Annotated in this window: 73 protein-coding genes and 2 tRNA genes (2 of these 75 cut by a window edge); 33 read left to right on the forward strand and 42 right to left on the reverse strand. The window is 70.6% G+C overall.

All coding sequences use genetic code 11. The features are described 5' to 3' along the window. Positions 1–476: the 3' portion of a gamma-glutamyl-gamma-aminobutyrate hydrolase family protein gene (locus PGN23_RS10525; RefSeq protein WP_335302828.1), read on the forward strand. Its footprint begins 280 nt before the window's first position; the window shows 476 of its 756 coding nt (coding positions 281–756); its start codon lies beyond the left edge, outside the window; it ends in the stop codon at positions 474–476. Between the two features lie 63 nt (positions 477–539). Here PGN23_RS10525 and PGN23_RS10530 read toward each other — a convergent pair whose 3' ends face one another. The 7 genes from PGN23_RS10530 to PGN23_RS10560 form a co-directional block, all read right to left on the reverse strand. Further along, positions 540–1,160: a glutathione S-transferase family protein gene (locus PGN23_RS10530; RefSeq protein ID WP_335302829.1), complete on the reverse strand. Its 621-nt coding sequence runs from the start codon at positions 1,158–1,160 to the stop codon at positions 540–542. A gap of 11 nt (positions 1,161–1,171) precedes the next feature. Continuing rightward, entirely contained in the window at positions 1,172–4,309 is a 3,138-nt protein-coding gene (locus PGN23_RS10535) for an acetyl-CoA carboxylase family protein (RefSeq protein ID WP_335302830.1), read from the reverse strand. Between the two features lie 55 nt (positions 4,310–4,364). Beyond that, positions 4,365–4,910, reverse strand: coding sequence for a (2Fe-2S)-binding protein (locus PGN23_RS10540; RefSeq protein WP_335302831.1), 546 nt, complete (start codon positions 4,908–4,910; stop codon positions 4,365–4,367). 18 nt (positions 4,911–4,928) lie between these two features. Continuing rightward, complete coding sequence (locus PGN23_RS10545) at positions 4,929–6,050, reverse strand: CaiB/BaiF CoA transferase family protein (protein WP_335302832.1); 1,122 nt, start codon at positions 6,048–6,050, stop codon at positions 4,929–4,931. 173 nt (positions 6,051–6,223) lie between these two features. After that, complete coding sequence (locus tag PGN23_RS10550; RefSeq protein ID WP_335302833.1) at positions 6,224–6,610, reverse strand: PilZ domain-containing protein; 387 nt, start codon at positions 6,608–6,610, stop codon at positions 6,224–6,226. A gap of 57 nt (positions 6,611–6,667) precedes the next feature. Further along, the gene (locus tag PGN23_RS10555) at positions 6,668–7,012 is read right to left on the reverse strand and encodes a DUF6285 domain-containing protein (RefSeq protein ID WP_335302834.1); all 345 of its coding nucleotides are present in this window, start codon (positions 7,010–7,012) and stop codon (positions 6,668–6,670) included. After that, positions 7,006–8,019 (reverse strand): phosphotransferase family protein, encoded by a 1,014-nt coding sequence (locus tag PGN23_RS10560; protein WP_335302835.1) that lies wholly within the window; start codon positions 8,017–8,019, stop codon positions 7,006–7,008. The genes PGN23_RS10555 and PGN23_RS10560 overlap by 7 nt, the downstream gene beginning before the upstream one ends. 70 nt (positions 8,020–8,089) lie before the next feature. Here PGN23_RS10560 and PGN23_RS10565 point away from each other — a divergent pair, with 70 nt between their 5' ends. The 3 genes from PGN23_RS10565 to PGN23_RS10575 all read left to right on the forward strand — a co-directional run bounded on the left by PGN23_RS10565 (position 8,090) and on the right by PGN23_RS10575 (position 12,762). Next, positions 8,090–9,451 carry an acyl-CoA dehydrogenase family protein gene (locus PGN23_RS10565; protein WP_335302836.1) on the forward strand — a complete coding sequence of 454 codons (1,362 nt, stop codon included), beginning with the start codon at positions 8,090–8,092 and terminating at the stop codon, positions 9,449–9,451. A gap of 71 nt (positions 9,452–9,522) precedes the next feature. After that, positions 9,523–10,518: an NAD(P)H-dependent flavin oxidoreductase gene (locus tag PGN23_RS10570; protein WP_335302837.1), complete on the forward strand. Its 996-nt coding sequence runs from the start codon at positions 9,523–9,525 to the stop codon at positions 10,516–10,518. A gap of 81 nt (positions 10,519–10,599) precedes the next feature. Continuing rightward, on the forward strand, positions 10,600–12,762 hold the full coding sequence (locus PGN23_RS10575) for a histidine kinase dimerization/phosphoacceptor domain -containing protein (RefSeq protein ID WP_335302838.1): 2,163 nt from the start codon (positions 10,600–10,602) through the stop codon (positions 12,760–12,762). A gap of 271 nt (positions 12,763–13,033) precedes the next feature. Here the strand turns inward: PGN23_RS10575 and PGN23_RS10580 are convergent, their stop codons facing one another. After that, positions 13,034–14,068, reverse strand: coding sequence for an SPOR domain-containing protein (locus PGN23_RS10580; RefSeq protein WP_335302839.1), 1,035 nt, complete (start codon positions 14,066–14,068; stop codon positions 13,034–13,036). 195 nt (positions 14,069–14,263) lie between these two features. On the opposite strand from PGN23_RS10580, the gene PGN23_RS10585 reads away from it, so the two are divergent. The 3 genes from PGN23_RS10585 to PGN23_RS10595 are packed head-to-tail and all read left to right on the forward strand — an operon-like array spanning position 14,264 to position 16,800. Continuing rightward, positions 14,264–14,986, forward strand: a complete 723-nt coding sequence (locus PGN23_RS10585; protein ID WP_335302840.1) for a ParA family protein — start codon at positions 14,264–14,266, stop codon at positions 14,984–14,986. A gap of 1 nt (position 14,987) precedes the next feature. Then, positions 14,988–15,491 (forward strand): hypothetical protein, encoded by a 504-nt coding sequence (locus PGN23_RS10590; RefSeq protein ID WP_335302841.1) that lies wholly within the window; start codon positions 14,988–14,990, stop codon positions 15,489–15,491. Positions 15,492–15,495: 4 nt separating this feature from the next. Next, entirely contained in the window at positions 15,496–16,800 is a 1,305-nt protein-coding gene (locus tag PGN23_RS10595; RefSeq protein ID WP_335302842.1) for an SPOR domain-containing protein, read from the forward strand. A gap of 67 nt (positions 16,801–16,867) precedes the next feature. On the opposite strand, the gene PGN23_RS10600 is transcribed toward PGN23_RS10595, so the two are convergent. Together PGN23_RS10600 and PGN23_RS10605 are read right to left on the reverse strand one after the other, a co-directional pair. Further along, positions 16,868–18,088, reverse strand: coding sequence for a dihydroorotase (locus PGN23_RS10600; RefSeq protein ID WP_335302843.1), 1,221 nt, complete (start codon positions 18,086–18,088; stop codon positions 16,868–16,870). Next, the gene (locus PGN23_RS10605; RefSeq protein ID WP_335304575.1) at positions 18,085–19,074 is read right to left on the reverse strand and encodes an aspartate carbamoyltransferase catalytic subunit; all 990 of its coding nucleotides are present in this window, start codon (positions 19,072–19,074) and stop codon (positions 18,085–18,087) included. The genes PGN23_RS10600 and PGN23_RS10605 overlap by 4 nt, the downstream gene beginning before the upstream one ends. Positions 19,075–19,502: 428 nt before the next feature. On the opposite strand from PGN23_RS10605, the gene PGN23_RS10610 reads away from it, so the two are divergent. The 3 genes from PGN23_RS10610 to PGN23_RS10620 all read left to right on the forward strand — a co-directional run bounded on the left by PGN23_RS10610 (position 19,503) and on the right by PGN23_RS10620 (position 20,743). Next, positions 19,503–19,673, forward strand: coding sequence for a hypothetical protein (locus PGN23_RS10610; RefSeq protein WP_335302844.1), 171 nt, complete (start codon positions 19,503–19,505; stop codon positions 19,671–19,673). A 5-nt stretch (positions 19,674–19,678) separates the two neighbouring features. Further along, positions 19,679–20,047 (forward strand): hypothetical protein, encoded by a 369-nt coding sequence (locus tag PGN23_RS10615; protein ID WP_335302845.1) that lies wholly within the window; start codon positions 19,679–19,681, stop codon positions 20,045–20,047. 198 nt (positions 20,048–20,245) lie between these two features. Further along, positions 20,246–20,743: a hypothetical protein gene (locus PGN23_RS10620; protein ID WP_335302846.1), complete on the forward strand. Its 498-nt coding sequence runs from the start codon at positions 20,246–20,248 to the stop codon at positions 20,741–20,743. 36 nt (positions 20,744–20,779) lie between these two features. On the opposite strand, the gene ruvX is transcribed toward PGN23_RS10620, so the two are convergent. Next, entirely contained in the window at positions 20,780–21,241 is a 462-nt protein-coding gene (gene ruvX / locus PGN23_RS10625; protein WP_335302847.1) for a Holliday junction resolvase RuvX, read from the reverse strand. Next, positions 21,238–22,338 (reverse strand): DUF3089 domain-containing protein, encoded by a 1,101-nt coding sequence (locus PGN23_RS10630; protein WP_335302848.1) that lies wholly within the window; start codon positions 22,336–22,338, stop codon positions 21,238–21,240. The genes ruvX and PGN23_RS10630 overlap by 4 nt, the downstream gene beginning before the upstream one ends. A 425-nt stretch (positions 22,339–22,763) precedes the next feature. Here PGN23_RS10630 and gatC point away from each other — a divergent pair, with 425 nt between their 5' ends. The 5 genes from gatC to gatB are packed head-to-tail and all read left to right on the forward strand — an operon-like array spanning position 22,764 to position 26,699. Then, on the forward strand, positions 22,764–23,051 hold the full coding sequence (gatC, locus tag PGN23_RS10635) for an Asp-tRNA(Asn)/Glu-tRNA(Gln) amidotransferase subunit GatC (protein ID WP_335302849.1): 288 nt from the start codon (positions 22,764–22,766) through the stop codon (positions 23,049–23,051). After that, positions 23,051–24,535 (forward strand): Asp-tRNA(Asn)/Glu-tRNA(Gln) amidotransferase subunit GatA, encoded by a 1,485-nt coding sequence (gene gatA / locus PGN23_RS10640; RefSeq protein WP_335302850.1) that lies wholly within the window; start codon positions 23,051–23,053, stop codon positions 24,533–24,535. The genes gatC and gatA overlap by 1 nt, the downstream gene beginning before the upstream one ends. Before the next feature lie 55 nt (positions 24,536–24,590). Beyond that, on the forward strand, positions 24,591–24,830 hold the full coding sequence (locus PGN23_RS10645) for an AbrB/MazE/SpoVT family DNA-binding domain-containing protein (protein WP_335302851.1): 240 nt from the start codon (positions 24,591–24,593) through the stop codon (positions 24,828–24,830). Next, positions 24,827–25,231: a type II toxin-antitoxin system VapC family toxin gene (locus PGN23_RS10650; RefSeq protein WP_335302852.1), complete on the forward strand. Its 405-nt coding sequence runs from the start codon at positions 24,827–24,829 to the stop codon at positions 25,229–25,231. Before PGN23_RS10645 ends, PGN23_RS10650 begins: the two co-directional genes overlap by 4 nt. After that, positions 25,224–26,699 (forward strand): Asp-tRNA(Asn)/Glu-tRNA(Gln) amidotransferase subunit GatB, encoded by a 1,476-nt coding sequence (gene gatB, locus PGN23_RS10655; protein ID WP_335302853.1) that lies wholly within the window; start codon positions 25,224–25,226, stop codon positions 26,697–26,699. The genes PGN23_RS10650 and gatB overlap by 8 nt, the downstream gene beginning before the upstream one ends. Positions 26,700–26,965: 266 nt before the next feature. Here the strand turns inward: gatB and PGN23_RS10660 are convergent, their stop codons facing one another. Continuing rightward, entirely contained in the window at positions 26,966–27,157 is a 192-nt protein-coding gene (locus tag PGN23_RS10660) for a hypothetical protein (RefSeq protein WP_335302854.1), read from the reverse strand. An 11-nt stretch (positions 27,158–27,168) separates the two neighbouring features. Then, entirely contained in the window at positions 27,169–27,330 is a 162-nt protein-coding gene (locus PGN23_RS10665) for a hypothetical protein (RefSeq protein WP_335302855.1), read from the reverse strand. A gap of 104 nt (positions 27,331–27,434) precedes the next feature. On the opposite strand from PGN23_RS10665, the gene PGN23_RS10670 reads away from it, so the two are divergent. From PGN23_RS10670 to PGN23_RS10700, 7 genes are all read left to right on the forward strand, one after another. Continuing rightward, positions 27,435–27,519 (forward strand) — tRNA-Leu (locus PGN23_RS10670). Between the two features lie 58 nt (positions 27,520–27,577). Beyond that, on the forward strand, positions 27,578–29,260 hold the full coding sequence (gene tig / locus PGN23_RS10675) for a trigger factor (RefSeq protein WP_335302856.1): 1,683 nt from the start codon (positions 27,578–27,580) through the stop codon (positions 29,258–29,260). Between the two features lie 226 nt (positions 29,261–29,486). Next, positions 29,487–30,431 (forward strand): glycosyltransferase family 2 protein, encoded by a 945-nt coding sequence (locus PGN23_RS10680; RefSeq protein WP_335302857.1) that lies wholly within the window; start codon positions 29,487–29,489, stop codon positions 30,429–30,431. A gap of 56 nt (positions 30,432–30,487) precedes the next feature. Beyond that, positions 30,488–31,177, forward strand: coding sequence for an ATP-dependent Clp protease proteolytic subunit (locus tag PGN23_RS10685; RefSeq protein WP_335302858.1), 690 nt, complete (start codon positions 30,488–30,490; stop codon positions 31,175–31,177). A gap of 106 nt (positions 31,178–31,283) precedes the next feature. Continuing rightward, positions 31,284–32,549, forward strand: coding sequence for an ATP-dependent Clp protease ATP-binding subunit ClpX (clpX, locus tag PGN23_RS10690; RefSeq protein WP_335302859.1), 1,266 nt, complete (start codon positions 31,284–31,286; stop codon positions 32,547–32,549). Positions 32,550–33,192: 643 nt separating this feature from the next. Further along, positions 33,193–33,783 (forward strand): GNAT family N-acetyltransferase, encoded by a 591-nt coding sequence (locus PGN23_RS10695; protein WP_335302860.1) that lies wholly within the window; start codon positions 33,193–33,195, stop codon positions 33,781–33,783. 67 nt (positions 33,784–33,850) lie between these two features. Continuing rightward, positions 33,851–34,969, forward strand: coding sequence for a calcium:proton antiporter (locus PGN23_RS10700; RefSeq protein ID WP_335302861.1), 1,119 nt, complete (start codon positions 33,851–33,853; stop codon positions 34,967–34,969). Positions 34,970–35,016: 47 nt separating this feature from the next. Here PGN23_RS10700 and PGN23_RS10705 read toward each other — a convergent pair whose 3' ends face one another. Together PGN23_RS10705 and PGN23_RS10710 are read right to left on the reverse strand one after the other, a co-directional pair. Beyond that, on the reverse strand, positions 35,017–35,247 hold the full coding sequence (locus PGN23_RS10705) for a hypothetical protein (RefSeq protein WP_335302862.1): 231 nt from the start codon (positions 35,245–35,247) through the stop codon (positions 35,017–35,019). Next, positions 35,244–37,007, reverse strand: coding sequence for a M1 family metallopeptidase (locus tag PGN23_RS10710; RefSeq protein WP_335302863.1), 1,764 nt, complete (start codon positions 37,005–37,007; stop codon positions 35,244–35,246). Before PGN23_RS10710 ends, PGN23_RS10705 begins: the two co-directional genes overlap by 4 nt. A 10-nt stretch (positions 37,008–37,017) precedes the next feature. On the opposite strand from PGN23_RS10710, the gene lon reads away from it, so the two are divergent. The 3 genes from lon to PGN23_RS10725 all read left to right on the forward strand — a co-directional run bounded on the left by lon (position 37,018) and on the right by PGN23_RS10725 (position 39,988). Continuing rightward, positions 37,018–39,414: an endopeptidase La gene (gene lon, locus PGN23_RS10715; protein WP_335302864.1), complete on the forward strand. Its 2,397-nt coding sequence runs from the start codon at positions 37,018–37,020 to the stop codon at positions 39,412–39,414. 163 nt (positions 39,415–39,577) lie between these two features. Then, positions 39,578–39,850 carry an HU family DNA-binding protein gene (locus PGN23_RS10720; protein ID WP_335302865.1) on the forward strand — a complete coding sequence of 91 codons (273 nt, stop codon included), beginning with the start codon at positions 39,578–39,580 and terminating at the stop codon, positions 39,848–39,850. 63 nt (positions 39,851–39,913) lie between these two features. Continuing rightward, a tRNA-Val gene (locus tag PGN23_RS10725) sits at positions 39,914–39,988 on the forward strand. Positions 39,989–40,223: 235 nt separating this feature from the next. Here PGN23_RS10725 and PGN23_RS10730 read toward each other — a convergent pair. Further along, positions 40,224–41,015: an aspartyl/asparaginyl beta-hydroxylase domain-containing protein gene (locus PGN23_RS10730; protein ID WP_335302866.1), complete on the reverse strand. Its 792-nt coding sequence runs from the start codon at positions 41,013–41,015 to the stop codon at positions 40,224–40,226. Positions 41,016–41,239: 224 nt separating this feature from the next. Here PGN23_RS10730 and PGN23_RS10735 point away from each other — a divergent pair, with 224 nt between their 5' ends. Then, positions 41,240–44,140, forward strand: a complete 2,901-nt coding sequence (locus tag PGN23_RS10735; RefSeq protein ID WP_335302867.1) for a M16 family metallopeptidase — start codon at positions 41,240–41,242, stop codon at positions 44,138–44,140. 294 nt (positions 44,141–44,434) lie between these two features. On the opposite strand, the gene glnA is transcribed toward PGN23_RS10735, so the two are convergent. The 3 genes from glnA to PGN23_RS10750 all read right to left on the reverse strand — a co-directional run bounded on the left by glnA (position 44,435) and on the right by PGN23_RS10750 (position 48,817). Further along, positions 44,435–45,847: a type I glutamate--ammonia ligase gene (gene glnA / locus PGN23_RS10740; RefSeq protein ID WP_335302868.1), complete on the reverse strand. Its 1,413-nt coding sequence runs from the start codon at positions 45,845–45,847 to the stop codon at positions 44,435–44,437. A gap of 99 nt (positions 45,848–45,946) precedes the next feature. Next, a complete protein-coding gene (locus tag PGN23_RS10745; protein WP_335298941.1) occupies positions 45,947–46,285 on the reverse strand; it encodes a P-II family nitrogen regulator in 339 nt (112 codons plus the stop codon). Between the two features lie 351 nt (positions 46,286–46,636). Then, on the reverse strand, positions 46,637–48,817 hold the full coding sequence (locus PGN23_RS10750) for a PQQ-dependent dehydrogenase, methanol/ethanol family (RefSeq protein ID WP_335302869.1): 2,181 nt from the start codon (positions 48,815–48,817) through the stop codon (positions 46,637–46,639). A 118-nt stretch (positions 48,818–48,935) separates the two neighbouring features. Between PGN23_RS10750 and PGN23_RS10755 the strand changes: the two genes are divergently transcribed. After that, a complete protein-coding gene (locus PGN23_RS10755; protein WP_335302870.1) occupies positions 48,936–50,039 on the forward strand; it encodes a CAP domain-containing protein in 1,104 nt (367 codons plus the stop codon). Positions 50,040–50,067: 28 nt separating this feature from the next. Here the strand turns inward: PGN23_RS10755 and map are convergent, their stop codons facing one another. Continuing rightward, on the reverse strand, positions 50,068–50,892 hold the full coding sequence (gene map / locus PGN23_RS10760) for a type I methionyl aminopeptidase (protein ID WP_335302871.1): 825 nt from the start codon (positions 50,890–50,892) through the stop codon (positions 50,068–50,070). A 52-nt stretch (positions 50,893–50,944) separates the two neighbouring features. Here map and PGN23_RS10765 point away from each other — a divergent pair, with 52 nt between their 5' ends. Next, the gene (locus tag PGN23_RS10765; RefSeq protein ID WP_335302872.1) at positions 50,945–51,703 is read left to right on the forward strand and encodes a competence/damage-inducible protein A; all 759 of its coding nucleotides are present in this window, start codon (positions 50,945–50,947) and stop codon (positions 51,701–51,703) included. Continuing rightward, positions 51,703–52,173, forward strand: coding sequence for an OsmC family protein (locus tag PGN23_RS10770; protein WP_335302873.1), 471 nt, complete (start codon positions 51,703–51,705; stop codon positions 52,171–52,173). Before PGN23_RS10765 ends, PGN23_RS10770 begins: the two co-directional genes overlap by 1 nt. 198 nt (positions 52,174–52,371) lie before the next feature. Here PGN23_RS10770 and PGN23_RS10775 read toward each other — a convergent pair whose 3' ends face one another. From PGN23_RS10775 to PGN23_RS10795, 5 genes are all read right to left on the reverse strand, one after another. After that, positions 52,372–54,708, reverse strand: a complete 2,337-nt coding sequence (locus tag PGN23_RS10775; protein ID WP_335302874.1) for a TonB-dependent receptor — start codon at positions 54,706–54,708, stop codon at positions 52,372–52,374. 348 nt (positions 54,709–55,056) lie between these two features. Further along, a complete protein-coding gene (gene ctrA, locus PGN23_RS10780; RefSeq protein WP_335302875.1) occupies positions 55,057–55,752 on the reverse strand; it encodes a response regulator transcription factor CtrA in 696 nt (231 codons plus the stop codon). A 98-nt stretch (positions 55,753–55,850) separates the two neighbouring features. Next, positions 55,851–56,972, reverse strand: a complete 1,122-nt coding sequence (locus tag PGN23_RS10785; RefSeq protein ID WP_335302876.1) for an AI-2E family transporter — start codon at positions 56,970–56,972, stop codon at positions 55,851–55,853. A 99-nt stretch (positions 56,973–57,071) separates the two neighbouring features. After that, on the reverse strand, positions 57,072–57,839 hold the full coding sequence (locus PGN23_RS10790; protein WP_335302877.1) for a DeoR/GlpR family DNA-binding transcription regulator: 768 nt from the start codon (positions 57,837–57,839) through the stop codon (positions 57,072–57,074). Beyond that, positions 57,836–59,335, reverse strand: a complete 1,500-nt coding sequence (locus PGN23_RS10795; RefSeq protein WP_335302878.1) for a glycerol-3-phosphate dehydrogenase — start codon at positions 59,333–59,335, stop codon at positions 57,836–57,838. Before PGN23_RS10795 ends, PGN23_RS10790 begins: the two co-directional genes overlap by 4 nt. Before the next feature lie 99 nt (positions 59,336–59,434). Between PGN23_RS10795 and glpK the strand changes: the two genes are divergently transcribed. From glpK to PGN23_RS10815, 4 genes are all read left to right on the forward strand, one after another. Beyond that, complete coding sequence (gene glpK / locus PGN23_RS10800) at positions 59,435–60,925, forward strand: glycerol kinase GlpK (protein WP_335302879.1); 1,491 nt, start codon at positions 59,435–59,437, stop codon at positions 60,923–60,925. A gap of 325 nt (positions 60,926–61,250) precedes the next feature. Next, the gene (locus tag PGN23_RS10805) at positions 61,251–63,020 is read left to right on the forward strand and encodes a type I secretion system permease/ATPase (RefSeq protein WP_335302880.1); all 1,770 of its coding nucleotides are present in this window, start codon (positions 61,251–61,253) and stop codon (positions 63,018–63,020) included. Continuing rightward, on the forward strand, positions 63,017–64,393 hold the full coding sequence (locus PGN23_RS10810) for an HlyD family type I secretion periplasmic adaptor subunit (RefSeq protein ID WP_335302881.1): 1,377 nt from the start codon (positions 63,017–63,019) through the stop codon (positions 64,391–64,393). The genes PGN23_RS10805 and PGN23_RS10810 overlap by 4 nt, the downstream gene beginning before the upstream one ends. Further along, entirely contained in the window at positions 64,383–65,978 is a 1,596-nt protein-coding gene (locus PGN23_RS10815; RefSeq protein ID WP_335302882.1) for a TolC family outer membrane protein, read from the forward strand. The genes PGN23_RS10810 and PGN23_RS10815 overlap by 11 nt, the downstream gene beginning before the upstream one ends. A 98-nt stretch (positions 65,979–66,076) precedes the next feature. Here PGN23_RS10815 and pelF read toward each other — a convergent pair whose 3' ends face one another. The 16 genes from pelF to acs form a co-directional block, all read right to left on the reverse strand. Beyond that, positions 66,077–67,570 carry a GT4 family glycosyltransferase PelF gene (gene pelF, locus PGN23_RS10820; RefSeq protein ID WP_335302883.1) on the reverse strand — a complete coding sequence of 498 codons (1,494 nt, stop codon included), beginning with the start codon at positions 67,568–67,570 and terminating at the stop codon, positions 66,077–66,079. After that, positions 67,567–68,361: a hypothetical protein gene (locus PGN23_RS10825; RefSeq protein ID WP_335302884.1), complete on the reverse strand. Its 795-nt coding sequence runs from the start codon at positions 68,359–68,361 to the stop codon at positions 67,567–67,569. The genes pelF and PGN23_RS10825 overlap by 4 nt, the downstream gene beginning before the upstream one ends. Beyond that, positions 68,358–69,299 (reverse strand): hypothetical protein, encoded by a 942-nt coding sequence (locus tag PGN23_RS10830; RefSeq protein ID WP_335302885.1) that lies wholly within the window; start codon positions 69,297–69,299, stop codon positions 68,358–68,360. The genes PGN23_RS10825 and PGN23_RS10830 overlap by 4 nt, the downstream gene beginning before the upstream one ends. Next, a complete protein-coding gene (locus PGN23_RS10835; RefSeq protein WP_335302886.1) occupies positions 69,296–70,747 on the reverse strand; it encodes a hypothetical protein in 1,452 nt (483 codons plus the stop codon). The genes PGN23_RS10830 and PGN23_RS10835 overlap by 4 nt, the downstream gene beginning before the upstream one ends. After that, positions 70,744–72,423 (reverse strand): hypothetical protein, encoded by a 1,680-nt coding sequence (locus PGN23_RS10840; protein ID WP_335302887.1) that lies wholly within the window; start codon positions 72,421–72,423, stop codon positions 70,744–70,746. Before PGN23_RS10840 ends, PGN23_RS10835 begins: the two co-directional genes overlap by 4 nt. Further along, a complete protein-coding gene (locus PGN23_RS10845; protein ID WP_335302888.1) occupies positions 72,420–73,295 on the reverse strand; it encodes an endo alpha-1,4 polygalactosaminidase in 876 nt (291 codons plus the stop codon). The genes PGN23_RS10840 and PGN23_RS10845 overlap by 4 nt, the downstream gene beginning before the upstream one ends. Further along, on the reverse strand, positions 73,292–74,689 hold the full coding sequence (gene pelG / locus PGN23_RS10850; RefSeq protein ID WP_335302889.1) for an exopolysaccharide Pel transporter PelG: 1,398 nt from the start codon (positions 74,687–74,689) through the stop codon (positions 73,292–73,294). Before pelG ends, PGN23_RS10845 begins: the two co-directional genes overlap by 4 nt. A gap of 166 nt (positions 74,690–74,855) precedes the next feature. Then, entirely contained in the window at positions 74,856–78,626 is a 3,771-nt protein-coding gene (locus tag PGN23_RS10855) for a M10 family metallopeptidase C-terminal domain-containing protein (RefSeq protein WP_335302890.1), read from the reverse strand. 112 nt (positions 78,627–78,738) lie between these two features. Beyond that, positions 78,739–81,051: a malto-oligosyltrehalose synthase gene (treY, locus tag PGN23_RS10860; protein WP_335302891.1), complete on the reverse strand. Its 2,313-nt coding sequence runs from the start codon at positions 81,049–81,051 to the stop codon at positions 78,739–78,741. Next, complete coding sequence (gene malQ, locus PGN23_RS10865) at positions 81,048–82,889, reverse strand: 4-alpha-glucanotransferase (protein WP_335302892.1); 1,842 nt, start codon at positions 82,887–82,889, stop codon at positions 81,048–81,050. The genes treY and malQ overlap by 4 nt, the downstream gene beginning before the upstream one ends. Further along, complete coding sequence (gene treZ, locus PGN23_RS10870) at positions 82,886–84,571, reverse strand: malto-oligosyltrehalose trehalohydrolase (protein WP_335302893.1); 1,686 nt, start codon at positions 84,569–84,571, stop codon at positions 82,886–82,888. The genes malQ and treZ overlap by 4 nt, the downstream gene beginning before the upstream one ends. A gap of 133 nt (positions 84,572–84,704) precedes the next feature. Continuing rightward, positions 84,705–86,807, reverse strand: coding sequence for a glycogen debranching protein GlgX (glgX, locus tag PGN23_RS10875; protein WP_335302894.1), 2,103 nt, complete (start codon positions 86,805–86,807; stop codon positions 84,705–84,707). 190 nt (positions 86,808–86,997) lie between these two features. Next, complete coding sequence (locus PGN23_RS10880) at positions 86,998–89,376, reverse strand: DUF3772 domain-containing protein (protein WP_335302895.1); 2,379 nt, start codon at positions 89,374–89,376, stop codon at positions 86,998–87,000. A 217-nt stretch (positions 89,377–89,593) separates the two neighbouring features. Further along, complete coding sequence (locus PGN23_RS10885; RefSeq protein WP_335302896.1) at positions 89,594–89,779, reverse strand: hypothetical protein; 186 nt, start codon at positions 89,777–89,779, stop codon at positions 89,594–89,596. After that, the gene (locus PGN23_RS10890) at positions 89,767–89,898 is read right to left on the reverse strand and encodes an SDR family oxidoreductase (RefSeq protein ID WP_335302897.1); all 132 of its coding nucleotides are present in this window, start codon (positions 89,896–89,898) and stop codon (positions 89,767–89,769) included. The genes PGN23_RS10885 and PGN23_RS10890 overlap by 13 nt, the downstream gene beginning before the upstream one ends. Before the next feature lie 56 nt (positions 89,899–89,954). Further along, positions 89,955–91,041, reverse strand: partial view of an acetate--CoA ligase gene (gene acs / locus PGN23_RS10895; protein ID WP_335302898.1) — the 3' portion only. 848 nt of this gene lie beyond the right edge of the window; the window shows 1,087 of its 1,935 coding nt (coding positions 849–1,935); its start codon lies off the right edge, out of view — the gene reads right to left on this strand; it ends in the stop codon at positions 89,955–89,957.

Raw genomic sequence — 91,041 nt, forward strand, 5'->3', positions numbered from 1 at the left:
TGGCGCTGGCGCTGGCGGGCGCGATGATCGAGGCGGGCAAGCCGGTGTTCGGCATCTGCCGCGGGTTGCAGGAGATCAACGTGCTGTTCGGCGGGACGCTGTCGCGGTGCTGCCCCGGCCATCTGAACGGCGGGTGGCAGCATCAGGAATATGAGGCGCTGTTCGACCATCGCCACGAGGTGCGGCTGTCGGATGGCGGCGTGCTGGCGCGGGCGACCGGCGCACGGCGGCTGACGGTCAATTCGGTCCACGAGCAGGCGGTCGACCGGCTGGGGGCGGGGCTGTCGATCGAGGCGCGGGCGGCGGACGACGGTGTGATCGAGGCGGTGTCGGCGCGACCCTGCGGTGCGGATGTGCTGGGGGTGCAATGGCATCCGGAGTGGGACGTGGGCGGGAGCGTGGCGAGCCAGCGGTTCTTCGGGCTGGTGGGGGCGGCGTTGCGAGGGGAACAGGTCGCGCCATTGCGGGTGTCGTGAAGGAATACAGAACGTCGTGCGTGTGGCCGCGGATTGCTTCGCGGCACTCGCAACGACGGACGGTCAGGGTCGTTGTGCGGCGCGGGCGGACCGATAGCCTTCGCGGGCGGTCAGGCGTTGCCAGTAAGCCGTAATGGCGGGCGGGAAGTCCGTATCCAGCTTCAGCGTGCGGGCCAGCAATAGCGCATAACCGACGGAAATGTCGGCCATCGTGAAGCGATCCTCACACAGATACTCACGTCCGTCCGACAACGCCGCATCGACCGAGCGGAGGCGGGAGAGGAACCAGCGGGCATAGTCGTCGGCGACCTGGGGCAGGCGGCGTTCCTCCGGCTCCAGCAGGCGGTAGCGCAGCACCAGCGTCTGCGGGAAGGTGAGCGTCGCCTCGCCGCGGTGGAGCCAGTCGAGATAGGCGCCGTAATCCGTCTCGTGCGGGGCGACGGCGAGCGGGGAAGGGCCGTGGCGATGCGCGAGATAGTCGCAGATCGCGGCCGATTCCGTCATCCGCGTGGCGCCGTCGACCAGCAGCGGGATGGTGCCGAGCGGGTTCTGCTCCAGATATTCGGGCTGACGCACCCGCGGCGGAAACGCAAGGAGGTGGAGGCGATAGGGCACGCCCAGCTCCTCCAGCGCCCAGAGCGGGCGGAACGAGCGCGCGTCAGCGCAATGCCACAGTTCGATCATGGGGAAAGCCTCTACCAGCTGTCGATGAAGCGGCCGGAACGGCGCGCCGGGGAAGCGGACAGCGCGCGGATCAGCCAGGCGCGGGTGTCGGCGGGGTCGATCACCGCGTCGATTTCCAGCACGCGCGCGATCGAGATCGCCTTGCCGCGTTCGTAGCTGTGGGCGACCAGTTCGCGGTAGCGCGCCTCGCGCGCGTCGCTGTCGTCGATCGCCTCCAGCTCCTTGCGGTAGCCGAGGCGGACCGCGCCTTCGAGGCCCATGCCGCCGAACTCGCCGGTCGGCCAGGAGATGGTGAAGGCATTCGCCTGTAGCGAGCCGCCCGCCATCGCCTGCGCGCCGAGCCCGTAGGCCTTGCGCAGGACGACGCAGAGGACCGGGACCGACAGTTGCGCGGCGGCGAGGAACATGCGCGCGCCGTGGCGGATCGGGGCGGTCCTCTCCGCATCGGGGCCGACCATGAAGCCCGGCGTGTCGCACAGCGAGACGATCGGCCAGCCGAAGGCGTCGCACAGCTGCATGAAGCGCGCGGCCTTGTCCGCGCCGTCGCTGTCGATCGCGCCGGAGAGATGGCGGCAGTCGTTGGCGAGGATACCGACCGCGCGGCCGTCGATGCGCGCGAGCCCCGTGACCATGCCGGGGGCGAACCCCCCGCGCAGCTCGATGAAGGTGCCGGTATCGATTAGCCCGGTGATCGCGGCGCGCACGTCGAAGACGCGCAGGCGGTTCTCCGGCACGACATGGCGCAGCAGGCGCTGGTCGGGGTGCGCGGCGTCGGAGAGGCGGCCCTGGAACAGGCCGAGCAGCGCCCTGGCCTGCGCGGTCGCTTCCGCCTCGTCCTCGACCAGCAGGTCGATGACGCCATTCTGCCACTGTACCTGCGCCGGGCCGACCTCGGTGGGCGCGAAGACGCCGAGCCCGCCGCCCTCGATCATCGCGGGGCCGCCCATGCCGAGATGCGCGGTGCGGGTGGCGATGGTGATGTCGCAGCAGCCGTACAGGACGGCGTTGCCCGCGAAGGAGAAGCCGGTGGTGATGCCGATCCGCGGCGCAACGCCCGACAGCGCGGCGAAGCTGCGGAAGGTCGGCGTGTCGAGCCCCGAGACGCCGAGCGCATCGACGTCGCCGGGGCGTCCGCCGCCGCCCTCGGTATAGAAGACGATCGGCAGCTTCTGCGCCTCCGCGACCATCAGCATGCGGTCGGTCTTGCGGTGGTTGTTGTGCCCCTGCGTACCCGCCAGCACCATATAGTCGTAGGCGAGACCGAGGCAGGCGGTGGCATCGGCGCCGAAGGTGCCGGCGTTGACGGTGCCGATGCCGCCGACCAGCCCGTCGTGCGGCGTGTTGGCGACGAGGTCGTCCAGCGAACGGCGGCGGCGCTGCGCGGCGATGGCGAGCGCGCCATATTCGACGAAGCTGCCGGGGTCGAAGAGGTCGGCGATGTTCTCGCGCGCGGTGCGCTGCCCGGCGGCATGGCGGCGCGCGACGCGGTCGATGCGGGCGGCGTCGCGGCCGTGGGCGTGGGCGGCGATCGTCTCCGCAAGGTCGGGACGGATCGTGTCGGGGTCGAGCGCTGCAACCGTGTCGGGCACCGCGCCGTCGCTGTCGGCCGCGTCGAGCAGGACGATCGGGGCACCCTGGGCGACGACCTGTCCGCGGGTGCCGGCGAGCGCGCGGACGACGCCCGCGACGGGGGCGAGGACGGCGTGCTGCATCTTCAGCGCCTCGATCGTCGCGACCTCCGCACCGGCGGCGATGCGATCGCCGATCGCGACCGCGACGTCGACCAGGACGCCGGACAAGGGGGCGGCAGCGGCGGCGGGGTCTTCGGCGGTGGCGGCCGTCGCTGCGGTGGCGAAGTCGGCGACGTGGCGATCGAACCAGCCGGTATCGACGGCGTGGCGGGCGACCTCGTCGCGGTCGAGGACGGCGCGCAGGAGCGGCAGGTTGGTGGCGACGCCGTCGACCGCGCATTCGCGCGCGGCGAGGCGCGCGCGGGCCAGCGCGTCGGGCCAATCCGAGCCGCGGGCGACGAGCTTCGCGACGAGCGAGTCGAAACGCGGGTCGATCGCCCCGCCGGTGGCGAGCGCCGCATCGACCCGCACGCCGCGTCCGCCGGGGGGTGCGAAGCGCGTGACGGTGCCGGCGGCGGGGTGGATCGCGCCATCGGCCGCCAGCGTCTCCGCGGCGAGGCGCAACTCGATCGCGACGCCGTGCTCGGGCGGGATCGCGGGGAGGGTATCGCCCTGCGCCAGACGCAGCTGGAGCGCGACGAGGTCGAGGCCGGTCACCTCCTCGGTGACGGTATGCTCGACCTGGAGGCGGGGGTTCACCTCCAGGAAGTAGAAGGCATCGCCATCGACCAGGAATTCGGCGGTGGCGAGACCGACGTAATCGGTGCCGGCGAGCAGGCGGCAGGCGGCGTCGCACAGGCGGTCGGCGAGGCCCGGAGCGAGCCCTTGGGCCGGTGCGATCTCGACGAACTTCTGGTGGCGGCGCTGGAGCGAGCAGTCGCGGGTACCGAGTGCCGCGACACGGCCGCGCGCATCGGCGGCAAGCTGAACCTCGATATGGCGGGCGCTGGACAGGTGGCGCTCGACGATGACGGTGCCGTCGCCGAACGCGGCCTGCGCCTCGCGCGTGGCGGCGGCGATCGCGGCCTCCAGCGCGGACGCGTCGCGGACGATGCGGATGCCGCGACCGCCGCCGCCGGCGACCGCCTTCACCACGACGGCGCCGTGGGCGAGCGCGGCATCGCCCTCCTCCAGCACGGGGACGGCGACGGCGCGGGCCTGTGCCTTCGCCGCGGCCTTGTCGCCGAACAGGGCAAGGGCGGCGGGGGAGGGGCCGATGAAGGTGATGCCCGCATCGGCACAGGCGGCGGCGAAGGCGGCGCTTTCGCTGAGGAAGCCGTAGCCGGGGTGGATCGCGTCGCACGCGGCGCCCTGCGCGGCGGCGATGACGGCGGCGATGTCGAGATAGGCGGCGGCGCCGGTGCCGGGGAGCGCGACCGCATCGTCGGCGATGGCGAGGTGGGCGGCGGCGTCCTCATCCGCGGCATGGATCGCGACGGTGGCGAGACCCTGCGTGGCGGCGGTGCGCGCGATGCGGAGCGCGATTTCGCCGCGGTTGGCGATCAGCAGGCGGTGCATCCTGTCTCCTCGTGGTCTGGCGTGTCACCCCGGGGTGACAAAGAACCGGGCATTCCTACCGCCGCGCTCCCGCATCCAGCGCGGGGACGAGGCGGGCGGCGTCGGCGGGGTCGATGCCGGGGCGGGGGCCGGCGGAGATGGTTTCCTCGCCGCGCATCGCGCGTCCGGCGCGCAGGATTGCCTCCGCCAGCCGGGGATAGATGCCGCAGCGACAGATGTTGGTGATGGTGGCGCCGATCGCCTCCTCCGACGGGGAGGGATCGCGCTTCAGCAGCGCCGCGGCGGCCATGACGATGCCGGGGATGCAGAAGCCGCACTGGGGCACGTTGTCCGCGATCAGCGCGAGCTGGACGGGGTGCGAGCGCTCACGCGACAGCCCCTCGATCGTGGTGACGAAGGTGCCCTCCGCGCTGGACAGCGGCACCTGGCAGGAGCGGACCGCGCGACCGTCGACATGGACGGTGCACGCGCCGCACGACCCGCTGCCGCAGCCGTATTTGGCCCCCGTCAGGTTGCTGGCGTCGCGCAGCGCCCACAGCAACGGGGTGTCGGGGGCCATCAGATACTGAACGGCTTCGTTGTTGACGGTGAGGCGGGTCATAGGTGCGCCAGACTATCGTCAAAAGCCGAGGTCTGCGACCTCCGCGTCGGAGAAGCCGAGGTGGCGCAGGACCGCGGCGTCCTCGCGCTCGCCGGCCATCCTGGGGGGGACCGTCCGGCTGACCGAATAACGGGGCGCGGGGGCGGGCTGGTCGACGCCGCCGGCGTTGACGAAGGCGCCGCGCGCGACATTGTGCGGGTCGGCCAGCGCATCCTCGAACCCCAGCACGGGGGCGAAGCAGATGTCGTGGCCCTTGAAGAGGGCGACCCATTCGTCGCGCGTCTTCGTCCTGAACAGCGCGGTTACCTCATCCTTCAGCGCGGGCCAGCCGCGCGGGTCCATCTGTGCGTCCCATTTGGCGTCGTCGAGCCCGACGACCTTGCGGAATTCGGCGTAGAATTGCGGCTCGATCGCGCCGAGCGAGACGAACTTGCCGTCCGCGGTCTCATAGGTGTCGTAGAAGTGCGCGGCGGTATCGAGCAGGTTGGTGCCGCGCTCGTCGCTCCAGCGGCCCATCGCGCGAAAGCCCCACATCATGCTCATCAGCACCGACGACCCCTCGGTCATGGCGGCGTCGACCACCTGGCCCTGGCCGGTGCGCTGCGCGTGGAGGAGCGCGGCGAGCATCCCGAAGACGAGGAACATGCCGCCGCCGCCGAAGTCGCCCGCGAGGTTGATCGGCGGCGTCGGCTTCTCGCCCGCGCGGCCCAGCGCGTGGAGCACGCCGGAGATGGCGATATAATTGATGTCGTGACCCGGCTCGGGCGCCATCGGGCCGGTCTGGCCCCAGCCGGTCATGCGCCCGTAGACCAGCTTCGGATTGTCGCCGATCAGCACGTCGGGACCGAGCCCGAGCCGCTCCATCACGCCGGGTCGGAACCCCTCGATGATCGCGTCCGCCTCCTTGACGATGCGGCGCACCGCCGCGATCGAGGCGGGGTTTTTCAGATCGAGCGAGACGGAGCGGCGGTTGCGCAGCAAGGGATCGCGCGCATCGGCGGAGAAGCTGAGCCCCGGACGGCCGCGATCGATGCGGATCACCTCCGCCCCGTGATCGGCCAGCATCATGCCCGCGAACGGTCCCGGTCCGATCCCGGCGAATTCCACCACGCGAATGCCGTCCAACGGTCCGGTGCTCATATTCCCTCTCCCGACGATCCTAGTTCGGACGAGTGCGTACCGTGGCCGGGGAGGGAGCACAACAAAAGTTATGGCGAAGTCGTGGTATGGGTGGGCGGGTGTCCCCGGCGAGATGTCGCCAGGACGCTACCCACCCCCGCCCCCTCCCTGACAGGAAGGGGAGGCTATTGGGATCAGCTGCGGCGGTAGGGGTTGTTGATGTGCTGCATCCAGCCGGCGCTGGCCGCGGGCGTGGGGCGCGACGGGGGCGGCGCCGCTGCAGGGGGCGCCGATGCAGCGGTGCGCGGGCGCGGCTGACGCGCGACGGCGAGGTCGATCAGCTTGTCGAAATGCAGCCCGGCGAGCCGCGGGTTGGCCCATTTCACCTGCGCCGACAGCGGACGCAGCGCCCCCATCAGGACGGTGACGGCGTCGCCTTCGACCAGACCGGCGTGATTGTCGATGCAGGCGCCGGTGGCCGACAGATTGCGCACGCGGCACTCCACCGGCTCCGATCCGTTCTCGATCGCGGCGTAGAGGATCACGCTGCTGCGGGCTTCACGGGCGGGGGCGTGCGACATGCGCGCGGGAATAGCGCAGACGGGGTCAACGCGGGGTTAACGGGGGCGTCGTCGGGGTCAGAGCTCGTGGGCGTATCGGGGCTGGTCGATCGCGAGCGCGTCGAGCGCGCAGGCGCGTAGATGGGCGACGAGGGCGGGGTCGTCGGGGGCGATGCGGCCCTCGCGCAGCGCCGCGACCAGCAGCGCGTCGAGCGAGTCGCGGGTGCCGCCCTCCTCCCCCAGGAGCGCGCGCAGCCGGTCGGCGGCGCGGGCATCCGCCGCGGGGCCGAGCGCCATATCGCGTGCGGCGATCTCCAGCGCGTTGCGGGCGACGCGCAGCGCGAAGCCGCCGGCCTTCCCGTCGACCGGCAGCCAGGCGGCGACGCCCGCGACCAGCGCCTGTGCGGTGGGGTGCGTCAGCATCGCGCGTCGCTCCGTTCGATGATCGCGACGATATCGGCCTCGGTCTCGGACAGGCGGCGGCCGATGACGCCGCGTTCTGGCCCGGCGGCGGGGTCCGCGGCGAAGCTGGCGTGCATCTGCGTCGTCATGACGCCCCATTTGAGGCTGCCGACCATCTGCCAGAAGTCGATGCGCGCGGGGTCGACGGGAGCGCCGCCCGCTGCGACATAGCCCGCGAGCAGGTCGTCCAGATCGCCGAACCCCCCGACGCGCCGGCCCGGCTGCCCGAAGCGCCAGCTGTTGGTGCAGATCCAGCCGATATCCTCCGCCGGATCGCCGAGATGCGCGAGTTCCCAGTCGAGGACGGCGACCAGCCCGTCGTCGGCATCGACCATGATGTTGCCGTTGCGAAAGTCGCCGTGGACGAGGTGCGGCGCGACCGCCTCGGCCGGCAGGCGGCGTTCCAGCCAGCGGAACGCGGCCTCGATCGTGGGGCGTACCGCACCGGAGGCCCGCCACGTCGCCTCGTAACCGGCCAGCGTCTGCGCGGCGTCCATCACCGCCAGCCCGGGCGGCGGCGGTGCGGCGTGGATGCGGGCGAGCGCGGCGCCGCACTGACGCGCCAGTTGCGCCCGCGCGGGGGCGAAGGCGGGATCGGTGGCGATACGCTTGCCCAGCGTCTCGCCCGCCAGTCGGCGCATGACATACGCCTCGCCCAGATCGTCGTCGGGGCCGCAGATGTGGACGACCTCGGGCGCGGGGACGCCCGCGGCGACCGCGGCGGCGATGACGTGCGCCTCGCGCTCCAGCGGGGGCTTGTCGCTGCCCTGCTCCATCGCGCCCGCGCGGCGGCGCAGGATCAGCGGGACCGGCCCCGCCGCGGCGACCGCGTCGAACGACCATGTCTCCATGCTCGCGCCGCCGGTCAGCCGCGTGACCCCCTCCACGCGCGTCGCGCCGGGTGCGAGCCGCGGTGCGATCGCGTCCAGCCGGCGCGTCGCCTCGGTTTCGTTCAGCCTCTGCGTCATTGAGGGGATGTAAATCGCGGCGACCCGCGCTACGCAAGTTAAAAGAATCGACTTAGATCGGAGAGGCGCCATGGATTTCGCGTTGCCGCAGGAGCTGAAGGACTATCTGGCGGAGCTCGACCGCTTCATCGAGGCGGAGATCAAGCCGCTGGAGGATGCCGACGACAACGTCCGCTTCTTCGACCATCGCCGCGAATATGCACGCACCGATTTCGAGAATGGCGGGCTGCCGCGGCACGAATGGGAGGAGCTGCTGCGCGAGGCGCGGCGGCGCGCGGACAAGGCGGGGCATCTGCGCTTCGCGATGCTGCCCAAGTTCGGCGGCAAGGGCGGGTCGAACCTGTGGATGTGCGTGATCCGCGAGTATCTGGCGGCCAAGGGGCTGGGGCTGCACAACGACCTGCAGAACGAGCATTCGATCGTCGCCAACAACCCCTTCGCCAAGATGTTCGACGATTTCGGGACCGAGGCGCAGAAGGCCGAGTTCCTGGGCGGGATGCTGGATGGGACGAAGCGGATCACCTTCGGCCTGACCGAGCCGGACCACGGGTCGGACGCGACGCATATGGAGACGCGCGGGGTGCGCGAGGAGAAGGACGGCGTCGCGGGCTGGCGCATCCACGGCGAGAAGATGTGGACCACGGGGATGCACGCGGCGACGCATTGCGCGCTGTTCGTGCGCACCAGCGGCGAGGACGGCGCGGCGCGCGGCATCACCTGCTTCCTGGTGCCCGCCGATGCGCCCGGCGTGGAGGTGGAGGAATATCTCTGGACCTTCAACATGCCGACCGACCATCCGCGCGTCGCGTTCCGCAACGTCTGGGTGCCCGACACCGCGATCTTCGGCGAGCCGGAGAACGGCCTGCCGCTGGCGCAGAGCTTCGTCCATGAGAACCGCATCCGCCAGGCGGCCGGGTCGCTGGGCGCGGCGGTGTTCTGTATCGAGGAGGCGGTGCGCTACGCGCGGCAGCGCAAGCCGTTCGGGGAGGATCTGGCGAAGAACCAGGCGATCCAGTTCCCGCTGGTGGAGCTGGCGACGCAGGCGGAGATGCTGCGGCTGCTGATCCGCAAGACGGCGTGGCAGATGGACCAGATGCCGCACCCGGAGGTGGAGAAGCAGCTCTCCGACAAGGTGAGCATGTGCAATTACTGGGGTAATCGCCTCGCCTGCGAGGCGGCGGACCGGGCGATGCAGGTGCACGGCGGGATCGGCTATTCGCGGCACAAGCCGTTCGAGCACATCTATCGCCACCACCGCCGCTATCGCATCACCGAGGGTGCGGAGGAGATCCAGATGCGCAAGGTGGCGGCATTCCTGTTCGGCTATATGGGGCCGAAGCGGCGCGAGTTCGCCGGGCTCGACTGGAGCGATGTGGATTACCGCACGGAGTCGCAGATCCGGCCGCGGTCGGGCTGGCAGGCGCTGGGGTGAGCGGGGACTTGCGGCACGGCACGACCCGGCATAACAGATGTTACGTAAGGCCAATCGGCGGGAGAGGAACGATGCTGAAGACGCGGTTCACCGAGGCGTTCGGGGTGGAATATCCGATCGCCCAGGGCGGGATGCAATGGGTGGGCAAGGCGCAGCTGGTGGCCGCGGTCGCCAACGCCGGGGCGCTGGGGTTTGTCACCGCGCTGACCCAGCCGTCGCCGGAGGAGCTGGCGAAGGAAATCCAGCGCACCCGCGACCTGACCGACAAGCCGTTCGGGGTGAACCTGACCATCCTGCCGACGATCAACCCGCCGCCCTATGCCGAATATCGCCGCGCGATCATCGAGGGGGGCGTGAAGATCGTCGAGACCGCCGGCTACAAGCCGCAGGAGCATATCGACGATTTCAAGGCGCACGGGATCAAGGTGATCCACAAGTGCACCGCGGTGCGCCACGCGCTGTCGGCGGAGCGGATGGGTGCGGATGCGATCAGCATCGACGGCTTCGAATGCGCCGGGCACCCGGGCGAGGACGACATTCCGGGCCTGATCCTGATCCCCGCCGCGGCGGACAAGGTGAAGGTCCCGATGCTGGCGTCGGGCGGGTTCGCCGATGGTCGCGGGCTGGTCGCGGCGCTGGCGCTGGGCGCGGACGGAGTCAACATGGGCACGCGCTTCTGCGTGACCAGGGAGGCACAGATCCCCGACAGCTTCAAGGAGCGGATGGTCGCGAACGACGAGCGCCAGACCGACCTGATCTTCCGCACGCTGCACAACAGCGCGCGCGTGATGAAGAACAAGGTGTCGGAGGAAGTCGTCGCGATCGAGCGCGCCGGCGGCGCGACGTTCGAGGATGTCCAGCACCTGGTCGCGGGCAAGCGCGGCGTGGCGGCGATGGAGCGCGGCGACACCGACGACGGCATCTGGTCCGCCGGGATGGTGCAGGGGCTGATCCACGACGTGCCGACGGTGAAGGAGCTGGTCGACCGCATCGTGGCCGAGGCGGAGGAGATCATCGACGGACGACTGGCGTCGATGGTCGCGCGGCTGGCAGCCGCTGCCGAATAACGTTCGATTGTAGCACGGACGCGGCGGGGAAGTTGCTCCGCGTCAGTTGATCGTCCGCCAATAGCTGTCATAAGGTCGCGGATGGAACGCCAATCCGCGACCCGCAGCGCCGCCGATATGCGCGAGGCCGCCGCGCTCGACATGAGCGTGTGCGATCGCGAGCCGATCCACATTCCGGGCTCGATCCAGCCGCACGGGCTGCTGCTGGTCGCCGATCCGCAGACGCGGGTCGTCGTGGCGGGGGCCGGCGCGCTGGAGGCGATGTTCGGCGACGACTGGCAGGGGCGCACGCTGGACGCGCTGCTGCGGCAGGATGTCGCCGCGCTGGAGGCGGCGGTGCCGCCGGGCCCGGGGGGCACCATCCTGGCCGCGCCGATCGACGCGCACGACGTGGCGCTCCACCGTGCGGGGGCGTGGCTGCTCGCCGAGCTGGAGCCGGCGGGGGCGGAGCGGCGCAGCGCGGCGGAAACGCTGACCTGGCTGGACGCGATCACCGCGCAGCTGGAGCGCGGCGGTACGCTGGCGGCGGTGTGCGAGCGGGCGGCCGTGGCGTTCCGCGCGCTGACCGGGTTCGACCGGGTGATGATCTATCGCTTCCTGGACGACGACGCCGGATGCGTCGTCGCGGAGGATCGCGATCCCGCTCTCGACACGTTCCTGCACCACCATTTCCCCGCCAGCGACATTCCGCGGCAGGCGCGCGCGCTGTACGTCCGCAACCGTACCCGCGTGATCCCGGACGTATCCTACGCGCCCGCGCCGCTGCGCCCGGCGGGGTTCGAGGCGACCGACCTGAGCGACGCCGCGGTGCGCAGCGTGTCGCCGATCCACGTCCAGTATCTGCGCAACATGGGGGTGGGGGCGTCGGCCTCGATCTCGATCGTGAAGGACGGGCTGCTGTGGGGGCTGGTCGCCTGCCATCACGCCACCCCCCGGCTGATGCCGCGCGACGTGCGCGCGGTCGCCGCCGCGCTGGCGAGCGCGCTGGCGCGGCAGATCCGTGCGCGCGAGGAGGCGGAGGATTACCGCGAGCGGCTGGCGCTGCGCAGCGAGGAGGACACGCTGCGTCCGCTGCTGCTGGCACCGGGCGCGTCGGCGGACGGCGGGCAGGTGCAGGTGCTGCGCGGCCGTGCGGACGAGGTCCGCCGGATGTTCGACGCCGATGGCTTCGCGCTGGTGCGCGGCGGCGCGGTGCTGGTCGCGGCGGGCACGCTGCCGCCGGACGAGGCGCTGGTCGACTTCGCGCGCTGGCGCGCCGCGCGCAACGATCCCGAGCCGTTCTCCACGCGGGTGCTGGCCCAGGACTGGGTCGATGCGGAAACCTTCGGCGTGCATGCCGGGGTGCTGGCCCTGCGTCAGCCCGACGACGGCGACCTGCTGATCTGGACCCGGATCGAGCATGTCGAGGAGGTCGAATGGGCCGGCAACCCGCACAAGGCGGTGCCGCACGACCCGCAAGCGCCGCTGCGCCCGCGCGCGTCGTTCGAATCGTGGCGCGAGACGGTCAGCGGTCGCGCCCGGCGCTGGACGCTGGAGCAGGTCGAGGCGGCGCGGCGGATCCACCGTCTGTTGCGCGAGGGACGCACCGCGGCGGAATTGCGCCGGCTGAACCGCGAGCTGGAGCGCACCGGCGCGGAGAAGGACGCGCTGCTGGCGCAGAAGGACCTGTTGATGCGCGAGGTCGACCACCGCGTGCAGAACAGCCTGCAGCTGGTCTCCTCCTTCCTGGCGATCCACGCGCGCGACGCCGGGCCGGGCGCGGTCGCGGATCAGCTGCTGGAGGCGCGGTCGCGCCTGTCGGCGGTCGCGCTGGTCCACCGCCGGCTGTACCGCGACGACCAGATCGAGACGATCCACCTCAGCCGCTACCTGGGCGAGTTGCTGGACGACATGAAGACGTCGCTGGGCGACGATTGGGCGCGGTTGCTGAGCGCCGATCTGGCGCCGGTGCTGATCCCGACCGACCGTGCGGTAAACGTCGGGCTGGTGATGGCGGAACTGGTCATTAACGCGACGAAATACGCCTATCCCGGCGGCGCGGGACCGCTCGACGTGGTGCTGGAGCAGCACCGCAACAAGCTGCGGCTGGTGGTGGCCGACCGCGGCGTGGGCAAGAGCGGCGACCGCGTCGGCTTCGGCAGCCGGATGATGTCCGCGGTAATGCAGCGCATCGGCGGCGAGATCGAATTTCTCGACAACGCGCCGGGACTGCGCGCGGTACTGACCGCGCCGATCGAGGAATAGCGGGTCGGGTCTTCGCGGTTCCGGAATGCGCCCGGCTCGCGCCGTCCGCTACCTGTTCCCCGGCGAACGCGGGGCCTTTGCAAAACAGGTGCAGCGGCATCGAGCCCTTGCCGTGCTCCTGCGCAGGCAGGAGCCCGGGGCCCAGCAGAACAACGCCTTATGGGAACTGCAACTCTGGGCTCCTGCCTTCGCAGGAGCACGGTGCAGCCTTTTGCAAAGGCCCCGCGAACGCCGGGGAATGGTTGGTCGATCGGGCCCTTGGGCGGCGGGGTTAGGGCGCCACGACCACGCAGCCGCCGCCGGCCTTCGCGCAGGCGCTTTGTGCGGCGGCCTTCGACGCGAAGCCGGTGGCCTGGAGGCGGGTGAGGCCGCCCGCCTGGACATAGTCGGCGGTGCCGCCGGTGCGCGCGCCGACGCGCGACCAGAGCGCGCGCGCATTGCCGGCGTCGCGGAAGGCGCCGAGCTGGATGCGCCACTTGCCGCCGGTTGCCGCTGCGGTGGCGCGGGGGGCGTCGGCGACCTTGACCGGCGTGGCGGCGGGACGGGGCGCGCGGGGCGGGGTCACCGCGGTCGCGGCGGGATAGCCTGCGGCCGGCACGGTGGAGGCGGGGACCGGCGTGGTCGCGACGCCGCGCGCCGGCAGCGCGGGGGAGGGCGCCGGCGACGGGGTGGGGCGCGGGGTGGCGGAGGTCACCGTCGTCGCGCGCGCCGGCATCGGGGTGGCGGCGGCGACCTGCGCCGCGCGACCGCGGGCCTCGATCTGCTGCGCCATGGCGATGCCTTCGCGCCGCTGCCCCTCGGGGATGTAGCGGTCCATCTGCGCCAGCGTCTGCGATCCCTGCGGCAGCCCCTGCTGCGACGAGCGCGTCACCAGCGCATAGGCGCGGGTCCAGTCGCGCGAGATGCCGTCGCCGTTGAAGAGCATCGTGCCGAGCACCAGCTCGGTCCGCTTCTCGTCGCGCGCCACCGACTTCTCCAGCCACGGCAGCGCCTCGGCCTTGCGGCCGTCCTGGAAGAGCGCGAGGCCGTAATTGTCGATCGCCTGCTCGTGCCCCTGCGCCGCGGCCTTGCGGAACCAGTCGGTCGCCTGCGCCTGATCGGCGGGGACACCGCGGCCCAGCTTGTAGGCCTGGCCCAGGTTGAATTGCGCATCGGCGTCGCCGCGGGCGGCGGGGGCGCGCCATTCGGCGACCGCCTTCGCATAATCGCCGCGGCCCCATGCCTCCACCCCCGCCTTCACATCGGCGCCGGCCGGAACCGTCGCCAGCGCCAGTGCCGCCACGCCCACGCAACCCAACAGCTTCATCGATCCATCCCCACCGAAACCCGCGGGCAACATGCCTTAGTTACCCCATGGCGCAAAGCCGTTAACCAAGTCCTGACGCGGGACGCGAAACCGGCCGGCACCGCCCCCCGCAGGCCTGAAAGAGCGCCGTTAACGGTTCGTCCACCCCGGCGTGGCATCCAGCCGCCTGAAACAACGAGGAGCGCGAGCGTCGACATGCGCGTATTGGCGATGGCATCGCAAAAGGGCGGATCGGGCAAGACCACGCTGTCGGGGCACCTGGCGGTGCAGGCGCAGCTGGCCGGGGCCGGCCCCGTCGTCCTGATCGACATCGATCCGCAGGGGTCGCTGGCCGATTGGTGGAACGAGCGGCAGGACGAATATCCCGCCTTCGCGCAGACCACGGTCGCGCGGCTCGCCGCCGATCTGGAGACGCTGCGCCAGCAGGGGTTCAAGCTGGCGGTCATCGACACGCCCCCTGCGATCACCATGGCGATCCAGAGCGTGATCCAGGTCGCCGAGCTGATCGTGATCCCGACGCGGCCCAGCCCGCACGACCTGCGTGCGGTCGGCGCGACGGTCGACCTGTGCGACCGTTCGGGCAAGCCGCTGATCTTCGTCGTCAACGCCGCCACGCCCAAGGCGCGGATCACGTCCGACGCCGCCGTCGCGCTGTCGCAGCACGGCACGGTCGCGCCGATCACGATCCACCAGCGCACCGATTTCGCCGCGTCGATGATCGACGGCCGCACCGTGATGGAGGTCGACCCCAAGGGGAAATCGGCCGCCGAGATCGCCGAATTGTGGAGCTACGTCTCCGACCGGCTGGAGAAGAATTTCCGCCGCACCGTGTTCGCGCCGCCGGCCAAGCCGGGCGGGGCGGGGTACAGCTCCGTGCGTCCGCAGGCGGGCGGCTTCGGCCGCCGGGTGGTGGGCTGACATGCTGAACACCAGGCCGATGGCGTCGCTGACCTCCGGGCTGCTGGCGCGCAAGGGACAGGCACGCCCCGCGATGCGGCGGCAGGCGCCCGCCTCGCTCGCGGCACTGCCGGGGAATGTGGAGGAGGATCTGGGGTGGAACGACATGGGCTCGCCCGAGCCGGTCGCCCCCACCCACGCCCCCACCCATGCCCATGCCCCCGCTCCGGAGCCGCTGCCGCTGGTGCTGGAGGAGCGCGCGCAGCTCGCCGCCGCGCTGGCACCGCCGCCGCCGCCCGTCGCAGCGCCGGTGGCGCGCGTGGCAGGGGGGCGCAAGGCGGCCTTCACGCTGCGGCTGGATGCCGAGCGCCACCTGCGGCTGCGGCTGGCGAGTGCGGTGCGCGGCATGTCGGCGCAGCAGATCGTGACCGAGGCGCTCGATGCGCTGATCGGCACCATGCCCCAGGTCGATGCGCTCCAGGCGCAGCTGGCCGCGGGCGATACGAAGATCGTTCGGGGGGACTGAGCCGATGACCATTCGCACCATCGCCGGGGCGGGCGCGACGGCGCTGCTGCTGGCAGGCGCCGCGCTGACCGTGACGCATGGCATCGCGCCGGCGGTGGCCAGCGGACGCGTCGACCCGAAGCTGCAGAAGGCCGCGGCCGACAATGCGGCGCGGGCGCAGAGCGAGCTGTCGCGCAAGCATTGGGACAAGGCGATCCGGCTGGCCGAGCAGGCAGTGGCGCAGGACGGGCAGGATTCGGGATACCGGGCGCTGCTGGGCAATGCCTATCTGCGCGGCGGGCGCTTCGCCTCGGCGGAGCAGGCGTTCGCCGACGTGCTGACGTTGCGTCCCGAGGACGGCGGCGCCGCGCTGAACCTGGCGCTGGCGCGGATCGCGACCGGGCGCTGGGATGCGGCACGCGAGACGCTGGACGCGCACAGCGCGGCGATCGCGCCGGCCGACCGCGGCCTGGCGCTGGCGCTGGCGGGCGATCCGGCCGCGGCGGTCGAGGTGCTGACCGCGGCGGCGCGGGGACCGGCGAGCGATGCGAAGACGCGGCAGAACCTGGCGCTGGCGCTGGCGCTGTCGGGTCGCTGGGCCGAAGCGCGCGCGATCGCGGCGATGGACATGGATGCGGGCGCGGTCGATCGCCGGATCGAGCAATGGGCGGCCTTCGCGCAACCTTCCTCCGCCGCGGACCAGGTGTCCTCGCTGCTGGGTGTGACGCCTGCGGTCGATCCGGGGCAGCCGGTCGCGCTGGCGCTGGCGGGCACGCCGGCGGTCGCGACCGCATCGGTCGATGCGTTCATGCCGGGACGCGCCGCAGCGGCGGTCGAATCCGCGGTGGTGTCGCAGGAGATCCCGGAGGCGACGCCGGTGGCGGCGGGGGTGGCGGCGGTCGCACCGCCGGTCGCGGTATCGGTGCCGATCCCGATGATCGCGGCGCCCGCAGCCTATAAGGTGGCGGCGGTGAAGCGGATGGTGGCGACCGCACGGCCGGCGCAGGCGACCGTGCAGGCCCGGGGCGACTGGGTGGTGCAGCTGGGCGCGTTCCGAAACGCAGGCGTGGCGAAGGACGGCTGGAGCCAGGCGACGCGGCGCCTGCCGGCGCTGGCGCAGCATCGCCCCAACGGGGTCAGCGCGTCGGTGAAGGGCGCGACCTTCTATCGCCTGTCGGTCGGCGGGTTCACGCGGGGCGATGCGGTGGCGCTGTGCCGCGGCTACCGGGCGAAGGGCGGGGTGTGCTTCGTCCGCGCGACCGCGGGGGATCAGATGGCGGCGTGGTTCCGCCCGCCGTCGAAGGGGGCGGTGCAGCTGGCGTCGCGGTAATCCGGGCCCTTCGTTCCGACTGCCTCCCCGGCCTTCGCCGGGGAGGTGCTGCAAGGGGGTGGATTTATCACGCCGCAATCTCGCGCCCGCCCTTCCACATCGCCGTGACGCGGCCCTGCACCGGCAGGCCGTCGAAGGGGGTGTTGCCGGCCTGCCCCGGTAGCGTGTCGGCATCGACCTGCCACGGGGCGTGTTCGTCGATCAGGATGACGTCGCCGGGCATGCCGGGCGCGAGCGTCCCCGTCTCCAGCCCCAATACCGCCGCCGGGCCGGTCGCGAGGAGCGCGAACAGGCGCGGCAGCGTGACATGGCCGTCGCGCGCCAGCCCGAGCGACAGCGCCAGCAGCGTCGCCGCGTCCGCCGCCCCCGCCGTGGCATCGGCATAGGGCAGGCGCTTCTCCTCCGGCCCGCGCGGGTCGTGGCCCGAGGACAGCACGTCGATCGTCCCGTCCGCCAGCGCGGCGAGCGTCGCCCGGCGATCGCCCTCGCCGCGCAACGGCGGCGAGAGGTGGGCGAAGGTGCGAAAGTCGCTCATCGCGATATCGGACAGCAGCAGATAGGCCGGCGTCGTGCCGCAGGTGACGCGCACCCCGCGCGCCTTCGCCGCGCGCACCAGCGCGAAGCCGGCGGCGGTGGTGACGCAGCGCAGGTGGAGCCTGGCGCCCGTATCCTCCGCCAGCATCAGGTCGCGCGCGATCGCCAGCGCCTCCGCCAGCGCGGGCGCGGCGGGGAGACCGAGCCGCGACGCGGTCTCGCCCGCGGTCGCCACCGCATCCCCGACCAGCCCGGCATCCTCGGCATGGCTCACGACGGTGATGTCGAGGTCGCGGGCGTAGGCGAGGACGCGGTGCATCACACCCGAATCGGCGATCCAGCGCCGCCCGGTGCCGACCGCGCGCGCGCCGGCGGAGCGGCACACCGCCATTTCCGCAAGGTCGGCGCCCTTCAGCCCGCGCGTCGCCGCCGCGATGGGATGGATCCACAGATCGGGGCGGCCGATGAGCGCGAGCCGCTGCACCGCGCCCGGCTCGTCGAGGACGGGCGACTGATCGGGCAGGGGCGCGACGCGGACGATCCCGCCGGCGCGCGCCGCGGCGCGATCGATCGTGCCGACGCCCAGGTCGACGATGCCCGGCGCCAGCAGCCGCCCGCCGCAGTCGACGGTGCGCGCGTCGTCGGGAACGGGACCCTCGACGATGATACCGTCAACGATCAGCAGGTCGCCGGTGCGCTCCCCGCCGGCGGGGCAGACGAGGCGGGCGTCGGCGAGGTGGAGCGCGTTCGTCATGCCCAGCCCTCCACGCCGCGCGCGCGCCGGGTCAGTACGTCGAGGCAGGCCATGCGGACCGCGACGCCCATCGCCACCTGCTCGGTAATGGCGGACCGCTCGACATGGTCGGCGACCGCCGAGTCGATCTCCACGCCGCGGTTCATCGGGCCGGGGTGCATCACCAGCGCGGCCGGCGCGTAGCGCTCCAGCCGGTCGAGCGTCAGGCCGTAGCGCAGATGATATTCGCGGATCGAGGGGACGTAGCCGCCGGTCATCCGCTCCGTCTGGAGCCGCAGCATCATCACCACGTCGGCGCCGTCCATCGCGCGGTCGAAATCGGTGAAGGGGGTGACGCCGAACCGCTCGATCGCGGGCGGCATCAGCGTGGAGGGGGCGCAGACGCGCACCTCCGCCGCCAGCGCGGTGAGCGCCAGGATGTTCGACCGCGCGACGCGGCTGTGGAGCAGGTCGCCGCAGATCACGACGCGCCTGTTGGCGATCCCGCCCAGCCGGCGGCGGATCGTCAGCGCGTCGAGCAGCGCCTGCGTGGGATGTTCGTGGCGGCCGTCGCCTGCGTTCAGCACCGGGCAGTCGACCTTGCCCGCGATCAGCCGCACCGCGCCCGACGACATGTGGCGGATGACGATGACGTCGGCGCGCATCGCGTTGAGCGTCATCGCGGTGTCGATCAGCGTCTCGCCCTTCTTCACGCTCGACTGCGCGGCGTGCATGTTGACGACGTCCGCGCCCAGCCGCTTGCCCGCGATCTCGAAGCTCAGCAGCGTGCGCGTGCTGTTCTCGAAGAAGGCGTTGATCTGCGTGAAGCCGGCCAGCCGCCGGTCGGGGGCGGCGCGGGTGCGGTTCGCCTCGACCCATGTCTCCGCTTCGTCGAGCAGGAACATGATCTCGTGCGGCTGGAGCCCCTCGATCCCGGTGAGGTGACGATGCGGAAAGACCGCGCCGCCGGGGATGAGGGTGGCGGGGCGATGATCGGAGCGCTGCATCACGCGCGCCGGGTAGCGGCGCGCACGCGCGGGGGCAAGGGTCGCGAGTCGCGGCGGCGGCGCGGCGCGCGGAAGTTGACAAAGTTGACGCCACGTCGGCGCCGGAAGCGCCCCCGCGCTGCCGTCCGTCGACGAGGGGCGGTCGCGGGGAGGGCATGGGACATGGGCGCGACGATAGCGCATCGATGCGATGTAGGACAGCGGGGGGGAGCGTGGCCGCGTCCCGTTTTCCGCGCCGTGCGGGCGGTGTTGCGGGACGGTCGATGTCGCCCGGCGTTGGATTTCCAATGGCCTTGCGGTGTTTTCGGGGATGGCGTGCCATTTGGGACAGCGCCGGCCTCCTCACGAAGCAAGCAAGAGCATCGATCAGACCCTGACGGATGGACGGCAACCGAACCAACCTCTATATCGGACGTTGGAGGACCATCATGCGCGTGAACACCAGCACATCGATGCGCCTGGCTCGCCGGGTCAAGCGTCGGTACGGCACCTGGCAGGCGGTGCGGCAGGCCTCACAGGTGGAGAACGGCATTTACGTCGTGAGCGCGAGCGCCGCTCCCGACAACGACCGGGATGGATCGGCGCCCGTCACGGCATAATCGTCGTGGCCTTCAGTTACTCCTTATTTCTCGTTCTGCTGCTGATCTTTCCGGGGCTCTGCTTTTGGGCGGGGTGGCGCGCGGGTGAGCGCACCGATTTCCTGAGCCCCTCGCCGGATCGACCGAACTCCACGGTCACGCTGTTCATCGTGGTGTTCGGCACCATCGCGGGGCATCTGCTTGGGACCGGCTTCTTCGCGGCTCAGTCGGTCTGGTGTCACGTAACCGGCATGTGCCTGCGTATCGGTTTCGATCCCAATGTCTATCGCGCCCTGCTGCGCGGTGCGGCGGCGACCGATTTCTGGTCAAGATCTCGAAAACGGGATTGGACCGGGTGGACAGCAGCTCGACGCCGATCACGCAGCTTCAGGTGACGGCAGCGGAAATCGCGAACGTCGCGCTGGAGGTCGTGCAAGCCCCCGCAGCGGATGTCGCCGCCGTCGCGGAAGAGGATGCGACGACGACAGGAAGCTGACTGCCATAACAAGGCGGACCTCCTGCCGCGTTCAGCCGAGGTTGGCTCGTTTCGGCTACCTCTGCGTTCAGCGAACGTGTTTCACAGGGAGGAATGCATGATCCTGCGAATTTCGATGGTGATGGGGTTGGTGAGTGCTGCGGTGCTGTCGGGCTGTGCGACGACCGCGGGGAGCACGGCGGGCGGCGCGCCTGCACCCGTCGCCGCGCAGGCAGCCGTGCTGAACGCGGTTTTCGCCTCGAACGCCTCGGGGTTGCAGGACGGGTCGCCGACCTATTGCGTCCGGGCGGGTGGAGAAGAGGCGGGTGGCGAGATGACCCGGGCCGTGGTCGCGGCGCTGAGCGACAACCCGAAGGTGAAACCGGCATCGGCGTGCGAGGTCGCCGATGGCGGGGACGGGGTGTTCGACCGCCAGACCCGGCAGCGGGCGGTGATGTTCACGGTGGAGACGTCGAACTGTCCGTCCGCGACGGAGTGCCTCATCCGCGGCGGCTATTACGAAGGCAATCTCAGCGCGCAGACGAACGTCTATCGCGCACGGCTGGTGGAGGGACGTTGGAACGTCTCGCTGGCGGAGACGGGCCCCGTTTCCTGATCGGTGCGGGACGGGGTCGCGTCGGCCGCGCGGCCCCTACACCATGACCAGCGCGTCGATCGCGGCTTGCAGGATCGTGGCGGCGGCGTGGTTGTCGATGCGCTCGGCGCGCTTCGCCCGGCTCATGTCCTGTTCGATCAGCGCGCGTTCGGCGCTGACGGTCGACCAGCGCTCGTCCCACAGCAGGATCGGGTAGTCCACGTCGCGGCAGTTGCGCGCGAAGGCGCGGATCGACTGGGTGCGCGGGCTGTCGCTTCCATCGAGGTTGAGCGGGAGGCCGACGACCCAGCCGGCGACCTGCTGCCGCAGCGACAGCGCGACCAGCGCCGCCTTGTCCTGCGTGAATTTCGTGCGGCGGATCAGGTGCGCGGGACTGGCGAAGCTCCAGCCCGCATCGCACAGCGCGGTGCCGATCGTCTTCGTCCCCACGTCGAGCCCGAGCAGGCGGCCGCCGCCGGGTAGCGCAGCGCGAAAGTCGGCGGCGGCGAGGAAGATCATCTCGCCGCCAGGCGGCGCGCGGCATCGGCGCGGACGTTGGCCCAGAACAGGCTGTAGTCGTAGACGTGATAATTGTTGCCGGGCAGCGTGTACGGTCCGACGTCGGGCGGGGCGCCGATCAGCAGTAGTCCGCGATCGTCGCAGCGCGCGGGGATGCGCCCGGGGGTGATCGTCGCCCCGCTCAGCTCCTTGTTGGGGAACAGGGTGCCGAGGTTCGCGGTGGCGGGCGCCGCGCCCCCCATCGTGCCCGTCAGCGGGTTGGTGCACAGCATCGGCGTGCCGCGGCGCGGGCGGCCGTCGAAGCCGGTCGAGCGATCGTATATCTCGCGGATCAGCGTGGGGTCGGCCGGCTCGGCGAAGGACTGCCACGAAAGGATGCAGCCGCGCTGGTCGGGGGCGGTGCAGGCGGGCAGGCCGAGCGCGCCGATGTCGGTGACGAGGGACACCGGCCAGCCGACGACATAGGCCGCGACGATCCGCTTCGCGAGCGGGGTGCCGGCGACCCGGTCCCGCAGCAGGCGGGTGAGGTGGAGCGCGCCCTGGCTATGCCCGGCGAGGATGATGGGACGGTCGGGGCCGGCCTCCGCCAGGAAGGCGTCGAAGGCGGCGAGCACGTCGCCATAGGCCAGCCGCAACGCCTGCTCGGCCGCGGCCTTGTCGGTCAGGAACGCGCCGAAGGTCGCCTGTCGGTAGCGCGGCGCCCAGATGTCGCCCGCCTCGTTGAAGGCGCTGGCCTGCGCGCGCAGGAACAAGGCGGCGCGCTCGTTCGCCTCGCGGTCGTCGAGCGGCGCGTTCCAATGCGCGCGATTGAGGTAGGAGGTGGGGTGGAGGAAGAACACCGCCGCGCCGCCGGGCGCGGTGCGCGCGCGGTAGCCGGCGGGGGTCCACAGCGCGGGATTGCGCCGCAGCGACGGGCGCGCGAGCCACATGCGGTCGTCGCGATACGCATCGGCGCCGATCGCGGATTGCGCGCGGAACGACTCGCCGGGCACCATGGCCATGCGGATCATCTCCACGCCCCAGAGGCGATAGGCGAAGGCGGCGGCGAGACCCAGCACGATCAGCGCCGCGACGACATAGAGGAACCTGCGGACCAACGAGCCATCACCATCCGGGCCGTGCGGCAACAGCGCCGCGGCGGCAAGCGCGAATGCCGTGCCCGAGAGCGGCGGTCAGCGCAACTGCCGCAGGCGCTCGTCACCCCGAGCCGCTTCGTCAGCCCGGCCCTGTGCGAGACGTTTGCAAAAGGCTACACCGTGCTCCTGCGCAGGCAGGAGCCCAGAGTTGCAGGTCCCATAAGGCGTTTTCTGCTGGTCCTTGGGCTCCTGCCTGCGCAGGAGCACGGCGTGGACTCGGCGTCGTTGCGCCCGTTTTTTGCAAAGGTCCCGCCCTGGATGCCGGGACAGGCCCGGCATGACGGGGTGGGTTTGGCTGGCGTGTCATACTCGTCACGCCGGACTTGATCCGGGGGTGACGACGCAGGCGTTGCGTTCCCGCCGCCCGCAATGGTAGCGGCGCGCGCATGTCCGTCGACACACACACCGTCCGGCGCATCGCTGCGCTGGCCCGCATCGCCATCACCGAGGAGGACGCCGCGCGGCTCGCCCCCGAACTGGGCGCGATCCTCGGCTTCATCGAGCAGCTGGGCGAGGTGGATACCGCCGGCGTCGCGCCGATGACCGCCGTCATCCCCAACCACCTGCGGCTGCGCGACGACGTCGTCACCGATGGCGGCATCCGCGACCGCGTGCTGGCCAATGCGCCGCAGGCCGAACACGGCTTCTTCACCGTGCCGAAGGTGATCGAATAATGACCGACCTCACAGACCTCGGCATCGCCGCGATCCGCGACGGCGTGCGCGCCGGCACCTTCTCCGCGCGCGAGGTGGCGAGCGCGTTCAACGACGCCGTCGCCGCCGCGAAGCCGCTCAACGCCTTCCTGGTCGAGACGCCCGACCATGCGCTCGCCGCCGCCGATGCCGCCGATGCGGCGCGTGCCGCGGGCGACGCGCCCCGGCCGATGGCGGGCGTGCCGATCGGGATGAAGGACCTGTTCTGCACCAGGGGCGTGCAGAGCGCGGCGGCGAGCCGCATCCTGGCGGGGTTCAAGCCCGAGTATGAATCGACCGTCTCGCAGAAATTGTGGGATGCCGGCGCGGGCATGTTGGGGAAGCTCAACATGGACCAGTTCGCGATGGGTTCGTCCAACGAAACCAGCTATTTCGGCAATGTGGTGAGCCCGTGGCGACGCAGCGACGGCGGCAATGCGGACCTGGCGCCCGGGGGCTCGTCGGGCGGATCGTCCGCGGCGGTCGCCGCGCGGATCGCGCCGGGGGCGACCGGCACCGACACCGGCGGATCGATCCGCCAGCCCGCCGCCTTCACCGGGATTTCGGGGATCAAGCCGACCTATGGCCGCTGCTCGCGCTGGGGCGTGATCGCCTTCGCCTCGTCGCTCGATCAGGCGGGGCCGATGGCGCGCGACGTGCGCGACTGCGCGATCATGCTGGAGGCGATGGCGGGGTTCGACGCGAAGGACGCGACCTCGCTCGACCTGCCCGTGCCACAGTGGGAGGCGGGGCTGAACGCGTCGCTGAAGGGCAAGCGCGTCGGGATTCCGCGGGAATATCGCGTCGAGGCCATGCCGCGCGAGATCGACGCGCTGTGGCAGCAGGGCGTGGAATGGCTGCGCGATGCGGGGGCGGAGATCGTCGAGGTTTCGCTGCCGCATACGAAGTACGCGCTGCCGGCCTATTACATCATCGCACCGGCGGAGGCGTCGTCCAACCTCGCGCGCTATGACGGCGTGCGCTACGGGCTGCGCGACCTGCCCGATGGCGCCAATCTGCAGGAGATGTACGCCAGGACCCGCGCCGAGGGGTTCGGCGACGAGGTGAAGCGGCGCATCCTGATCGGTACTTATGTGCTGTCGGCGGGCTTCTACGATGCCTATTACACGCAGGCGCAGAAGGTGCGGACGCTGATCGCGCAGGATTTCGAGCGCGCGTGGGCGCAGTGCGACGTGCTGCTGACCCCGACCGCGCCGTCCGCGGCGTTCGCGCTGGGGGAAAAGAGCGCGGACCCGATCGCGATGTATCTCAACGACGTATTCACGGTGCCGTCGTCGCTGGCCGGGCTGCCGGCGATGAGCGTGCCGGGCGGGGTGGACGCCGCGGGGCTGCCGCTGGGGCTCCAGATCATCGGCAAGGCGCTCGACGAGCAGGGCGTGCTGAACGCCGCGCTGGCGATCGAGGAGCGCGCCGGGTTCGTGGCGCGGCCCGGGCGGTGGTGGTAGGCTGGACGCCTGTCAGACGGAGCGATAGGGTTCGCTGATGGGCGAGCAGAGCAGAATGACCGTCAACGGGCATGTCATCATTCCCGATGACGTGCGCGATGCGCTGGGGCTTCACCCCGGCGACCTCGTGTCGTTCGAGCGGTCGGGCGGAACGGTGCGGTTGGTCAAGGGGCAGGAGCCGGCCGCGCAGACGTTCGAGGACCGGCTGGCGCGAGCCCGCGCGCTCTCGGCGCCTTTGCCGCTGGGCATGACGACCGACGAATATATGTCGTGGATCCGCGAACCGCTGGAATGATCTTCGTCGACAGCAATATCGTCATCGATCTGGTCGAGGATGGCGCGTGGACCGAGTGGTCGAAGAGCGCGCTGTCCGGTGCGCCAGGCCCGATGATGGCCAACCAGATCGTCGTGGCCGAGGTAGCGCGCGCGTTTGCGTCCGCCGAGGCGGTCGTCGTGTTTCTGACGGAGTTGGGCATCAACATCGATCCGCTGACCCCCGCCATCGCCTATCGCGCCGGGCACGCGCATGTCGGCTATCGGTTGGCTGGCGGGCGGCAGCAGTCGGTTCTGGCTGACTTCCTGATCGGCGCGCATGCCGCGACGCTTGGCGCGACGTTAGTCACGCGCGATCGCAGGCGCTTTGCCACCTATTTCCCCGACCTCACCCTCATCACACCCGAGACCCATCATGGCTGACGCATCCGCACCGTTCCGCATCAAGGGCGCCACCGGCGACTGGGAGGTCGTCATCGGCCTGGAGGTCCATGCGCAGGTGACCTCCAACGCGAAGCTGTTCTCCGGCGCGGCGACCGCGTTCGGGGCGGAGCCGAACACGCAGGTGAGCCTGGTCGACGCGGCGATGCCGGGGATGCTGCCGGTGCCCAACCGGGAGTGCATCCGCCAGGCGGTGCGCACCGGCATGGCGATCGACGCGCAGATCAACACATGGTCGCGGTTCGACCGCAAGAATTATTTCTATGCCGATCTGCCGCAGGGCTATCAGATCTCGCAGCTCTATCATCCGATCGTCGGCGAAGGTTCGGTCGAGATCGAGGTGGGGGACGACGCCAAGACGATCGGGGTCGAGCGCATCCATGTCGAGCAGGACGCCGGCAAGCTGATGCACGACCAGCATCCGACGCGCTCCTATGTCGATCTCAACCGCTCGGGCGTGGCGCTGATGGAGATCGTGTCGAAGCCCGACATGCGCTCGCCCGCGGAGGCGGGGGCGTATCTGACCAAGCTGCGCTCGATCCTGCGCTACGTGGGGTCGTGCGACGGCAACATGGACCAGGGATCGATGCGCGCCGACGTCAACGTCAGCGTGCGCAAGCCCGGCGCGCCGTTCGGGACGCGGACCGAGACGAAGAACGTCAATTCGATCCGCTTCGTGATGCAGGCGATCGAGCATGAGGCGAACCGGCAGGTCGAGGTGCTGGAGGCGGGCGGCGCGATCCAGCAGGAGACGCGGCTGTTCAATCCCGACACGGGCGCGACGCGGTCGATGCGGTCGAAGGAGGATGCGCACGATTACCGCTACTTCCCCGATCCGGACCTGTTGCCGCTGGAGCTGGACGAGGCGTTCCTGGAGGAATGTCGCGCCAGCCTGCCCGAGCTGCCGGGCGCCAAGCGTGCGCGCTACGAGGGGCTGGGGATCACGCCGTACAATGCCAGCGTGCTGACCGCGGAGGTGGAGAGCGCGCGCTGGTTCGACGCGCTGCTCGAGATCGGCCAGAACGGGGGCGCGAAGCCGGCGGCGGCGGCGAACTGGGTGACGAGCGAGCTGTTCGGGGCGCTCAACCGGCTGGGCAGGAGCATCGGCGACAGCCCGGTGACGCCGGGGCAGGCGGCGGAGCTGCTGGCGCTGGTGGCGGACGGCACGCTGTCGGGCAGCCTCGCCAAGCAGGTGTTCGAGGCGATGCTGGAGACGGGCGATGCGCCGGGCAGGATCGTCGAGGAGCGTGGCCTCAAGCAGACCAGCGACACGGGCGCGATCGAGGCGGTGATCGCGGACGTGATCGCGAAGAACCCCAAGCAGCTGGAGCAGTATCGCGGCGGCAAGGAAGCTCTGTTCGGCTTCTTCGTCGGACAGACGATGAAGGCGATGCAGGGCAAGGCCAACCCGGCGGTCGTCAACGAGCTGCTGAAGAAGGCGCTGGGGTAGGCGCCGCGCCGCCCTGCCGGCATTGTGTCGGGCCCCGGCCTCCGCGGGGCCTTTGCAGAAGGGATGAAACAGCGCCACGTACCAGCCGTGCTCCTGCGCAGGCAGGAGCCCAGGGCCAGGCAGAACAACGCCTTATGGGACCTGCAACTCCGGGCTCCTGCCTGCGCGGGAGCACGGCAGGGACCCGGAGCCCTTGCACCCGTTTCGTAAAGGTCCCGTCTTCGGCGGGAAGCGGGGGGCTTCGACGCCGCCCCCCCCCCGCCATCTTATTGCTGCGTCAGGTCCTGGTTCTTCACCTCGCCGCCGGTGCCGCTGTTGCCGTCATGCTCGCCGGTGCTCGTGAAGCGGGCGGGTTCCTCGCCGCCTTCGCCGCGCTCGACCGCATCGGCGCGGGCCTCGACCGCCTGCTGGATGTCGGGGCGGGGATCGTCGGGATCGGGCTGATGTTCCTCGGCCATGTCGGCTCCTGTCAGATCGTGGGATTGGCGGGGGCGGGGTCGGTGCCGGGCTGTCCGGGGGCGGGCACGTCGACGTCGGGCGTCGGCGGCGTGATCTCCGGCGGGGGCGCATCGGGCTGTGCCGGCGGGGTCGGCTGCGGCACGTCGGCGGGGATTCCTGGGTTCGTCGCCATGATCGTCTCCTTCGCGCGATCAACGATCTGCATCGGTGCAGGTTGCCCGCTTGCCCCCGCGCATAACGATGTATAGAGGCCGGCGACCGGCGGTGTCCGATCAAGCGGGCGTGGCGGAACTGGTAGACGCGCTGGATTTAGGTTCCAGTATCGCAAGATGTGGGGGTTCGAGTCCCTTCGCCCGCACCAGTCCCCCGCGTCACGGCGGGGTGGCCACCACTAACGACATTCCAGACGAAAGCGGCCAATGCAGACTGTCGAGACGTTGAACGAGGGGCTGAAGCGCGCCTACACCCTGACCATCCCGGCGAAGGCGATCGACGCCAAGGTCGATGCCGAGCTGAAGCGCGTGGCGCCGCAGATCAAGATGCCCGGCTTCCGCCCCGGCAAGGTGCCCGCCAACCTGGTGCGCAAGATGCACGGGCCGGCGCTGCACCAGGACGCGCTCAACACCTCGATCCAGGAAGGCATCCAGTCGCTGATCGCGGAGCAGGGCCTGCGCCCCGCGACGCAGCCGTCGGTCGAGCTGGCCGAGGGCTATGAGCCCGGCAAGGACGCAGAGCTGAAGGTCGAGCTGGAGGTCCTGCCCCAGGTGCCGACCCCGGCGATTGACGGGCTGAAGCTGGAGCGGCTGACCGTGCCGGTCGACGACGAGGCGGTCACCGCGCAGCTGCAGAAGTTCGCCGACCAGCAGAAGCGCTGGGAAGACGCGGGCGACAAGGCGGCGGAGACGGGCGACCTGGTCACGGTCGACTTCGTCGGCAAGACGATGGACGGCGTCGCGTTCGAGGGCGGCACCGGCACCGACATGCCGGTCGAGATCGGGCAGGGCCGGCTGATCCCCGGGTTCGAGGATCAGGTGATCGGCGCCAAGGCGGGCGAGGAGCGCCAGATCAAGGTGACCTTCCCCGCGGATTACGGCGAGAAGTCGCTGGCGGGCAAGGACGCGACCTTCGACCTGACGATCAAGTCGGTGAAGACCGCGGGCGAAAGCGCGATCGACGACGAGCTGGCCACCGGGCTGGGCCTGGAAAGCCTGGAGCAGCTGACGGGGCTGCTCAAGGGCCAGATCGAGCAGGAGCACAACGGGCTGACCCGCACGCACATGAAGCGCAAGCTGCTCGACCAGCTGGCCGAGGGGCATGACTTCGAGGTGCCGCCGTCGATGGTCGAGGCGGAGTTCAACCAGATCTGGCAGCAGCTCCAGCACGAGGCGACGCACGAGCCCGATCCCGAAGCGGCGCTGAAGGAGATGGAGGCCGAGCGCGACGATTACCGCAAGATCGCCGAGCGGCGCGTGCGGCTGGGCCTGCTGCTGTCGGAAATCGGCCAGGCGAACGGCGTCGAGGTCAGCCAGCAGGAGATGCAGCGGCTGCTGATGCAGGCCGCGCAGCAATACGGCCCGGAGGACCGCCAGCGGTTCATCCAGTATGTCCAGCAGGATCCGATGGCCGCCGCGCAGCTGCGCGCGCCGCTGTACGAGGACAAGGTCGTCGACTTCCTGTTCGACAAGGCCGAGGTGACCGACCGCGAAACCACGCGCGAGGAGCTGGAGGCGGCGATCGAGAGTGAGGACGGCTTCGCGACCGGCACGCACCACCACGACCACGACAACCACAAGCCCAAGCAGACCCGCGCCAGGAAGAAGGCCGAGTCGGGCGACGCGGCCGAGGGTGAGGCCAAGCCCGCGAAGAAGGCGGCGGCGAAGAAGCCCGCGGCCAAGGGTGAGGATGCGGCGGTCGAGCCGACCGACGCAGACGCCGACGCCGCCCCGGCGAAGAAGCCGCGCGCCAAGAAGGCCGCGCCGGTCGAGGCCGAGACGACGCTGGTGACCAGCGACCCGCAGGCGGCGGAAGCGGCCGAGGGCGCCGGGGCCGCCGACGCGCCCGCGAAGAAGCCGCGCGCGAAGAAGCCGAAGGCGGAGGCGTAAGCGCAAAGGGGTGGAGGCGTTCGCGCGCTTCCTCCCTTACCTGACGTTCCCCCTCCGTTCGTGCCGAGGAGGCATTGAGCTTGTCGAAATGCCGTCTCGAAGCACAAGCGCTGCGCTTGCCCTTCGAGACGGGTCCTCGACAAGCTCGGCCCCTCCTCAGGGCGAGCGGGGGTGGGCGAGTCGGGCGTGATAATGACGGACGCGCTCGTTCGTCTCCGAGGCATTCATGACCGAACCCACCGTCGCCGTCCTGCTGCCGTGCTACAACGAAGAGGCGGCGATCGCGCAGACGGTGGCGGGGTTCCGCGCCGCGCTGCCCGCGGCGACCATCTACGTCTACGACAACAACAGCAGCGACCGCACGGTCGAGGTCGCGCGCGCCGCGGGGGCGGTAGTGCGGACCGAGCGCATCCAGGGCAAGGGCGCGGTGGTGCGGCGGATGTTCGCCGACGTCGATGCCGATGTCTATGTGATGGCGGACGGCGATGCGACCTATGACGCCGCCAGCGCCCCGGTGCTGGTCGCGCGGATGCTGGACGAGCAGCTCGACATGGTGGTCGGCAGCCGCGTCGGCGAGGCGGCGGCGGCGTACCGGCGCGGGCACCGGCTGGGCAATGCGCTGCTGACCGGCATGCTGACGCGGCTGTTCGGACGCAGTTTCACCGATATTCTAAGCGGGTACCGCGTGTTTTCGCGGCGGTTCGTGAAGAGCTTCCCGGTGCTGTCGGTCGGGTTCGAGATCGAGACCGAGATCAGCGTCCACGCGCTGGAACTGCGGATGCCGGTTGCGGAGGTGGAGACGCCCTATGTCGCGCGGCCGGACGGCTCCGAATCGAAGCTGTCGACCTATCGCGACGGGTGGCGCATCCTGCGCACGATCGCGATGCTCTATCGGATCGAGCGGCCATTGTGGTTCTTCGGCAGCGTCGGCGCGGCGATGGCGGTGCTCGCGCTGGTGCTCGCCGCACCGCTGGTCGTCACCTATATGCACACCGGGCTGGTGCCGCGCTTTCCCACCGCGATCCTGGTGACGGGATTGATGATCCTCGCCGCGCTCAACGGTTTCGCAGGATTGATCCTGGATACCGTCGTGCGCGGGCGGCGGGAGGTGCGGCGGCTCGCGTATCTCGCGCATCGGGCGCCCGCGCAGGGGCCCCGATCCGGGGCTTGAACTGCCGCGCGCCAGCGACGATGTTACCAATCCTCAGGGCATAAGAGAGTTATTCCATGCACAATCCGTTCGAGACCGGCGATTTCGCAGGGGCATTGGCGCGCGCCGGCGTCGGCATGCAGCAGACGCAAGCGGGGCTGGTGCCGATCGTGATCGAGCAGTCGAACCGCGGCGAGCGCAGCTTCGACATCTTCAGCCGCCTGCTGCGCGAGCGGATCGTGTTCGTGACCGGCGGGGTCGAGGACGGCATGGCCAGCCTCATCACCGCGCAGCTGCTGTTCCTGGAATCGGAGAATCCGAAGAAGGACATCTTCATGTACATCAACTCGCCGGGCGGCGTCGTCACGGCGGGCATGGCGATCCACGACACGATGCAGTACATCCGTCCGCGCGTCGGCACGGTGTGCATCGGGCAGGCGGCGTCGATGGGCAGCTTCCTGCTGGCATCGGGCGAGCCGGGGATGCGCGTGGCGCTGACCAATGCGCGGATCATGATCCACCAGCCGTCGGGCGGTGCGCAGGGCATGGCCAGCGACATCGAGATCCAGGCGCGCGAGATCCTGCGCATCCGTCACTCGCTGAACCAGCTGTACGCGAAGTACACCGGCCAGCCGCTCGAGGAGATCGAGAAGGCGATGGACCGCGACAAGTTCATGTCGAGCGACGAGGCCAAGGCGTTCGGCCTGATCGACGAGGTATTCGACAAGCGGCCCCAGCCGACCGACGAAGCGGCGACGTCGGCATAATCTTAATCGCTTTCGGGCATTGCCGGAAGCATCGGGGCCGGGTTAGCATGTCCGGCCCCGGGACACCGGGCCAGACATACCGCGACAACGCGGGAAGGATGATTGAATGACGAAGCTCTCCGGCGGCGACTCCAAGAGCACCCTCTATTGCTCGTTCTGCGGCAAGTCGCAGCACGAGGTGCGCAAGCTGATCGCCGGTCCGACGGTCTTCATCTGCGACGAATGCGTCGAACTGTGCAACGACATCATCCGCGAGGAGACGAAGTCGGCACTGGTCGCCAAGAAGGACGGCGGGGTGCCGACCCCGCAGGAGATCTGCGACGTGCTCGACGATTACGTCATCGGGCAGAAGCAGGCCAAGCGCGTGCTGTCGGTGGCGGTCCACAACCATTACAAGCGGTTGAACCACGGCGCGAAGGGCGCGGACGTCGAGCTGGCGAAGAGCAACATCCTGCTCGTCGGGCCGACGGGTTGCGGAAAGACGCTGCTGGCGCAGACGCTGGCGCGCATCCTGGACGTACCGTTCACGATGGCGGACGCGACGACGCTGACCGAGGCCGGTTACGTCGGCGAGGATGTCGAGAACATCATCCTGAAGCTGCTCCAGGCATCGGATTACAACGTCGAGCGGGCGCAGCGCGGCATCGTCTATATCGACGAGATCGACAAGATCAGCCGCAAGGCGGAGAACCCCTCGATCACGCGCGACGTGTCGGGCGAGGGCGTGCAGCAGGCGCTGCTCAAGCTGATGGAGGGCACCACCGCGTCGGTGCCGCCGCAGGGCGGGCGCAAGCATCCGCAGCAGGAGTTCCTGCAGGTCGACACGACGAACATCCTGTTCATCTGCGGCGGTGCGTTCTCGGGCCTGGAGAAGATCATCGGCGACCGCCTCCAGGGCAAGTCGATCGGGTTCGGCGCGTATGTCGCGTCCCCCGAGGAGAAGCGCACCGGCGAGGTGCTGCGCCAGACCGAGCCGGAGGACCTGCTGAAGTTCGGGCTGATCCCCGAGTTCGTCGGCCGTCTGCCGGTGATCGCGACGCTGGAGGATCTGGACGTGCCCGCGCTCGTCAAGATCCTGGCCGAGCCGAAGAACGCGCTGGTGAAACAGTATCAGAAGCTGTTCGAGATGGAGGAGGTGAAGCTGGGCTTCACCGACGACGCGCTGACCACGGTCGCCAGGAAGGCGATCGAGCGCAAGACCGGCGCGCGCGGGCTCCGCTCGATCCTGGAGGGCATCCTGCTCGACACGATGTTCGATCTGCCGGGGATGGAAGGCGTCGACGAGGTGATGATCGACAAGGACGTGGTCGACGGCCGCAAGGAGCCGGTCCGCGTCTATGCCGAGAAGAAGAAGGCCGGCGAGGTCGCCTGACGGCGCACGCCCGGTGGGATGTTGGCGGGCGCTCCGGTGATGACCGGGGCGCCCGCTGTCGTTTTGGCGATACGGCACGCGGGCGCGGCGTGCGGGCGTTCCGTCGGTGCCGCGGGGAGGGCTGCGGCCGCTGCAAACCGGCCGAAATGGGGCCGGGCCCACGCCTTGGTCCTGCGCAGGCAGGAGCAAGGGGGCTAGAGCGGGATGACGTCTGATGGGACTGGCAACCCTGGGCTCCTGCGTGCGCAGGAGCACGGTGGATGTCGTTGCAAAGGTTCCGCGAAAGCCGGGGTCCGGCCGGCGGCCGGTTTCCAGTATCCTGCGGGCGTGCCGATGCCGGGCGCCGGCCTTCGCCGGGGCTTTGCAAAACGGGTGCAACGGCATCGACCCCACGCCGTGCTCCTGCGCAGGCAGGAGCAAGGGGGCTAGGCAGAACGACGTCTGATGGGACTGGCAACCCTGGGCCCCTGCCTACGCAGGAGCACGGTGTAGCCTTTTGCAAAGGTCCCGCCTTCGCCGGGGAACGGAGTGGAGGCCGTCCCCGGCGCACCCGGGTCCGGCGTGACGGATCGCGCCGGCGCGTGCCTTGCGCTCGCCGCGCGATCCGGCCGATAGTCGCGGCGAACGGGTGGGGGGCGAGCCGATGAGCGACGTGCGGGACGCAGGGATACAGGATCGCGCGGGCGTCGCGGCGATGCTGGGACGGGCGTTCGCCGGTGATCCGGCCATGAGCTACATCTTCCCCGACCCCGTGGAGCGCGCACGGCGGCTGCCCCGATTGTTCGCGCTGCTGTTCGACGGCGACGCGGACGGTATGCGGCTGGTCGCGGGGCCCGCGGATGCGGCGACGCTGTGGCGTGCGCCGGCGCGGGCGGCGACGCCGCTCGGCGCGATGGTCGCGCAGGCACCCGCGTTGATCGGTGCGCTGGGTACCGCGATACCGCGCGCGCTGCGGATCAGCGGTGCGATCGGGGCGCATTTTCCGGTCGAGCCGTTCTGGTACCTGCATGTCGCGGGGGTCGATCCGACGCAGCAGGGGCGCGGGCTGGGGGGCAGGGTGATTCGCGCGGGGCTCGCGCGCAACGACGCCAGCGGGCATCCGACGTATCTGGAGACGGCGACCGAGAGCAATCTGGGGCTGTATGGTGCGCTCGGCTTCAAGCTGATCGGCGACTGGGAGGTGCCGCGCGGGGGACCGCGCTTCTGGTCGATGCAGCGCGCGGTGGGCGGCTGACCGACCGGATTCGTTCGACCCGTGTAACGGATCGTCCCGGCGTGTCGTGCATTGGTCGGGGATGACGATGAGCGAAGAGACCCTGCCTCCGCCCGCGATGCGGCGCGCGCTGTTACGGCGGTTGTCGCTGCCGCTGTGGGCGCTGGTGCTGCCGTTGCTGGGCGTCGCGGCGGTGCTGGCATCCGTCTATGCGATGGGGACGGTCGGCACGATCGTGGCGTCGGCGATCCTGATCGGGTGCGTGCTGGCGGCGGTGCATCATGCCGAGGTGGTCGCGCACCGCGTGGGCGAGCCGTTCGGGACGCTGGTGCTGGCGATCGCCGTGACGGTGATCGAGGTGTCGCTGATCGTATCGCTGATGCTGTCGGAGGCGGGGGACGCCTCCGCACTGGCGCGCGACACCGTGTTCGCCGCGATCATGATTATCCTGAACGGCATCATCGGACTGTGCCTGATGGCGGGCGGGCTGCGGCATCTGGAGCAGCGCTTCTCGCTGCGGGGCGTGAGTGCGGCGCTGTGCACGCTGGCGGCGCTGTCGGTGCTGACGCTGGTGCTGCCCAATTACACGTCGACGACGCCCGGGCCCTATTACGCGACGTCGCAGCTGGTGCTGGTCGCGGTGGTGAGCCTGTTCCTCTACGGCGTGTTCGTGACGGTGCAGACGGTGCGCCACCGCGAATATTTCCTGCCCGAGCAGGCCGGCGACGAGGGTCATGCCGCCACCCCCTCCAACCGCACCGCCTGGGCGGCGTTCGGCGTGCTGCTGGTGGCGCTGGTCGCGGTGGTGCTGCTGGCGAAGGCCTTGTCGGCGACGGTGGAGCGGGCCGTGCTCGACGCCGGGCTGCCGCTGGCGGTGGTGGGCGTGGTGATCGCGGGCTTGGTGCTCGCACCCGAAAGCCTGGCGGCATACCGGGCGGCGCGGCGGAACCGCATCCAGACGAGCCTGAACCTCGCGCTCGGCTCCGCGCTGGCGACGATCGGGCTGACGATCCCGGCGGTGGCGATCGTCAGCCTGGTGCTGGACCTGCCGCTGGCGCTGGGGCTGGGGGTGATGAAGACGGTGCTGCTGGCGCTGTCGCTGTTCGTCACGACGATCTCGCTGGGGAACGGGCGGACGACGGTGATGCAGGGGGCGGTGCATCTGGTGATCTTCGCGGTCTATCTGTTCACGACGGTGGTGCCATAGGCATGGAGGTGGCTCCGTTCGCTCAGGCTGGACGGGAAATGCGCGAACTACGCGCGCATGCGTGACGCCAGCCACAGACCGGCGGCGATCTGCGCGACGGCATAGGCGCGGCGGCGCGTGGGACGACCCACGAACGGCCGCACCGTCATCTCCGCGCCCAGCGCCCTTTCCTGCCACAGCGCGGTGTGGCGGCGCGGCTGGACGAGGCCGGCGACGCCGTCGCCGATCATGAACATCGCCGCCATCTCCGCGGCGCGTCGCGGCCACAGGTTCGTCATTTCGCGGTCCTTTGCGCTGCCTGCCACGCCTGAAACGCGGTGACGGCGGGAGAGTCGCGCAGGACGCGCGATGCGGGGTCGATCACGACATGCGCGCCCGCCGGCACCGGGAGCGTCGCGGGGAGGGCGACGCGGCGCGGCGCGGCATCGCCGACCTGTATTTCGATCGGCATCGGGAAGGCGCGGTCGCGCTCGGTCCGCCACGACAGGCGCAGCGTGTCGCCGCGGCGTTCCTGCACCAGCACCGGCAGCGCGGTGCCGCGCAGGTACACGTCGAAGAACCAGTCGAGGTTGCGCCCGGCCTCCGCCGCGACCAGACGCTGAAACTCCCGCGTGGAGGCGTAGCGCGGTGTGAAATTGCCCGGGCTCGGGTCGGGGCGGCCATAGACCAGCCGCCGTGTCGCGGTGAAGAAGGCGCGGTCGCCGATCAGCCAGCGCAGCGTGTGGAGCGTCCACGACCCCTTGTAATAGATGTCGGTGCCCGCGCCGCCCTTCGACGGCTCGTACACCTCCTCCTCGGTCAGCACCTTGTCGCGGACGATGGGCGCGCGGTTGACGATCTGGTTGCGTTGCGCCTCCATCATCGCGGCATAGCGCGCCTCGCCCTCGCGCCAGCGGCCGTAGAGCGGCTGCATATAGGTGGCGAACCCCTCGTGCAGCCAGTAATCGTCCCAGTTCGCCACCGTCATCTGGTTGGCGAACCATTCGTGCGCGAATTCGTGCTGGAACAGCCAGTCGAACCCCTCGGGCGCCTTGGCATAGCCGTTGCCATAGGCGTTGATCGTCTGGTGCTCCATGCCCTTGTGCGGGGTCTCGACCACGCCGACCTTCTCGTCGCCGAAGGGGTAGGGGCCGATCAGGCTTTCGAAGAAGTCGAGCGCGGGGGCGAATTCCTCGAACAATTGCTGCGGTTTGTCGCCTTCGCCGGGCAGATGCCAGTAATGCAGCGGGATCGCGTTGCCGTAGCGGCTGCGATAGCTGCCCGACTGCTCCAGATACGGCCCGATGTTCAGCGCGATCGCATAGGTATTGGGCTGGCGCGCGCGCCAGTGCCAGACGGTGCGTCCGTCGGGCAATGTGTCGACGCCCAGCAGGCGGCCGTTGGCGGGAGCGCGCAGCCCCGCGGGCGCGGTGATGTGGAGCGTGGCGACCGCGGGCTCGCCCTCGGGAAAGTCGAGGCAGGGCCACAGGATGTCGCAGCCATAGCCTTCGGTGGTGGAGGCGACCCAGGGATGGCCCCCGGGCGTCTTCGCCCAGACCATGCCGTCGTCCCACGGCGCGTTGACCGCGACGTGAGGCGTGCCGTCATAGGTGATCTCCACCGTCGCGCGCGCACCGGCGGCGAGCGGCGCGGGCAGCACGATGCGGCCATCGGGGCGTCCATCGGGGCGGGCGGGCGTCACCGGGGCGCCGTCGACCGTGACGCGGCGCACGGTGAAGTTGGAGTCGAGATCGATCGATGGTCGTGCCACCGCCGCCTTCGCGCGGAGCACCAGCCGCGCGCGCCCGGCCAGCCGCTGCGTCGCGGGATCGGGTTCCAGCCACAGCTCGACCGCATCGAGCGCGAGCGAGGACTGGTTGTCGGCGCGGACCCCGCCCGACACCTGCGTCGCGGCGCTGAGCGGGGGTTCGCCCTTCGCCACCGTCCGCGGCGCGGCGGGGGGATGCGCGGCGATGAGACAGGCAGCGGCGAGCGCGAGATTGATGCGCCCGCGAAACGCACCATATAAGCGGCACAGGCCGCCCCGTACGGGCGGCATCGGAGTATCCATGACGTCCACTTTCCCCGTTCTGCCGCTGCGCGATATCGTCGTCTTCCCGCACATGATCGTGCCGCTGTTCGTCGGACGCGACAAGTCGGTCGCCGCGCTGGAAGCCGCGATGGCGGCGGACAAGGAGATTTTCCTGGTCGCGCAGCTCGACCCGGCCGAGGACGATCCCGTGCGGGACGACCTCTACGGCGTCGGCGTGACCGCGACCGTGCTCCAGCTGCTGAAGCTGCCCGACGGCACGGTGCGCGTCCTGGTCGAGGGCAAGCAGCGCGCCACGCTGGAGACGCTGGATGAGGGCGGCGACTATCTGACCGCGGCCATCGCGCCGCTGGAGGACGCCGCGGTCGACGGGCCGGAGGTCGCCGCGCTGATGCGCTCGGTCGTCGGCCAGTTCGAGAATTATTCCAAGCTCAACCGCAAGCTGCCCTCCGAGCTCGCCGCGCAGCTGGCCGAGATCGAGGGCGCGTCGCAGCTGTCCGACAGCGTCGCGGGCAACATCCAGGTCAAGGTCGCCGAGAAGCAGGCGCTGCTGATGGAGGCCGATCCGGTCAAGCGGCTGGAGATGGCGTTCGCGCTGATGGAGGGCGAGCTGGGCGTCCTGCAGGTCGAGAAGAAGATCAAGAGCCGCGTCAAGCGCCAGATGGAGAAGACGCAGCGCGAATATTACCTCAACGAACAGCTGAAGGCGATTCAGCGCGAGCTGGGCAACGAGGGCGAGGAAGGCGAGGGCGACGAGATCGCCGAGCTGACCCAGAAGATCGCCACGCTGAAGCTGTCGAAGGAGGCGCGCACCAAGGCGACCGCGGAGCTGAAGAAGCTGAAGACCATGGCGCCGATGAGCGCCGAGGCGACGGTCGTGCGCAACTACCTCGACGTGCTGCTGGGGCTGCCGTGGGGGAAGAAGAGCAAGATCAAGAAGGATATCCCCGCCGCCGAGGCGATCCTGAACGAGGACCACCACGCGCTCGACAAGGTGAAGGACCGGATCGTCGAATATCTGGCGGTACAGGCGCGCACCAACAAGCTGAAGGGGCCGATCCTGTGCCTGGTCGGACCGCCGGGCGTGGGCAAGACGTCGCTGGGCAAGTCGATCGCCAAGGCGACGGGGCGCGAGTTCATCCGCCAGTCGCTGGGCGGGGTGCGCGACGAGGCGGAGATCCGCGGGCACCGCCGCACCTACATCGGCTCGCTGCCGGGCAAGGTCGTCACCAACCTGAAGAAGGCGGGCGCGTCCAACCCGCTGTTCCTGCTCGACGAGATCGACAAGCTGGGACAGGATTTCCGCGGCGATCCCGCCAGCGCGCTGCTGGAGGTGCTGGACCCCGAGCAGAATGCGAAGTTCAACGACCATTATCTGGAGATCGACATCGATCTGTCGGACGTGATGTTCGTGTGCACCGCCAATTCGCTCAACCTGCCGCAGCCGCTGCTCGACCGGATGGAGATCATCCGGCTGGAGGGCTATACCGAGGACGAGAAGGTCGCGATCGCCGAGCGCCACCTGACCCGCAAGCAGATCGAGGCGCACGGGCTGAAGCCGGGCGAGTTCGAGCTGACGACCGACGGGCTGCGCGCGCTGATCCAGCGCTACACCCGCGAGGCGGGCGTGCGGACGCTGGAGCGCGAGATCGCCAAGCTGTGCCGCAAGGCGCTGCGCCGCATCCTGGAGGGCAAGGCCGAGAGCGTGACGGTCACGCCGGACAATCTGGCCGAGTTCGCGGGCGTGCAGAAGTTCCGCCACGGCCTGTCCGAGACCGAGGACCAGATCGGCGCGGTCACCGGCCTCGCCTGGACCGAGGTGGGCGGCGAGCTGCTGACGATCGAGAGCGTGACCGTGCCGGGCAAGGGGCAGGCGAAGGTCACCGGCAAGCTGGGCGACGTGATGAAGGAGTCGGTCCAGGCGGCCTATTCCTTCGTCCAGGCGCGCGCGCCGACGTTCGGGATCAAGCCCAGCGTGTTCCACCGCAAGGACATCCACATCCACCTGCCCGAGGGCGCGGTGCCCAAGGACGGGCCGTCGGCGGGCATCGGTCTGGTGACGTCGATCGTGTCCACGCTGACCGGCATCGCGGTGCGCAAGGAGGTGGCGATGACCGGCGAGGTGACGCTGCGCGGTCGCGTGCTGCCGATCGGCGGATTGAAGGAAAAGCTGCTCGCGGCGCTGCGCGGCGGGATCACCACCGTGCTGATCCCCAAGGAGAACGAGAAGGATCTGGCCGAGATACCGCAGAACATCCGCGACGGGCTGCGTATCGTGCCGGTGGCGCATGTCGACGAAGTGCTGGCGCTGGCGCTGGTGCGCGCGCCGGAGGCGATCGACTGGACCGAGGCGGACGAGCTGGCGGCGCTGCCGCCCGCGCCGATCGCCCCGGTGGGGGGCGAACTCCACCATTGATCCACGTTATATCGGGGTGAAACGATCGCCGCCGCGCCTGCCACGGGCGCGGCGGTTTCGTTTGACTCAGGCACCCGCGCTCGCCTTTACTGAGAGGATGCGGGCCGTCGTCCGCGAATCCATCACGAACACGTAACGTTACTAACAAACGGGGTCTTTCGGCATGAACAAGCAGGAACTGATCGCGCATGTCGCGACCGCCGCCGGGCTGGGGAAGAGCGAGGCGAGCCGCGCGGTCGAGGCGGTGTTCGACACCATCTCCGCGAGTCTGAAGAAGGGGGATGAGGTGCGGCTGGTCGGTTTCGGCACGTTCGCGGTCAGCAAGCGCAAGGCATCGACGGGCCGCAACCCGCGCACGGGCGAGCCGATGACGATCAAGGCGTCCACCCAGCCGAAGTTCAAGGCGGGCAAGGTGCTGAAGGATTCGCTGAACTGAGGTCGATTTTGGGGGTGGACAGGGTCGCGGTGCTCGCCTAGAGGCCCGCTTCCGATCATGATCGGGCGCGTAGCTCAGCGGTAGAGCACACCCTTCACACGGGTGGGGTCACAGGTTCAATCCCTGTCGCGCCCACCATATCCGACAGACCCCGCCGGTGCGAGCCGGCGGGGTCTTTCCGTCGTGCCGATGATCGCCGGCCGGTCATGCGCCCCCGTCGTTCGTGCCGAGGAGGCGTCGAGCGACGTCGAGAGGCCGTATCGAAGCACGTGGGCAACGCCTGCCCTTCGAGACGGGCCTTCGACAAGCCCAGTCCCTCCTCAGGGCGAACGGGGGTCAGGCGAGGACGAAGGCGTTGGCAGGAGGGCTATGCTCACCCGTCCAGCTGCTTCACCGCGGCGTTCCACTTGGCCACGTTGTCGCGCGCTTCCTGGACGAAGGCGGAGCGCTTCGCGATGCCCAGGAAGAGGTCGGCGAACCATTTGCCGGGGCGGCGCAGCGGGCGTTCGAACTGGATCAGCAGCACGACGCGGGTGCCGGCGGTGTCGTTCCACACTTCGTGGTCATAGGTGTCGTCGAAGACGAGCGTTTCGCCCTCCGCCCAGCGCACGACGCGGTGGTCGACGCGCATCCGCACGTCGCCGTCGCGCGGCACGATGAGGCCCAGGTGGCAGGTGATGAGCCCCTTTGACACGCCGCGGTGCGCGGGGATGTGCGTGCCGGGGGCGAGGATCGAGAAGAAGGCGGTGTTGAGCCCCGGAATACGCTCGATCACGGCGCGCGTCTGCGGGCATTGCGCGAGGTTCTCGTCGATCGGATAGCCGTAGCCCCAGAGGAAGAACGACTTCCACTTGCCCACCTCCGCGATGGCACGGTGATCGGGCGAGATGGTGGCGAGGCTGGGCGCGGCGTCCCCGACCAGCGCGACGGCCTCCGCCTCGGCGCGGATCGCCTCCCAGCGCGCGCGCAGCTCCGCGGTCCAGGCGAAGGTGCGCACGTCGAGCACGGGATCGTTGGACACCAGCGAGGAACCCGCGATCAGCCGGTCGAACACGCCGCGCAGATGCTTGCCGACGCGGATGATGAGCGGGCGGCCCGGCTCCGCCTGCAACGCGGCCCGCGGTGCACCCGGCAGGGTGAGGGTGGCGTGGGGTTGCTGGGCCATATCGGATCCTTCGCGCGTGCCGGCCTGTCGTCGCCCGGCATCCTTTCCCCAGCCGCTAGAACGGTTTCGCGACCAAAACGTGGCAGGTTGCGGGCACGTCGGGGCAGGGACGGCGGGTCAGGGAGGGGCAGAGCGGGCCGCCGGGTCAGGGAGGGACGTTGCGGGAGGGAGCGTTTCACGCACCCCCGGTTGCCGCCGCCCCGGCGCGCCCTTACAACGGCGCCATGGCCCTATATCCGCGCGTGCTCGGCAAGCCGCTCGCCTTCCTTCTCCTCTCGTCGGTCGCCCTGCCGCTCGCGGCGGCGCCGCAGCGCAAGGCTTCCGCCGCCGCCCCGGTCGCGCCGCCGCCGGCCCTGCTCCAGGTCGACACCTCGCCGTGGCTGTTCAAGGGATCGGACATCCCGCCCGATCCGGCGTGGCATTTCGGCACGCTCCCCAACGGCCTGCGATATGCGGTGCGCAAGAACGGCGTGCCGCCGGGGCAGGTCGCGGTGCGCGTGCGGATCGATGCCGGGTCGCTCTATGAAACCGACGCGCAGCAGGGATTCGCGCATCTGATCGAGCATCTGTCGTTCCGGGGATCGAAATTCGTCCCCGACGGGGAGGCGAAGCGGGTGTGGCAGCGCTTCGGCGCGACGTTCGGATCGGATTCCAACGCATCGACCACGCCGACCCAGACGGTCTACAAGCTGGACCTGCCCGGCGCGACCGAGGCGAAGCTGGACGAGAGCCTGAAGATCTTTTCCGGCATGATGGCGCAGCCGGCGATCACGACGGCGGGCCTGGCGGCCGAGCGGCCGGCGGTGCTGGCGGAGCAGCGCGAGGCACCGGGGCCGCAGGTCCGCTACGGCGATGCGATCCGGCAGACGTTCTTCGCGGGGCAGCCGCTGGCCGAGCGGTCGCCGATCGGGACGATCAGGACGCTGGAGGCGGCGACCCCGGAGGCGGTGCAGGCGTTTCACGACCGATGGTATCGCCCGTCGCGCGCGGTGGTCATCATCTCGGGCGATATCGATCCGGACGTCGCGGCGCGGCTGATCGTCAAGAATTTCGGCGGATGGCAGGGCAAGGGCGCCGATCCGGCCGATCCGGATTTCGGCAAGCCGGGCGGGCAGGGCCCCTCGACGAAGACGATCGCGGAACCCTCGCTGCCGCCGCTGGTCGCGACCGCGGTGCTGCGTCCGTGGGTCTATCGTGACGATACGATCATCTTCAACCAGAAGCGGCTGGTCGACTTCGTCGCGATGCGGCTCATCAACCGGCGTCTGGAGACGCGCGCGCGCGCCGGGGGCAGCTTCCTGCAGGCTTCGGTCAGCCTGGACGACGTATCGCGCTCGGCCAACGGCACCTTCACCAACATCGTGCCGATCGGCGACGATTGGGAGGCGGCGCTGAAGGACGTCCGCGCGGTGATCGCGGATGCGATGGCTACCCCGCCCACGCAGGGCGAGGTCGACCGCGAGCTGGCCGAATTCGACGCCGCGATGAAGAACGAGGTCGATACCGCGCGGGTCGAGGCGGGCGCGAAGCAGGCCGACGACATGGTCCAGGCGCTCGACATCCGCGAGACGGTGGCGGGGCCGAAGACGAGCTACGACATCCTGCAACAGGCGAGGGCGAAGGGGATGTTCACCCCCGCCGCGATGGTCGAATCGACCAACCGGCTGTTCAAGGGCGATGCGACGCGCGCGCTGCTGAACACGCGCACCGCGGATGCGAGCGCGGCGACAAAGCTGGCCGCGGCGCTGACCGCGGACGTGTCCAGGCTGGCGGGGAAGCGGACGCAGCAGGCGGCGGTCGATTTCTCGCGCGTGCCCAGGCTGGGCGCACCGGGCAAGGTGACGGCCAAGGCGACGGTGGGCGATCCGCCGATGGAGACGGTGACGTTCGCCAACGGGGTGCGCGCGCTGATCTACGCCAATCCCTCGGAGACGGGGCGCGTCTATCTGCGCGTGCGGTTCGGGCGCGGGTATCAGGCGCTGCCCGGCGACCGGCCGACCCCGGCGTGGGCGGGGGAAACCGCGCTGGTCGCGAGCGGGATCGGGACGCTGAACCAGGGCGATCTGGATCAGCTGACCACCGGACGCCGCATGGGGCTGGACTTCGACATCGGCGACGACGCATTCCTGTTCGGCGCGCAGACGACGCCGGGCGACTATGCCGACAATCTGACGCTGATGGCGGCGAAGCTGGCCGCGCCGCGCTGGGATGCGGCGCCGGTGGTGCGCGCGCGGGCGGCGATGCTGGCGGGCTATGCCGGGTTCGACAGCTCGCCCGACGGCGTACTGGCACGCGATCTGGAGGGGCTGCTGCGCGACGGCGACCCGCGCTGGGGCGTGCCGCCGCGCGCGCAGGTCGAGGCGCTGACGCCCAAGGACTTCCGCCAGCTGTGGGAGCCGCTGCTGGCGACCGGGCCGATCGAGGTCGACGTGTTCGGCGACGTGAAGGCGGACGAGGCGATCGCGGCGGTGGCGAAGAGCTTCGGCGCGCTGAAGCCGCGCGCGGCCGGCGCGATCTCGCCGTCGCCGATCCGCTTCCCGGCGCATGTCGAGCAGCCGGTGATCCGCACGCATGACGGCGACGACAACCAGGCGGCGGCGGTGATCGCCTGGCCGACCGGCGGCGGCTCGGCGGGCCATGCGGAATCGCGCGCGCTCGACGTGCTGGCGGCGGTGTTCGCGGATCGGCTGTTCGACCGGCTGCGCTCGGTCGCGGGGGCGAGCTATTCGCCGAGCGCGCAGAGCCAGTGGCCGGTGGGACTGGACGCGGGCGGGCGGCTGGTCGCGATCGGCAAGGTGGCGCCGGACAAGGTGCCGCTGTTCTTCCAGCTGTCGCGCCAGATCGCGGCCGAGCTGGTGTCGACCCCGATCGGCGAGGACGAGCTGCGCCGGACGATCGTGCCGATGCTGCAATATATGGCGCGGGCGTCGTCGGGGAACCAGTTCTGGCTGATCCAGACCTCGGGCGGGACGTTCGATCCGCAGCGGATCGAGGCGAGCCAGAGCATCGTCGGCGACATGACGGCGATCACCCCGGCATCGTTGCAGGCGACCGCGGCGAAATATCTGCGGCCGGAGAAGGACTGGACGATGGCGGTGGTGCCGAAGGGGAAGGCGGCGGAATAAGGGGGATTACGTCCTGCGGACCGTGCTCCTGCGCAGGCAGGAGCCCAGAGCCAGGCAGAGCGACGTCGGTTGCGACCGACAACCCTGGGCTCCTGCCTGCGCAGGAGCACAGTGTGAGTTTACCGGGACGGACCGTTCGTTCGAAGACCGTCAGACGAAAAAGGCGCCCGGGGTGAGCCGGGCGCCCTTTTTACGGGCGGCGACGCGGCGGAGCCGCGTCGTCGGTCCACGCTGTGCCAGGCCGGCCGGCAGCGCGTGTGGCGCGGTGCGCCACCCGCCGCCGGCACGCCGGCGTCACGCGCTGTAGTACATATCGAATTCGACCGGGCTCGGGGTCATTTCCCAGCGCGCCACTTCCGACCACTTCAGCTCGATATACGCCTCGATCTGGTCCTTGGTGAACACGTCGCCCTTCAGCAGGAAGTCGTGGTCGGCCGACAGCGAATCCAGCGCCTCGCGCAGCGACGCGCAGACGGTCGGGACTTCCGCCAGCTCGGCCGGCGGCAGGTCATACAGGTTCTTGTCCATCGCCTCGCCGGGATGGATCTTGTTCTGGATACCGTCCAGGCCCGCCATCAGCAGCGCGGCATAGGCGAGGTAGGGGTTCGCCATCGCGTCCGGGAAGCGGACCTCGACGCGCTTGCTCTTCGGGCCGGTGCCGTACGGGATGCGGCACGAGGCCGAGCGGTTGCGCGCCGAATAGGCGAGCAGCACCGGCGCCTCGTAACCCGGGACCAGACGCTTGTAGCTGTTGGTCGTCGGGTTGGTGAAGGCGTTGATCGCCTTGGCGTGCTTGATGACGCCGCCGATGAAATACAGGCAGGTTTCGGACAGGCCGGCATAGCCGTTGCCGGCGAACAGCGGCGTCTTGCCTTCCCAGATCGAGAAGTGCGTGTGCATGCCCGAGCCGTTATCTTCCTTGATCGGCTTCGGCATGAAGGTCGCCGACTTGCCATAGGCATGCGCGACCTGATGCACGACATACTTGTAGATCTGCATGCGGTCGGCGGTCTGCGTCAGCGTGCCGAAGGTCAGGCCGAGCTCGTGCTGCGCGGCGGCGACCTCGTGGTGATGCTTGTCGCAGGGCAGCCCCATCTCGATCATGGTCGAGACCATCTCGCCGCGGATGTCGACCGCGCTGTCGACCGGGGCGACAGGGAAATAGCCGCCCTTGGCGCGCGGACGGTGGCCCAGGTTACCGCCCTCGTAGTCGCGGCCGGTGTTGGTCGGCAGCTCGATATCGTCGATCTTGAAGTACGAACCCGCGTAGTTCGTGTCGAACTGCACGTTGTCGAACATGAAGAATTCGGCCTCCGGGCCGACATAGACGGTGTCGCCGATCCCGGTTTCCTTGACGTACGCCTCGGCGCGCTTCGCGGTGGTGCGCGGGTCGCGGGCATAGCCCTCGCCGGTCGACGGCTCGACGATGTCGCAGAACACGATCAGCATCGGCGTGGCCGAGAAGGGATCGGTATAGACCGCGTCCAGATCCGGCTTCAGGATCATGTCGGACTCGTTGATCGCCTTCCAGCCCTCGATCGACGAACCGTCGAACATCAGGCCGTCGGTCCACTCGTCCTCGCCCATGACCGAGGCGACCATGGTGAGGTGCTGCCACTTGCCCTTGGGATCGGTGAAGCGCAGATCGATCCACTCGATCTCTTCTTCCTTGATCTTCTTAAGAACGTCTGCGGCCGTGTTCGCCATGGTGCTCTTTCCTTGAGTAACCCCGACACGCGCCGGGGCTTTGCCGTAACCAGGAAACCCCGGCGGATGCCGGGGGGATGAAAAACGGGGTGGTCGCGATCAGATCGCGTCGTCGCCGCGCTCTCCGGTGCGGATGCGCAGCGCGGTTTCGACCGGGATGACGAAGATCTTGCCGTCGCCGATGCGCCCGGTCTGCGCGGCGGCGGCGATCGCCTCCACCACGCGTTCCGCCAGACCGTCCTCGACGACGACCTCCAGCTTCACCTTGGGCAGGAAATCGACGACATATTCGGCGCCGCGATACAGCTCCGTATGCCCCTTCTGCCGACCGAAGCCCTTCGCCTCGGTGACGGTGATGCCGCTGACGCCGATGTCGTGAAGGGCTTCCTTCACCTCGTCCAGCTTGAACGGCTTGATGATCGCTTCGATCTTCTTCACGCGACGGACGCCCCACCCAGGATCATGTTCGGATACCCCCACGAGTACCTTGCACCGACCGTGCCAGCCGACGTGCAGGAGGGCAAGGTGTCGAATCGCGCGGTAACGGAGGTTAAGGATTGCCTAAGGATTGGGCATGGCGCGGGGGGCTGCCGGTTTTGGGGGCAGGTACTCCTGCCTGTCCCGTCACCCCGGCCTTGAGCGGGACCCTTGCAAAACGGGCGCAACGGCATCGAGCCCATGGTGCAGCCTTTTGCAAAGGCCCGGCCTTGGGTTGGGGTCCCGCTTCTTCATTGCCGGCGAGAGAAGCGGGACCCCGGGTCAAGCCCGGGGTGACGGACAAGGGGAACCCTACTTCTTCGCTGCTCCATCCTTCAGGTTCGCGCGGGCCCAGCGCGCTTCGTCGATGACGTAGTGACGGATCGACTGCGCCTGTTCGGGGGTCATGACGCGCGCGAAGCTGACCATGCCGCGATCCTTGAGCGCGCCGTCGATCAGGATCGATTTCCACGTGTCCGCATCCGCCAGCACGGGCGAGTTCTGGAGGTTGGGCAGGACGCCGCCACCTGCGGCGCTCGCGCCGTGGCAGACCTGGCAATAGCGGCCGAACAGCAGCTTGCCCTGGGCGACCTGCTGCGGCGCCGCGGTGTCGGTCGGCAGCGGAACGGGCGCGGCGGGGGAGGCGCCGGGGGCGGGCGGCAGCTTCGCCGCGCCGTCGAGCGCGAAGACCAGCAGGCGCGGGCGGTTGGGCACGTCGCGCGCCTTGCCGATGGCATAGCCGATCGACAGCGGCAGCGCGCCGCCGCGTCCGGCGAGGACGGCGACATATTGCTTGCCGTTCACCAGATAGGTCGCGGCCCCGGCCATGATCCCGGTGCCGGCGGGGAAGGAGAACAGCTGCCTGCCCGTGTCCGCGGCATAGGCGCGGAACTCGCCGAGCGCCGTCCCCTGGAAGACGAGGTTGCCCGCGGTCGCCATCGTGCCGCCGTTCCACGGCGTGGGATAATCGACCTTCCATCGCGGCTTGTTCGCGACCGGGTCCCAGGCGACGAGCGAGCCGGTCGCGCCGGTGGTCGCCGCCTTCACCGCGGCGGCGTCGCGCGGGTACATGGCGTTGCCCAGATCCTGCCCGACGTTGAAGCCGATCGGCTTCGCCTGATCGAGCGGAGAGGACGGGTTGAGATAGGCCGCGGCCACCGACTGTGCCGGGATATAGGCGAGCCCCGTCTGCGGCGAGAAGCTCATCGGCTGCCAGTTATGCGCCGCGATCGCGGAGGGGACCGCCAGGAAGGGCTTGCCGGTGCGATAGTAGCGCGCCTCCGGATGCTCGATCGGGCGCCCGGTAGACAGGTCGTAGCCGCTGGCCCAGTTGACGCCGGGAATGAACTGACCCGCGTTGATGAGCTTCCCGTCGGTGCGGTCGACGACGTAGAAGAAGCCGTTCTTGGGCGCCTGCATCAGCACCTGCCGCTTCTGCCCGCCGATCGTCAGCGTGGCGAGGTTGATCGGCTGCGTCGCGGTGAAGTCCCACGTCTCGCCCGGCGTTTCCTGATAGTGCCAGACATATTCGCCCGTCTCCGGCTTCAGCGCGACGATCGAGGAGAGGAAGAGATTGTCGCCCTGGCCCTCGCTGCGCAGGCCGTGGTTCCAGGGCGAGCCGTTGCCGACGCCCAGGTACAGCTGGTCGAGCTCCGCGTCATAGACGATCGAGTCCCACACGGTGCCGCCGCCGCCCGACTGCTTCCACTGGCCGTTCTTCGACCAGGTGGGGGCGACCTTCGCCATCGCCGCGTCGCTGGCCGCGCCGTCCTTCGCCCCCGAAGGGTTGGGAACGGTGTAGAAGCGCCATTTCTGCGCGCCGGTCTTCGCATCGTACGCGGTGACATAGCCGCGCACGCCGAACTCCGCGCCGCCGTTGCCGATGACGACCATGTCCTTCACCACGCGCGGCGCGCCGGTTATCGTATAGGGCCTGGCATTGTCGGTGGTCTGAACCGACCAGTTCGGGGTGCCGGTCTTCGCATCCAGCGCGATCAGCCGGCCGTCGAGCGTGCCGAGAAACAGCTGCCCCTTCCACGCGGCGACACCGCGGTTGACGACGTCGCAGCACGCCTGCACGCCCTTTTGCGGATCGACTTTGGGGTCGTAGTCCCACAGTTTCTTTCCCGTCGCGGCGTCGAAGGCATAGACCTTCGACCAGGGGCCGGTGACGAAGAGCTTGCCGTCGATCACGATCGGCGTGGCTTCCTGTCCGCGTGCGTCGGGCATGTCGGCGAACCAGGCGAGGCCGAGCTTCGACACGTTGCCGGCGTTGACCTGCGTCAGCGGGGAGAAGCGCTGCTCCTGATAGTTGAAGCCGGTCATCGCCCAGTCGCTGCCGTCGCCGCCGGTGGTCAGCAACGCGGCGTCGACCTTGCCGACGCCGGTGCGATCGACCTGCTGCTCCGCCTGCGCGGCGTCGGGTGCCTTCGCACCGCTGCATCCCGCCACGCCCAGCACGACCGCCAACAGCGGCACGCCCATGTTGCGCATAGTCTCTCCTCTTCCCCGCCCGGATGTTCCGGGTCCGGTAAGCACACTGACTTACCCCGGCGAGGTTGGGAAGGGGGCGGTGGCACTTTGGTAAGGCGCACATGCTAATCGCGCCGGCATGGCCAGTTTCTCTATGCGATGGATGGGCGCGGCGCTGCTGCCGCTGATGGTGACGGGATGCGGGGGCGGGGACGGCGGCTCCGGCAGCGGCGGCACGACGCCGGTCGTGGTCGCGCCCGCGCCGACCCCGTCGCCCACGGCCTCGGCGACCGCGCCGGCGCCGTCACCCTCGCCCTCGCCATCGCCGAGCGGGACGACCGTCGCGCCGTTCCCCGCCGCACCGGCGGCCCCGGCCAGCTGGAACGCGGGCGTCGCGGCGCTGTATGCGACCGCGCCGGACGTGCCGAACTGCCGCGCGGGCGTGCTGAACGCGAGCGTCAGGGCGGACGTGCTGACGCGGCTGAACGCACTGCGCGCGATCCATCACCTGCCCGCGGTCACCTATGCCGATGCGGACGAGGAGCAGGCGACGCAGGCGGCGCTGCTGATGGCGGCGAACGGCAAGCTCGACCATTTCCCGACCTCCGCCTGGACCTGCTATACCGAGAACGGGCGCAAGGGGGCGGGGAGCAGCAACCTGTACGGCGGGCTGATCGCGTCCAATCTCGCCTTCTACAGCGAGGATGCGTATCTCGCGGGGTGGATGATCGAGACGAGCAATATCGTCGCGAACAATGTCGGGCATCGGCGCTGGATGCTCGATCCGTTCCTGGGCAGGATATCCTACGGACGCGTCGCGCAGCTGCTGTCGGACGGACGGCGCACCGATGCGTCCGCGCTGAAGGTGTTCGATTTCGCGGGCGGCGTGCCGGCGCCGGGGTCGCTGCCGGCGTTCGTGGCCTATCCGCAGGGCGACTATCCGGCGCGCTATTTCGATCCGCGCGCGCTGCTGTCCTTCTCCGTCATCGCGGATGCGACGCAGCGCGGGGGCGCGAACGCGACGGTCAATTTCAGCGCGGCGACGGTGACGGTGAAGGCGGGCACGACCACGCTGGCGGTGTCGAACATCACGTTCGACAATGTCGGCTACGGGCTGCCCAACAACATCCAGTTCAACGTGGCGGGGCTGCAGGACAACGTCACCTACGAGGTGACGGTCGCGAACGTGACGGTACGCGGGGCGGCGAAGAGCTATACCTATACGTTCAGGACGGTGGGTTGAGGCACCTCGATCTGTCGGCGGTGACGGACTAGTACGGCGGCTGGTGGAGCCCCGCGGGCGAGGCGGTGAAGATTTCGCAGCCGTCCTCGGTGATGCCGATCGAATGTTCGAACTGCGCCGATAGCGAGCGGTCGCGCGTCACCGCGGTCCAGCCGTCGTCGAGCAGCTTCACGTCGGGGCGGCCAATGTTGATCATCGGCTCGATCGTGAAGATCATCCCCGGGCGCAGCTCGGGCCCGGTGCCGGGGCGGCCGACATGGACGACCTCGGGCGCGTCGTGGAACAGGCGACCGACGCCGTGCCCGCAGAAATCGCGCACCACGCCGTAGCGATGCGCCTCCGCATGCCGCTGGATCGCGTGCGCGACGTCGCCCATGTGGTTGCCGGGCTTCGCCTGCTCGATACCGAGCATCAGGCATTCGTAGGTGATGTCGACCAGCCGCTTCGCCTTCAGCGGCACGTCGCCGATCAGGTACATGCGGCTGCTGTCGCCGTGCCAGCCGTCGACGATCGGCGTCACGTCGACGTTGACGATGTCGCCCGACTTCAGCGGCTTGTCCGACGGGATGCCGTGGCAGACGACATGGTTGATCGAGATGCAGCTGGAATGGGTGTAGCCGCGATAGCCCAGCGTCGCGGGCACGCCGCCGCCCGCCAGCACGAAATCGTAGATCAGCCGGTCGATCTCCGCGGTGGTCACGCCGGGGACCATATGCGGCACCAGCATGTCGAGCGTCTCCGCGCACAGCCGCCCCGCCTTGTGCATGCCGGCGAAGGCGTCGGCGCCGTACAGCTTGATGGCGCCGTTGCGCGCGAGCGGCGCATCGCTGGTGACGGTCACATATTCGGTCATGACGGGCGATATAGCGTGACGCCGCGGCGATTGCGAGGTTATGCCGTCCCCCATGCAGACCGAACGCATCTGGACCGCCGCGCTCGTCGTCATCGGCGACGAAATCCTCTCCGGGCGCACGCAGGACAAGAACGTCGCGCAACTGGCGCAATGGCTCAACGTCCAGGGCATCCGGCTGGCCGAGGTGCGCGTGGTCGCGGACCGCGAGGAGGCGATCGTCGAGGCGGTCAACACGCTGCGCGCGCGCAATGACTATCTCTTCACCACCGGCGGGATCGGGCCGACGCACGACGACATCACGGTGGACGCGATCGCTGCCGCGCTGGGGGTGGGCGTGACGCACCATCCGGCCGCGGTCGCGGTGCTGGAGCGCTATTATGCGACGCGCGGCGGCGTGACCGACGCGCGGCGGCGGATGGCGCGCGTGCCCGAGGGCGCGGATCTGATCGAGAATCGCGTCAGCGGCGCGCCGGGGATCCGGATCGGCAACATCTTCATCATGGCGGGGGTGCCGCACATCACCGCGGGGATGCTCGATGCGCTGACCGGCACGCTGGAGGGCGGACGCCCGGTGGTAAGCCGCACGATCGGCTGCTGGGTCGCGGAAAGCGAGATCGCGGACCTGCTGCGCACCACGGAGAAGGCGCATGAGGGGGTGGCGATCGGCAGCTATCCCTTCTTCCGCGAGGGGCGGACCGGGGCCAATTTCGTGGTGCGCTCCCCCGATCAGGCGCAGGTGGATGCGTGTATCGCCGATCTGACCGCGGGTCTGGAGGCGGCGGGGCATCGGACGACCGACGGCGGGATCTGATGCGGACGCACCGATATGCGGTGCGCACGGTGTGGACCGGCGATCGCGGCGAGGGGACCGCGACCTATCGCGGCTATGCGCGCGATCACGTCATATCGGCGACGGGGAAGGAGGACATCGCCGCCTCCTCCGACCCCGCTTTCCTGGGCGATCCGGCGCGGTGGAACCCGGAGGAGCTGCTGGTAGCGTCGCTGAGCGGGTGCCATCAGCTGTGGTATCTGGCGCTCTGTGCCGAAGCCGGTGTGGTGGTGGTGGCGTATGAGGACGCCGCCGAGGGCGAGATGCTCGAGGAAGCGGGCGGTGCGGGGCAGTTCGTGTCGGTCACGCTGCGGCCGCGGGTGACGATCGCGGCGGGTGGTGATGCGAATGTGGCGATGGCGCTGCACGAAAAGGCGCATGCGATGTGCTTCATCGCGCGGTCGGTAGCGTTTCCGGTCGGGTGCGAGGCGGAAGTGGTGCTCGCTGAGTAGGACGTCACCCCGGCCCGAGGCTGGGGTGACGGTGGTGGGTTGGGTTTGGCCATTGCCCCCAACTCCGTCATCCCCGCGGGGGCGCGGATCCAGACGCGCAGGTCCTGGCAAGATCCGGAACGTCAGAGGTTATGGATTCCCGCCTCCGCGGAAATGACGATGGGGCGGGTGGGGCGGTGGTGACCGCCCCACCTCTCATCAGAAGCCGCGGCGCAGCGTCACGAACCACTGGCGCGGGGCGCCGGCGAGCAGCGTCTGGTTGTCGCCGCTCGCCGTGTAGCCGTTGGTGCCGATGGTGGAGATGTACTTCTTGTCGGTCAGGTTGGTCACGCTGCCCTCGATCGCGAAGCCGCGGAAGAAGCCGAAGCCGTCGCCGAAGCGGAAACCGATGCTGGCGTCGACCAGCACGCGGCCGGCGACCGACTGGTCGTTGAGGTAGGTGAAGTAGCGCTTCGACATATAGTCCGCGCCGACGCGGCCGAAGACGCGGCTGTCGTCATAGACCAGCTCGCCCTTCGCCATGTGCTCGGGCGTGTCGACCACGGTGCGGCCGCGGGTGGCGGTCAGGACGGCGCCGGCGGCGTTGACGACGTTGTCGCGGTAGGTCGCCTTGTTATAGGAATAGCTGGCGAAGGCGGTCAGCGGTCCCATGATGCGGTAGAAGGCCGAGAGTTCGCCACCATAGCTCTCCACGTCGCCGGCGTTGTTGAGCGTGGGCGGGTTGCCCTGGATGCCCGAGCCGTTGGCGAAGACGAGCAGCCGGTCGGAGAAGTCGATGTAATAGCCGACCGCCGACAGCTGCAGCCCGCCGCTGCGGATGCGGACACCGCCCTCGACCGTCTTCGACGTCTCGGGGCGCAGCGTCGAGCGGATCGCGTCGAACCCGACCTGCGTGATCGCGAACGGACCCGAGGTGGCGGACGACACGAAGGCGCGCATGTTCTCCGAATAGCTGGCGAACAGCTCCGCGCCGCCGGCCAGGTCGTATACCGCGCCGACCTGCGGCAGGAACCAGTCGCGCGCGCGGATCCGGCCCGACACCAGCGCGCCCGTGAGCAGGGTGGCGGTATTGTCCACCTGCATCCCCTTCCACCCGCCGGTGAGCGTCAGCTGGCCGAGCTTCAGCGTGTCGGCGACGTGATACTGGACGGTATCGGTGTCGTAATTGCCGTTCCACTGCGTCGCGAACGGGTTCGACTGGAAGTCGCGCGCGTTGCGGTTCGGCGTCGCGGCACTGGTCATGCCGTAGAAGCGGCGCGCCTGGAGGAAGGTGTTCGTCTCCAGCCACGCACCGACCTCGAGCCGGTTGGGGCCGGTCTCCAGCGCGACCGAGGTCGTGTTGCCGGCGCGGCGGATGCGATATTCGGTGGTGCGGAACGACAGCGGCGACGCGGCGGCCAGCGGCTGGCCGTTGGCATCGGGGGCGCCCGCGGGGGTGGGGACATAGGGCGTGATCCACGAACCCTGGCCCTTGTTGCGGTGGATGTAGCTGGTCGACACCACCGACAGCATGTCGTTCAACCACGCGTCGACGGTGAACCCGCCGAGCCAGTCCTGCCGCACGCCGGCGGCGTCGTAATAGACGTCGTCGACGGTGCCGATCCCGGTCGGCAGCGCGGTGCCCGACTGGTACGCCTGCCCGATGCGGAGCGCGAGCGGGTAGTCGTTGCTGATATTGTCGTTGTTCAGCCCGCGACGACGGATGATGTCGTAGCTGAGGTCCTGATAGTCGTTCTCGCGCCGGTCGGAGAAGTTCACGAAGGCGGTGATCGCCCCGCGCCCGCCCAGATCCTTCATCAGCTTGCCATTGGCCTGATGCTGGATCTGCTTGCCGAATCCCTTCCACTTGTCGGTCTTCAGGAAGCCGTAGCTGAGATAGCCCTTGAGGCCATCGGCGATGTCGCCGCTGTCGGCGCGGACGAAGGCGCGGTACGTCTCGTCGCTGCCATAGGTGCCGCTGGCGACCAAGTCGGCGACGTCGGACGGCTTGCGGCTGACGAACTGGAGCGTGCCGCCCAGGTTGCTGGTGGAGGCGGTGCCGAGCGCGCCGGCGCCCTGCGCCACGGTGGTGCTGGCGATATTCTCCGAGATGATCGCGCGGCTGATGTGCAGGCCGTTGACGTTGCCGTAGCTCATGTCGCCCAGCGGCACGCCGTCGAGCGTGAAGCCGAGCTGGTTCTGGTTGAAGCCGCGCAGCGAGATGCGGGTCGACCATTCGTAGGCGCCGAAGGCGTCGGCCGACTGGAAGTTGACGCCCGGCAGCTTCGATACCGCCTTGAGCGGCGAGGTGCCGGGCGTGAGGCGCTCCAGATCCGCGGCGGTGACGGTCTGCACCTGACGCGCCTGGCCGAAGCCGAGCACGACGATGTCGCTGCCGTCCTCGGGGATCGGCTGGTCTGGCGCGGTACGGTCGATGTCGGCGGCGGTGGCGGGTGCGGGCGCGTCCTGCGCGAGCGCGGGCTGGGCGGCGGCGGCGAGCAGCATGGCGGCAAGCGATGAGGCGGCACCGGCGAGCAGCGTGAACTTCGACGTCATGATGGTTGATCCCCCTGTGTCGGGGGCGCCCTGCCGCACGGTCGGGACAGCGCGATGACGCTTTGGTTGCGGATCGGCGACATGGGTGTCGCGGAATTGTCACGGGGCGATCCGTTACCCCGGAGCCCGACCCGGGGTCCCGCTGCTCGATCGTGGTGCGTAGCAAGCGGGACCCCACCTCAAGGCGGACATTTGCAAAATGGATGCAACAGCGCCGCGTACCGGCCGTGCAGACTTTCGCGAAGGTCCCGCTCAGGGCCGGGGTGACGGACGGTGCGACGCAACGAAAAGGCCGCGGCGCCCCCCGGTGCCGCGGCCTCCTGCGCCGATACGGGATCGGCAAACTGGTCAGGCGACCGCGACGGCCTCCTCGGGCTCGCGCAGGACATAGCCGCGGCCCCACACCGTCTCGATATAATTCTCGCCGTCGCACGCCATGCTCAGCTTCTTGCGCAGCTTGCAGATGAAGACGTCGATGATCTTGAGTTCGGGCTCGTCCATCCCGCCGTACAGGTGGTTGAGGAACATTTCCTTCGTCAGCGTGGTGCCCTTGCGGAGCGAGAGCAGCTCCAGCATCGCATATTCCTTGCCGGTCAGGTGGACGCGTGCGCTGTCGACCTCGACCGTCTTGGCATCCAGATTGACCGACAGCTTGCCGGTGCGGATGACCGACTGCGAATGCCCCTTCGACCGGCGGACCACGGCGTGGATGCGCGCGACCAGCTCGTCGCGGTGGAACGGCTTGGTCACGTAATCGTCGGCGCCGAAGCCGAAGCTGCGCACCTTCGAATCCATCTCGTTGATGCCCGACAGGATCAGCACGGGGGTCTGCACGCGGGCGACGCGCAGCTTCTTCAGCACGTCGTAGCCGTGCATGTCCGGCAGGTTGAGGTCGAGCAGGATGATGTCGTAATCGTACAACTTGCCCAGATCGAGGCCTTCCTCGCCCAGGTCGGTCGAATAGACGTTGAAACCCTCGGTCGAGAGCATGAGTTCGATGGCCTTGGCCGTCGTCGGCTCGTCCTCGATCAGCAGCACGCGCATGGCCGGTCGTCCCCTGGTTCGCGAATGAGGCGGCCCCGCCGCCCAATCACCCGATTCATTTACCAAACTGCATCTGAACGCAAAAGGTTAATTCGCGATTAATCGAGCGTCGGGATGTCGTCGCCATCGACCGGCGCGCCCACGCTCTCCCTGGGTGTCCCCTTCGAGGTGAACAGCGTGCGTTCGCGCGAACGCGGTATGTCCTCGCCCAGCACCTCGCGCAAGTAGAGGCTGCGCACCAGCGTGAAGCCGACGACCAGGATGCCGCCCGAAAAGAAGATGCCGAACAGCCCGAAGACCGCGCCGGTGCCGATGATCGCGAACAGGCTGAGCGCCGGCGGAATGGCGATGACGCGGCCGGTGACGACGGGGGTGACGAAATTCGTCTGGACGATCCGCACGATCGCGAAGACCGCGAGCGCCCAGAGCAGGGTCTGCGTGCCGTCGGTCGCGGCGAGGCCGAGCGCGGGGAGCATCGCGGCGACGGGGCCGACATAGGGGATGAACTCGCTCAGGCCCGTCAGCAGCCCCAGCAGCGCGGCGGAGGGGACCCCCGCGATCCACAGGCCGATGCCGACCATCGTCCCCATCGCGGTCATCTGGATCAGCTGCGCGCGCAGCCACAGCAGCAGCGTCGAGGCCACGTCGCCGAGCGCATCCTCCACCGCGGCGCGCTTCGACGGGGGGATCATCAGCAGGAACCCGCGCTCGTAGATCTTCGGGTCGACCGCGAAGAAGATCGCGCCGAAGAGGACGAGGAAGGTGTTGAGCAGCAGCTCGCCCGCGCCGCGCGCGATCTCCCCGATGTCCTGCGCGACGCGGCTGCCGGCGAAGGCGGCCTGCACCGCATCGGCGACCTTCGCGCCGACCGGGCTCTGCGACATGTAGCCGTCGAGCTGCTGAAGCAGGCCGGGCAGCGCGATGACCAGCGTGTTCACCTGCGAGCGGAACTCGACCCCGAAGAGCCAGAAGAGCAGGCCGAGGAAGGCGAAGAGGCTGACGATCGCGGCCCCCATCGCGCGTTTCTCGCCCAGTCGCAGCCTGGTCGCGTAGATGTCCGCGACGGCGTGGATGACGATCGCGATCAGGATCGAGCCGAAGGCGAGGATCAGCAGGTGGCGCGCGAAATAGAGTGCGGCGACGATCGTGACGATCAGGACGATCCACAAAACGCGCCGCACGAAGCGCGCATCCGCCTCGTCAGGGGTCAGCCGGTTCATGCGCGCGGTGCGAGGGCGGAATGTTTCACATCGGCAACAACGCGCGGGAGGGAAAAGGTTGCGTCGTCTCCGTGCTCCTGCGTGCGCGGGGACACGGGGTCATTCCCCCGTTTCGATCAGGGTCACGCCGTGATCGTCGCACAACTGCCGCAGGCCGGGGTCGACGAGGCGGTCGGTCACCAGCCAGTCGACCATGTCGAGCCGCCCGATCCGGACCGGGGCGGCGCGGCCGATCTTGCCGGCGTCGGCGACCAGGATGACGCGGCGCGCGTTCTTCACGATGGTCTGCGTCACCTGCACCTCGTCGACCGAGAAATCGAGCAGGCTGCCGTCGTCGGGATCGATCGCGGAGGCGCCGATGATGGCGAGGTCGACCTTGAACGTCGCGATGAACTGCATCGCCAGCGCACCGACGACCGCGCGGTCGCCGCGGCGGACCTGACCGCCTACCACGACGACGTCGATGTCGGGGCGCCCGTCGAGCTGGTCGACGACGTTGAGGTTGTTCGAAATGACCATCAGGTCGCGGTGCCGGACGAGGTGCGCGGCGACGGCCTCCGTCGTGGTGCCGATGTTGACGAAGAGCGACGCGCCGTTGGGGACGAGCGCCGCCGCCGCCGCGCCGATCGCGGCCTTCGCCCCCGTCGCGACGGTTCGGCGCGCGGCATAGTCGATGTTGTCGATCCCGGAGGTGACGACCGCGCCGCCGTGGACGCGCGACAGCATCGCGCGGCGGGCGAGCTCGTTCAGGTCCTTGCGTATCGTCTGCGGCGTCACCGACAGGCGGCGGGCGAGGTCGTCGACCTCGACGCTGCCCGCGGCGCGCGCCCATTCCAGGATTTGGCGGTGGCGGTCGGTGTCGCTCATGCCGCCAGGTAGCGCGCGATCGCCTCGGCTGCGCCCGCCGGGACGTGGAGACCGAGCTTGCTGCGGCGATAGAGGATGTCCTCCGCGTCGCGCGCCCATTCGTTGGCGGCGAGCCAGTCGACCTCGCGCGCGTGCAGCCCGGCGCCGAAATCCTCGCCGAGATCGGCCGGGGTGCGGGCGTCGCGCAGGATGTCGGGGGTCGTCGTGCCATAGGCGCGGGCGAGGCGACGGAGCAGCGCCGCCGGCATCTGCGGATAGCGGGCGGCCAGCGTGGCGAGGTAGCCGGCGAAATCCATGTCGGGCATGTCGCCGCCCGGCAGCGTCGCGCCCGCGGTCCATGCCGGGCCCGCGGCGGGAAAGAAGGGGGCGAGCTCCTGCATCGCATGCTCGGCGAGCTTGCGATAGGTCGTGATCTTGCCGCCGAAGATGCTGAGCATCGGCGCGTTCTCGTTCGCGCCCTGCGGCCCCTGGTCGAGGTCGAGGACATAGTCGCGCGTGACCGCGGACGCATTCGCGGCCTTGTCGTCGTAGAGCGGGCGGATGCCGGCATACGTCCATTTGATGTCTGCCTGGGTGGGCGCGCGATCGAAGTAGCGCGCGACCGTCTCCAGCAGATAATCGGTTTCGTGCCGGGAAATCCGCGCCTTGGCCGGAGCACCCTCCCATGCCTCGTCGGTGGTGCCGACCAGCGTGAAGTCGCCCTCGTAGGGGATGGCGAAGACGATGCGGCGGTCGGGGTTCTGGAGCATGAAGGCGTGGTCGCCCTCGTACAATCGCGGCACGACGATATGGCTGCCCTTCACCAGCCGGACGCCGCGGTCGTCGCGCGCGTGGGGCACGCGGCCGAGCACGTCGGCGACCCACGGGCCGGCGGCGTTGACGAGCGCGCGGGCGGTCACGGTACGCTCGCCATCGGCATCGGCGATCGTCGCGGCCCAACCGCCGTCGGCGCGTCGCGCGTCGACCAGCCGGGTGCGGGTCAGGATCCGCGCGCCGCGGTCCGCGGCATCGCGCGCGTTGAGAACGACGAGGCGGCTGTCCTCCACCCAGCAGTCCGAATAGACGAAAGCGCGGCCGTCGTCCTTCAGCCCATGCCCGCGCTCATCGCGGCCGAGGCGGATCGTCTCGGTCGCGGGCAGCTTTTCGCGGCCGCCGAGATGGTCGTACAGGAACAGGCCGGTGCGGACCATCCAGGCGGGGCGGGGCGAGTTGGTCTGCGGCAGGACGAAGCGCAGCGGCCAGATGATATGCGGTGCCATCCCCCACAGCCGCTCGCGCTCGATCAGCGCCTCGCGCACCAGCCGCACCTCGCCATATTCGAGATAGCGCAGGCCGCCGTGGATCAGCTTCGTCGATGCTGACGAAGTATGCGCGGCGAGGTCGTCCTTCTCCACCAGCATGACCGACAGGCCGCGGCCGACCGCGTCGCGCGCGATCCCCGCGCCGTTGATCCCGCCGCCGACGATCAGCAGGTCCGTATCGAATTGCGTGCTCATGAAAACGAATATGGGCGCTTTCGAACGAACTTTCAAACGAAACTGTTGACGTTCGTTCGTGCGCTCGCGACAAGCGGCGGCGAACGAAGGAGAGCGCGCGTGGCCAAGACCCATATCCTGGCGATCGATCAGGGAACGACCTCGACCCGCGCGATCGTCTTCGACTGCGACGCGCGCCCGGTGGCGACCGCGCAGACCGAATTCGCGCAACATTATCCCGAGGGCGGGTGGGTCGAGCACGACCCGGAGGACATCTGGCGCGACACGCTGGACGTCGCGCGCCAGGCGATCGCGGAGAGCGGGGTCGGCGCGGCGGGGATCGCCGGGATCGGCATCACCAACCAGCGCGAGACGGTGGTGGTATGGGACCGCGCCACCGGGGAGCCCATCCACCGCGCGATCGTGTGGCAGGACCGCCGCACCGCCAGGCGCTGCGCCGAGCTGAAGGCCGAGGGGCACGAGGCGATGGTGCGCGCGAAGACCGGGCTGCTGATCGACCCCTATTTCTCCGCGACGAAGCTGGCGTGGATCCTGGACCATGTGGACGGCGCGCGCGCGCGGGCGGAGGCGGGCGACCTGGCGTTCGGGACGATCGACTGCTTCCTGCTGTGGCGGCTGACCGGGGGCGCGGTGCATGCGACCGACGTGACCAATGCCGGACGTACGCTGCTGTACGACATCCGGGCGCAGCGATGGGACGAGGAACTGTGTTCGTTGTTTGCGGTGCCGATGGCGATGTTGCCGTCGGTGGAAGACAATGCGCACCTGTACGGCGAGACGGCGGACGGCCTGTTCGACGCCGCGATCCCGATCGCGGGGATGGCGGGGGACCAGCAGGCGGCGCTGTTCGGGCAGGCGTGCTTCGCGCGCGGGATGGCCAAGTCGACCTATGGCACCGGCTGCTTCCTGCTGCTCAACACCGGGGACGAGGCGATCGAGTCGGAGCACCGGCTGCTGACGACCCCCGCGTACCGGCTGAACGGCCGGATGACCTATGCGCTGGAAGGATCGATCTTCGTCGCGGGCGCGGCGATCAAGTGGCTGCGCGACGGGATCGGGGTCATCACCCATGCCCGCGAGACCAACGACATGGCGACGACGGTGCCCGACAGCCACGGCGTCTATATGGTGCCGGCGTTCGTCGGGCTGGGCGCGCCGCACTGGGACCCGGACGCGCGCGGCGCGATCTTCGGGCTGACGCTGGGGGCGACGCAGGCGCATCTGGCGCGCGCGGCGCTGGAGGCGGTCGGCTACCAGACCAAGGACCTGACCGACGCGATGATCGCGGACGGCGGCGCGGCGCCGGCGATGATCCGCGTCGATGGCGGCATGGCGGCAAACGACTGGTTGTGCCAGTTCCTGGCCGACCTGCTCGACACCGCGGTGGAGCGCCCGCTGCATCTGGAGACGACCGCGCTGGGGGCGGCATTCCATGCCGGGCTGGCGACGGGGGTGTGGAAGGACCTGGACGCGCTGAGCGAGACATGGACGCGGGAGGATTGCTTCGAGCCGCGGATGGAGGCGGCGCAGCGCGATACATTGGTGGCGGGATGGCATGCTGCGGTCGCGAAGACGCTGACGGGGGCGTAGGGGTACACCCTCTTCGTTCGGCCTGAGCGACGTCGAAGGCTAAGGGCGGCGGCGGCTGTGCTTCGACTTCGCTCGGCACGAGCGGCCAACCCGGGCGGAGCCTTGGGGCGTCCGGGCGACGACGACCGCCAAAAAAAAGCCGGAGCGACAAGCGCCCCGGCATGGAAAGTTTTTAGGAGAGGATGCCTGAAAGGCACGCTCTTTGTGCGGTGCAGCACTGGTTAACGCAAGTGCAAGATGCGTAAATGCAATTGCACAAAACGCAATCCGGACGCGGATCGCGGCGTCAGCGCGGGCTTAACCTTTCCGCGCTACCGCGTATCGCATGGCGATCCAACGGACGGACGAGAGCGAGGCGCGGCGGCTGGCGTCGCTGATGGCGGGCGCGGTGCGCGGGTGCCGGCGGCACCTGATCGCGGCGGCGGGCTTCTCGGGGCTCATCAACCTGCTCTACCTCGCGCCGTCCATCTTCATGCTGCAGGTCTACGACCGGGTGGTGCCGACGCGGGGGGCGACGACGCTGGTCGCGCTGCTCGTCATCCTGACGGTCGCGCTGGCGGTGATGTCGGTGCTGGATGCGGTGCGGTCGCGGCTGCTGCTGCGCGCGGCGCTGCGGCTGGAGCGGCGGCTGGCGCCCGCTATCCTGCTGCGCATCCTGGGCGATACCGCCGCGGCACCGGCGCAGCGGATGCAGGCGCTGCGCGATCTGGACCAGCTGCGCTCGACGCTGACCGGGCCGGCGGTGGTGGCGCTGTTCGATGCCCCATGGGCGCCGATCTACGTCCTCGTCTGCTTCCTGTTGCATCCGTGGCTGGGCGTGCTGGCGCTGGTCAGCGCGCTGGCGCTGGGGGCGATCGCGATCGGGGGCGAGCGCGCGACGCTGGCGCAGCTGAACCGGGTGCAGGCGCGCACGCTGCTGGCGCAGCGCGAGCAGGATTTCACGATCCATGCGTCGGACGTGGCGCGGGTGATGGGGATGCGCGACGCGCTGGCGACGCGCCACCTGCTGGAGCGCGCCGACGTGACGCGGCGACAGGCGGCGCTGGCGGCCGTATCGGCACGTTTCCTGGGGGCGGGCAAGTTCCTGCGGCTGCTGCTGCAATCCGCGGCGCTGGCGCTGGGGGCGTTGCTGGCGATCCGGCAGGACATTTCGGGCGGCGCGATCTTCGCCGCGTCGCTGCTGCTGGGGCGCGCGCTCCAGCCGGTCGAGCAGATCCTGGCGGCGCTGAAGCCGCTGGGGACGGGACGCAACGCGCTGCGCTCGCTCGACCGCTTCCTGGCGACGCCCGCGCCCGACCAGAGCACGATCACGCTGCCGGCCCCGCGCGGGCGGATCGAGGTGTGCGACCTGACGGTGCGCGCGCCGATGGGGGACCGTGCGATCCTGGAGAACATCTCCTTCGCGATCCAGCCGGGCGAGGTCGTCGCGATGGTGGGGCCGAGCGGGGCGGGCAAGTCGACGCTGCTGCGCGCGCTGGCGGGCGCGATCGCCGCGGACGAGGGCGAGGTGCGCATCGACGGCGCGACGCTGGACGAGTGGAACCGCGAGCAGCTGGGGCGCCACATCGGCTATATGCCGCAGACGCCGACGCTGTTTCCGGCGAGCGTCCATACCAACATCTCGCGCTTTGCCGCGGTACTGGCGGGCGACACGCCCGAACTGGATCGGCAGGTGGTCGAGGCGGCGATGGCGGCGGGCGCGCACGAGCTGATCCTGGCGCTGCCGCAGGGCTATGCGACGATGCTGGGCGCGGGCGACGGGGCCAGTGGGGGCGGCGGATTGTCGGCGGGACAGGGGCAGGCGGTGGCGCTGGCGCGCGCGCTGTTCGGTGCACCGACGATCCTGTTCCTCGACGAACCCAATGCGCATCTGGACAGCGAGGGCGAGGTGCGACTGGCCGCGACGGTCGCCGCGCTGAAGGCGCGCGGCGCGACGGTGGTGGTGTCGACGCACCGCACCGGGCTGCTCCAGTCGGTGGACAAGGTCATGCTCATCAAGGACGGGCGGATGCAGCTGTTCGACGAACGATCGAAGGTGGTGCGCTCCGCCCCCGCCAACGCGCCGGCGGCGGTCGCCGCGGGAGGCGCGCGATGAGCGAGGTGATGGCGGCGGCGGCGCCGCTGCGGGCGGATCGGCGGTTGGTGATCGCGCAGCAGCTGCGGCTGGACGATTCGCCGCGGCACGCGACCTGGGTCGGGCTGGGCGTGGCGGCGGCGTTTTTCGTGGCGGGCACCGGCTGGGCGGCGGTGTCGCGGCTGGATGCGGCGGCGGCGGGCGATGGGCAGGTGGTGGTGGCGGGGAACCGCCAGACCGTCCAGCACCGCGACGGCGGCACGGTGCGCGCGATGCACGTGCGCGAGGGGCAGCACGTCCGCGCGGGCGAGATCCTGTTCGAGCTGGACGGCAACGAGGCGGCGGCGACCGAGCGCGCGCTGGCGAACACCGTGATCGACCTTCAGGCGCAGAAAGCCCGGCTGGAGGCGGACGTGACCGGGGCGGCGATCCGCTGGCCCGACAGCTTCGCGGGCGCGACCGGCGACGACCGGCGGCTGGTGGAGCGCGCCAAGGCGCTGCAACTGGCGCAGCGATCGGCGCGGACGGGGTCGCTGGCGGCGAGCGATGCGGTGCTGCGCCGGCAGGAGGCGCAGGTCGCAAGCGAGTCGGGCGGGTTCGCGGCGCAGGCGCGCGCGGCGGCGGCGCAGCGCGCGTCGTTGCAGGCGCAGCTGGAGAGCACGCGCAAGCTGGCGGACCAGGGCTATGTCAGCCTGAACACCGTGCGCTCGATCGAGCGGTCGATCCAGCAGCTGGACGGCAGCAACGCGGATTTCGCCGCGCGCACCCATGCCGCGCGCGAGCAGATCGGGCAGGCGCAGGCGCAGGGCGTCCAGACGCGGCGACGCTATGCGGAGGATGCGGCGACGACGCTGCGCGACACGACGTTCCAGCTGAACGAGACGATGCCCAAATGGGCCGCCGCGCGCGAGCAGCTGGCGCGCACCGCGATCCGCGCGCCGGTGACGGGGACGGTCGTCGGGCTGCGCGTCTTTTCGGTCGGGGGCGTGATCCAGCCTGGGCAGCCGATCCTGGACATCGTGCCCGACGCCGCGCCGCTGGTGGTGCGCGCGCATTTCCAGCCCGCCGACATCGACGGGGTGGAGGCGGGGCGGACCGCGGAGGTGAAGTTCCTGTCGCTCCACGAACGCGACCTGCCGATCCTGCTGGGACGGGTGGAGACGGTGTCCGCCGACAGCCTGCGCGACGAGGCGACGGGGCACAGCTATTTCAGCGCCGACATCGCGGTGCCGCGCAGCCAGATCGCGCAGATCGAGAAGGTGCGCGGGCGCGACACCGGCATCCGCGCGGGGGTGCCGGTGGCGGTGATGGTGAAGCTGAAGGCGCGCACCGCGCTGCAATACCTGCTCGATCCCTTGACCGAGGCGTTCCGGCGATCGTTCCATGAGCGGTGAGGTGATGTGGGCGCTGCTGCTGGGGGGCGCGGCCCCCGCGGCGGGAGATCAGCCCCCGGCGGTGGTGGTCGTCGCGCCGGCAACCGACACGCTGGGGCAGGCGATCGCGGATGCCTATCGCAGCAATCCGGCACTGGAGGCGCAGCGCGCGCGGCTGCGCACGATCGACGAGCAGGTGGTGCAGGCGGGGGCACCGTACCGGCTGCGCGCGCAGCTGAACGCGTCGCTGAACTATCAGGATCAGCGGCAGCAGAATTTCCTGGGGCGGTTCGTCGATGTCGAGAACCGCACGATGGGCGCGCGCGTCTCGGTCTCGCAGATCCTGCTGAACGGCGGACGCACGGCGGCGGCGGTATCGACCGCGGAGGCGCAGGTGCTGGCGGGGCGCGAGGAGCTGCGCGCGGCGGAGAATGCGACGCTGTACGAGGTGGTCGACGCCTTCGCCGCGGTGCTGCGCGATCAGGCGCTGGTGGCGATCCAGCGGCGCTCGGTCGAATCCTATGGCCGGCAGGTCGACCAGGCGGTGGCGCGCGAGCGCGGCGGCGAGCTGACCCGCACCGACATCGCGCAGGCGAGCGCGCAGCGCGAGATCATCCGCGCGCAGCTGGCGCAGGCGGAGGCGAACCTCCAGACCAGCCGTATCCGCTTCGCGAGCGCCGTCGGGCGCAACCCGGGCGCGCTGGTGCCGCCGCCGGTGCTGCCCGGACTGCCCGCGACGCTGGACGAGGCGTTTGCGGTGGCCGAGGCGGAGGCGCCGACGCTCTGGCAGGCGCGGATGATCGCACGGGCCGGCGATGCGCGCGTGTCGGCCGAGCGGGCGGAGCGGGCGCCGACGCTCGCCGTCTCGGGCAGCTACGGCTATTCCAGCATCGGCGATTACCGCGTGCGCGACCTGCGGCCCGAGGTGATCGGCGGGGTGACGATGACGGTGCCGCTGCTGACCGGCGGGGTGATCGGGTCGCGCGTGCGCGCCGCGGTCGCCGACCGCCAGCGGCTGGGGTTCGAGGTGGAGGGCGCACGCCGCGACGTGCTGGCGCGCACGCAGGAGGCATGGAACCAGTCGGTCGCCGCGGCGCAGCAGCGCGAGCTGGGACGGCTGGCGGTGGATGCGGGGCGCACCGCGCTGACCGGGGTGCGGCGCAGCTTCGGCGAGGGGTTCCGCTCGAACTTCGAGGTGCTCGATTCGGAGCAGCGGCTGCTCAATGCGCAGGTGCTGGAGGTGCAGGCGATCTATGCAGCCTATGTCGCCAAGGCGCGCGTGCTGGCGGTGCTGGGCCGGCTGCAGGCGGCGACCGTGGCACAGGGCGTGCCGGCCTATGACGACGCGGTGAACCTGCGCCGGGCGAAGGGGGCGACGTTCGGCCCGTTCGATCCGTTCCTGGCACCGATCGACCGCGCCAGCATGCCGGGCGCGGCGATCAAGGCGCCGCCGGTGGTGCCGGTCGCCACCGACACGCGGCTGCGCCCGGCGGCGGTGACGGAGCTGCCCGGACCGCTGGGCAACGCGCTGCCGGTGGGCGGCGCGCCGGTGCTGATGCTGCCGACGATCGACGAACTGGGCGATGCCGGGGTGACGGGGGGATAGGATTTCCGTCACCCCGGCCCTGAGCCGGGGTCCCGCTTCAATGTCGCACGCCGGTGAAAAAGCGGGACCCCGGGTCAAGCCCGGGGTGACGGCTGTGGTTACGGCCGGCTCGCGAGCTGCGCGTACAGATTGCGATAGGCGCCGATGATCGTGGCGTGGTCATAGTCGCGGATCGTGCGGCGGCGCATCGCCTCGCCCATCATGCGGCGGCGGCGGGGATCCTCGACCAGCCGCAGGATCGCGTCGGCGGTGGCGGCGGGGTTGACCAGCGGGGTGACGATACCGCCGGGGCCGCCGTCGTCGAGCCCGCGCCCCTCGATCATCTCGCGGCAGCTGCCGACGTCGGTCGCGACGACGGGGATGCCGCACGCGCCCCCCTCCAGGATGACGAGCGGCTGCGCCTCCGACAGGCTGGTCAGCACCAGCAGGTCGACGCGCGGCAGCCAGTCGTCGATGCGGACGCGGCCGGCGAAGTCGAACACCGCGTCCAGCCCCAGCTCGGCGACGAGCGCGCGGCATTCGGCGGCATAGTCCGCATCCTCGTCCTCCGGCCCCAGCACCGCGAAGCGGACGTCGGGGCGGTGCGCATGGACCTGCGCGGCGGCGCGGACGAAGGTCTTGATGTCCTTGATCGGCACGACGCGGCCGAGCAGCGCGACGAGCGGGCGCTGCGGATCGCGCGCATCGGGCAGGGCGGCGAAGCGGCGCGCGTCGATGCCGTTGGGGATGACGCGCAACCGGGTGGGCGACGCGCCCAGCCGGCGCTGCACCGCGCTGTTGTCCCCGTAGAGCGCGACGATCGGGTCGCACGCGTCATAGGCGGCGGTGGCGTAGCTGGAGAAGGCGCGCACCCACAGGTCGCGCAGGTCGCGCACGCTGCGCTCCAGCTCCAGCCCGGTATCGACCTGATCGCCGATCCACTCCGCCATCATGACCTCGATCTGGCGTTCGAGCAGGTAGATGCCGTGCTCGGTAATGACCGCAGGACGCCCCGTCTCGCGCCGCGCGCGCGCCGCGGCGAGCCCGGCGAACCCGGTCGAAATGGTATGATAGACGCGCGCGGGCGGCAGCGGCGCGGTGAGCACCGCGAGCAGCCCGCCGAGCAAGGTGCGCATCGCCCAGAAATAATGGTGGAACGACGCCTTGGGCAGGATCGCGGCATAATGGCGTTGCAGCCGCGCGAACATCGCAGGGTGCGCGAGCAGGTCGCCGGCATGGGTCACGCGCGGCAGGCGGCGGAGGCGGTCGATCAGCTCGCCCAGCGCCTCCCCGCCGCCCACCGCGACGAAGCGGACCAGCGCGTCGGCCACCGCCGCGGCGGGCGCGTCGGGCAGGCGGCGGGGGGAGCGGGCGGTCGGCGCCAGCGCGACCTCCGCCACGCCGACGACGTTCGCCGGGGGATCGAGCCGGAACGGGAGCGGCGCGGCGGTCGGCTTGATCGCCAGGATCGAGAAGGTGACGTCGGGCAGATGCGTGACGAGGTCCTGCAACCAGCCCGACACCCCGCCGACGACATAGGGATAGGCCCCCTCCACGATCAGGCACACGTCGGCGGGAGGAAGCGGCGGGGGGAGCGGTGCTGCCTGCCTCACGCTGCCGCCTCGGTACGCCACCAGGATTCCGGCTGATCGGCCGAGAGCCGGTCGATCGCGTCATAGTCGCGCGCCGCCCATGCCGCCTCCATCGCGGTACGCGGGTCGGGATGGAGCGCGAGCGCCGCCTCGCGCAGATGCTGGCGCTGCGCGGTGGACAGCAGGACGTTGGCGCGGGCGTGATCCGAGAGCAGCGCGGCCAGCCGGGCCGCGGCCCCGGCATCGCCCGCGGCGACGCGGCGCTCCATCGTGGCGCGCGATTCGGTCAGATTGTGGAGGATGCGCGCGGCGGCGGCGGCGGCGAGCGCGCGGATCGTCTGATCCTCGTCGGTCAGCGCCAGCGCGACCAGCGGGGAGAGCGCGGGCTCGAACGAGCGGACCACGGTTTCCAGCGCGGTGCGGCGCGCCGCGACCTCCCCGTGGCGCATCACCGTCGCGAGCGAGCCGAGCATGTCGGGCGCGGCATGGCGCACGCGCCCGTCGAGCAGCCGCGCGACGGCGGCGCTGCGCTGGCGGCGGGGGGCCGGTGTCTCGTCCGGCGCATCGTCGCGGCGGCGCGGCAGGATGCGGGTGCCGGGGAACAGCAGGCAGCACGCGAGCAGCGGCGCCGGGCCCAGCATCCCGATCACCGCCGGGGCGACGCCGATCCGTCCCCCCGTCAGCCAGATCGCCAGCGCGGCGAGGGTCAGCACGACGTGGCCGAGCAGGACGGGGAGCGCAGCGCCGCCGAGTGCGGCGACCGCCAGCAGCAGCGTGTCGAGCACGACCAGCACGCCGATCCGCGCGATCATGCCACCCGCCCGGTGGCGCGCACGTCGCCGCCCCGCTGCGCCGCGCTGGCGAGCGGGGCGAGCCAGTGCCCGATGCGGTTCAGCTCCGCCAGAGCCTGCGCATGGAAGGCGGCGAAGGGGATGTCGTGGAGGACGAGGCAGCCGACCATCTCGCCGCCGCCGGCGTGGTAGAGCGGCACCGCCGCGACGCCGATCGTGTCGAGCGGGGTGCGATCGCGGCGCCGCGCGACGTGGAGCACCTCGCGCCGGTTGGCGATGACCCCGACCAGCGCCTCCGACAAGGCGGGCGGGCGCCGTGCATCGGTCGTGCCGGTCAGCCACGGATGCGCGCTGCGATCGGGGGCGACGAGGTAGCAGGTGAAGTCGGTGGTCCCCGCCGCGCGCGCGACCAGTTCGGCCAGCGCGGCGCGACGCGTGGCCTCGTCCGGGGCGGCGAGACGCGCGGCGGCGGCGATGACATGGCCGGTGGTCCGCTCGTCGGTCGCGATCTGAACCTGAAGCGCGCGGTTGGTGCGGGTCAGCTCCTCGATCGCGCCGCCCAGCCGGGCGAGGTCGTGGCGCGCGGCGGCGAGCTTTCGCGCCTGCCGGTCGTGGCGGCGGGTGCGGGTCAGCGTGACCTCGCCGATGACGGCGGCGGCGACGAACCACATCAGCGGCGGCAGCGACACGTGGAGGAGGCGGTCGAGATAGTCGCCGCGTTCCATCAGCCCCTGCGCCTCGACCAGCCACCACGCGCTCGCCAGCGTAGCGGCCACGACGCCGGCGCCGGTGCCGTAGGCGAGCGCCATGGCGATGACCGGGATCCACAGGGGATGCGGCTGGATGCCCGCGAAGCCGTGCCCGTGCGTCAGCACCGCCGCGAAGGCGCCGAGCGCGGCGAAGATCGCCAGCATCTCCATGACGCGGCGCGCGCCGGGGCGGATCCGGACACGGGTCATCGCGCGCGGCCCAGCCCGCGGGTCAGCTGCGCGCGGCCGTAGAGCTGCTCGCCCGAGAAGCCCGGGCGCGCGATCGAGGTGACGCCGCCGCTGCCCTCCAGCCGCCAGCCGTCGCCCAGCCAGGCCGATGCCCCGAGCGCGGCGATCGGACCGTCGCCGCCGAAACGGTCGACGGTATAGCCCAGCTGTCCGGTCAGCTGGACGGGGCCGACGGGGCCGCTGACGACACCCTGGACGATGTGGTTTTCGCGGGCGGCGAGCGGGATCGCGCCGGGGCGGGTGACGTATTCCGCATCGAGGCGATAGCCGAGCGTCAGCGACGGCGCGGCGCGGCGCATCAGATAGTCGATCCCGGCGGCGAGCGTCACCGTCTCGCTGGCGGCGCCCCGGTCGATGCCGTAGCGGTTCGCGCCGACATCGCCCTGCACCAGCCATTCGGGCGACAGTCGCAGCGTGCCGCCCAGGCTGGCGCGGGTCAGCCAGCCCGCGGCGAGCGCCTGCGCCCCGGTCGAGACGTCGGGCATGTGGATCAGCAGCAGCCCGCGCGCCTGCGCCTCCGCGCTGCCCCAGGTGACGCGCGCGCCGCCGCCGGTCACGCCGTCGTCGATGGCGGCGGCCAGCATCACCTGCGCGCGGGCGGCGTCGGTCAGCGCGATCTGGAGCGCGGCATCGGCGATGGTGCGCGCCGCGGACAGCGTGGCGGCGGGGGTGTCGATCCACGACGCGACGCGGCGCACGCCGCCGCCTGCGGTGACGCGGTCGTCGAGCGCGGCGTCGATACGTGCGGCAAGCTCGACCTGCGACAATTCGCCGCCGTCGCGGGCGGTCGCGGTCGCGGTGGCGCTGCCGGGCGCCATCGCGGCGGCGCGGCGGGCTGCGGCGTCATGCGCATCGATCGCGCGATAGGCGCGCGCCGCCCCGCGCGGATCGCCGTCGCCGGCGCGCGCATCGGCGACGCGGCGGATGACCTGAGGGGCGTTCGGATGGGTGCGCGCGAGGGTTTCGGCGCCGCGGCGGGCCTGTCCGGGATAGCCGGCGGCGGCATCGGCCTCCACCAGCGCCAGATCGGCGTCGAGCGTGCCGTCATCGGCGTCCGGCGCGGCGACGACGATGGCGGGGGGGAGGAAGGTGACGGTCAGGACGCCTTCCGACAGTTCGGGGACCGCCTGCCAGCCGGGGGCGGGGCGCAATACCAGGCTGTCGTCGTTCCAGCGCAGATCCTCGACGCGATCGGCGACGGCGTGGCGGAAGGTGTCGAGCGTGCGCGGATCGAGCGGACGATCGTAGCGGACCACCAGCTCGCCATCGCCAGCGTCGAGCGTGACGCGGGTGCCGCGCGGCCAGACCAGCCGCGGCGGTGCCGCCACGACGGTCGCGTCGGCGAAGATCGGCGCCGGCACCGCCAGCCGCGGGGCGTCGGCGAGCAGGAGGAACAGCGCCGCGATCATGGCGCGAGCACCGCGCGCGCGCGCCCCGGCTGGCCCATGGCGATCAGCAGCCGTGCCTGGAGCGCGGCAAGGCGGCGATCGGCGGGCGCGTCGGCGCGCAGCGTCTCGACGAGGCGCAGCGCCTCGGCGCGGCGGCCGAGCCGGTCGAGCAGTTCGGCGCGAGTGCGGTCCGCGTCGGGCGAGGCGGCGAGCGCGCGTTCCCAATAGGGGCGGGCGGCGGTGGTGCCGCCCGCCTTCGCCTGCGCGTCCGCCATCAGCCGCAGCGCGACGGCGTCCTGCGGGCGGTCGGCCAGATAGGGGGTCAGCTGCGCGATCGTGCCGGGCGCATCGCCCCGGTTCCAGGCCGCCCAGGCGAGATCGAGGCGCTCGGCGGGGGTGGCGATGCCGGCCGCGATGCGGCGGCGGGCGAGAAGCTGCGCCGGGCCGGGGGGCAATGCGCGGGGGTCGATCGCGCGCAGCTCGCCCGGGGCCAGCGCGCGGCCGTCGAGGAGCGTGGCGACGATCGTGCCCGCGGTCGCGGTGTCCCCGGCGCTGTCGGCGAGCGACAGGCGGGTCAGCAGCAGCGCGTTGCTCTGCGCCAGCGGGTGGCGCGACAGGAAGGCGAGCGCGGCGGCGGGGCGGTCGCGGGGGGCGTAGGCGGCGATCCAGGCGCGCTGGTCGGCGGCGTCCCCGGTGAGCGTGCGGTCGCGCAGCCACGCGAGGTCGGCGGGCCGGGGGCGGGGGCCCATCAGGTACAGCAGGCGCTGCGCCGCGGGGGCGCCGGGGGACAGCGTGGCGGCGAGGGTGCGCAGCGTCGCGATCGCATCGGCGCGAAAGCCGGCGGCGAGCAGCTTCTCCGCCGCGGCGGCGCGGTCGGGCTCGGCCAGCCACAGGGTGCGCAGCGCGGCGCGGTCGCCGGTGCGGGTCAGCAGCGTCTCGCGCGCGGTGTCGCGCTCGCCGGGCGGGAGCAGGTCGATCGCGCGCAGCGCGGCGGGGATGTCGGCGTCGCGGGTGGCGATGCGCAGCGCAAGCCACGGGTCGGCCCGACGCCATGCGCCGGTCGAGCGGCGATCGAGCGCGGCGACGAGGTCGCGGCGATCCGCGGCGTCCATGCGGCGGATCAGGTCGAGCATCAGCGCGGCGGGTTCCGCCGGCAGTGCACCCTTCGCGATGGCGGCGGCGATCAGGTCGGCGCGGTCGAGCGCATAGCCGGCTGCGACCACGTCGTGCGGCGCGACGCCCGCGGGCGGGGAGGCGAGCAACGTCGCGGCATCGTCGCGCCGGCCGGTCGCTTTCAGCAGCCGGAGGCGCACCGGCCAGAGCGCGGGGGCGTCGCGGTCGGGGCGCAGCGCGATATAGGCCAGCGCCACCCCGGCGCGGCCGGCGGCGAGCAGGTCCCAGGCGACCTGAAGCGTGGTGACGGGGCGGCCCGCGGCATTCAGGCGCGCGGTCTCCTCGGCCAGGGCCGGGGCGGGGGCGGCATGGATCAACGCCGCGAGCGACGGCTCCGCGGCGGCGGCGGGGCGGGCGGGCGCGGGCGGTACGAAGCGGCGCGGCGGGGGCGGCACGGCGCGGTCGGCGGCGGTCGCGACTTCGGTACGTCCGGGAAGCAGCCACAGGCCGCCCAGCACGCATGCCGCGCCGAGCGCGAGCGACAGTCCGACGGCGATGCGGGCGTGTCGGCGCGCGGCGGTCATCCGCGCGGCTCCGGCAGCAGTCGGTCGAGCGCCAGCGTGGCGACATAGGGCAGGAACCCCGCCGCGCGCTCCCGCGCGTAGAGCGCGGCGACGGTGCGGGTGTCGGCCGGGTCCCAGTAATCGAGGGTGGCGAGCGTCAGCGCGGGGTTCGCCGCGCGGGCGGCGCGCAGCCTGTCGGCCTGCCACGCCCAGTCGGCATCGCTCAGCATCTCGTACCGGCGTTCGGCGAAATTCCAGCGGCTGGCCATCGCCTCGCCCAGCACCGCGTCGATGTGGCGCGTCACCTCCGGCAGGACCGCATAGCCGCGGTTGAGCATGATGCGGATCGTGGGAAAGCGTCGGCGCACCGCCGCGATCAGCGCGGCGCCGGCGGCGATCATCCCCGCGGCGTCCGGATCGGCGCGCTCCATCGCCTCGGCATTGTCCATCGTGTCGATGAAGATGCCGTCGTAGCCGAGCGCCAGGATCGCGGGGATGGCGCGCTCGATCAGTTCCTCCCGCCATGCGGCATGGCGCAGGTCCGCGAGGCGCGCGTCGGGCCAGTGCGGGTTGGGCGCACGCAGCGCGCCCGCCTTGTCCAGCGCGTCGACATAGGGGCGGCTCTTCTCCACCTCGCCGAAGCTGACATAGCCGAGCAGCGTGCTGCCGGGCCCGCGCAGTGGCGCGATCGGGCGGGCATGGTGCGGCTCCAGCACCAGCAACGTGCATTGGCGCGCCAGCACGGGATCGGTGGCGGCGCCGTAATCGACCCCCCAATGCGGCGCGGCGCGGCGCGGCGGACGCCCCTGCGCCCCCAGCGTCAGCATCAGCCCCAGCGCGCCGGAGCCCATCAGCAGCGCGCGCCGCCGGTCGATCGGCCGTTCGCCCGTCAAAGGATCCGTCCCTGTTCGCCCACCACGGCGGGATTGTTGCCGACGAAGAGCAGATAGACGAGGTTCACCGTCGCGTCCGCGGCCAGCGCGACACCCGCGGTCGCCCCGACCATCGCACCGATCATATAGCCCCAGCCGAACCCGGCGAGCCCCAGCGGCCATTGCACGAGCGTGGCGATCGCCGCCGCCAGCGCGAAGGCGGCCCAGGTCAGCAGGATACGCCCGAACAGGTCGTAATAGGCGAGCGCCACGGTGGCCGCGATCGCGATCAGGTGGAACACGCTGCCGACCGCGCTGTGGCGGAAGGCGAAGATCGCGCGCAGGTCGGCCCCGATCGCCTCGAACAACGGGACCGCCAGGACCCATGCCAGCGCGGCGACCAGCGCCTGCGCCAGGATCAGCAGCCGCAGCCCGTCGAGCAGGGTGGCGATGACGTCGCGGTGCGCGTCCCCGATCCGCTCCAGCGTCGACGTGCCGGTGCAGCGCGCGAGCAGCGCGCCGAAGGCGGTGTCGAAGCGCGTCTCGGTCACGATGAGCAGCAGGGTGAGGCCGGGGACGATCGTCAGCAGCCCCAGGAAGCTGCCCGAATCGTTGATCGGGTTCAGCCGCAGCAGCCCCAGCGTCGCGGCGCTCGACGGTCCCTGCCAGAGCAGCCATTTGTCGACCCACACCGCAGCGACGCCGAGCAGCCCCGATCCGGCGACCAGTATCGCGCGGCGCATCGGCGGCAGGTCGAGGCTCGCGAGCATCGCGCGCGCCGCGAAATGGCGGCGCAGGATGCTGACGATCGCGACCAGCGTGACGCCGAACCCGGCGGTGACGATCGCCAGCACCGCGCGCGCATCCGCGCCCGGCCCGAACGCCAGCACGACGGCGACGCCGGCGATGCCCAGGCAATAGGCCAGCGGGACCGCGCGATACTGTCGCAGCGCGGTGAGGAGCGGGGCGGCGACCCAGATCTGCGCCAGCCACGCGACCGCGGTCGCGGCGATCAGGATGTCGAGCAGCGGGAGCGGCGTGGCCAGCGAGAACAGAAGGACGCCCGCCGCCAGCCCCAGTCCGCCGCCGGCGACCAGCGCGGCGACGACCACGCCGGGCACGCCCGGCGCATCGTGCGCGTAGAGGCGGTCCGCGACCAGCCGGGTCGCCAGCATGCCGACCGGGGCGGCGACGATGGCGGACAGGCTGAAGGCGTAGATCAGGATGGTCTGGACCCGGTGCGCCCCCGCCGTATCGAGCCGGAGCGACGTCCAGTGTTCGAGGACCTCCATCGCCGCGGCGGTGATGAGCCACGGCCCGGCGCTGACGAGGCTGCCGTGCAGCGCCGCGCCCGCGATCCCGCCGATGCCGCCCTCGCGCGCGAGCCGCGCGAGCTGGAAGCCTATGCCGGCCATCGCCGTTCCGTGATGATCTCCGCCGCGCGGTGCATCGGGCGCGTATAGGAAGCGGTCGTTGCGAAATGGTGGATGGCGGGGTCCGGGTGGCGGGGCGCCCTGACGCCGGACCTTCGCGAAAGGCCCCGCCGTGCTCCCGCGCAGGCAGGAGCACAGCGCCAGGCAGTTACAGCACGAAGTCGCTGGCGGTCAGCTCGTGATGGCCGAGCAGCGCGATCGAAAAGTCGGCGAGGCGACCGGAGTCGGTGTTTCCCTCCACGATCGTATATTCCTTGCCGCCGATCGACTGGTACGCAAAGCGCAGCTGCCCCGCGCCGGTGAACGCCGCCCCCGCCTTCGACAGGAAGGTGAAGGCCTGATTGCCCGGCGCGAACAGCGACGAATTGGCGTCGATCGCGGACAGGTCGATCCTGTCCTCGCCGCGGGTGAAGTCGGTGATGACGTCGCGGGTCAGGGTGCCGATGCCGCTGTCCAGCTTCGATTCGTAGCGGAAGACGTCGCGCCCCGCGCCGCCGGTCAGCGTGTCGCGACCGTAGCCGCCGGTGATGCTGTCGTTGCCGCCCAGGCCGTCGATCGTATCGTTGCCCCAGCCGCCGCTCAGCACGTCCTGCTCCCCGGTGCCGATCAGCGTGTCGTTGCCGATGCCCCCGGTCTTCTTCACCCCGGGGACATCGGTCACCTTCACCCAGACCAGCTGGGTATCGGTCGCGCCCTTCGCGTCGGTGGCGACGAGCGTGACATCGTAGATGTTGTCGCGGTTGACCCCGTCCTGCGGATTCTCGAAATCGGGCGCCTGGTTGAAGCGCAGCGTGCCGGTGGCGGCGTCGATCGAGAAGAGCGCGCTGTCGCCGCCTTTGGCGAGCGACCACGTTACCTTGTCACCCTGTGCGATGTTCGCGTCCGTCGCGGTCGCGGTCATGATCGCGGTGGTGTTTTCCGCGACCGACACCTGCCCGAAGTCGCCGCCGCCCAGCGACGTGATCGACGGGCCGGTATTGGCGACATGCCCGATGCGGACGGCGTGCGACCCGATCGCGCCGATGTCGATCGTCAGCACCTCGCCCACCAGCGACGTGACGGTGGCGCCGTCGACGGTCGTCCAGTCGGTGCCGGGGGCCTTCAGGTCGACGACCACCTTCCCCTCGCCCGAGACGGTGAACGACAGGTCGCGCCCGTCGCCCGACAGCGAGATGAGCGACGCCCGCATCGGCAGCGACGTGATGTGCGTCACGTCGTCGGCGCTGGCCCCCATCGTGATCGCGAAGGTGCCGCCGGACACCGGCACGAACACCTTGTCCTTGTCATAGGCATACCAGTCGGCGACGCGCTGGATCACCTGCCCCGACGACTGGCCGTCGACATCGAGCGCGAAGGTGCCGGTGGTCCTGCCCACGGTCGCGGTGACGGTGTTGCCCGACACGGTCGACGTGATGGTCGTGGCGTGGAGCGCGGCCATGCGGTCGGCCAGATCGTCGAGCGTCACGAATTCCATGTTCGCCTGCGACGCGTGCGCGATCCAGTTGGTGAACATCTCCTTCGTATAGGGCGAGGTGCCGTCCGGCTGCCACATCGCGGGGCCGTAATCGTGCCACGGCCACACCACGACCGGCGCGTCGGCGTTCTTCGTCAGCGTGTCGAACTGCTGCTTCCAGATCGCCTCCGCCTCGGCCACCGTCTTCTTCTGGAACTCCATCAGCGTGAAGTCGAAGAAGGTGTTGGGGGCGATGTAGATCTTGTCGAAGGCGCTGGGCCCGGTCCCCTGCCGGATCAGCGAGACGTTGTCGAGCAGCGCGCCCATGCGATCGTTGTCGCCCGCGACCGCGCGGAAGGACAGCGTGTCGCTGTCGCCGGTGCCGGTGACGGTGAACTTCTGCGTCGTCATGGTCGAATTGGTCGGCGCGATCGTGGCGACGACCCGTCCGTTCCACACCACCTCGAACGCGGAGCTGGCGAGCGCGCCGGGGCGACCGGCATAGTCGAAGGCGAGCGTGTAGCTCTTGCCCGCCTCGGTCTTCACCGACTGCGACAGCGCGCCGTTGTTCGCGTCGACCTCGGCCACGTTGGCGCCGTTCGACGGCTTCACCCCCATATAGCCGTTGTTCCAGACCTCCACGCCGTCGCGCGCGCCGGTCCAGCCGGCGACCTGGCCATTGGGGTTCACTCGCCAGCCGTTGGCGTTGACCGGCGCGGTCTCGAAGCTGCCGTTGACGATCAGGTTCACGGCGGTGGTGCCGCTGGTGGGCATGAAGCCGAAGGCGTTGGGATAGCCCGCGCCGACGCCGGAGAAGCCGCCCGAGAGATAGTCGACGTACTTCAGTATCTCCTGCGAGGTCGCGATCGTCTCCGGCGCGCCGGGAACCGCGGCGCCGCCGACCGTGACGGTCCGGCCCAGGAAGGCGGACAGCTGCTTCTCCAGCTCCGCGCGCTCCGCCCCGAACTCGAACCTGATCTGGTCCGCGCTCAGCAGGTTGGTGTCTTCCGGGTGGGTGTAGCTGTGCAGCCCCAGCTCGTTGCCCATGTCGAGCAACGCCTTGTAATAGGGCAACGATTTCGCCCAGTCGGTGGTCTGGCCGCCGGCGGGATTGTTGCCGATGTTGACGTAATAGCTGCCGACGAAATTGTAGTTCGCCTTCCACTCGGCCAGCGTCGGGATGAGCTTGTCGTAGATGCCGGGGGTGCCGTCGTCGGGATGGACCTCGTCCTTCTCCTGGCTCTGGTCCATGTCGACGCGCGCCGCGACGAGCCCCGCGTTGCGCGTCATCTGGAGGCCGACCGACAGGCCGGTGCCGTGGACCGAATAGTCGATCGCCTTTTGCAGCAGGTTCTCGTCCGCCATCACCGCCTCGGACGAGAAGATGACGTTGCGCCCCCCCGTCTGCGTCGCGATCGCGGCGGCATAGTCGGTGCCGTTCACCGTCTCGGTCGCGATCGTCCGGCCGCTGCCGCTGACGCTGGTGAAGGCGTTCCAGCCGACGCCGCTATACTGGTGGACGACCTGTCCCTGCGCATAGCCGTCGAGGATCGCGCCGCTGGCGTCGGTCGCCTTCACGGTCACGTCCGCGGGGAAGCCGCCGGTGACGCGGGTGGCGTCGAACAGCAGCTTCATGCGCGAATAGCTGTCGCCCGCCAGCGCGGCGTTGTCCGCGCCGTTGGTCATGAACTCGCCGCCCGCGATCAGGCCGATCCCGAACTGCTTCGTCGCCTGTTCCAGCGTCTGCGCGATCTTGTCGGCCTGTGCGGCATCGACGTTGCGGAACGAGGGGAAGACGATCGTGTCGTACTTCGCCAGCGTGGCGAGGCTGGTGAGGTCGCTCTCGGTCAGGATGTCGAAGGGGACGCCGGCCTGCATCGCCTGGCTCTGCGCGGCCAGGAACAGCTGGTTGTAGGCGGTTTCGCTGAAATAGTTCTTCGCGGTCGTCTCCGACCAGACGATCGCGACGCGGTGGTCGGTCGCGGCCTGGATGCCGGTATCGTTGAAGACGGTGAAGGGGGCGGAGGAATAGCTGCCCGGCAGGAAGACGCCGTCGTTGACGTCGTAGAGCGTGTCGATCGACTGCGGGTTGCCGATCGCCGACTTCGGCACGCTGAATTCCAGCACGGTGCCGTCCGCCGAGCGCGCGGCGGGCAGGTTCGCGAGCACGAGCTTCTCGCCCGCGCCGCCGGTATAGAGCGAGACGGTGCCGTCCGCATTGACGTTGACGTTATATTCCGCGCCGCCGGCGAAGCCGAATACCTGATAGCCCGTCTTCGCATCGCGATCGGTGTTAAGCCAGGCGGTGGTGTTGGTGCCGATCGCGATCGGCGCCTTCAGCGCGAAGGCCATGTCGGCGCCGTTGCTGCGCGCGTAGATCGCATAGCCATCGGGCAGGCCGCGGTCGATCCGGTCCTGTGCGGTCCAGTCGTCCAGCTTTCCGTCGATCGTCAGCGTCGTGGCCATGCGCCATCCTCCATTCGGGGCTGGCACGGCCATACTGCGGGCGAAAATCGCGCGGAACGGGGTGAAGATAGTTACCGCGGCGCTAACGTGTCACGAACTGGAACACCCGGTTTCAGCCGCGGTCGAGCCACACCGGACCCGTGGCGAACAGGGTGTCGGCGGGGTGCGTGACGCCCGACGCGAAGGCGACGAGCGTGTCGGAGCACGCCCGCCGGTCGTGCAGCGCGACGGCACAGCGCAGGATCCGGCCGTCGTGGCGGCGCTCGAAGGCGATGAGGTGCGGCGCGCCCGGGCCGGTGACGCGGGCGGGGGCGTAATCGCCGTGCGCGAACAGCGCCGGATCGTCGCGCCGCCACGCCAGCAGCCGGGCGATGAGCGCGAGCTTGGGGGGCGGATCGGACAGCAGCCGCTCGCGCAGCGCATAATCCACCGCGCGGCGGTTGTCGGGGTCGACGAGCGACAGGTCGGTCAGCTCGGTGCCCTGATAGAGATCGGGGACGCCGGGCAGGGTGTAGCGCAGCGCGACCTGCACCGCTGTATTGGCCTCGGCGGCGGCGCGCAGCTGTTCGAGCAGCGCCTCGACCTCGGCGACGAACGACGGGTCGGCCAGCAGCGTGTCGACCAGCGCGGCGGCGGCGGCCTCGTACTCCGCGTCGGGCGCCTCCCATGACGAATGGCGCTTGGCCTCGCGCAGCGCCTTTTGCTGCCACGCCTTGATGCGCTCGGCGAAGTCGGTGCGATCCCGGGGCCAGGCGCCGACCAGCATCTGGAACAGCATGTAGCGATCGGCCGCGGCGATGCCCTGCGCCTCGCGCCGCGTCATCCAGCGCGCGGCATGGGTGCGCCACAGGTCGGGCATCGCGCTCAGCACGGCGAGGCGGGCGCGCACGTCCTCACCGCGCTTGTGATCGTGGGTGGCGGTGGCGAGCATCGCCTGCGGGACCGCGCGGGAGCGTGCGGTCACGACGGTGTGGAAGGCGGCGGGGGAGATGCCGAGCGTGGCGGGATCGGCGCCGACCTCGTTGCGCGAGAGCAGGCGACCGTAGCGGTAGAAGGCGGTGTCCTCGACCGCCTTGGCGGCGATCGGGGCGGAGAGCTGCTGGAAGCGGCGCGCGGCATCGGCGGCGCGATCCCCGGCCGGGTTCGCCAGCGTGGCGAGGATCCAGTCCGCGACGGGCGTCTCGCCCGGGGGCAGGTGCGCGGCGACGCGCGCGCGCGCCGTGTCGCGCACGGCGGCGTCGGTCGCAGGCGCACCGGCGGCGGTGGCGTAGGTGCGATAGACCGGGAAGACCCACAGCAACCGCTCGATCGCGCGGCGCAGCATCGCGGGGGTGGTGCCGTCGGGCGCGATGTCGGCGAAGGCGGCGACGGTGCGCTCCAGCTGGCCGGTGAATTGCCACGCCAGCAGTTGCTGTCGCGCGGCGAGCTCCTCCGCCTCGAAGGAGGTGCCGGCGCCGGTCAGATCCTGCCACGCGTCGGTGAGGGCGACCGCGCCCGCGGGATCGTGGATCGCCTGTCCGATCAGCTCCATGGCGTCATAGCCGCTGGTTCCGTCGATGCCCCAGCCGGCGGGCTGGGGTTCGTCCGCGCCGAGGATCTTCTCCACCACGATCCAGCCATCGGGGCCGAGCCGCTCGCGCAGGCGGCGGGTGTAGCCGATGGGGTCGGTCAGTCCGTCGACATGGTCGATGCGGACGCCCTGGATCAGCCCCTCGTCATACAGGCGGAAGACGAGCGCATGCGTTTTCTCGAAGACCGCCGCATCCTCGACGCGAACGCCGGCCAGTTCGTTGATCGAGAAGAAGCGGCGCCAGTTGAGCGTGTCGTTGGCGGTGCGCCACCAGGCGAGGCGGTAGTGCTGGCGCGCGAGCAGGTCGCGGAGCGGCATCGCATCGGCATCGGCCTGGTCCTCGTCGCGCAGGGGGAAGCGATGTTCCCCGTAGGCGACGACCCACCAGCGGTCGCCGTGCCGCTCGACGCCGATCGCGCCGTCCGCCAGCGCCTGTGACAAAGGCGTGCCGAGGACGGGGAGCACGATCGGCTCGCCCCAGTCGATGTCGAAGACCGCGGCGTGCTCGCTCGCCTCCCCCCGGGCGAGCACATCCTGCCACCACGGGTTGGTGCCGGTGGCGACCCCCATGTGATTGGGGACGATGTCGATCACCAGCCCCATGTCGCGCGCCGCCAGCGCACGGGCGAGCGAGCGGAAGGCGGGCTCGCCGCCGAGTTCGGGGTTGATCGCGGTCGGATCGACCACGTCATAGCCGTGCGTCGACCCCGGCGCGGCGGTGGTGACCGGCGAGGTATAGACGTGGCTGATGCCGAGCCGGTCGAGATAGGGCACGATCGCCTCCGCGTCGGCGAAGGTGAAGCCGGCGTGACATTGCAGCCGGTAGGTCGCGCGCGGGGGATGGGGGACGGTCATCCGGGTCTTTCGCTGGTGAGCAGGCGGGCGCGGCGGACGACGGCGCGCTGCGCGAGCAGGGTGTGGATGTCGCCGGACAGCCGACGGCGCCAGTTGGGATGTTCGTCGATCGTGCCGGGCAGATTGGGCTGCTCCAACAGTCCCAGCAGGTCCTCCAGCGGAAAGAGGGCGAGCGCGCCCGGGGCGGCGGCGACATGCGCGAGGATCGCGTCGAGCGGGACGTCGGCGGGCGGATCGCCGGTGCCGCCGAGCGCCTGCCACAGCGCCGCACGCGCCGTGGCGCGGTCGTCCTCCCCTCCGCGGCCCAGCCGGCGCGCCCAGTCGAGGTCGTGGCCGGTCCACCAGCCGGCGACGGTCGGCGTATCGTGGGTGCCGGTCATCGCCACGGCGGAATCGTCCCATTCGGCAGGCGGGAGGAAACCGCCGTCCCCGTCACGCTCGAACGGCAGCACGCGCATGCCCATCATGCAGCGCTGCGCCAGCGCGTCGCGCAGGCCCGGGGGAACCGTGCCCAGGTCCTCCGCGATGACGATGCCGCCCGCACGGTGCGCCTCGATCGCGACGATGCGGCGCAGATGCTCCCCGGGCATGGTGAGATAGGCGCCCTGCGACGCATCGGCCCCTTCGGGGATCACCCACAGCCGCTCCAGCCCCAGCGCATGGTCGATCCGCACCCCGCCGGCATGCGCGAAGGCGGCGCGCAGCGTGTCGATGAACGGGCGGAAGGCGTGCCGCTCCAGCGCCAGCGGATCGAGCGCGGTGATGCCCCAATTCTGCCCCTGCGGCCCGAGCGGATCGGGCGGCGCGCCGATGGTCAGGCCGCACAGCACCTCGTCCGGCGCGCCCCAGGCGTGGCTGCCGTCCGACGCCATGCCGACGGCGACATCGGCGATGAGGCCGATCGCCATCCCCTCGCGCGCGGTGCGCTGCGCCTGGGCGAGCGAGAGGTCGGTGAGCCATTGGAGGAAAGCGAAGAAGGCGACCGCGTCCTCCTCCTGCGCGGCGAAGCGGATGACCGCCTCGCCCGCGGGATCGTGGAAGGCGGCGGGCCAGTCGCGCCAGCCGTCGCCGCCGAGCCGCGCATGGAGCGCGTCGAAGCGGGCGTGCGCCTCCAGCATGGCGCCGCGCTGACGCCGCCAGGCCGCGGCGGCGGCGCGTACCGCCTCCCCGGCGCCATCGTAGGCGGCGCGCAGCAGGGCCATCCGCTCGGGGATCGCGGCCTGCCATTCGATCAGGGGCGGCGCTGCCGCGGGCGGCGGAGCGAGGCCGATCAGCGAGGGGTCGGCGAGGAGGACGTTGTGGAACAGCCGGGTCGATGGCGAATAGGGGCTGATCCGTGCGGGTGCGCCGGGGAACAGGGCGTGGGTCGGGCTGATCGCGAGCGCCTGCGCGCCGATCCGGGCGAAGGCGGGGGTGGCACGCGCGAGCGTGCCGGCATCGCCGAACGCGGTCGGGGTGGCCTCGCGCAGCGCGGGGATCTGTACCGCGGCACCCCAGGCGCGCGCCGGCGGTGCGGGGCAGCGCCGCGGGGCGATGGCGAGCGTGAAGGTGCATCCGGTCGCGCACAGCTGGTGATAGCCGGGGCGATCGGGGGCGAGGATCGTGCCGTCGTCGGCGATCGCGACATGGGTGCGCCCGCCGTCCTCGAACAGCAGCTCGGCGGTGCCCGCGGCGCCACCGGGCAGCGCGAGCATGTGGCCGGCGTCGACCGAGAGGAACGGACTCTCCGCCGGCGTGCCGGGGGAGAGGCGCTCTTCGATGGCGGCGAGCACGTCGTCGGCGACGCGCTGCGGACGACCGTTTGCGTCGGTCCAGTCACGAAGCAGCCGCGCGGTCACGGCTCGATCCACGCGACGAAGCGACCGGGGAGCGAGAACATCGGCGCGTCGGGGGTCGGGAGCGGCGCTGGAGTGTCGGCGAGGTCGATCGCGATCGTCAGGATCGCGCCGTCCGACAACCGCCAGCGCGCGGTGACGGCGGCTTCGGCATGCGCGACCGCATCGATCGACACCGCGCCGGCGACGCGGGGGACGATGTGGCGATGGCGGAGCGCCAGCAGGTCGCGGTGAAGCGCACGCCAATGGTCTGCCGCCGGGCCGGGCCGGGGGCGGGAGCGATCGAACGTCTCCGGCGCGTTGGGATCGGGGATCCGTTCGCGCGACGCCGCGTCGGCGAAGGCGTCGAACTTCGCGAATTCTCGGCGGCGGCCCTCGCGGACGGCATCGGCGAGCGCGTCGTGGAAGTCGGTGAAGAAGAGGAAGGGGGTGTCGCTTCCCTCCTCCTCGCCCATGAACAGCAGCGGGATCTGCGGCGAAAGCAGGAGCAGCGCGGTGGCGGCGGCGAGCTTCGCGGGATCGGCGAGCGTCACCAGCCGCTCCCCCATCGCGCGGTTGCCGACCTGATCGTGGTTCTGGAGGAAGGCGACAAAGGCCGTGGGCGCGAGATGCGCGCTGGGCGTGCCGCGCAGCTTGCCGTCGTGGTTCGCGGACGGGTCGCCCTGATAGATGAAGCCCTCCGACAGGCAGCGCGCGAGGCGCGCCGCGGGACGGTCGGCGAAGTCGGCGTAATAGGCGCTGGTCTCGCCGGTGAGCAGGACGTGGAGGACGTTGTGGAAGTCGTCGTTCCACTGCGCGTCGTAGCGGCCGGGGGCGAGGCGCGGGGCGTCGTTCGCCTCGTTCTCCAGCACGAGATGGACGTGGCGGTCGGGGCAGGCGGCGCGCAGCTCGGCCGCCATGGCATCGAGGAAGGGCGCGTTGGCGATGGCCTGGACCGCATCGAAGCGCAGGCCGTCGAAGCGATATTCGTCGAGCCACATCCGCGCATTGTCGACGAAGAAGCGCGCGACCTGCGGGCGCTCGACCGCCACCGCGCCGCCCCAGGGGGTATGGACGTCGGCATCGAAGAAGCCGGCGGCATATTGGCCAAGGTAGTTACCGTCGGGGCCGAAGTGATTGTAGACGACGTCGAGAAAGACCGAGAGGCCATGACCGTGCGCGGCGTCGACCAGCGCCTTCAGCTCGGCGGGCGTGCCGTAGCCTTCGTGGACCGCATAGGGCAGCACGCCGTCATAGCCCCAGCCGCGCGTCCCGCCGAACGCGGCGACGGGCATGAGTTCGATCGCGGTGATGCCCGCATCCTTCCACTCGGGCAGGCGCCCGGCGATGGCGGTGAAGCCGCCGAGGACGCCCGCGTGGACCTCCAGCAGGACCGTTTCGTGCCAGGCGCGACCGCGCCAGTCGTCATGCTGCCAGTCGTAATGGGGATCGGGAACGACGCTCCAGCCGTGGACGCCGCCCGACTGTCGACGCGATGCCGGGTCCGGGACGGTCGCGTCGCCGATGCGGAAGCGGTAGCGCGTGCCGGGGACGGCGGGCAGGACGCGGGCGAACCAGCCATCGGCGCCGCGCTCCATCGCGACGGGGGAGCGGCCGTCGATCTCGATCGCGACGGCGGCGGCATCGGGGGCCCAGAGGCGGAAGCGGGTGGTGCCGTCGGCGAGCGGTTCGGGGCCCCAGGTCATGCCAGCGCTCCGTCATGCCGGGCTCGTCCCGGCATCCAGGGTTCCGGGCGATCCATTATCGTCCGGCGCGTGGAACCCTGGACCCCGGCACGAGGCCGGGGTGACGGGGTGGATGGGGCGGTCGTCCTGTCCCTCACGCCTCGAACCCGCTGCGCCATGTCACCAGCGCGGCGCCCTGCGGCGCGACCTCGTAGCTGTCGCCGATCTCGATCTCCTGCTGGTCGGGCTTCGCGCTGTCGATCAGGACGGTGCGCGTCGCGTGCGGCGGGGGGAGGGTGAAGGTGATCGGATCGGCGGAGGCGTTGAGGAGCAGCGATACCGCCTCGACCTGACCGTCCCCGGTCCGGGTGGCGCGGCGCATCAGGAGCGCGCGGCCCTCGGGATTCTGCCAGTCCTCGGGCGAGAGGCGCCCGCCGCGCTCGTCCCACCATTCGATGTCCTCGATCCCCTCGCCGGGAGAATCCTTGCCGTAGAGGAACGTCGGGTTGCGCAGGACGGTGTAGCGGCGGCGCAACTCGGTGAGGCGCGCGGTGAAGTCGATCAGCGCCTGCCCCTCCGGCGTGGCGGCGGCCTGCCAGTCGAGCCAGCTGATCTCGTTGTCCTGGCAATAGGCGTTGTTGTTGCCCTGCTGCGTGCGCCCGAACTCGTCGCCCGCGACCAGCATCGGCGTGCCGAGCGATGTGAGCAGCGTGGTCAGCATCGAGCGCATCACGCGACCGCGCGCGTCGTTGATGACGGGATCGTCGGTCGGCCCCTCGACCCCCCAGTTGCGCGAGGCATTGTGGCTGTGCCCGTCCCGATTGTCCTCGCCATTGGCCTCGTTGTGGCGCTCCTCGTAGGTGACGGTGTCCGCCAGCGTGAAACCGTCGTGCGCGGCGAGCAGGTTGACGCTCGCCCAGGGGCGGCGCGCGCGGCGGTCGAACAGGTCGCCCGACCCCGACAGGCGCGCGGCGAGATCGGCGCGCTTGGCGGGCTCTCCGCGCCAGTATTCGCGCACCGTGTCGCGGTATTTGTCGTTCCACTCGGCAAAGCCGGGCGGGAAGTTGCCGAGCTGATAGCCGCCGGGGCCGACGTCCCACGGCTCCGCGATCAGCTTGAGCCGGCCGAGCACCGGGTCCTGCCGCAGCACGTCGAAGAAGGCGGCGCCGGGATCGAACCCGGTCGCCTCGCGCCCCAGCGTCAGGCCCAGGTCGAAGCGGAAGCCGTCGACGCCGAAGCTGGTTGCCCAGTAGCGCAGCGAGTCCGCGACCATCTGGATGACGCGCGCCTTGCTCATGTTCAGCGTGTTGCCGGTGCCGGTGTCGTTGATGGTGTAGCGCGCGTCGCCGTCGACGAGGCGATAGTAGCTGGCATTGTCCAGCCCGCGCCACGACAGCGTCGGCCCGCGCTCCGACCCCTCGCAGGTATGGTTGTAGACGACGTCGAGGATCACCTCGATCCCGGCCTTGTGCAGGCGGTGGACGGCGCGGCGCAGCTCGTCCTGATGCGGCGAGGCCATATAGCCCTGCTCCGGCGCGAAGAAGCCGAGCGAGTTGTAGCCCCAGTAGTTGCGCAGCCCCTTTTCCTGAAGAAAGCGGTCCTGCGTGAAGGCGTGGATCGGCAGCAGCTCGATCGCGGTCGCCCCGATCCGCTTCAGGTGCCGGATGACCGCGGGGTGGCCGAGCGCGGCATAGGTGCCGCGTTCGCGCGCGGGCACTTCCTCCATCAGCTTCGTCAGGCCCTTGACGTGCGCCTCGTAGATGACCGTCTCAGACCAGGGCGTGTCGGGGCGCCGGTCGCGCGACCAGTCCCAGTGGTCGTCGACCACCACCGCCTTGGGCATGGCGGGCGCGCTGTCGCGCTTGTCGAACGACAGGTCCGCGTTGCGATGCCCGACGCGGTAGCCGTGGAGCGCGTCGGTCCATTTGATCTGGCCCTGGAGGCGACGGGCGTAGGGATCGAGCAGCAGCTTGTTGGGATTGAAGCGGTGCCCGGCCTCCGGCTCGTAGCGGCCGTGCGCACGATAGCCGTAGACGAGCCCGGGTTCGGCATCGGGCAGATAGCCGTGCCACACCTCGTCGGTGCATTCCGGCAGCGTCAGCCGCTTCAGCTCACGCCGGCCCTCGGGGTCGAACAGGCACAGCTCGATCCGATCCGCATTGGCGGAGAAGACCGCGAAATTGACGCCCATTCCGTCGAAGGTGGCGCCCAGCGGATAGGGCGAGCCGGGCTGGAGCCGGTCGGCGAGCGTGTGCAACGGTGCGATCCCCCTGATTGTCTTCGCAGACGCACAACCCTCGGCGGCGGGGTTGGTGGCATGGGGAATGCGATTTCGTAGCCCTACCCGTCATGCCGGACTTGTTCCGGCATCCACGGCGCCGCGTACCCAGGATTGTCGAGGTGCGGGGAACAGTGGACCCCGGAACAAGTCCGGGGTGACGGGTGGATCAGGTTCGCGGTTGGATTGTGTCCGCGGGCGGCACCAGCTCCAGCTTCTGGGGCACGGTGCCCAGCTCGATCCCCTCCTCGCGGAACCAGCGCAGGAGCGTGGTCAGGATCTCGCTGCGCGCACGATACGCCGCGCGCGGGCTCTCGACGTGGGCGAAGCAGTTGAACAGCACGCGGCCGTTGGCGATCGAATCGATGAACACGGCAGAGGCCGGCGCGTCGAGGACCGCGGCATGTTCGACGAAGGCGCGGTCGACGAGCGCCAGCGCGCGATCCGCATCCGCCTCGATCGGGATCGAGAACTGGATCTGGATGCGCCCGAGCGGGCTGGCCAGCGTCTTGTTGTGGACGGTCTTGGTGATGAGCTCGGAATTGGGGACGATCAGCGTCGAATGGTCGGGCAGCTCGATCTCGGTCGAGCGGACGCTGATGCGCTTCACGTCGCCCTCGTCGGTGCCGATGCGGACGAGGTCGCCGATCTTGATCGGGCGTTCGGCGAGCAGGATGAGGCCCGAGACGAAGTTGGAGGTGATCGCCTGAAGGCCGAAGCCGATGCCGACCGACAGCGCGGACAGCAGCAGCGCGATCCGCTCGACCCCGATGCCCAGCGACGCGAGCGCCCAGATCACCGCCAGCGCAATGCCGACATAGCGCGCCACGAGGCTGACCGAATTGCGTCCCGACCCGTCGAGGTCGGTGGCGGGCAGATACTTGCCCTCCAGCCAGCGCATGAAGGCACGTACCAGCGCCAAGCCGACGAACAGGACCAGCAACCCGCGCAGGATGGTGCCGGGCGAGATGGCGACGCCGCCGATCTGGATGCCCTGCGCCAGCGCGCCGACGCGCCCGAACAGCGTTCCGATGCCGCCGCCCGCGCCGAAGGGAGCGAACAGCATCGCCACCGCGGCGATCCCGAGCACGAGCCGCAGCACGCCGGAGAGCAGCACGCCGAACTGGTCGACCAGGGCGCCGCGCACGCCGAGCGCGCGGCACAGGAGCCGCCCGACGGTACTCTCGCGCGTGAAGACGGTGGTCGCGACATCGTCCACCGCGGCCATCGTCAGGAAGACGATGCTGCCGAGCACCACGGCCCAGGCGACGAGCTGCATCAGGAACAGCGCGAAGCCGAGATAACCCGCCAGCAGCGCGACGGCGGCCGCCGCCACGACGACCCAGGCGACGAGCGCCAGCGCGCCGAGCCCGGCGCGGGTGGGCGCGGCGTCCTCCGCATCGGCACGGGCGGCGCGCAGCCGCGCGACGACGGCCAGCGCGCCGGCGATCATCGCGAGATGGACGATCGCCTCCAGCGCCTGCGTCGCGCTGAGCGCCGCTGCGCTGGCGGCGACCGCGGTGTTGAACGCGTCGAGCAGGATGGTGAAGGCGGCGACCGTCGCCAGCAGCCAGCTGAACGGGCGCAGCTGGCGTGCGGCATCGTCCGCGATGGGCAGCACGCGCCAGCTGGGCTGATTGCGCATCAGCACCGCGCCCGTGACCGCGGCAGTAAAGCCGCCGAAGGTCGCCGCGACGATCACCGCGTCGAACAGGCCGGTCCAGCCGCGCGGCTCCAGCTGCGACCAGCGCAGGCCCTGTACCAGCGCGGTGGTGGCGAGGAACGGCGTGAGCGTGCCCACCGTCACGCGCCAGATCGCGTTGGCGGAGCGTCGCACGCGGTGCCCCGGCGCGCCCTCGATCAGGAAGCGGCGCCCCAGCCCGTGGGCGGCGGTGCGTCCCGGCACCAGGAGCGCGAGTGCGGCGGCCAGCCCGAGCAGCGCAGGCCACCAGGGCGCGCGCGCGGATCGGTTACGCAGGCTTTCCACGCCGCCATCGACGAAGGCGGCGATACGGCGCATGTCGCGCGGCAGATTGTGGATCACCGCGCTCCAGAACGCGGGCGACAGCGGGGAGGGGACGTGCGCGGAGATGCGCTGGCCGAACTGTTCGGCCTGGCTCTGTGCGATCTCGTCGGCGAGCTGCTGCGCCTCGACGCCGAGCAGGCGTCCGCGTTTGGCGGCGGAATCGAGCGCGATTCGCTCGCGGGCGAGGCGCGCGCGCTCGGCACGGATGTCGGGCGCCTCGCCCGCGGCGGGGGTGGCGCCCAGCCCGGCGACCCGCGCGTCGATCAGCTCCAGCTGATCGGTCAGCGCCTGCGTGGCGACGACGGTGGCGGCGCGCGTGGCCAGGACGTCGGCGCGCAGATCGGTGCGGGCTGCATCGTCGAGGCGGCCGTCGAGCGCCTTGTCGGCGGCGCGCAGGTCCGCCTCCGCCTTCGCCAGTTGCGCCGACGCGGTGACGAGCGGCGACGGCTGCGCGGAAAGCGTCGCAGGCAGCAGGATCAGCAGGAGCGCCAGGCAGGACCGCAGCAGCGCGGGGACGGGCATCGGCAAACGGCTCCGGGTGGGTGGGGGCGGGAGCATGTGCGATACGGCAGGGAGGGATGGCCGCCAAGGGCGGGCCAGGGTGCGTCGGTCGTTGTGCTGGCCATCCCGCTGGATCGTCGGAGTTCCTTTGGGTCCCGCCTTGGCCGGGGAACGGCACACGAGCGCCAGACCGGCCACACGGCCTGACGATCCGCGCGATCGGCGGCTCGGACGGACGTCAGGGGAACGGGCGCGCCCCGGTGACCGGCACCGTCGCGCCGGTGATATAGCCCACCTCCTTGGTCGCCAGCATTACATAAGGCGGGGCCAGTTCGACCGGCTGCGCGGCGCGGCCGAGCGGGGTGTTGTCCCCGACGGTCTTCACCCTGTCGGGCGGCATGGTGGAGGGGATCAGCGGGTCCACACCGGCCCCGGCGCGACCGCGTTGACGCGAATGCCGCGCCCGGCCGGCATCTTCGCCAGCCCGGCGGTGAAATTGTGGATCGCTCCCTTGGTGGTGGCACAGCCGAGCAGCCTCGTCATCGCGCCCCAATCGGCGGCCGGGGAACGGCGTTCCCCGGCCCGATCGCGACCCGTCGCTATTGGCGGACGACCCGCTCCTCGACCAGGGTGTCGACCACCGACGGATCGGCGAGCGTCGAGGTATCGCCGAGATTGCCGACCTCGTCCTCCGCGATCTTGCGCAGGATGCGGCGCATGATCTTGCCCGAGCGGGTCTTGGGCAGGCCGGGGGCGAATTGCAGTGCGTCGGGCGACGCGATCGGGCCGATCTCGTTGCGAACGAACTGGCGCAGCTCGGCGCGCAGCTCCTCCGATGCCTCGACCCCGGCATTGAGCGTGACGAAGGCGTAGATGCCCTGGCCCTTCACCTCGTGCGGCATGCCGACCACCGCGGCCTCCGCGACGCTGGCGTGCGCGACCAGCGCGGATTCGACCTCGGCGGTGCCCATGCGGTGGCCGGACACGTTGATGACATCGTCGACGCGTCCGGTGATCCAGTAATAGCCGTCCTCGTCCCGGCGGCAGCCGTCGCCGGTGAAATACTTCCCCGGATACGTGGTGAAATAGGTCTGGAAGAAGCGGTCGTGGTCGTTCCACACGGTGCGCATCTGGCCCGGCCAGCTGTCGACGATGCACAGATTGCCCTCGGTCGCGCCGTCCAGCACCTGGCCCTCGGCATCGACGATCTGCGGTCGGACGCCGGGCAGCGGCTTCGTCGCGGAGCCGGGCTTCAGGTCGGTGGCGTAGGGCAGCGGCGCGATGAGCATGCCGCCCGTCTCGGTCTGCCACCAGGTGTCGACGATCGGGCAGCGGCCGTCGCCCACGACCCGGTGGTACCAGCCCCACGCCTCGGGATTGATCGGCTCGCCCACGGTGCCCAACAGGCGGAGCGAGGCGCGGCTGTACTTGCGGACCCACTGGTCGCCCTCGCGCATCAGCGCGCGGATCGCGGTGGGCGCGGTGTAGAGGATATTGACGCCGAGCCGGTCGATCGTCTCCCACAGCCGCCCGTGATCGGGGTAGTTGGGGACGCCGTCGAACATCACCGTGGTCGCGCCGTTCGCCAGCGGGCCGTAGACGACATAGGAATGGCCGGTCACCCAGCCGATATCGGCGGTGCACCAGAAAACCTCGCCCTCGCGATAGTCGAAGACGTCGCGGAAC

The sequence above is a fragment of the Sphingomonas adhaesiva genome (assembly GCF_036946125.1).
In the GTDB taxonomy this organism is placed as follows: domain Bacteria; phylum Pseudomonadota; class Alphaproteobacteria; order Sphingomonadales; family Sphingomonadaceae; genus Sphingomonas; species Sphingomonas adhaesiva_A.

Coding starts and splice junctions, on each gene's coding strand:
- PGN23_RS10530 (WP_335302829.1), bottom strand. CDS start 1,160: ATGATCGAACTGTGGCATTGCGCTGACGCGCGCTCGTTCCGCCCGCTC.
- PGN23_RS10535 (WP_335302830.1), bottom strand. CDS start 4,309: ATGCACCGCCTGCTGATCGCCAACCGCGGCGAAATCGCGCTCCGCATC.
- PGN23_RS10540 (WP_335302831.1), bottom strand. CDS start 4,910: ATGACCCGCCTCACCGTCAACAACGAAGCCGTTCAGTATCTGATGGCC.
- PGN23_RS10545 (WP_335302832.1), bottom strand. CDS start 6,050: ATGAGCACCGGACCGTTGGACGGCATTCGCGTGGTGGAATTCGCCGGG.
- PGN23_RS10550 (WP_335302833.1), bottom strand. CDS start 6,610: ATGTCGCACGCCCCCGCCCGTGAAGCCCGCAGCAGCGTGATCCTCTAC.
- PGN23_RS10555 (WP_335302834.1), bottom strand. CDS start 7,012: ATGCTGACGCACCCCACCGCACAGGCGCTGGTCGCGGGCGTCGCCGCC.
- PGN23_RS10560 (WP_335302835.1), bottom strand. CDS start 8,019: ATGACGCAGAGGCTGAACGAAACCGAGGCGACGCGCCGGCTGGACGCG.
- PGN23_RS10565 (WP_335302836.1), top strand. CDS start 8,090: ATGGATTTCGCGTTGCCGCAGGAGCTGAAGGACTATCTGGCGGAGCTC.
- PGN23_RS10570 (WP_335302837.1), top strand. CDS start 9,523: ATGCTGAAGACGCGGTTCACCGAGGCGTTCGGGGTGGAATATCCGATC.
- PGN23_RS10575 (WP_335302838.1), top strand. CDS start 10,600: ATGGAACGCCAATCCGCGACCCGCAGCGCCGCCGATATGCGCGAGGCC.
- PGN23_RS10580 (WP_335302839.1), bottom strand. CDS start 14,068: ATGAAGCTGTTGGGTTGCGTGGGCGTGGCGGCACTGGCGCTGGCGACG.
- PGN23_RS10585 (WP_335302840.1), top strand. CDS start 14,264: ATGCGCGTATTGGCGATGGCATCGCAAAAGGGCGGATCGGGCAAGACC.
- PGN23_RS10590 (WP_335302841.1), top strand. CDS start 14,988: ATGCTGAACACCAGGCCGATGGCGTCGCTGACCTCCGGGCTGCTGGCG.
- PGN23_RS10595 (WP_335302842.1), top strand. CDS start 15,496: ATGACCATTCGCACCATCGCCGGGGCGGGCGCGACGGCGCTGCTGCTG.
- PGN23_RS10600 (WP_335302843.1), bottom strand. CDS start 18,088: ATGACGAACGCGCTCCACCTCGCCGACGCCCGCCTCGTCTGCCCCGCC.
- PGN23_RS10605 (WP_335304575.1), bottom strand. CDS start 19,074: ATGCAGCGCTCCGATCATCGCCCCGCCACCCTCATCCCCGGCGGCGCG.
- PGN23_RS10610 (WP_335302844.1), top strand. CDS start 19,503: ATGCGCGTGAACACCAGCACATCGATGCGCCTGGCTCGCCGGGTCAAG.
- PGN23_RS10620 (WP_335302846.1), top strand. CDS start 20,246: ATGATCCTGCGAATTTCGATGGTGATGGGGTTGGTGAGTGCTGCGGTG.
- ruvX (WP_335302847.1), bottom strand. CDS start 21,241: ATGATCTTCCTCGCCGCCGCCGACTTTCGCGCTGCGCTACCCGGCGGC.
- gatC (WP_335302849.1), top strand. CDS start 22,764: ATGTCCGTCGACACACACACCGTCCGGCGCATCGCTGCGCTGGCCCGC.
- gatA (WP_335302850.1), top strand. CDS start 23,051: ATGACCGACCTCACAGACCTCGGCATCGCCGCGATCCGCGACGGCGTG.
- PGN23_RS10645 (WP_335302851.1), top strand. CDS start 24,591: ATGACCGTCAACGGGCATGTCATCATTCCCGATGACGTGCGCGATGCG.
- PGN23_RS10650 (WP_335302852.1), top strand. CDS start 24,827: ATGATCTTCGTCGACAGCAATATCGTCATCGATCTGGTCGAGGATGGC.
- gatB (WP_335302853.1), top strand. CDS start 25,224: ATGGCTGACGCATCCGCACCGTTCCGCATCAAGGGCGCCACCGGCGAC.
- PGN23_RS10660 (WP_335302854.1), bottom strand. CDS start 27,157: ATGGCCGAGGAACATCAGCCCGATCCCGACGATCCCCGCCCCGACATC.
- PGN23_RS10665 (WP_335302855.1), bottom strand. CDS start 27,330: ATGGCGACGAACCCAGGAATCCCCGCCGACGTGCCGCAGCCGACCCCG.
- tig (WP_335302856.1), top strand. CDS start 27,578: ATGCAGACTGTCGAGACGTTGAACGAGGGGCTGAAGCGCGCCTACACC.
- PGN23_RS10680 (WP_335302857.1), top strand. CDS start 29,487: ATGACCGAACCCACCGTCGCCGTCCTGCTGCCGTGCTACAACGAAGAG.
- PGN23_RS10685 (WP_335302858.1), top strand. CDS start 30,488: ATGCACAATCCGTTCGAGACCGGCGATTTCGCAGGGGCATTGGCGCGC.
- clpX (WP_335302859.1), top strand. CDS start 31,284: ATGACGAAGCTCTCCGGCGGCGACTCCAAGAGCACCCTCTATTGCTCG.
- PGN23_RS10695 (WP_335302860.1), top strand. CDS start 33,193: ATGAGCGACGTGCGGGACGCAGGGATACAGGATCGCGCGGGCGTCGCG.
- PGN23_RS10700 (WP_335302861.1), top strand. CDS start 33,851: ATGAGCGAAGAGACCCTGCCTCCGCCCGCGATGCGGCGCGCGCTGTTA.
- PGN23_RS10705 (WP_335302862.1), bottom strand. CDS start 35,247: ATGACGAACCTGTGGCCGCGACGCGCCGCGGAGATGGCGGCGATGTTC.
- PGN23_RS10710 (WP_335302863.1), bottom strand. CDS start 37,007: ATGCCGCCCGTACGGGGCGGCCTGTGCCGCTTATATGGTGCGTTTCGC.
- lon (WP_335302864.1), top strand. CDS start 37,018: ATGACGTCCACTTTCCCCGTTCTGCCGCTGCGCGATATCGTCGTCTTC.
- PGN23_RS10720 (WP_335302865.1), top strand. CDS start 39,578: ATGAACAAGCAGGAACTGATCGCGCATGTCGCGACCGCCGCCGGGCTG.
- PGN23_RS10730 (WP_335302866.1), bottom strand. CDS start 41,015: ATGGCCCAGCAACCCCACGCCACCCTCACCCTGCCGGGTGCACCGCGG.
- PGN23_RS10735 (WP_335302867.1), top strand. CDS start 41,240: ATGGCCCTATATCCGCGCGTGCTCGGCAAGCCGCTCGCCTTCCTTCTC.
- glnA (WP_335302868.1), bottom strand. CDS start 45,847: ATGGCGAACACGGCCGCAGACGTTCTTAAGAAGATCAAGGAAGAAGAG.
- PGN23_RS10750 (WP_335302869.1), bottom strand. CDS start 48,817: ATGCGCAACATGGGCGTGCCGCTGTTGGCGGTCGTGCTGGGCGTGGCG.
- PGN23_RS10755 (WP_335302870.1), top strand. CDS start 48,936: ATGGCCAGTTTCTCTATGCGATGGATGGGCGCGGCGCTGCTGCCGCTG.
- map (WP_335302871.1), bottom strand. CDS start 50,892: ATGACCGAATATGTGACCGTCACCAGCGATGCGCCGCTCGCGCGCAAC.
- PGN23_RS10765 (WP_335302872.1), top strand. CDS start 50,945: ATGCAGACCGAACGCATCTGGACCGCCGCGCTCGTCGTCATCGGCGAC.
- PGN23_RS10770 (WP_335302873.1), top strand. CDS start 51,703: ATGCGGACGCACCGATATGCGGTGCGCACGGTGTGGACCGGCGATCGC.
- PGN23_RS10775 (WP_335302874.1), bottom strand. CDS start 54,708: ATGACGTCGAAGTTCACGCTGCTCGCCGGTGCCGCCTCATCGCTTGCC.
- ctrA (WP_335302875.1), bottom strand. CDS start 55,752: ATGCGCGTGCTGCTGATCGAGGACGAGCCGACGACGGCCAAGGCCATC.
- PGN23_RS10785 (WP_335302876.1), bottom strand. CDS start 56,972: ATGAACCGGCTGACCCCTGACGAGGCGGATGCGCGCTTCGTGCGGCGC.
- PGN23_RS10790 (WP_335302877.1), bottom strand. CDS start 57,839: ATGAGCGACACCGACCGCCACCGCCAAATCCTGGAATGGGCGCGCGCC.
- PGN23_RS10795 (WP_335302878.1), bottom strand. CDS start 59,335: ATGAGCACGCAATTCGATACGGACCTGCTGATCGTCGGCGGCGGGATC.
- PGN23_RS10805 (WP_335302880.1), top strand. CDS start 61,251: ATGGCGATCCAACGGACGGACGAGAGCGAGGCGCGGCGGCTGGCGTCG.
- PGN23_RS10810 (WP_335302881.1), top strand. CDS start 63,017: ATGAGCGAGGTGATGGCGGCGGCGGCGCCGCTGCGGGCGGATCGGCGG.
- PGN23_RS10815 (WP_335302882.1), top strand. CDS start 64,383: ATGAGCGGTGAGGTGATGTGGGCGCTGCTGCTGGGGGGCGCGGCCCCC.
- PGN23_RS10825 (WP_335302884.1), bottom strand. CDS start 68,361: ATGATCGCGCGGATCGGCGTGCTGGTCGTGCTCGACACGCTGCTGCTG.
- PGN23_RS10830 (WP_335302885.1), bottom strand. CDS start 69,299: ATGACCCGTGTCCGGATCCGCCCCGGCGCGCGCCGCGTCATGGAGATG.
- PGN23_RS10835 (WP_335302886.1), bottom strand. CDS start 70,747: ATGATCGCGGCGCTGTTCCTCCTGCTCGCCGACGCCCCGCGGCTGGCG.
- PGN23_RS10840 (WP_335302887.1), bottom strand. CDS start 72,423: ATGACCGCCGCGCGCCGACACGCCCGCATCGCCGTCGGACTGTCGCTC.
- pelG (WP_335302889.1), bottom strand. CDS start 74,689: ATGGCCGGCATAGGCTTCCAGCTCGCGCGGCTCGCGCGCGAGGGCGGC.
- PGN23_RS10855 (WP_335302890.1), bottom strand. CDS start 78,626: ATGGCCACGACGCTGACGATCGACGGAAAGCTGGACGACTGGACCGCA.
- treY (WP_335302891.1), bottom strand. CDS start 81,051: ATGACCGTCCCCCATCCCCCGCGCGCGACCTACCGGCTGCAATGTCAC.
- treZ (WP_335302893.1), bottom strand. CDS start 84,571: ATGACCTGGGGCCCCGAACCGCTCGCCGACGGCACCACCCGCTTCCGC.
- PGN23_RS10880 (WP_335302895.1), bottom strand. CDS start 89,376: ATGCCCGTCCCCGCGCTGCTGCGGTCCTGCCTGGCGCTCCTGCTGATC.
- PGN23_RS10890 (WP_335302897.1), bottom strand. CDS start 89,898: ATGACGAGGCTGCTCGGCTGTGCCACCACCAAGGGAGCGATCCACAAT.